85 protein-coding genes are annotated in these 105,565 nt (G+C 65.9%); 39 read left to right on the plus strand and 46 right to left on the minus strand.

Annotation, left to right across the window (positions count from 1 at the left end):
- Nucleotides 1–229 precede the first annotated feature (229 nt).
- From HZA32_04855 to HZA32_04885, 7 genes are all read right to left on the minus strand, one after another.
- Nucleotides 230–1,144 carry a hypothetical protein gene (locus HZA32_04855; protein ID MBI5423392.1) on the minus strand — a complete coding sequence of 305 codons (915 nt, stop codon included), beginning with the start codon at nucleotides 1,142–1,144 and terminating at the stop codon, nucleotides 230–232.
- Nucleotides 1,145–1,421: 277 nt separating this feature from the next.
- A complete protein-coding gene (locus HZA32_04860) occupies nucleotides 1,422–4,772 on the minus strand; it encodes a ribonucleoside-diphosphate reductase subunit alpha (protein ID MBI5423393.1) in 3,351 nt (1,116 codons plus the stop codon).
- Nucleotides 4,773–4,898: 126 nt separating this feature from the next.
- The gene (locus HZA32_04865) at nucleotides 4,899–5,984 is read right to left on the minus strand and encodes a ribonucleotide-diphosphate reductase subunit beta (protein ID MBI5423394.1); all 1,086 of its coding nucleotides are present in this window, start codon (nucleotides 5,982–5,984) and stop codon (nucleotides 4,899–4,901) included.
- Nucleotides 5,985–6,538: 554 nt separating this feature from the next.
- Nucleotides 6,539–7,522, minus strand: coding sequence for a hypothetical protein (locus HZA32_04870; GenBank protein MBI5423395.1), 984 nt, complete (start codon nucleotides 7,520–7,522; stop codon nucleotides 6,539–6,541).
- Nucleotides 7,523–7,889: 367 nt separating this feature from the next.
- Nucleotides 7,890–8,384 (minus strand): hypothetical protein, encoded by a 495-nt coding sequence (locus tag HZA32_04875; protein MBI5423396.1) that lies wholly within the window; start codon nucleotides 8,382–8,384, stop codon nucleotides 7,890–7,892.
- Nucleotides 8,385–8,516: 132 nt separating this feature from the next.
- Nucleotides 8,517–11,855, minus strand: coding sequence for a TonB-dependent receptor (locus HZA32_04880; GenBank protein MBI5423397.1), 3,339 nt, complete (start codon nucleotides 11,853–11,855; stop codon nucleotides 8,517–8,519).
- A 223-nt stretch (nucleotides 11,856–12,078) separates the two neighbouring features.
- Nucleotides 12,079–12,774 (minus strand): DUF4412 domain-containing protein, encoded by a 696-nt coding sequence (locus HZA32_04885; GenBank protein ID MBI5423398.1) that lies wholly within the window; start codon nucleotides 12,772–12,774, stop codon nucleotides 12,079–12,081.
- Nucleotides 12,775–12,913: 139 nt separating this feature from the next.
- Here HZA32_04885 and HZA32_04890 point away from each other — a divergent pair, with 139 nt between their 5' ends.
- Nucleotides 12,914–13,369: an acyl-CoA thioesterase gene (locus HZA32_04890; protein ID MBI5423399.1), complete on the plus strand. Its 456-nt coding sequence runs from the start codon at nucleotides 12,914–12,916 to the stop codon at nucleotides 13,367–13,369.
- Nucleotides 13,370–13,384: 15 nt separating this feature from the next.
- On the opposite strand, the gene HZA32_04895 is transcribed toward HZA32_04890, so the two are convergent.
- Genes HZA32_04895 through HZA32_04910 form a run of 4 tightly spaced genes read right to left on the minus strand, consistent with a single transcriptional unit; the run spans nucleotide 13,385 to nucleotide 17,329 of the window.
- Nucleotides 13,385–15,088, minus strand: a complete 1,704-nt coding sequence (locus tag HZA32_04895; GenBank protein MBI5423400.1) for a HAMP domain-containing protein — start codon at nucleotides 15,086–15,088, stop codon at nucleotides 13,385–13,387.
- Between the two features lie 4 nt (nucleotides 15,089–15,092).
- Nucleotides 15,093–15,743 carry a methylamine utilization protein gene (locus HZA32_04900; protein ID MBI5423401.1) on the minus strand — a complete coding sequence of 217 codons (651 nt, stop codon included), beginning with the start codon at nucleotides 15,741–15,743 and terminating at the stop codon, nucleotides 15,093–15,095.
- A gap of 21 nt (nucleotides 15,744–15,764) precedes the next feature.
- Complete coding sequence (locus HZA32_04905) at nucleotides 15,765–16,646, minus strand: hypothetical protein (protein MBI5423402.1); 882 nt, start codon at nucleotides 16,644–16,646, stop codon at nucleotides 15,765–15,767.
- Nucleotides 16,643–17,329, minus strand: a complete 687-nt coding sequence (locus tag HZA32_04910; GenBank protein ID MBI5423403.1) for an arylesterase — start codon at nucleotides 17,327–17,329, stop codon at nucleotides 16,643–16,645. Before HZA32_04910 ends, HZA32_04905 begins: the two co-directional genes overlap by 4 nt.
- Between HZA32_04910 and HZA32_04915 the strand changes: the two genes are divergently transcribed.
- From HZA32_04915 to HZA32_04975, 13 genes are all read left to right on the plus strand, one after another.
- Nucleotides 17,328–18,017: an ABC transporter ATP-binding protein gene (locus tag HZA32_04915; protein MBI5423404.1), complete on the plus strand. Its 690-nt coding sequence runs from the start codon at nucleotides 17,328–17,330 to the stop codon at nucleotides 18,015–18,017. The two genes, HZA32_04910 and HZA32_04915, sit on opposite strands and share 2 nt — an antisense overlap.
- A gap of 75 nt (nucleotides 18,018–18,092) precedes the next feature.
- Nucleotides 18,093–18,338, plus strand: coding sequence for a GxxExxY protein (locus tag HZA32_04920; GenBank protein ID MBI5423405.1), 246 nt, complete (start codon nucleotides 18,093–18,095; stop codon nucleotides 18,336–18,338).
- Nucleotides 18,335–20,872, plus strand: coding sequence for an ABC transporter permease (locus HZA32_04925; protein MBI5423406.1), 2,538 nt, complete (start codon nucleotides 18,335–18,337; stop codon nucleotides 20,870–20,872). The genes HZA32_04920 and HZA32_04925 overlap by 4 nt, the downstream gene beginning before the upstream one ends.
- A 195-nt stretch (nucleotides 20,873–21,067) precedes the next feature.
- The gene (locus HZA32_04930) at nucleotides 21,068–21,529 is read left to right on the plus strand and encodes a peptidylprolyl isomerase (protein ID MBI5423407.1); all 462 of its coding nucleotides are present in this window, start codon (nucleotides 21,068–21,070) and stop codon (nucleotides 21,527–21,529) included.
- Between the two features lie 45 nt (nucleotides 21,530–21,574).
- Nucleotides 21,575–22,303 carry an ROK family protein gene (locus tag HZA32_04935; GenBank protein MBI5423408.1) on the plus strand — a complete coding sequence of 243 codons (729 nt, stop codon included), beginning with the start codon at nucleotides 21,575–21,577 and terminating at the stop codon, nucleotides 22,301–22,303.
- Between the two features lie 4 nt (nucleotides 22,304–22,307).
- The gene (locus HZA32_04940; GenBank protein ID MBI5423409.1) at nucleotides 22,308–23,315 is read left to right on the plus strand and encodes an FAD-dependent oxidoreductase; all 1,008 of its coding nucleotides are present in this window, start codon (nucleotides 22,308–22,310) and stop codon (nucleotides 23,313–23,315) included.
- A 193-nt stretch (nucleotides 23,316–23,508) separates the two neighbouring features.
- The gene (locus tag HZA32_04945) at nucleotides 23,509–24,360 is read left to right on the plus strand and encodes a response regulator transcription factor (GenBank protein ID MBI5423410.1); all 852 of its coding nucleotides are present in this window, start codon (nucleotides 23,509–23,511) and stop codon (nucleotides 24,358–24,360) included.
- A 337-nt stretch (nucleotides 24,361–24,697) separates the two neighbouring features.
- Complete coding sequence (locus HZA32_04950) at nucleotides 24,698–26,089, plus strand: efflux RND transporter periplasmic adaptor subunit (protein ID MBI5423411.1); 1,392 nt, start codon at nucleotides 24,698–24,700, stop codon at nucleotides 26,087–26,089.
- A gap of 70 nt (nucleotides 26,090–26,159) precedes the next feature.
- Complete coding sequence (locus tag HZA32_04955; GenBank protein ID MBI5423412.1) at nucleotides 26,160–26,903, plus strand: ABC transporter ATP-binding protein; 744 nt, start codon at nucleotides 26,160–26,162, stop codon at nucleotides 26,901–26,903.
- Nucleotides 26,904–26,998: 95 nt separating this feature from the next.
- The gene (locus HZA32_04960) at nucleotides 26,999–28,249 is read left to right on the plus strand and encodes an ABC transporter permease (protein ID MBI5423413.1); all 1,251 of its coding nucleotides are present in this window, start codon (nucleotides 26,999–27,001) and stop codon (nucleotides 28,247–28,249) included.
- A 2-nt stretch (nucleotides 28,250–28,251) separates the two neighbouring features.
- On the plus strand, nucleotides 28,252–29,487 hold the full coding sequence (locus HZA32_04965) for an ABC transporter permease (protein ID MBI5423414.1): 1,236 nt from the start codon (nucleotides 28,252–28,254) through the stop codon (nucleotides 29,485–29,487).
- A 66-nt stretch (nucleotides 29,488–29,553) separates the two neighbouring features.
- The gene (locus HZA32_04970; GenBank protein ID MBI5423415.1) at nucleotides 29,554–31,899 is read left to right on the plus strand and encodes a hypothetical protein; all 2,346 of its coding nucleotides are present in this window, start codon (nucleotides 29,554–29,556) and stop codon (nucleotides 31,897–31,899) included.
- 5 nt (nucleotides 31,900–31,904) lie between these two features.
- On the plus strand, nucleotides 31,905–33,866 hold the full coding sequence (locus HZA32_04975; GenBank protein ID MBI5423416.1) for a hypothetical protein: 1,962 nt from the start codon (nucleotides 31,905–31,907) through the stop codon (nucleotides 33,864–33,866).
- Nucleotides 33,867–33,883: 17 nt separating this feature from the next.
- Here the strand turns inward: HZA32_04975 and HZA32_04980 are convergent, their stop codons facing one another.
- The 4 genes from HZA32_04980 to HZA32_04995 all read right to left on the minus strand — a co-directional run bounded on the left by HZA32_04980 (nucleotide 33,884) and on the right by HZA32_04995 (nucleotide 40,137).
- A complete protein-coding gene (locus HZA32_04980; GenBank protein MBI5423417.1) occupies nucleotides 33,884–35,098 on the minus strand; it encodes a nucleoside monophosphate kinase in 1,215 nt (404 codons plus the stop codon).
- A 94-nt stretch (nucleotides 35,099–35,192) separates the two neighbouring features.
- Nucleotides 35,193–37,874: a U32 family peptidase gene (locus tag HZA32_04985; protein MBI5423418.1), complete on the minus strand. Its 2,682-nt coding sequence runs from the start codon at nucleotides 37,872–37,874 to the stop codon at nucleotides 35,193–35,195.
- Between the two features lie 49 nt (nucleotides 37,875–37,923).
- Nucleotides 37,924–39,156: an MFS transporter gene (locus tag HZA32_04990; GenBank protein MBI5423419.1), complete on the minus strand. Its 1,233-nt coding sequence runs from the start codon at nucleotides 39,154–39,156 to the stop codon at nucleotides 37,924–37,926.
- Between the two features lie 39 nt (nucleotides 39,157–39,195).
- A complete protein-coding gene (locus HZA32_04995; GenBank protein MBI5423420.1) occupies nucleotides 39,196–40,137 on the minus strand; it encodes a LysR family transcriptional regulator in 942 nt (313 codons plus the stop codon).
- A 114-nt stretch (nucleotides 40,138–40,251) separates the two neighbouring features.
- Between HZA32_04995 and HZA32_05000 the strand changes: the two genes are divergently transcribed.
- The 4 genes from HZA32_05000 (at nucleotide 40,252) to HZA32_05015 (ending at nucleotide 42,790) form a co-directional block, all read left to right on the plus strand.
- Nucleotides 40,252–40,428, plus strand: coding sequence for a hypothetical protein (locus HZA32_05000; protein ID MBI5423421.1), 177 nt, complete (start codon nucleotides 40,252–40,254; stop codon nucleotides 40,426–40,428).
- 185 nt (nucleotides 40,429–40,613) lie between these two features.
- Complete coding sequence (locus HZA32_05005; GenBank protein ID MBI5423422.1) at nucleotides 40,614–41,129, plus strand: sigma-70 family RNA polymerase sigma factor; 516 nt, start codon at nucleotides 40,614–40,616, stop codon at nucleotides 41,127–41,129.
- Nucleotides 41,122–41,712, plus strand: a complete 591-nt coding sequence (locus HZA32_05010; protein ID MBI5423423.1) for a hypothetical protein — start codon at nucleotides 41,122–41,124, stop codon at nucleotides 41,710–41,712. Before HZA32_05005 ends, HZA32_05010 begins: the two co-directional genes overlap by 8 nt.
- A 76-nt stretch (nucleotides 41,713–41,788) precedes the next feature.
- Entirely contained in the window at nucleotides 41,789–42,790 is a 1,002-nt protein-coding gene (locus HZA32_05015; GenBank protein MBI5423424.1) for a PDZ domain-containing protein, read from the plus strand.
- Nucleotides 42,791–42,898: 108 nt separating this feature from the next.
- Here the strand turns inward: HZA32_05015 and HZA32_05020 are convergent, their stop codons facing one another.
- Nucleotides 42,899–43,426 (minus strand): DUF4199 domain-containing protein, encoded by a 528-nt coding sequence (locus HZA32_05020; protein ID MBI5423425.1) that lies wholly within the window; start codon nucleotides 43,424–43,426, stop codon nucleotides 42,899–42,901.
- A gap of 87 nt (nucleotides 43,427–43,513) precedes the next feature.
- The gene (locus HZA32_05025; GenBank protein MBI5423426.1) at nucleotides 43,514–44,314 is read right to left on the minus strand and encodes a TIGR00266 family protein; all 801 of its coding nucleotides are present in this window, start codon (nucleotides 44,312–44,314) and stop codon (nucleotides 43,514–43,516) included.
- Nucleotides 44,315–44,598: 284 nt separating this feature from the next.
- Between HZA32_05025 and HZA32_05030 the strand changes: the two genes are divergently transcribed.
- Nucleotides 44,599–46,134 carry a PhoH family protein gene (locus tag HZA32_05030; GenBank protein MBI5423427.1) on the plus strand — a complete coding sequence of 512 codons (1,536 nt, stop codon included), beginning with the start codon at nucleotides 44,599–44,601 and terminating at the stop codon, nucleotides 46,132–46,134.
- 34 nt (nucleotides 46,135–46,168) lie between these two features.
- Here the strand turns inward: HZA32_05030 and HZA32_05035 are convergent, their stop codons facing one another.
- Genes HZA32_05035 through def form a run of 3 tightly spaced genes read right to left on the minus strand, consistent with a single transcriptional unit; the run spans nucleotide 46,169 to nucleotide 47,972 of the window.
- Nucleotides 46,169–46,795 (minus strand): hypothetical protein, encoded by a 627-nt coding sequence (locus tag HZA32_05035; protein MBI5423428.1) that lies wholly within the window; start codon nucleotides 46,793–46,795, stop codon nucleotides 46,169–46,171.
- A 50-nt stretch (nucleotides 46,796–46,845) separates the two neighbouring features.
- Nucleotides 46,846–47,409, minus strand: coding sequence for a cob(I)yrinic acid a,c-diamide adenosyltransferase (locus HZA32_05040; GenBank protein ID MBI5423429.1), 564 nt, complete (start codon nucleotides 47,407–47,409; stop codon nucleotides 46,846–46,848).
- A complete protein-coding gene (gene def / locus HZA32_05045; GenBank protein ID MBI5423430.1) occupies nucleotides 47,406–47,972 on the minus strand; it encodes a peptide deformylase in 567 nt (188 codons plus the stop codon). The genes HZA32_05040 and def overlap by 4 nt, the downstream gene beginning before the upstream one ends.
- Before the next feature lie 90 nt (nucleotides 47,973–48,062).
- Here def and HZA32_05050 point away from each other — a divergent pair, with 90 nt between their 5' ends.
- From HZA32_05050 to HZA32_05060, 3 genes are all read left to right on the plus strand, one after another.
- Nucleotides 48,063–49,727, plus strand: coding sequence for a hypothetical protein (locus tag HZA32_05050; protein ID MBI5423431.1), 1,665 nt, complete (start codon nucleotides 48,063–48,065; stop codon nucleotides 49,725–49,727).
- 22 nt (nucleotides 49,728–49,749) lie between these two features.
- The gene (locus tag HZA32_05055) at nucleotides 49,750–51,147 is read left to right on the plus strand and encodes a hypothetical protein (protein ID MBI5423432.1); all 1,398 of its coding nucleotides are present in this window, start codon (nucleotides 49,750–49,752) and stop codon (nucleotides 51,145–51,147) included.
- Between the two features lie 74 nt (nucleotides 51,148–51,221).
- A complete protein-coding gene (locus tag HZA32_05060; GenBank protein ID MBI5423433.1) occupies nucleotides 51,222–52,265 on the plus strand; it encodes a sodium:calcium symporter in 1,044 nt (347 codons plus the stop codon).
- Between the two features lie 326 nt (nucleotides 52,266–52,591).
- Here HZA32_05060 and HZA32_05065 read toward each other — a convergent pair whose 3' ends face one another.
- From HZA32_05065 to lipB, 7 genes are all read right to left on the minus strand, one after another.
- Nucleotides 52,592–53,284 (minus strand): MBL fold metallo-hydrolase, encoded by a 693-nt coding sequence (locus HZA32_05065; GenBank protein MBI5423434.1) that lies wholly within the window; start codon nucleotides 53,282–53,284, stop codon nucleotides 52,592–52,594.
- 60 nt (nucleotides 53,285–53,344) lie between these two features.
- A complete protein-coding gene (locus HZA32_05070; protein MBI5423435.1) occupies nucleotides 53,345–54,115 on the minus strand; it encodes an AMP nucleosidase in 771 nt (256 codons plus the stop codon).
- Between the two features lie 79 nt (nucleotides 54,116–54,194).
- Nucleotides 54,195–56,636, minus strand: a complete 2,442-nt coding sequence (locus HZA32_05075) for an immunoglobulin domain-containing protein (GenBank protein ID MBI5423436.1) — start codon at nucleotides 56,634–56,636, stop codon at nucleotides 54,195–54,197.
- 47 nt (nucleotides 56,637–56,683) lie between these two features.
- Nucleotides 56,684–59,149 carry an immunoglobulin domain-containing protein gene (locus tag HZA32_05080; GenBank protein MBI5423437.1) on the minus strand — a complete coding sequence of 822 codons (2,466 nt, stop codon included), beginning with the start codon at nucleotides 59,147–59,149 and terminating at the stop codon, nucleotides 56,684–56,686.
- 78 nt (nucleotides 59,150–59,227) lie between these two features.
- Nucleotides 59,228–60,130: a lipoyl synthase gene (lipA, locus tag HZA32_05085; GenBank protein ID MBI5423438.1), complete on the minus strand. Its 903-nt coding sequence runs from the start codon at nucleotides 60,128–60,130 to the stop codon at nucleotides 59,228–59,230.
- A 113-nt stretch (nucleotides 60,131–60,243) separates the two neighbouring features.
- Nucleotides 60,244–62,232, minus strand: a complete 1,989-nt coding sequence (locus tag HZA32_05090; GenBank protein MBI5423439.1) for a tetratricopeptide repeat protein — start codon at nucleotides 62,230–62,232, stop codon at nucleotides 60,244–60,246.
- Entirely contained in the window at nucleotides 62,229–62,921 is a 693-nt protein-coding gene (gene lipB, locus HZA32_05095) for a lipoyl(octanoyl) transferase LipB (GenBank protein ID MBI5423440.1), read from the minus strand. The genes HZA32_05090 and lipB overlap by 4 nt, the downstream gene beginning before the upstream one ends.
- 221 nt (nucleotides 62,922–63,142) lie before the next feature.
- On the opposite strand from lipB, the gene lysS reads away from it, so the two are divergent.
- The 7 genes from lysS to HZA32_05130 all read left to right on the plus strand — a co-directional run bounded on the left by lysS (nucleotide 63,143) and on the right by HZA32_05130 (nucleotide 71,842).
- Nucleotides 63,143–64,639, plus strand: coding sequence for a lysine--tRNA ligase (lysS, locus tag HZA32_05100; protein ID MBI5423441.1), 1,497 nt, complete (start codon nucleotides 63,143–63,145; stop codon nucleotides 64,637–64,639).
- A gap of 98 nt (nucleotides 64,640–64,737) precedes the next feature.
- Complete coding sequence (locus HZA32_05105) at nucleotides 64,738–65,970, plus strand: ABC transporter permease (protein MBI5423442.1); 1,233 nt, start codon at nucleotides 64,738–64,740, stop codon at nucleotides 65,968–65,970.
- Entirely contained in the window at nucleotides 65,963–66,646 is a 684-nt protein-coding gene (locus HZA32_05110) for an ABC transporter ATP-binding protein (GenBank protein ID MBI5423443.1), read from the plus strand. The genes HZA32_05105 and HZA32_05110 overlap by 8 nt, the downstream gene beginning before the upstream one ends.
- A gap of 175 nt (nucleotides 66,647–66,821) precedes the next feature.
- Nucleotides 66,822–67,808 (plus strand): Gfo/Idh/MocA family oxidoreductase, encoded by a 987-nt coding sequence (locus HZA32_05115; protein ID MBI5423444.1) that lies wholly within the window; start codon nucleotides 66,822–66,824, stop codon nucleotides 67,806–67,808.
- Between the two features lie 31 nt (nucleotides 67,809–67,839).
- Entirely contained in the window at nucleotides 67,840–68,322 is a 483-nt protein-coding gene (locus HZA32_05120) for a transposase (GenBank protein MBI5423445.1), read from the plus strand.
- Nucleotides 68,319–69,482 carry a lipid-A-disaccharide synthase gene (locus HZA32_05125; GenBank protein ID MBI5423446.1) on the plus strand — a complete coding sequence of 388 codons (1,164 nt, stop codon included), beginning with the start codon at nucleotides 68,319–68,321 and terminating at the stop codon, nucleotides 69,480–69,482. The genes HZA32_05120 and HZA32_05125 overlap by 4 nt, the downstream gene beginning before the upstream one ends.
- Nucleotides 69,483–69,529: 47 nt before the next feature.
- Nucleotides 69,530–71,842: a response regulator gene (locus tag HZA32_05130; protein MBI5423447.1), complete on the plus strand. Its 2,313-nt coding sequence runs from the start codon at nucleotides 69,530–69,532 to the stop codon at nucleotides 71,840–71,842.
- Between the two features lie 189 nt (nucleotides 71,843–72,031).
- Here the strand turns inward: HZA32_05130 and HZA32_05135 are convergent, their stop codons facing one another.
- On the minus strand, nucleotides 72,032–73,096 hold the full coding sequence (locus tag HZA32_05135; GenBank protein MBI5423448.1) for a glutamyl-tRNA reductase: 1,065 nt from the start codon (nucleotides 73,094–73,096) through the stop codon (nucleotides 72,032–72,034).
- Between the two features lie 3 nt (nucleotides 73,097–73,099).
- Nucleotides 73,100–73,948 carry a cytochrome c biogenesis protein CcsA gene (ccsA, locus tag HZA32_05140; GenBank protein ID MBI5423449.1) on the minus strand — a complete coding sequence of 283 codons (849 nt, stop codon included), beginning with the start codon at nucleotides 73,946–73,948 and terminating at the stop codon, nucleotides 73,100–73,102.
- Nucleotides 73,949–74,112: 164 nt separating this feature from the next.
- On the opposite strand from ccsA, the gene HZA32_05145 reads away from it, so the two are divergent.
- Nucleotides 74,113–74,505 (plus strand): VanZ family protein, encoded by a 393-nt coding sequence (locus HZA32_05145; GenBank protein ID MBI5423450.1) that lies wholly within the window; start codon nucleotides 74,113–74,115, stop codon nucleotides 74,503–74,505.
- A gap of 273 nt (nucleotides 74,506–74,778) precedes the next feature.
- On the plus strand, nucleotides 74,779–76,773 hold the full coding sequence (gene ligA / locus HZA32_05150) for an NAD-dependent DNA ligase LigA (protein MBI5423451.1): 1,995 nt from the start codon (nucleotides 74,779–74,781) through the stop codon (nucleotides 76,771–76,773).
- A gap of 68 nt (nucleotides 76,774–76,841) precedes the next feature.
- Here the strand turns inward: ligA and HZA32_05155 are convergent, their stop codons facing one another.
- Together HZA32_05155 and HZA32_05160 are read right to left on the minus strand one after the other, a co-directional pair.
- Nucleotides 76,842–77,300 (minus strand): SRPBCC family protein, encoded by a 459-nt coding sequence (locus tag HZA32_05155; GenBank protein ID MBI5423452.1) that lies wholly within the window; start codon nucleotides 77,298–77,300, stop codon nucleotides 76,842–76,844.
- A 63-nt stretch (nucleotides 77,301–77,363) separates the two neighbouring features.
- Entirely contained in the window at nucleotides 77,364–77,948 is a 585-nt protein-coding gene (locus HZA32_05160) for a hypothetical protein (GenBank protein MBI5423453.1), read from the minus strand.
- 101 nt (nucleotides 77,949–78,049) lie between these two features.
- Between HZA32_05160 and HZA32_05165 the strand changes: the two genes are divergently transcribed.
- The gene (locus HZA32_05165) at nucleotides 78,050–78,301 is read left to right on the plus strand and encodes a DUF2934 domain-containing protein (protein ID MBI5423454.1); all 252 of its coding nucleotides are present in this window, start codon (nucleotides 78,050–78,052) and stop codon (nucleotides 78,299–78,301) included.
- A gap of 138 nt (nucleotides 78,302–78,439) precedes the next feature.
- Here the strand turns inward: HZA32_05165 and dnaA are convergent, their stop codons facing one another.
- From dnaA to uppS, 6 genes are all read right to left on the minus strand, one after another.
- A complete protein-coding gene (dnaA, locus tag HZA32_05170) occupies nucleotides 78,440–79,822 on the minus strand; it encodes a chromosomal replication initiator protein DnaA (protein MBI5423455.1) in 1,383 nt (460 codons plus the stop codon).
- Nucleotides 79,823–80,333: 511 nt separating this feature from the next.
- Entirely contained in the window at nucleotides 80,334–82,385 is a 2,052-nt protein-coding gene (gene ispG / locus HZA32_05175) for a (E)-4-hydroxy-3-methylbut-2-enyl-diphosphate synthase (protein MBI5423456.1), read from the minus strand.
- Between the two features lie 251 nt (nucleotides 82,386–82,636).
- Nucleotides 82,637–84,088 (minus strand): RIP metalloprotease RseP, encoded by a 1,452-nt coding sequence (rseP, locus tag HZA32_05180; GenBank protein ID MBI5423457.1) that lies wholly within the window; start codon nucleotides 84,086–84,088, stop codon nucleotides 82,637–82,639.
- 6 nt (nucleotides 84,089–84,094) lie between these two features.
- Complete coding sequence (locus HZA32_05185) at nucleotides 84,095–85,276, minus strand: 1-deoxy-D-xylulose-5-phosphate reductoisomerase (GenBank protein MBI5423458.1); 1,182 nt, start codon at nucleotides 85,274–85,276, stop codon at nucleotides 84,095–84,097.
- A gap of 259 nt (nucleotides 85,277–85,535) precedes the next feature.
- Nucleotides 85,536–86,378, minus strand: coding sequence for a phosphatidate cytidylyltransferase (locus tag HZA32_05190; GenBank protein MBI5423459.1), 843 nt, complete (start codon nucleotides 86,376–86,378; stop codon nucleotides 85,536–85,538).
- 22 nt (nucleotides 86,379–86,400) lie between these two features.
- Nucleotides 86,401–87,144, minus strand: coding sequence for a di-trans,poly-cis-decaprenylcistransferase (gene uppS, locus HZA32_05195; GenBank protein MBI5423460.1), 744 nt, complete (start codon nucleotides 87,142–87,144; stop codon nucleotides 86,401–86,403).
- 67 nt (nucleotides 87,145–87,211) lie between these two features.
- On the opposite strand from uppS, the gene HZA32_05200 reads away from it, so the two are divergent.
- Both HZA32_05200 and HZA32_05205 read left to right on the plus strand, forming a co-directional pair.
- Entirely contained in the window at nucleotides 87,212–87,508 is a 297-nt protein-coding gene (locus tag HZA32_05200) for a 4a-hydroxytetrahydrobiopterin dehydratase (protein MBI5423461.1), read from the plus strand.
- A 12-nt stretch (nucleotides 87,509–87,520) separates the two neighbouring features.
- Nucleotides 87,521–89,236, plus strand: coding sequence for a phospholipase D family protein (locus tag HZA32_05205; protein MBI5423462.1), 1,716 nt, complete (start codon nucleotides 87,521–87,523; stop codon nucleotides 89,234–89,236).
- A gap of 193 nt (nucleotides 89,237–89,429) precedes the next feature.
- Here the strand turns inward: HZA32_05205 and HZA32_05210 are convergent, their stop codons facing one another.
- Nucleotides 89,430–91,049 carry a Na+/H+ antiporter gene (locus HZA32_05210; protein MBI5423463.1) on the minus strand — a complete coding sequence of 540 codons (1,620 nt, stop codon included), beginning with the start codon at nucleotides 91,047–91,049 and terminating at the stop codon, nucleotides 89,430–89,432.
- 109 nt (nucleotides 91,050–91,158) lie between these two features.
- Here HZA32_05210 and HZA32_05215 point away from each other — a divergent pair, with 109 nt between their 5' ends.
- From HZA32_05215 to HZA32_05225, 3 genes are all read left to right on the plus strand, one after another.
- Nucleotides 91,159–92,130 (plus strand): AAA family ATPase, encoded by a 972-nt coding sequence (locus tag HZA32_05215; GenBank protein ID MBI5423464.1) that lies wholly within the window; start codon nucleotides 91,159–91,161, stop codon nucleotides 92,128–92,130.
- A gap of 135 nt (nucleotides 92,131–92,265) precedes the next feature.
- A complete protein-coding gene (locus HZA32_05220) occupies nucleotides 92,266–93,489 on the plus strand; it encodes a DUF58 domain-containing protein (protein ID MBI5423465.1) in 1,224 nt (407 codons plus the stop codon).
- Entirely contained in the window at nucleotides 93,458–95,719 is a 2,262-nt protein-coding gene (locus HZA32_05225; GenBank protein MBI5423466.1) for a DUF3488 domain-containing protein, read from the plus strand. The genes HZA32_05220 and HZA32_05225 overlap by 32 nt, the downstream gene beginning before the upstream one ends.
- A gap of 120 nt (nucleotides 95,720–95,839) precedes the next feature.
- Here the strand turns inward: HZA32_05225 and mrdA are convergent, their stop codons facing one another.
- The 6 genes from mrdA to HZA32_05255 form a co-directional block, all read right to left on the minus strand.
- A complete protein-coding gene (gene mrdA / locus HZA32_05230; GenBank protein ID MBI5423467.1) occupies nucleotides 95,840–97,801 on the minus strand; it encodes a penicillin-binding protein 2 in 1,962 nt (653 codons plus the stop codon).
- Between the two features lie 30 nt (nucleotides 97,802–97,831).
- The gene (locus HZA32_05235; protein MBI5423468.1) at nucleotides 97,832–98,365 is read right to left on the minus strand and encodes a hypothetical protein; all 534 of its coding nucleotides are present in this window, start codon (nucleotides 98,363–98,365) and stop codon (nucleotides 97,832–97,834) included.
- Between the two features lie 3 nt (nucleotides 98,366–98,368).
- Complete coding sequence (locus HZA32_05240; protein ID MBI5423469.1) at nucleotides 98,369–99,205, minus strand: rod shape-determining protein MreC; 837 nt, start codon at nucleotides 99,203–99,205, stop codon at nucleotides 98,369–98,371.
- Nucleotides 99,206–99,226: 21 nt separating this feature from the next.
- Nucleotides 99,227–99,418, minus strand: a complete 192-nt coding sequence (locus HZA32_05245) for a hypothetical protein (GenBank protein ID MBI5423470.1) — start codon at nucleotides 99,416–99,418, stop codon at nucleotides 99,227–99,229.
- Between the two features lie 10 nt (nucleotides 99,419–99,428).
- Nucleotides 99,429–100,454, minus strand: coding sequence for a rod shape-determining protein (locus HZA32_05250; protein ID MBI5423471.1), 1,026 nt, complete (start codon nucleotides 100,452–100,454; stop codon nucleotides 99,429–99,431).
- A gap of 159 nt (nucleotides 100,455–100,613) precedes the next feature.
- Nucleotides 100,614–101,726: a hypothetical protein gene (locus tag HZA32_05255; GenBank protein ID MBI5423472.1), complete on the minus strand. Its 1,113-nt coding sequence runs from the start codon at nucleotides 101,724–101,726 to the stop codon at nucleotides 100,614–100,616.
- Between the two features lie 149 nt (nucleotides 101,727–101,875).
- Here HZA32_05255 and HZA32_05260 point away from each other — a divergent pair, with 149 nt between their 5' ends.
- Both HZA32_05260 and HZA32_05265 read left to right on the plus strand, forming a co-directional pair.
- Nucleotides 101,876–104,161, plus strand: coding sequence for a cation:proton antiporter (locus tag HZA32_05260; GenBank protein MBI5423473.1), 2,286 nt, complete (start codon nucleotides 101,876–101,878; stop codon nucleotides 104,159–104,161).
- Nucleotides 104,162–104,252: 91 nt separating this feature from the next.
- The gene (locus HZA32_05265) at nucleotides 104,253–104,582 is read left to right on the plus strand and encodes a hypothetical protein (GenBank protein MBI5423474.1); all 330 of its coding nucleotides are present in this window, start codon (nucleotides 104,253–104,255) and stop codon (nucleotides 104,580–104,582) included.
- Between the two features lie 184 nt (nucleotides 104,583–104,766).
- Here HZA32_05265 and tatA read toward each other — a convergent pair whose 3' ends face one another.
- Together tatA and HZA32_05275 are read right to left on the minus strand one after the other, a co-directional pair.
- Nucleotides 104,767–104,961 (minus strand): twin-arginine translocase TatA/TatE family subunit, encoded by a 195-nt coding sequence (tatA, locus tag HZA32_05270; protein MBI5423475.1) that lies wholly within the window; start codon nucleotides 104,959–104,961, stop codon nucleotides 104,767–104,769.
- An 84-nt stretch (nucleotides 104,962–105,045) separates the two neighbouring features.
- A partial coding sequence (locus HZA32_05275; GenBank protein ID MBI5423476.1) for a sigma-70 family RNA polymerase sigma factor occupies nucleotides 105,046–105,565 on the minus strand: 520 nt, incomplete at its 5' end.

The following is a 105,565-nucleotide window of genomic DNA, read 5'->3' on the forward strand; positions in this document are numbered from 1 at the left end:
CCGCCCGAATCGCGCGAGCCCCCATGGGGGCTCCTGAGGACCAGATCAGTCCTGCGCTTGCACCCGAATCCTCCGTCAGTAAACCAACCACAACCAACCCGGCTGTCTCATTTTGACCTTACAGCGACGGGGGGCAGGTCACCGCCGTTGCGCATGGTTTCGATGCTGTAGGCGTTCTTCTCGCCTTCGGGGCAGACCTATTTCGGTGTTGGCGAGCTGCTATGTGGGCTCACTGGCGCGGGTCCTTGAAGTCGGCTTCCTTGATTTGATAGTCGGCGCGGTTCAGGATGTGCGTGCCGGACATGATCATGGCGTCACCGACGGCGAGGCGGCCGACGATGGTGTCGTCGGTCTCGCTCACGACGAGAATGGGGAGGTCGAACTCGAAGTTGACCATCGCGAAGCGTCCTTTGGCTTTCACTTTCTTGGTGCCGGTGAGTTTGCCGTGAGCATCATCGGCGCAGACTTGCACGGCGCGGCGGAGCGCGGTGGCCATCGCTTCGCTGAAACGGTTCTGGGTCATCCAGCCATCGGCCCCTTCGACGGCATATTCGCCGGGAGCGCGAACGAAGTAGCGCACGGACCAAGCGGGATCGCTGCCGGCGGCTCCGGGAACCTGCGCGGAGAGCATGGCGTAGAGTCGGGCCTTGCCGGAATCCATCACGGTGAAGACGGCGTGCGGAGAAAGCTGCAGTTGAGCGGCCGCGTCGGTGGCGGTCCATTGCGGGGCATGGCCGGCGGCGATGGTTTCCTGCAGCGCGGCGCGGGTGAGCGAGAGGAGATCGGTCACGGAGCTTTGCGCGGAGGCGCCGAAGCGGGATTCGGCGGAAGATTTGTTGGCGGCGTCGGCGACGAGCACGCCGACGACACCGAAGAGCATGCTGACGCCGAGTCCTTTCTGGTGACCGCTGATGACGATCTCGCGTTTGTCGTCGTAGTAAGCCCCGACAGGCAGCTCGCTCATCTTGGAGAGCGGCTTGGCAACGATGGCGACGGTCGCGGGTTTGGCGGGAGTCGGATAGTTGGCGATGTGGTTGAAGCTGGCGCAGCCGGAGAACACGGTAGTGGTCAGCAGGGCCAAGCCGAGCCGCAGCGCGGTCGCGGATTGAAGGATAGAACGGGTATTCAGGGACGAGGTGGGCATGGGGGAATAAAAAAGGGCCATGCGCGACGTGAAGACGTCGCGGCTGGCCCGAGCGAAAAAATGCAGGCGTTGTGTGGTGAGGCGAGCTTGGAGTTGCCGGGAGCCGGACGTCGCGGGTGAATGCGCCGATGCGGGCGGGGGGCGTCGAGTTACGTTGGCGCGACGTGCGGGTGTGAGGCAGCGGCGGGCCCAGCGGTCCCGCCCTACCAAAGAGAAAGGCGCCCGGGTGGGGCGCCTTTCGAGAGAACGAGAACGATTAAGAGAACGAGAACGATTGTTACTGGCAGGCTTCGCAGGTGCCGCCGTTGCGCATGGCTTCGATGGAGCACGCGTTCTTCTCCGCCTCCGTGTAGGTCTTCTTGGCTGCGGTGGCGGCGTCGCGGGTGGCGGCCGCGGCCAAGTCACGCGTCGCGGTTTCGGCTTTCGTTTCGCCGGTGGCGCCGCGCATTTCCTTTTTCACGCTGACGGTGGCCTTCTCGATGTTGGAGGCGCCGAGCGTGCGGAGGTAATACGTGGTCTTCAGGCCGGTCTTCCAGGCGTGGCGATACATGTGCGAGAGCGTCTTCAGGTCCGGCGTCTTGAGCCAGAGGTTCACGCTCTGCGATTGGTCGATCCACTTCTGGCGGCGGGCGGCGGCGTCGATCACCCACTTGTAGTCCACGTCGAAGGCGGTGCGGTATTTCTCCTTCAGGTCGGCCGGCACGGCTTCGATGTCGGCGAGGTCACCGTCGAAATACTTGAGCGCATCGATCATCTCCTGGTTCCAGAGGCCGCGGGCCTTGAGGTCTTCGACGAGGAACGGGTTGATGACGACGAATTCGCCCGAGAGGTTCGATTTGACGTAGAGGTTCTTGTAGTAGGGCTCGATGCAGGGCGACGTGTTCGTGATGTTGGAGATCGTCGCGGTGGGGGCGATGGCGAGGCAGTTGGAGTTGCGCATGCCCTGCTTGGCGATCTTGGCGCGGAGGGGCTCCCAGTTCATCTTGCCGCCGCGCGGGACGTCGACGGGGACGCCGCGTTCCTGCTCGAGGAGGTCGAGGGTGTCCTGCGGGAGGAGGCCGCGGTCCCACTTCGAGCCCTTGTAGCTGGAGTAGGTGCCGCGCTCGGCCGCGAGGTCGGAGGAGGCTTCGTAGGCGTAGTAGGCGATGGCCTCCATGAACTCGTCGTTGAACTCGACGGCTTCGGGGGAGGCGAAGGCGACGCCCTTCATGTAGAGCGCGTTGGCGAGACCCATGACGCCGAGGCCAACGGGGCGGTGGCGCATATTGGAGGTCTTGGCGGCAGCGGTCGGGTAGAAGTTGATGTCGATGACGTTGTCGAGGGCGCGGAGGGCGATGCGGATGGTGTCGCGCAGCTTGTCGTGATCGAGCGAGCCGTCGGGCTTGAGGTGCGACTCGAGGATGACGGAGCCGAGATTGCAGACGGCGGTCTCGTCGTTGGAGGTGTTGAGCGTGATCTCCGTGCAGAGATTGGAGCTGTGGATGACGCCGGCGTGGTCCTGCGGGGAGCGGAGGTTGCAGGGATCCTTGAAGGTGATCCAGGGGTGGCCGGTCTCGAAGAGCATCGAGAGCATCTTTTTCCAGAGCTCGATGGCCTCGACCTTGTGGCCTTGGATTTTGCCTTCCTCGGCGAGCTTTTCGTAGTGCGTGTAGCGCTCCTCGAACTTGCGACCGTAGGTTTCGTGGAGATCGGCGACCTCGTTGGAGCGGAAGAGCGTCCAGTGCTGGCGGCCTTCCATGCGCTTCATGAACAGGTCGGGAATCCAGTTGGCCGTGTTCATGTCGTGGGTGCGGCGGCGGTCGTCGCCGGTGTTACGACGGAGTTCGAGGAACTCGAAGATGTCGTTGTGCCACGATTCGAGGTAGGCGCAGCCGGAGCCCTTGCGCTTGCCGCCCTGGTTGACGGCGACGAGCTGGTCGTTGTGGAGCTTCAGGAACGGGATGACGCCCTGCGACTCGCCATTGGTGCCGGCGATGTGTGCGCCGGTGCCGCGGACGGCGGTCCAGGAACCGCCGAGGCCGCCGGCCCACTTGGAGAGCTGGGCGTTTTCGGCGATGCCGCGATACATGATGCCCTCGAGGCTGTCGTCGACGTAGTAGAGGTAGCAGGACGAGAGCTGGGAGTGGAGCGTGCCGGAGTTGAAGAGCGTCGGCGTGGAGGAGCAGAAGCGGCGGCTCTTGTAGAGCGAGTAGAGCTGGATCGACCAGTCCTCGCGGTCGGACTTTTCGTCGAGGAAGAGGCCCATGGCGACGCGCATCCAGAAGAACTGGGGCGTCTCGAGGCGGCGCGAGCGCTTGCCGGTCTTGTCGATGATGAGGTAGCGGTCGTAGAGCGTCTGGACGCCGAGGAAGTCGAGCTCGAGGTCGGCCGACGGGTCGATGGCGGCGGCGAGGCGGGCGAGGTCGTATTCCTTGAGGCGCGGCGTGAGGCGCTTGATGTCGATGCCGCGGAAAATGTAGGGCGCGAAGGCGGCTTGGTGGAACTGCTTCAGTTTGCCGATGCCGTCGCGGACGATGTCCCAGCCGAGGACTTCCTCGTAGATGTAGGTGAGCTGGATGCGGCCGGCGAACTTGGCGAAGTCGGCGTCCTTTTCGATGAGCGTCTTGGCGTTGAGGACGATCGTGTTGTTGAGGTCGCCCTGCGCGATGTTGTCGAAGGTGGAGCGGCGGAGCTCGGCCTCGATCTGGTCGGAGGTGAGGCAGAGGTTGAGGCCGATGGAGGCGAACTCGATGCGCTTCTTGAGATCCTCGCCGTTCCAGAAGTAGGTGGAGCCGTCGGCGCGCTGGACGACGATCATGGAGTTCTGGCCCTGCGGGACGGTGGTGTCGGCGGCCGGAGCGGCGGTGTCGGGCGCGGCGACGACATCGGTGGCGTGGCGGGCGGCGGACTCGTTGGCGCGGGAGGCGTGGCGCATCGCGCGGTAGAGAATGTAGTCCTCGGCGACCTTGTAGTGGCCGGCCTTCATGAGCTCTTCCTGGACCATGTCCTGGACTTCCTCGATGTGGAGGAAGGCCTGCTTGAGCGTGGCGGCGCGGGCGGTGACGGCGCGAGCGATGGCGGGGGCGGGCGCGGAATCCTTCTTGAGGGAGAGGAAGGCCTTGCGGATCGCGATCTCGATCTTGGCCTCGTTCCAGGGGACGACCTGGTTGTTGCGGCGGATGAGTTTCACGGCGACGGCCGGCTGCTCGCGGGAGGTGGCGAGTTTCTGGGCGCGCTTGTGGAGGAGGGACTTCGCGACGTCGTGGGCGTTGTTGTCGACGAGGGTTTTCTCGATGAGCACGTAGAGATCGTGGAGGGAGACGCGGAGCGGGCCGCGGGTGAGGGCCTGCTTGGTGAGGTTGGAGGCGACTTCGCGGGTGACGTCGGCGACGAAGCGCTGGTTCTTCTCGTTGAAGATGTCCTTCTCGCCCTTCGCGAGCATGAGGTTCGCGAGGGACTTGCCGACGGTGTCGGCGACTTCGGCGAGGTCGAAGCGCTCGGTGCCGTGCGGGCAGAGGACTTCGACTTCGGGGACGGTGACGTCCTCGCGGAGGACGTCGCGCCAGTTATAGTTGGGTTTCTGGTCCTGCGGGGTGCCCGTGAATTTCTTGAGGGCGAGGTCGGTGTGGACGGAAGAGGTGTCGCTCATGGAGATAGTGCTGCTGACGATGCGTGGGGTGACTGACGGGAGGGGTAGGAAAGTGGGGCGCGAAAAAGAAGGCAGAGCCGCCCGGGGGACGGTGCCGCCTTCGCTTTTGCGGGCGAGGCGGACTGGTTAAAGGTCGTCGTCGCTCGTGTTCTGGAGGGCGGACGATTTCTGGTATTCAGTAACGCGGCCCTCGAAGAAGTTCTGCTCTTTCTTGATGTCCATCATCTCGGCCAGCCAGGGGAGCGGGTTCTTGACGCCCGCGTTGAGCGGGGCAAGGCCGCAGCCTTCGAGCCGGCGGTCGGCGATGTAGTCGATGTAGGTCAGAAATTCGTCGATGGAGAGGCCGACGGCGTTCACCGGCAGGCAATCGCGGATGAAGTCCTTCTCGAGGGCGACGGCCTCGGCCATGGTCTGGCGCAGCTCCTCCTTGAACTCGGGCGTCCAGATCTCGCGGTTTTCCTCCATGAGATCCATGAACAGATTGCGGAGGAGCTCGATGTGGTTGGACTCGTCGCGGAGGGTGTAGCGGAACATCTGGCCGATGCCGGGGAACTTGTTCTGCCGGTAGAGCGACAGGATCATGCCGAAGAGGCCGTAGAACTGGGTGCCCTCCATGCACTGGCCGAAAACGAAGATGTTTTTCGCGAAGAGCTGCTTGTTCTTCGGGGCGTTCATGTCGAGGTCGCGGCGGAGGTCGCGCGAGACCTTGTTCACGAACTCGTTTTTGCGGACGATCGACTTCACGTCGTCGAACATCGCTTCGCACTCGTGCGGGTTCACGCCGATCGAGGCGATCATGTAGAGCAGCGAGTCAGCGTGGATGTTCTCCTCGTGGGCGTGGCGGCCGAGGACGAGCTTGAGCTCGGGCGCGGTGACGACTTCGCGGATGACGTGCTGGATGTTGTCGCCGACGATGCCCTCGGCGGCGGAGAAATAGCCGACGCCCATGCGGATGATCCAGCGTTCCTGATCACTGACGGCCTTCGCATCGCGCCACTGCTCGATGTCCTTGCCCATCGGGATGTCCTCCGGCTCCCAATGGTTGGCCTTCATCTTTTTGTAGAGATCGTAGGCCCACTGGTATTTCAGGGGGAGGAGGTTGAAGTAGGGGACTTGGCGGCCGTTGATGACCTTTTTCCCCGCAAACGCGGCTTCGGCCTTCTCCTGATCGAGGGTGAAGGTTTTGGTGCCGACTTGGAAAGTTTTGAGCATAGCTAGTGCGTGTGTGTGACGAACGAGAAACGTGTGTGTTTTGCCATGGGCAAAACCATCTTCTGGAGGTCATAGAAGCGCGCAGGACGCCCAAGCGAACCGAAGTTGCTGGAACTTCCTCACACGTTGCTGACCACCACAGGATGTGGCTGCCCGGAACCAAGGGCACTACTAATGGTAGTGGCCTATACCCCGTCAATTTTTTCCCCGAAACAATCGCGACATTTTTTGGTGGACAAAAATTGCACTGAAATCCGCCGTGCTGCGGTCGCGAAAATTTTCGCGCGACACGTGATTTTCAGAGGGAAAATGTCCCGCGTGCGCCGCGTCGCAAATCCGCGGAAAAAGATATTGACGCTGTTTTGCACGACGCGTGGTGCGGTTTTCAGAGGGAGTTTCTTCGTGCCGCTATGCGCGTCGATTCCGGCGCCGCGATTCTCCTCTGGCGGAGAGCGTGGTGTGGCGCGCGGCGCGCCATAGTCGCGGGTTTCTCAAGGGGTAATCCGCCCTAGCGCCGGCGAAGCCACAGCGAACCGTCGCCACGCGCGCGGGGTTCAGTTGCGGTAGAGCCGGCCCGCGAGGTAGGCTTCGCGTTGCGCCGCGAGGCGCTTGAGCAGCGCGGAGGGCGTGTTGGCGATGACTAGTTTCTCCGCTCGCTCCAAGGCTCGCAGGGCGCCGCTCCAGTCGCCGGTCGCGGCCAATGCAGCTCCGAGCGCACTCCAGCTTTCTGGCACGCTTGGGTCGAGGCGGGTGCTTTGCTGCGCGAGCCGGCGCGCGAAGTCTCGCTGCGCGGGCGTGACCTCCGCGGCCGTGGCGAGAAGCCAGGCGAGACCGTTCGCCGCGCGCGTGTCGGTGACTTGCTCGTGCAAGGCGCGCTCGAAGAAGCGCGCGGCTGCGCCGTGTTGTCGTCCCTCCGCGAGCCATTCGCCTGCCTGCGTCAGCAGGCGATAGCGCGCGGCGGGCGGTGCGCCGGCGATAGCCTGTTCCAACGCGGGGATGGCTTCGTTCCATCGTTGCGCGGCGAGCAGAAACTCTGCGCGGCGCAGTGCCGCCGGAGCGAAGCCGAGCGTGGCGGAGCGAGTGAAGGCTGCGAGCGCCCGCGCGGTTTCGCCGCGCTGCGCGAGCATGTTCGCTAGGTGGAATTGCGCCTCTCCGGCTGTCTGCGTGGAGTCCACGGCGAAAATCTGCACGCGCGTGCCACTCGGCGAGCTGGCGAGGGTGACCTCCGGCAGCGCGCGCAACCACGAGGGAATCTCGTCGCTGCGGAAAATACGTGGCGCGAAGGCTTGGTTCAGTTCGTCCGCGCTCGCGTGCGGACGCGCGAGCCGGAGTATCTCATCGAGGACATCGTCCTCGGTGCAGAAGACGAAGTGCGTGATCGCGTGACGGCGGACGAGTGTTTCGGCTGCGGCGTCGGACGCTGCGGCGGCGATCTCGGCCATCGCATGCAAGCCGGCGCGGTTTTCCCAGTAGAGAGTGCCGATCGTGCGAAAGTCGCCGTAGAAGGAGAGGTCGAGCGCAGTGTTGGCGTGCTCCACACGACGCGATTCGCAGACGAGCCGAGCGCGCGCAGCACCGCGGCGAACCAGTTCTGCGAACGGGACCGCAAGGATCACCGGCAGGTTACCGGCGGTGGTGCGGGCGCAGAAGAAAAAGGCGCGGATCGGACAATGAAAAAGGCGGCCGCGTTGCCGCCGCCGCCTTCGCGGGAATTCGGATCAGCGTTCGCTTAGAACTCGTAGCGGGCGCTGAAGAGGATCGACCAGCGGGTGGCGGCGGGCTCACCACGGCCGAGGGACGGCGCGAAGCCGCTGCCGGCCGTAGCTCTGGCCGTTGATGTTGGTCGAGCAGGTGCCGTTCGCGAGCGCGCTGCTAGCTTGGCTCGCCGCTGATCACCCGAAGAGATCAGTAGACGATTTGGCTTGAGGCTGAGCAGTATCCAATTCCGTTCGCTTGCGCCCAAGCTTCAACCTCAACTATACCACTACCTAGATTTACATCGGATACAGAGCCACCCGGGAAGGAGGCTTGGGACGCGATCCAGTCTCCGGATTCGTTTTTGTAGATCCCAGACATCGTGAGTATTCCCGTGCAGAACTCGTTCGCGGTTCTGGTGTATTGCTGGCTGCCGATTCGCAGAAAGATCGTGGCTGCCACGCGCGGGTCGAACTCATTGGGGCCATTCATTATTGGAGTATAGTCTGGCTCGTAACCGTAAGCGTCGGCTTCCACCGAGATGGAGTCGACATAGGTGCCGTAGGCGTTCAGGTCTACAGTTGCGAAGCCACCGTTTGCGCCGCCGTTAGCAACAAACAAGCTTTCGACGGTAGCGTATCCCGCCGTAGCCAGCGTGGCGGCAAGCGCGATCATTGATATCACACGGAACATTTTGGATTTCATATTCTTCTCTCACTATTGGCCCATTTTTTAGTTCGGTGACTTTGTAGTTACGTAATCTTGTTTGTTGGTGGGGCAATGAAAAAGGCGGCTGCGTTGCCGCAGCCGCCTTCGCGGAAATCAGTTCAAGTGGGCTTAGAACTCGTAACGAGCGCTGAAGAGGACAGACCAGCGGGTCGCGGCGGGTTCACCACGGCCGAGCGAGGGAGCGAAGCCGGAACCGGTGTAACTCTTGCCATCGACGGTGGTGGAGTAAGTGCCGTTCGCGAGCGCCGTGCTGACGTTTGAGTAGACGTATTGCTTCGCGACTGTGTCGTAGGTGGCCGCGACCATCGATTCCTTCTTCGTGAAGAATTGGTTCGAGCCGCGAATGATGCCCCACTTGCTGTTCAGGAGGTTGCCGACGTTGAGGATGTCGGCGCCGAGGACGAGCTTGTGGCGCCAGAAGGGCAGTTTGACCTCCTGCTTGACGCTGAAGTCGAACTGGTTGACCCACGGGTAGCGGTTGGAGTTAGCGCCGGAGTAGGTTCCTTCCTGCAGACCAAAGCGATCGACGATCTTGAAGAAGTTCTCCTGGTCGGTGGTGCTGGCGAAGCGGACCTTTGAGTCGCCGCCACGGACGGGGATGTAGACGAGGTCGTTCTGCGTCTGGCTGTCGCCGTTGAGGTCGCCGGAGTAGACGAAGCTGAACGGATAACCGGAGCGGCCTTCATAGAGCAGCGAGAACGTCGTGGGGTTGTTCTTCACGAATTCGAAGTCCTTGGTGACATTGATGAGGATGCGGTCGCGGATCTCGAGTTCGGCGGTGTGGAGTTCTTGGGCGTTGATGTTGAAACCGACGCGATTGTTCCAGTTGGACGCGGCGACGGAGGAGGTGCCGAAGGTCACTTCCTTGGCATTCGTGAGGACGTAGGACGCCTTCCAATACCAACCGTCCTTCGTGCGCGGGCGCTCGAGGGAGACGATGTAGGATTGGGATTCACCCTTGTCGGCGTTCGTCAGCTTGATGATGCGGGCGCCGGAAGCGGTGGAGTTGACGAAGGCGGTGCTGACCACCTTGGTGCCGGTCGCGATGCCGGAGGTGTTGGCGCCAGACCAATACAGCGTGCGGCCGTCGGGGCCGGTGCCGGTCGCGGCGATGTTCACGTTCTGGTAGAACACATCCTTGTTGGTCTTGGTGAACTCGATTTCGGCGGTGGCCTTCAGGCCGAGGATGCCGAGTTCGCGTTCAACGGCGAGGTTGGACTTCCATTTCGAGGGCAGTTCGAAGTTGGGGTCCATGAAGTTGACGGTCATGACGGAGCCGAGGGCGCCGGAGGCGACCTGCTTCTTCGGGTCGGCCGAGATGATGGGCGCCAGCGGGCTGCCGGTGATGCTCGTGCCGGCGGTCCACGACTTGTAGTTCATGCCGGTGTTCGAGTAGCTGTTCGAGATCCACACGCGGGGAGCGCGCCCGTAGAAGAGGCCGACGCCGCCGCGGATGGTCGTCTTCTTGCCGCCGAAATCCGGCTGCCAGTTGAAGCCGATGCGCGGTTGGATGATCTTCTTGCCGTCGTAGGTGGAGTCGTTGCGATACCCGAAGATGCTCTCGAAGTTTTGGATGCCCGGGGTGACGGCATCGGTGTCGACGTTGTTGTAGGGAACAGCGTCCGGGAGAAGTGCGACATCGATGCGCGCGCCGACATCGATTTTGAGTTGGGGCGTCACGCGCCAGGCATCGTTGAGGAAGAAGCCGGCGTTGGCCTCGCTGAAGCGAGCGGCGGGTTCAACTCCGTCGATGATCTGGTTGTAGGCGTAGGAGAAATAGTTCAGCGTGCCGTTGTTCAGGGCTGCGAGGCTTTGGAACTGCGGGAGGCCGTTACCGGAGGAGCCGTTGCTGAACGTGTAGGAGCCATTCGTGTTCTGGACGAACAGGTTGTAGATGTCGGCCGTGTCGTATTGGATGCCGCTTTGGAGCGTGTGATTGTCGGCGAGTTCGTAGGAGGCGAAGGCCTCGATCGTGTCGGTCTTGACGTCGAGCACGTTCGATTGGCTGCTGCTCTCGGTGCCGAAAGTCACGAAGGCCGTGTTGCTGGAGCCGGCGACCGGGATGTTACGGATCGTGACGTAGGGCTGCTTCGGGTCAGCGGTGCCGCGCTCGGAGTGATACTTGGAGCGGGAAACGGAGAGTTCGGTATTCAGCTTGTTGGACCAACGGCTGATCAGCTGGCCGATGTAGGAGGTGTTTGAGATGTTCTGTTGATACCAAGCGGTATCGAAGGAGAAGTTGTTCTCGGAAATACCGGAACCGAAGTTGGGGAACGTCGGGCGGCTGGATTCCACCTTGTTGTAGCGGAAGGTCGCGCGATGGTCGGCATTGATCTGCCAGTCGAGCTTGGCGAGGAGGTTCTCGTCCGTGAGCTTGTTGGCCGACGGCGGAGTCGCACTGCCGGTGGTGAAGCCGAGGGTCTTGGCCGTGTCAGTGATGGTCTTGACGGTCGCGTCGTCGAGGCGGGTGACCGGTGAAGGGGCGACGCGGTTTTCGTCGACCTTCTCATAAGCGGCGTAGAAGAACAGTTTCTTGGGGATGATGGGGCCGCCCAGCGTGATGCCCTTGGTCTCCTCGCTGAAGTTGGTCAGCGGGCGGGGAATCTCGTCGACGGTGTCGGCGGCGAGTTGCTGGCCGAAGAGCGTGCGGCCGCGGTAGGTGTAGTAGGCGGAACCCTTGAACTGGTTGGTGCCGCTCTTGGTGATCGCGTTGATCTGGGCGCCGACGAAGCCGGCGTTGCGGGAATAGTAGGGCGAGGTGTTGATCGCGAGCGCTTCGAGGGAGTCGAGCGGGATGACGTTGCGCTCGGCGGCCGTGTTGTTGGCGTTGAGGCCGAACGGGTCGGAGGCATTCACGCCGTCCACTTGGATCGAGTTGTAGCGGTTGCTCGTGCCGGCGACGGAGATGGCGCGGTCGGAGGGATCGCGATTGTAGCTGATGCGCGGATCGAGGCGCGCGAGGGAGTTGATCGAGCGGTCGCCGCTCGGGAGATTGCGAATGTCCTTGTTGTTGAGGTAGGAGCCGGAGCCCGTCTGGTTCGGGTCGAAAAGCGAGTCGGTGGCCGAGGCGGTGACCTGGAAGGCCTCAAGCTGCACGACTTCAGCGCGCATCTTCAGGTTCACGTCGGCACCGGTGTCGATGTCGAGGTAGACTTCGCGGACTTCCGTCTTGGCGAAAGTCGGAGCGACGGAAGTGACGGTGTAGGGGCCGCCCGGACGGAGGCCGCGGAGCACATAGGTGCCGTCCGCGCGCGACGTGGCCGTGTAACTCGAGCCCGTGGGCTCGTGGGTGACGGTGATCGCCGCATTGGCGACGGGTTGGCCTTGGTCGTTTTGAACGGTGCCGTTCAACGACGAAGTCGTGATGACCTGGGCGAACGCCGAAGCCGTGATCAGGCTAAGGGCCGTCGCCGCAAGCGCGATAAACCTAACGAACGATTTATGCATGGTGCAGATGCAGTTGTTGGTGTTGGGAAACCCAGAGGAACCACTCCGAGGTTTGAATGGCCCAGCGAACGCCTGCGCTATGGCTGAGTCAAGCCCTCATCCCCCCGGCAAACGCCCGCTGAGTGCCGAATTTTCCGGGCTGTAACAAAAACGCGCGCCGGGGTTGGGCGCGCGGGAAAATTTCCTGCGATTCGCACCGCGCAATCGATGCGGCGAGGCGATCTCAACCGCCGAATCCGCCCATGCCCGGCATGGCGAACTTTTGGAAACCGGCCGGGGGCGCGAAGAGATCGTCCGGCACGTTGCCCGGCTCGATTTTCTTCGCCTCGAGGCGGAACGTCTCCTTGCCCTTGGCGTCGTGGCCGACGACGCGCAGCGGGAACGCGCCCTTCTTGTCCTTCAGCACCTGCTCCCATGCGTTGCCTTCGGCCTTGGCCTTGCGGACGCCCATCATCCCGCCCATCGGATTGCCGCCGCCCAGGCCCATGAAAGAACCGAGCTGCTCCGTGACCCACATCTCGGTGGTCTGGCCGCGGTCGGTCATGACGTATTCCTCACAATCGTAGCCGAGGATCTTCTCGGTGCGACCGGTCTTCTCGACTTTGACGTCCTTCGCTTCGTGTCCGCCCTTGCCGTCGCTGGGCGTGCCGCGCATCGGCATCGTCATATACATCCGCTGTTCCGCCATCAGGATCGTCATCTCCTGCTTGGCGGCGTCCATGATCATGGCCGCGCCCGCGGCTTCCTTCATCTTTGGCTCGAGCCGCACGAGCGCGCCTTTCATCGCGTAGTCGATCACCTGTTCCCGGCCCTTGCCGTCGGAGAAGCCGAGCGAAACCCGGCCTTCGAACGCGAGCGCGCTGAGCGCGGAAACCGTGACCAAGCCGAGAAACGCAACGGTGCGGGAGAGTGCTTTCATGGCGCGAAACCTACGAGCGGCCACGAAACGCTCAAGCTCGCGACCGCGCGCGCCGCCCCGACTTTCGCCTAGGTGAACGGCCCACGCCGCGCGCACTTCCGGCGTTGCGTCGCGTGGTGCCCGGACAATCCTCGGGCGCATGGTTTCCGAGTTTTCGATCACGCGCACCGTCGAGTTCGCCGAGACGGACATGGCGGGAATCATGCATTTCTCGAATTACTTCTGCTGGATGGAGGCTTGCGAGTCGGCGTTCTATCGCTCGCTGAACCTGCCGCTCATCTCGTTCGTCCCGGGACAAGTCGTCGGCTGGCCGCGCGTGAACGCCACCTGCGATTTTCGTGCGCCGTTGCGTTTCAACGACACGGTGGAGGTCCAGCTGTTCGTGAAGGAAGTGCGCACGCGCGCGATCGTGCTGCTGTTCCAGTTTCGCAAGGTCACCAAGGGCAAGGCCGACCCCGAACTCTGCGCCCAAGGCGAAATCACCGCCGTGTGTGTGACGGCCGACGGCAAGGGCGGTATGGTCGCCGCGCCGATTCCCGAGGCGTTTCGCGCCAAGGTGCGCGCCGCGCCGAAGGCGGCGTGGTCCGTCGAGTAATTCCGGGACGCCGCGCTACAGGTCCGCGGCGTAGATGCGCACCGGCTCCGTGCGGCCCTTCACGGTCACTTCGCCGAGCGCGCGCAGCTGGCCGGTGGCATTCGCGGCCGCCGCCGTCGCTTCGCTGACGATGATTCGTGCGCCGAAAGCGGCGTCTTTTGTCAGGCCTTCGAGGCGCGCGGCGAGGTTCACGCCGTCGCCGATGACGGTGTAGTTGAGCCGCGTCTGCGAGCCCATGTTTCCGGCGATGACGCGACCGGTGTTGATGCCGATGCCGAGCGCGAGGCGCGGCTTGCCCTCGGCTTCGAGTTCGCGGTTCAGGTCGGCGAGGGCGGCTTTCATTTCGCGGGCCGCGGCGATGGCACGGGCGGCGGCGCCGTCGGTCGCGACCGGCGCGCCGAAGAGCGCCATGATCGCGTCGCCGATGTATTTGTCGATGACGCCACCGTGCTTCTCCACGATCACGCTCATGCGATCGAGGTAGCGGTTGAGCAGCGCGAGCACTTCGTGCGGGGAGAGTTTCTCGCTCAGCGCCGTGAAGTCGCGCAGGTCGGAGAAGAGAATCGTGACTTCGCGCTCTTCGCCGCCGAGCTCGAGCTTCGATTGCAGGAGCTGCGTGGCGATCTCGGGCGAGACGACCTTGCCGAGCAGATCGCGCACGCGGTCGCGCTCGGCGAGGCCGGCGGTCATCTGGTTGAAGGCGGTCGCGAGTTGCCCGAGTTCGTCGGCGCGCGGCAGCTCGAGGCGGCGCGAGTAGTCGCCGGTCGCGACGTGGCGCGTGTGCTCGGCGAGTTGCTGCACGGGCCGGCTCACGCTGCGTGCGAGGCCGAGCGCTGCGAGCGTGGCGACGCACAAGCCGATCACCGTGCCGACAAGCAGCGTTTGTTCGAGGACGCGCGAGGGCGCGAGCTGGGTGCGCAGCGAACGCTGGAGGGCGATCATCGCGGATTCACCGGCGGCGATCGGCAGCATGCGCACGGCGGTGATGTAATCTTCACCGTGCAAGTTCACGAGCGCGGTCGTCGCGTGCGGGCGCGTGGACTCGAGCTGGCTGCTCATGGCGGGCGAGAGTGTGCTGGCCAGCGCCCGGGTTTCGGCGCCGCCGGTGAGGAAGGTCACTTCGACATCGCTACCGGCCTTCAACTCGCTCGCGGTTTCGCGGTCGATGGGGAATCCAATGCCGACCCACGCGACGACTTCGGGCGGCGGCGCGAGCAGCGGCACGAGCACGAGTTGGTAGAGTTCGCGGTCGAAATAGCCGTAGCCCGACGCCTGTTGCGCATCGGAGGCGTCGGCGCGTTTCTGCAATTCGCGGAATGGTGCGAGGTCGCTTTCCTGCGTGGTGGTGCGCGTGGACGAGAGTAGTTTCCCGGTGGGATCGAGCAGCACGATCAGGGGCGCCTGCACGCGCGCGCTGTAGGAAGTGAGGGCGGAGCGCGCGGTGGCGGGGCTGAATTCGTCGGTGAGAAACAGCTGCTTCATCGCGTAGTCGTTCGCCATTAAACGGGCGTCGCGCAGGAGGTTCTCCTCGCGCAGATGGGCGTTGTTGGCGAACTGCCGCGCGGCGCGCCCGAGGTCGGCGTTGATGGTCGCGAGGGCGTTGGAGCGGTTGGCGCGCGAGACGACGAAGTAGCTCGCGATCTGCACGAGCGCGAGCAGGCCGGCGATGAGCACGATGAGGCGCGTGCGAAAATGCCGGAAGCGAAACCAGCCGCGCATGGCGTCAGTAGCCGCTGGCCTTGCCTTCGGGCGTGCGGCGGATGCGGCGGTCGGGCTTCAGTTTCAACGCGTAGTCGAGCGGCGCGGCGCCGGGGCCGATCTTGGCTTCGCGCACGTCGGGCGCGGAGAGGCGCGGATGCCACACCTCGATGCGATAGCGGCCGGCGGGAAGGTGGAGTTGGGCGACGCCGGCGGCGTCGGTTTTCGCGAAGTAGGGCGTCGGCAGCACGACGACGTAGGCGACCATCCAATCGTGAATGTTGCAGCCGAGCGTGACGATGCCCGGCTGATCGAAGAGCACCGCTTCGTGCGAGCCGGGCGCGTAGAGCGGTTTCTCGAAACGCTTCGCTTTCGAGAGCGAATAGATGTGGTGCTGGATCGAGTCTTTGTTCGGAAAGACGACTTCGGTGCCCACGCGCACGACGGTGACGTAGGGCATGTATTCCTGGTCTTTTTGCACGATCTCGACCGGCTCGCCGGGTTCGGCCGGAGGCGAGTTTTGCCCATCGAGCGCGTAGAGCGAAATCACGGCGTCCGGGACGAGCTCGCCTTTGGCGTCGCGGATCACGGCGCGCACATCCGTGTCGGCCGGAGCCGCGGCGAGGCGGGCAACACAAAGAAAGACGACGACGAACAGCGTGGAGACGCGGGGCATGGGGCGGGTGCGTGGGGGCGATTAGAAGCGGTGGAGCACGCCGAGCGACCAAAAAGCCGAATCGTAGCGGACGCCGACGTGGTTGATTACCTTTACGCTCTCGTAGCGCAGCGGGATGCTCGTCGAGTCGTTGAGTCGCGCTGTGACCTGCGCCCACCAGAAGTCCGCGCGACATTCCACGCGATACGCCACCCAGCCGCTGCCGAAGGTGTTCGAAACCTCCCACGGAACGCTGTTGTAATACTGCTGAATCACGGACCCCAAGCTCCCGCCAATCGCCTGGGCCCAGACGGACCACGCGGCGTTCGCGACGAGCTGGCCGTGCAGGCGCGACGCGCCGGCGCCGAACTGCCAAGTTTCCGTCACGTCGTAGGTCGTTTCCAACCCGAGTCGCCGCGCGTGCGTGTCGAACGGCGCGTGCGAGGCGGTGAAGCTCTCCCAGTTCGCCGTCGCGGCTACACGCCAGCTCTCGGTGAAGCGCTGGCTGAGCGTGGCGAAACCTTCCGCGCGCCAGCCGCTGCGGCCGCTCTCGCGAAAGTTCACGGACGTGAGCGCCGCGCCGGCATCGAGCACCGGCACCATCGGGCCGAGGCCGAACTTGTGACGCACGGTCGCGCGCGCGCCGGCGCTCAGGCGGTTGAGCGCGGAAAATTCGGAGACGTATTCGGCGTTGCCCTCGAGCGCGGTGATGAGCGTCCAGTTCGGCGCGAGTTGTTTTGCGTGAATGAATGCGCCGTCGACGTCCGCGACTTTTGCGTCCTGCGCCGTGGGGTCGTAGGACGTGCGGCTGAAATTCTCTGCGTAGGTCAGCGTGGCTCCCATGCGGAACTCGTGCGCGTGCGCGATGGACGCGGCGGCGAGCAGGACGAGCGGGAGTGCGAGCAGCGGGGTGGTCGGCCTCACAGGAGAGGTTTGATAGTTTTCCAGACCGTCTCCGCAACCATTCGATGACCGGCCGCCGTAGGGTGAATGCCGTCCGGTTGGTTCAGCTCGGGAATGCCTCCCACGTTTTCGAGGAGAAACGGAATGAGCACGGTCTTTTGCGCCTCGGCCAGCGCGGGGTAGATCTTCGCGAAAGCCTGCGCGTAGGCGGGACCCATGTTCGTGGGGATTTGCATGCCGGCCAGCACAACGACTACGCGCGGGTTCTTGGCGCGGATGCGTTCGATCATCTTTTCGAGGTTGACGCGGGTCACCTCGGGCTCGATGCCGCGGAGGCCGTCGTTCCCGCCGAGCTCGATGACGAAAATATCCACGGGCTGGCGCAGGATCCAATCGAGCCGCCGCAATCCGCCGGCGGTGGTCTCGCCACTGAGCCCGGCGTTCACGACCTTCCACGGCAGGCCGGCGGCGTCGATTTTCTGTTGGATGATCGCCGGGTAGGCTTCGCCGGGATCGAGACCGTAGCCGGCGGTGATGCTGTCACCGTAGAAAAGCAGCGTCTTCGTCGCGGCGGAGGCGGCGGTCGTCGCGAGCGTCGCAGCCAGCAGCATTGCCCCGAACCGCCCGGCCCGGCGAATCAGCCGTCCGACGAACAACTTTGCACTTTGGAGGGCGTTGGGTGTGTTACTCGCCATTCCGCCCATGAGTGTTCAAAACATCCTGAAAGTCGAGCGCCTCACCAAAACCTATGCGACCGCGGCCGGCCCGCTGACGGTGTTGCACGAGGTGAGCTTCGCGCTCGAGCCGGGCAGCACGTGCGCGATCGTGGGTCCGTCGGGGTCTGGCAAGACGACACTGCTCGGCTTGTGCGCGGGGCTCGACGCGCCGAAGAGCGGAACCGTGCAGCTCGCGGGGCGCGAGATCGGCACGCTGTCCGAGGACGAACGAGCCCTCGTGCGCAACGAGAGTGTCGGGTTCGTGTTCCAGAATTTTCAGCTCATCCCGACGCTCACGGCATTGGAAAACGTCCTCGTGCCGCTCGAGCTGCGCGGCGATAACACGCGCGAAAAGGAGGCGGCCGAACTGCTCGCGCGAGTCGGTCTCGGCGACCGGCTCGATCACTACTCGCTCCAGCTTTCCGGCGGCGAACAACAGCGCGTGGCGCTCGCGCGGGCATTCATCAACCGCCCGAAAATCCTCTTCTGCGACGAGCCGACGGGCAATCTCGACGGCGACACGGCGCACGCGATGGTCGATCTCATCTTCGGCCTCAACCGCGAACGTGGCACGACGCTCGTGCTCGTGACCCACGACCTCGAACTCGCGCGGCAGACGCAGCGCATCCTCCGCCTGCGCAGCGGCCACGTCGTGAGCGACGAGCGGATGGGTTGAGGCTGATTTTCGGTCGCCACAGCAAACAAACAGAAGAGCCCACGAAACACACGAACCACACGAAAGGATGGGAAAATGAACAACGTCATCCAAGCGGAAGAGTGTTACAAGATCGTCGGAGCCTGCTTCGAAGTTTACCGAGAGAAAGGCTGCGGGTTTCTGGAGCCGGTTTTCCAGGAATGCCTCGCGTTCGAGCTGGAGATGCAGGGGATTCCGTTCGAGGCGCAGAAGGCTCTGGCTCTTTCTTACAAGGGGCGGCCTCTGACGCAGACCTATCGCCCGGACTTCGTGTGTTTCGTGGGCCCTTCCGTCCTTTCATGAACTTCATTCTCAAAATGGCCTGGCGCGATACGCGCGCTTCGCGGCGGCGGCTGTTGCTCTTCTCCCTCGCGGTCGTGCTCGGCGTCGCCGCACTCGTGGCGGTTGGCTCGTTGCGCGACAATCTCCGCAGCGCGATCGAGGACCAGACCAAGTCGTTGCTTGGCGCCGACCTCGTCATCACGTCGCGCGCGGCGCTGACGCCGGAGGCGGAGAAATTCATCGCCGGCCTCGGCGGCGAACAGGCGCGTGAGATCGCGTTCAACTCGATGCTCGTCGCGCCCACGGCCGGCGGCGCCACGCGGCTCGTGCAAGTGCGCGCGTTGCAGGGCGCGTTTCCTTTCTACGGCGAGTTCAGCACCGATCCGGCGGATGCGCGCGCGCAGCTCGCGACCGGCGCACACGCGATCGTCGAGGAAGGCGTGGCGGTGCAATACGGTTTGAAGCCCGGCGATCCGATCAAGCTCGGCGCGGGCGAGTTTCGCGTCGCGGGCGGTTTGCTGAAGGTGCCGGGCGAGTCCGCCGCCGGCGTCACGACGCTCGCGCCGCGCGTGTTTATCCCGCTCGCGGCGGTGCAGGATACCGGCCTGCTCAAGCAGGGCAGCCTCGCGCGGTATCGCGTCTATTTGAAATTTCCGGCGAACACCGACGTGGAGAAAATGGTGAGCGATCTGCGCGAGCGTTTCCGCGAGCTGCGACTGGGCTTCGACACGGTCGAGGAGCGCAAGCGCGAACTCGGCGGCGCGATCCAGAACGTGAATTCGTTCCTGATGCTCGTTGGCTTCGCGTCGCTGTTCCTCGGCGCGATCGGCGTGGCGAGCGCCGTGCATGCGCACGTGCGGCAAAAAATCCCGACCGTGGCCGTGCTGCGCTGCCTCGGTGCGAGCGCGGGCAAGGCGTTCGCGATCTACCTCGTGCAAGGTGTGGGCCTCGGGCTCGTGGGCGCGCTCGGCGGCGCGGTGCTCGGCATCGGAGCGCAGCTGGTGTTGCCGACTTTCCTGCGCGATTTCCTGCCGTTCTCGTTCGATTTCTTCGTCTCGTGGAAATCGGTCGCGAGCGGCGTCGGCGCGGGCGTGGTGATCAGCGTGCTGTTCGCGCTGCTGCCGCTGCTCGAGGTGCGGCGCGTGTCGCCGCTGCTGGCGATTCGTTCGGCGTTCGCGGACAGTGGCGGCAATGCGCGCGTCGACTGGCTGCGCGTGACGCTGATGGTCGTGATCGTCGTCATCGTGTTCGCGTTCGCGATTCAGCAAACCGGACGCGTGGCGTGGGGCGTGGGTTTCGCGGGCGTGTTGTTCTTCGGTTTCGCGGTGTTGGCCGGTCTGGCGAAGCTGATCGCGTGGGTCGCGCAACGGCTGAATTTGCGCCGGCTGCCGTTCGCGTGGCGGCAGGGCGTGGCGAATCTCTACCGCCCGAACAACCGCACGGTGCTGCTGCTCGTGTCGCTCGGCATGGGCACGTTCCTCATGATGACGCTCTACCTCACGCGCGACACACTGCTCGGACAGCTGCGCGTGATGGGCGGAGGCGACCGCCCGAACTTGATGCTGTTCGACATTCAGGACGATCAGGTCGAGTCAGTGGCCAAGATTGTCGCGGATAATGGCGCGCCGGTGCGCGCGCAGGCGCCGATCGTGACGATGCGCATCAGCGCGTTGAAGGGTCGGCCGATCGCGGAGGTGTTGAAGGACAACTCCGCGCGCGTCGCGGCGTGGACGGTGCGTCGCGAGTATCGTTCGACCTACCGCGGGCAACTCGCCGACACCGAGCGCGTGACCGCGGGCAAGTTCGAGGGCCACGCGCCGGCGGGCGCGGAGGACGTGCCGGTTTCGCTCGAGGAAAACCTCGCTCGCGATCTCGGCGTGAAGCTCGGCGACCAGATCGAATTCGACGTGCAAGGCGTGCCGGTGAAGACGGTCGTGGGCAGCTTGCGGCAAGTCGAGTGGCAGCGGTTGTCGCCGAATTTCTTCGTGGTCTTTCCCGAAGGCGTGCTGGAAGGCGCGCCGAAGTTTCACGTGATGGCGCTGCGTGCGACCGACTCCGCCATCTCGGCCCGCGTGCAGCAGGCGGTGGTGCGCGAACACCCGAACGTGTCGGCGATCGACCTCGGTCTGATTCTTCAGACAATCGACAGCGTCTATGCGAAGGCGTCGTTCGTCGTCGAGTTTCTCGCGCTCTTCACGGTCGTGACGGGCGTCATCGTGCTCGCGGGCGCGGTGCTCATCGGGCGCAGCCAGCGTGTGCGCGAGAGCGTCTTGCTCCGCACGCTCGGCGCGACGAAGCGGCAGGTGAACCGCATCATGCTCGCCGAGTATCTCGCGCTGGGCACGCTCGGCGCGGCGGTCGGCGCGGTGCTCGCGGTGGGTGCGAATTGGGGACTGGCGCGCTTCATTTTCAAGATGAGCTGGTCGACGCCGTCGCTCGCAGTGCTCGTCCTCGGTTGGCTCGCCGTCAGCGCGGTGACCGTGATAACCGGCCTGCTGTCGAGCCGCGGCATCTGCGACCACCCGCCGCTGGAGGTCCTGCGGCAGGAGACCTGAGCGGCGTCGAGTGTCGCGTCACCTATTAGGTGACCGCGGTTGTTGGCCAAATTGAGCATTTCGCTCGGTGCGCGAGCGGACTGGTCACCTAATAGGTGACCAGTTCGGCTAGGCCGGCAGTGGGGGCCCGGCGGCGGGACGCAGGGTGGAAATCGTCTTGAGTTGCGGGGCGCAGCGCGGGTGACTGGCCGCTTCATGGCGACACACCGGGTTCTGACTTTTCACTACACGCTGCGCGATGCGAACAGGCGCGTGCTCGACACGTCGCGCGGCGGCGGCGAGCCGCTGAGTTTTCTCGAGGGTGCGCAGGAAATCGTGCCGGGTCTCGAGAAAGAGCTGAGCGCGATGTCCATCGGCGAACGTCGCGACGTCGCGGTGCCGCCGGAGCTCGGCTATGGCCTGCGCGAGGAGGCGTTGGTGCAGCGCGTGCCGCGTTCGAGTCTCCCGATCGATGGCGAGTTGAGCGTGGGCGACCAATTTCTCGCGGGGCAGGATCGCCATGCGCCGGTCGTGACGGTTGTGGCGATCGACGGCGATCAGGTGACGCTGGATGCGAATCATCCGCTCGCCGGCGCGACACTGCATTTCGACGTCGAGTTGGTGGCGGCGCGACCGGCGACGCCGGCGGAATTGGGCCGTGTCAAAGCGGACAGCTGAGGATTGCGCGCGAGGGCCGAATTACTACGATCCGCAGTTTCCCCCATGAAAGTTCTCGGTATCGACATCGGTGGCTCGTCCTTCAAGGCCGCGCCCGTGGACATCAAAACCGGCCGGTTGCTCGCCGAGCGTTTCCGCGTGCCGGTTTCCAGTCCGTGTCCGCGCGACGAGGGTCTGGCGGCGGCGCGGCAGATCGTGTCGCACTTCAAATGGAAAGGGCGCGTCGGCATCGGTTTTCCGGGCATCATCCTCGGCGAGCGCATCGACGCGGTCGGCAATCTGGGTGAGGAATGGGAGAAACAGAATGGCGTGAAGATTTTCTCCAAGGCGACCGGTTGCAAGGTGGGCGTCGTGAACGATGCCGACGCGGCCGGGTTGGCCGAGATGCGTTTCGGCGCGGGCAAGGGACGCGACGGGACGGTGTTGATGCTGACGTTCGGCACGGGCATCGGTTCGGCGCTGTTTTATCGCGGACAACTTTTCCCGAACGCCGAGCTCGGCCACGTGCCGTGGGAGGGCGAGCCGATCGAGAAGTTCGCGTCGGCCGCGGTGAAGACGAAGCTCGAACTCGATTGGAAGGAATGGACGGACCGCGTGAACGTTTACCTGCGCGTCGTAGAGCGACTGTTCTCGCCGGAGCTGATCATCATCGGCGGCGGCGTGAGCCAGGATCACCGCATGTGGTTCAAGCTTCTGCACACGCGCGCGAAGGTCGTGCCGGCCAAGCTGCACAACGACGCCGGCATCGTCGGCGCCGCGTTGGCGGGCGAGTGAGCCGATGAGCGGGCGCGTGCTGATCGTGGGCCAGGGGCTCGCCGGCACGGCGCTCGCGCTGGAGGCAGCGGGGATTCCGTTTGTCGTCGCGAGCGAAGGCCACGCCCGCGCGGCGTCGCGCGTGGCGGCGGGGCTCGTGAATCCGATCGCGGGCCAGCGTTTCGTGAAGGTGTGGCGCGTCGAGGAGCTGCTGCCGTTTGCCGAGAGCTGGTATCGCGCGGTGGGGGCGAGGCTCGGCGTCGAGCTGTGGCATCCGCTGCGGCTGCGTCGGCGGTTCGCCAACGACATCGAGGCGTCGCGCGCGGCGAAGAAACTCGCGAGTGGCGAGCTGGCGCCCTTTGCGACGCCGGGCGAGGGGGGCGTGGAGATTCACGGCGCGGCGTGGGTGGATTTGCCGACGTTGCTCGAAGTGGCGGCGGAACTTTGGGGCGGACGCGGCTGGTTGCGCGCCGCAGCGGTGAAGCGCGAGGAGCTGGCGGCCGATGCGTCGGGTGTGACTTGGTGCGGCGAGGCGTTTGCGGCGGCGATCTTTTGCACGGGCGCGGGCGCACTGGCGCGCGAGTGGTTTCCCGAGCTGCCGTTCGAGGCGGCGAAAGGCGAGATCGTGCACGTGCGCGGCGCGCAGCTCGCGCCGGATGAAGCGGTGAGTCGCGGCACATGGGTGTTGCCGGATGGGGGCAGCGGCGCGCGTGTCGGTGCGACTTACGAGCGTGGCGTGGAGGACGTCGCGCCGACGGCGGCGGCGCGGGAGAAGTTGCTCGCCGATGCGCGCGAGCTGGTGGCAGGCGATCTCATGGTGCTCGAGCAGCGGGTGGGCGTAAGGGTGAGTTTGCCGGATCGACTGCCGGCGGTCGGGTGGCGCGAGGGGATGCGCGTGGGGTTCTTCGGCGCGCTCGGATCGAAGGGCACGCTGTGCGCGCCGTGGCTGGCGCGAGCGTGGTGCGAGGCGTTGACGAAATCGAACGAGTGCTGGCCTGCCGAAGTGAGGATCGGGCGCTTCGGGCGTCGCTGATTTCGGGGGCGCACGGTCTATCGAAATATTATTCGCGACGTGTCCCATTTTCGGGAAAATTTATCCGCTTGAACCCGTGGAAGCTCGGACGCACAAGGCGGATAGACATGACCAAGCCCCGTGCCATCCGTTCGCCGTTCGTGGCGCCCGCGCCGCTCGGTTGCGTGTCGTCGCCGCAGATCGCGGCGGACGCATGAACAAGATTCGCATTCTGGTCGTCGACGATGAGCCGGCCACGCGTCGGCGGATCGTGCGTTTGCTGGAGCGGGATCCCGATGTGTTGGTGGTGGGCGAGGCGGCGACGGGGGCGGACGCCGTGCGGCAGGTGGCGGCGGAGAAGCCGGATCTCATTTTTCTCGATGTGCAGATGCCGGAGATGAGCGGCTTCAAGGTGCTCGAGGCGCTGGGGCCGCGGCCGCCGGCGGTGATCTTCGTCACGTCGCGCGACCAGCATGCGTTGCAGGCGTTCGAGGTGAACGCGGTGGACTACCTGTTGAAGCCGTTCGAGGACGACCGATTCGCGGCGGCGTTGCGGCGTGCGAAGTCGGAGCTGATCCGGCGCCAGACCGATGCGTTGGGCGCGGAGTTGGCGAAGTTGCTCCAGCATTTGCAGGCCAATGCCGGCGCTGCCGCCGCGACTGCCGTGGCGGGTGGTGCGGCGCCGACCAAAGCGCCGGCGCCGGAGGGCAGTGCGTCGCAGGAGGCGATCACCCGGGAGCGCGTGCTGCTGCGCTCGGGCGGCGAAATCTATTTCATCAAGGCCGAGGAGATCGATTGGATCGAGGCGGAGGGCGACTACATGAAGTTCCACGCCGGCGGTCGCGTCCACCTGTTGCGCGAGACGATGGCCAATCTGGAGGACCGGCTCGATCCCAAGCGCTTCATCCGCATCCATCGCTCGACGATCGTGAACATTGATCGCGTGAAAAAGCTCAGTCCCTCGTTTGCGGGTGAATACGCGGTGATCCTCCACGACGGCACGAAGCTGCGGCTGAGCCGCGGCTATCACGATCGGCTGGAGGAGTTGATGCGCTCCGCGCTCTGAGCCGGCGCGGCCCGTCCATCCCGGCGCCGGTCCGTTTGTCCCAAAACAGCTGCGACTCGGGCGGGCTTCGGGTGTTGTAGCCCCTGTTCTTTGGCTTCGTCCGCCTTGCGATGCGGAAAACGGCTATCGTAGGCCGTTCATCGCGAGGTAGTCGCCTGTCGTCGCAATCCCGTTCAAAACCGTGGAGCGACCCCGTTTACTCCCCTCGTTCGTAGTTATCAGTTGTGTTGCAGAGGGGTCCTTCGGGGCCCCTCTGTGTTTTTCGGCGGGAGCGGCGCGCGGCGATAGTTCTGGCCAACGTCCCTTCGATTTTCTTCATCTTTTCCTCCTGATGACTATGTCCTCCGCCACCCCCAAGCCCATTGCGGTTCCGTCCGCCGCCTCGACCAAAAAGAAGTCGCGCAAACGCCTCTGGATCATCCTCGGCATCGTTGCGGTCTCCGCCGTCGTGATCGCCGCCGGCGTCGCCAAGGGCAAAGCGGGCGAGAAGCCGACGCAGGTCACCATCGAGAAGGCCGTGGTGAAAACCATCACGCACATCGTCACCGCCACCGGCAAGGTCCAGCCCGAGACCGAGGTGAAGATTTCGCCCGAAGTGGCCGGCGAACTGATCCAGATCCCCGTAGTGGAAGGACAGACGGTCAAAAAGGGCGACCTGCTCGTCCGCATCAAACCCGACTTCTACAAGGCACAGCTCGAGCAGCAGGAGGCATCCCTCTCCTCGGCCCGGGCCAGCTCCGTGCTGAGTCAGGCGCGCCTCACGAAGGCGGAGCAGGACTTCAAGCAGGCGAACGACCTCTACCAGAAGAACCTCATCTCGGATGCGGATTTCACGTCCGCCCGCACGAACCTCAACGTCGCCAAGGCCGACTACGAGTCCTCCCTCGCGCAAATCCGCCGCACCGAAGGTTCCGTCGACCAATCGCGCGACCAGCTCAACAAGACCACCATCTACTCCCCGATGGACGGCTCGATCAGCTCGCTCACCAGCGAGGTCGGCGAGCGCGTCGTCGGCACCAACCAGTTCGCCGGCACCGAGATCATGCGCATCGCGGACCTCACGAACATGGAAGTGCGCGTGAAGGTCAACGAGAACGACATCATCAACGTCAAGGTCGGCGACCACTCCATCGTGATGGTCGACGCGTTCCCGGGTCGCCGCTTCGAGGGCAAGGTCGCGGAGATTTCCAGCTCCGCGCTGACCGCCGGCTCCAGCAGCAACAACGCCGCCGCTCTCGCCGCCTCCGCCTCGGACGAAGTGACGAACTTCCTGGTCAAGATCCGCATCACCGACAAGGACGTGACGCTCCGCCCGGGCATGAGCGCCACCGTCGACATCGAGACCGAGACCGTCGCCAACGTCGTCGCGGTTCCCATTCAATCCGTCACCGTTCGCGCCGAAGGCGGCAAGACCACCGAGGAACTCCAGCAGCAGAAATCCAAGGAAGCCAAGGAGCGCTCCGGCAACGACCTCGAAGTCGAGACCGAGAAACGCAACGCCCGCCGCGAAGTCGAAAAGCTCCAGCGCGTCGTCTTCATCCGCCAAGGTGACAAAGTCGTCATGCGCAAGGTCGAGACCGGCCTCGCCGACAACAGCCACATCGAGGTGAAGTCCGGCGTGAAGTCCGGCGAAGAAGTCGTCTCCGGCAGCTACGCCGCCATCAGCCGCAAGCTCAAGGACGGCGCCCGCGTGATGCTCGAAACGCCCAAGAAGGAAGAAAACAAGTAAACCGGGTAGGGTGCGGAGTCCGCTCCGCGCCGCGGCGGCGAGTGGACTCGCCGCCCTGCCTTCCGACCACATGTCCTCCGCCTCCCCCTCCAGTTCACCCGCGGTCGAGCGCGTCTACCGCACGCCGGGCCCCCTCGTCATCGACATCGAAGGCGTGACCAAGCTCTACCGCATGGGCGAGGAGACGGTCCACGCCCTCCGCGGCGTCGCCCTCAAGGTCCATCGCAACGAATACCTCGCCATCATGGGCCCGTCGGGCTCCGGCAAGTCGACGCTGATGAACATGCTCGGCTGTCTCGATACGCCCACCAGCGGACACTACCAGTTCGCCGGCAAGGATGTCTCGGCCATGACCGACGACGAACTCGCGGAGATCCGCAATCGCGAGATCGGTTTCGTCTTCCAGACGTTCAACCTCCTCCCGCGCTCCACCTCGCTCGCCAACGTCGAGCTCCCGCTCATCTACGCCGGCATCGGCCCGCAGGAGCGACGCGAGAAAGCCATGCAGGCGCTCCACAACGTCGGCCTCGGCGAGCGCATGAGCCACAAGCCCAACGAGCTCTCCGGCGGCCAACGCCAGCGCGTCGCCATCGCCCGCGCGCTCGTTAACAATCCCTCGATCATCCTCGCGGACGAGCCGACGGGTAACCTCGACTCCCGCACCGGCGAGGAAATCATGCAGCTCTTCGAGGACCTCTACGCGCAGGGCAACACCATCATCGTCGTCACGCACGAGGAGGACATCGCCCGCCACGCCCGCCGCATCGTCCGTCTGCGCGACGGTCTGATCGAGTCCGACGTGCGTCAGACCTGACGCTACGGCGCGAATTGACCGACCTCCGTCGCGTTCTTTCCGCCAATCATCCCCGATCTCTCGTTTCGAGCCTCCGCCCAGCCACCCTCGTCGCCATGAAACGCCTCATCTACGAGTTCAACGAATCCGTCCGCATCGCGTGGGCGCAGATTCGCGCGAACAAGATGCGCTCCGTCCTCACCGCGCTCGGCGTCATCATCGGCATCGTCGCGGTCACGCTGATGGGCACCGCGATTCGCGGCATCGACAAGGGCTTCGAAAACAGCCTCGCGATGCTCGGCGAAGACGTCCTCTACGTGCAGAAATGGCCCTGGACCGGCGCGGAGGACTGGTGGAATTACGTCAACCGCCCGAATCCGCAGGCGCGCGAAGCCGCGGCGTTGAACCGCATCATCGCCGCCAGCGACAAGTCCGAGCTGCTCTTCGCCGTGCCTTTCGCCGGTCGTTCGAGCGCGGTGAAATTCGGCGATGTCCGCATCAGCGGCGTCTTCACCGGCGGCACCGAGGCGGAATACGCCCAGCTCACCGGCACCGAATACGCCGAGGGCCGCATGTTCAACGACGCCGAAGCCGGCAGCGGGCGCCAGGTCTGCACGCTGGGGTTCGATGTCGCCGAGGCGCTCTTCCAAGGCCGCTCGCCGCTGGGGCAAACGGTGGCGATCAATGGCCAGCCCTTCGAAGTCATCGGCGTGTTCGCGAAGCAGGGCGAGTTTCTCGGCATGTTCAGCATGGATAATTTCGTGCTCGTGCCGCTGAACGCCTACGCGAAATACAATTCCATCCGCCGCGGCGTCGATATCCGCGTCAAGATCGCCGACAAAACCCGCCTCGCCGAGGCGAAGGAGGAACTCGTCGGTGCGATGCGCCGCGTGCGCGGCCAGCAACCGGGCGAGCGCGACAATTTCACCATCAACGAGCAACAGGCGTTCAAGGCGCAGCTCGATCCCGTGAAGAACGGCATCGCGCTGGCCGGCCTGTTCATCACCGGGCTGTCGCTCTTCGTGGGAGCCATCGGCATCATGAACATCACGTTCGTGTCGGTGAAGGAGCGCACGAAGGAGATCGGCACGCGCAAGGCCCTCGGCGCGCGCCGCCGCAGCATCCTCATGCAATTTCTCGTCGAGGCCGTCTCGATCTGCCTCATCGGCGGCGTCATCGGCATGGGCATCTCGTTCTCGCTCTTCCTCGCGGTGCGCGAGGCGGCGCCGAACTTCCCCGTGGCATTCTCGCCCGACCTCGTCGTCATCAGCGTGATGGTGTCGGTCATCACTGGCGTCGTCTCCGGATTCGCACCGGCGTGGGGCGCCTCGCGTCTCGATCCCGTCGTAGCCCTGCGTTACGAGTAACCATGCAACTCTCCGAAATCTTCAAGATGGCCTTCGGGTCGCTGGGCGTGAACAAGCTCCGCTCGGTGCTGACCATGCTGGGCATCACCATCGGCGTGTTTTCCGTCATCGGCGTGATGACGACCGTCACGGCGATGCGCTCGTCGATTGAGACCGGCCTGAGCTTCCTCGGCTCGAACATTTTCCAGTTCGCCAAATACCCCGTGTTCGGCGGCGGCGGTCCGGAAGGGCGCCGGCGTTACCAGATGCGCCGCGACATCACGCTCGACCAAGCGCTGCGCTACAAACGCGAGATGGAAGGCATCGCGGACGTCATCTGCCTGAAGGTCTTCGACGATGGCGGCCAGGCGACCTACGGCGGCCGCAAGACCACGCCCGATGTCCGCTTCGGCGGCAGCGACGAAAATTTCGTCACCGCGAACCAGTTCGACGTCCAGATCGGCCGCAACTTCACGCCGGGCGACATCGAGCTGTCGCGCCCGGTCGTGATCATCGGCCAGGACATCGTCACCAAGCTTTTCCCCGCGGAAAATGCACTCGGGAAGACGATCAAGATCAAGGAGCGCACCTACATCGTCATCGGTGTGTTCGCGCCTAAGGGACAAGCCTTCGGCGGCAGTTCGGACAACATCGCCATCGTCCCGATCACGCGCTTCTTCGCCGACTACGGAGCCGAGCGCCGCTCCATCAGCATCGCGACGCAGGCGCCGACGCAGCAGGTTTACAACGAGACGCTCGACAAGGCCATCACGGTCATGCGCACGGTGCGCGGCCTGCAGGCGGAAAAGGAAAACGACTTCGAGGTCTACTCCAACGATTCGCTCATCGCCGCCTTCGCCAAGGTCGCCGATGCGGTCGCCGCGGGTTCGTTTGTCATCTCGGGCATTGCGCTGCTCGCGGCCGGCGTCGGCATCATGAACATCATGCTCGTGTCGGTTACGGAGCGGACGAAGGAAATCGGCATCCGGAAGTCGATCGGCGCGCGTAAGAAGAATATCCTCACCCAGTTCCTCGTCGAAGCCGTCGTGATTTCACTCGCGGGCGGCTTGGTCGGCATCCTGCTCGGCGTCGCGGCGGGCAATGGCCTCGCCATGATGCTGAACGCCTCGGTCGTGTTCCCTTGGAATTGGGCCTTCATCGGCATTCTCGTCTGCTCCGGCATCGGCGTGGGCTTCGGTTTTTATCCGGCGTGGAAAGCGTCGTCGCTCGATCCGATCGAGGCGCTGCGATTCGAGTAGCACGCGCGCGATTTTTGCATTTGCGCTGTTGCGGCGCGCGTGCGCGGGCGTTGAAGTCGGGCGCCCTTGAAACTCTCGCTGAAGTTCAATTCCGCGTGGAAACGCGATCTGCCCCCCGGTGATCGACGCCTCTGGTTCCTGCGCACCCTCGCGGTGCGCCGCGAGCGCGTCAAGACGACCACCTGGCATCTCGAACTCTATTGGAAACGCGCGCTGGCTGGCGCGCTCGCCGTCGGTGTCACGCTCTACCTCGTCGCGGCCACGGCGTTGTTCCTGTGGTGGAATCGCGTGCCCGGCAATGAGGTCACGTGGTTCGACATCGCGACCGCGCCCGTGCGCGGCGAACACCTCAAACAGAAGCGCGGCGACACCGCGATTGCCCAGGCTCTCCTGCGCTTGCGAGCAAAAGACTACGTCGAGGCCTACTATGGTTTGCGCGTCGGTCTCGCGCGCTCGCCGGGCAATGTCACCGGCCGGATCAATCTCGCCCGCATCATGGCCGGCTCGGATCCTGCCGGCGCTCTCACTGTGCTCGAGGCAGGTCTGAAATACGCGCCCGGCGACGCCGAGCTGCTGCGCAGCCTGTTCGGCCATCTCGCCGCCACTCAGGCGCAGAATCGCCTGCGCGATCTCACCGCGGAACTGCTCTCGCCCACGCACACGCCTGCGCTCGACGCCGCAACGCGCCGCTTCGTCGCGAACACCCGCGCGTCGCTGCTGCTCAGTGCGCGCGATGCGGCCGCGGCCGAGACCTTGCTCGCCACGCTCCCCGCCGGCGACGAAACCGTCGAGGAACGCCGCAGCACGCGCCTGCGCGTCAGCGCGCTGAGCGCGCTCGGCCGCCGCGACGAGGCGCGCCGGTTCTTCGCCACGCTGAAACGCGTCGGAATGGACGAGCTGCGACTCGAGGCCGAGCTCGCCATGGACGCCGACGATGCGCCGGCCCTCGAGTCTGCCTTGCGCCGCATGAAGGCGATGACGCCGGGGCAGCCGATGCCTGCCGTGTTCGCTTTTTCCGCCTGGCACCGCATGAAGCGGCTCACGCTGCGCGACCTGACGGAGCAGGAATTCTTCGAATTCTTCGCCACCAGCGACGGCGCGCTGCAATTGTTCGCCGCGACGGCGGTGAACCTCGATTTGCCCGACGCCGTGCGGCGTGCCGAGCGGGTCGCCGTCGCGAACCGGCTCAGCCCGTTCGCGTTTCGCGTCCATCTCACGGAGCTCGCCTTGCGGCGCGGCGACTTCGACGAGGCGTTCCAGCGGTTGAGGGAATGGGAGGCGAGCATCGAGACGTTGCCGCCGGCCCAGCGCTTTTATCCGGAGTTCATCAACCGCCTCACGCGGGCCAGCGTCGCGGGTGGGGAACAGCAAATTTCCGGCCTCACCAGCCACCTCGGCGACATGCGCGGGCGCGCCACGGCGCCGATGTATGAACTCGCGGTGAAGGTGCTCAGCCGCGCCGGCCATGTGAATGCCGCGCGCGAGGTCGTGGACATCGGCTTACGAGTCTACCCTTATGCGGATCCGCTGCTCCGTCTGCGGCCGGATGTCGTGGCGGCAGCGGAACGGCGCGCCGCCAGCCAAGCGGCGACCCGGACGGAAAGCGACGCTGCAGCCGAAACTCCGGCGGTTGCCATCCCGAGCACCGCGGCGCTCGCGCTCGAGCGCATCGACGCCGCGCTCGCCGCGGGGTCGTTCGGTAGTGCGCGCGACTTGTTGCGTGCGATTCGTTCCACCCGGCCGGCTTGGCTGGCCAAAGCGACGGAAGACTTCGCCGTGCGGGATGTGGAGTTGGCGTTGCTGTCCCAGGATGCAACGACCTCCCGAGCCGTGCTCCATGCCTATCTCGAACGCCCGCGCGCGGAATCCGATTTGCTGCGCTTGGCGAAGCTCGGCGCCCAGTTGGCGCAGCGGCAGCGCGAAAGCGAAGCGCGCGTGGTGCGGGACGAACTCGCCGCCCTGCGGCCGACCGCCGCGATGGCCCAAGCCCTGCGCGCGATCGAAGTTTCCGACGATTTGGCGAAGACGACGCAAACGGCCGACGCCACGTTCGCCGCTGTCGATCGCGCCCTGCGCCAAAGCAACGCCGACGAGGCGCGCCGGGTGCTCGACTACGTGCGGCAGAAGTCGCCCGCGTGGCTCGCGGCCTCCCGCGCGGATTTCAACGCGAGTGAAGTGCGGGTCTGGCTCGCGCTTGATCAGCGTCCGCTGGCGCTCACAGCTTACAAGGAACTGGCGGTGCGCCCGGGCGCGGCGCGTTCGCTGGCGTTCAAGCTCGTGCGCAGCCTCGCGGCGGAAGGGCAGATCGAGTCCGCCCGGCTCCTCGCGCGGGAGACGGTCCGTTTGCTGCCCGACGACAAGGCGGCGGCCAACCTGCTCCGCGAGATCGAGGCGCCACGTCCGGGAGAATAAATACTGTGAGACTGAACGTTCGCTTTTCCTCCGCGTGGCAGCGCAAGCTCGCCCCGACGGATCGTTATCTCTGGCTGCTCTGGGCCGTGCGTTTCCACATCTCGATCGGGACGGTCCCCGTGTGGGAGTTCGTGATCTACTGGAAGCGGCTGGCGGTGCTCCTGTTCACCTTTGCGGTCGGCGGCTATCTGGCGGCCGTCACGGTCGTTCACCGTTTGTGGGCGCGACAGCCGGAGACGCACCTGCGCTGGCAGGACATCGCGCTCGCGCCGGTGCGTTGGGACAAATTTCGGGAGCAGCGCGGCGACGTGATGATCGCTGCGGGAATGAAGCAAATCGCGGAGGGGAAATTCGCGGACGCGTCGTTCAAGCTGCGCGCGGGGCTCGCACGTTCGCCCGCGAACGTGCCGGGCCGGATGAAGTTGGCGGCATTGGTGGCGTCGGGCGATCCCGTGCGCGCCGTGAAGTTGTTGGAGCAGGGCCTGACCGTGCTGCCGGATCAGGCTGAATTCCTCGGCGCCATGTTCGATTTGTGGAGCGATAACGGCGCGACCACCCTCGCGCTTACACGGAGCGCGGAGCTGCTGGCACCGGGCCGCAAACCGGCGCTCGGCGCCGAGGCGCGCGCGGTGGTGGTCAATGCGCGCGCGGCCTTGTTGTTGAGCCGCTCCGATGCAGTCGGGGCGCTCGCACTGCTTCAGACGAATCCGCGAGATTTCAAGACCGCGAGCGACCTGCAGACCGTGCGCCTGACCTTGCGCGCGCTCCGGGCGCTGGGCCGCGACGCGGAGGCGGCTGCGCTGCTCGCGCTCGTGCCGCCGGATGCCAACCGGAATCCGCGGATCGATGTGGGGATCGCGTTGGCGGCGCAGGATGCCGAGTCATTGGAGACCGCCTTGCGTCGGTTGAAGGCGCAGGCGCAGCGTCCCGCTTCCGCTCTGCTTTTCGCTTTCGAGGCGTGGCACGAATTGAAGCGCACGTTGCGACGCGAGGCGGTGGAAGAGGAAATTTACCGGTTCCACGACGGAGACGAGACGACGCTGCAGGCGCTCGGGGCGCTCGCCGTGCGGCTCGATTTGCCCGGCACGTTGCTGCGCGCGCAGCGCATGGCCGCGCGCAAGCGGTTCAATCCGTTCGCGTTTCAGGTGCATACGACGGAGCTGATGCTGCGGCGCGGTGACCTCGCGGAAGCGGAGCGGTTGCTCGAGCAATGGGAAAACACGCTTCCGCAACTGCAGGAATCGCAGCGGGTGGTCCCCGAGCTGTTGGCGCGGACGATCCGCGCCGCCGGCAGCGACCGCGTCACGCAAACCGCCGCGTTGACCAATCATTTTTCGCTGAACGGCGCGCGGGTGCCGACCGGGACCGTGTTGCTGGTGATGCGCACGCTGGAAAAGGCGGGCAATTGGCGCGCCGCGGCGCAGCTGGCGGAGACCGCCACGCGGTTCGCGCCGCTGAACGACGAGCTGCGCGAGCAGAGCGGCCGGCTGGCGTTGCGCGTGGCGCGCGAGACGGTCGCGGAGCCGACGGCCGCGCCGAAGCCGAAGCAGGCGGCCGAGTCCGAATTCACTTCCGGTGCGGAGGCACTTGCCGCGATCGACCAAGCGCTCCGACGCGACGACGCGGAAAACGCCGTGTGGCTGATCCAAGGCGTGCGCAAGAGCGGTCCGGCGTGGTTGTCCGAAGTCGAGCCGCAGCTGGCGATGCGCGAATACCGTGCCCGCCGCGCGCTCCAGCAGGGGCCGGCGGCGATGCTTGTGTTCCGCGACCTGGCTCTGAAACCGGGAGCGTCGCGCGCCGCGGCGTTTCGTCTCGTCCGCGACTACATCGCGGCCGGCGAGGGCGATTTGGCCCTGCAACTCGCCCGCGAGATCGAACGGTTGTTGCCCGGCGAAAAGGCGGCGGCAGTGCTGCTGCGTGAGGCCGAAGGACCGCCGATCGAAAAGACCGGCGACGGGAAAAAATAACCGCGCTGGCGCCGCGCTCAGCCGCGGCGCAGTTCCGAGCCGCGGAACTTGATGATGAAGCGGTGGACCTTCTTCTGCCGGCAGGAAATCTTGCCGGTCGCGAGGTCGAAGCGGTCGGGCACGTCCACGCGGATGATGTCGACGACGGCGTGGTAGCCGCGCTCGGAGAAGATATCGATCAGCATCGCGAGCGCTTGCGCTTCCTCGAGGATCGGGTCCTCGCTGTTCACGTTCGAATGACCCGAGATCGCGTGCCGCATGACGATCGGCATGATCTTTTTCTCGATCAGTGCGATGACGCGGGCGAAGAGTTCCGGGTGGTTCAGCGCGTAGCCGTCGAGGCGCTTCACGAGTTCCTGGCGCGCGTGGACGACGATCTCGCTGGCGAGCGGGAGAGTGCGGAGCTGGTCGTAGGTGCGCGGGTCGAGTTCGAGCGAACTTTGGTAAGCGAGTTCCTCGGCGATGGCTCTTTCGACTTCGTTGAGCGGGCCCTGCGCGTTGACGAGGTGGTAGTGGAAGACGTCCTTGAGCGAGAGCAGCGCGTCCCACGTCTGTTCCTTGAACACGCGGTAGCGGCGGGCGGCGAGGCTCTCGTCGAAGTCGGTCGCGCGCTCCTCCCAGAGTTCGCCGCGGCCGGAGGTGCGGACTTCCGCGTTGTGCGCCTTGGACTCGCGGCCGCGCTTGAGCTGGCGGGCGATGGATTCGTTCTCGTCGACGAAGAGCACGACGATGTGGACGATCGGCTGGCGGAAATGGATGCCCAGCGGCGTGCCGTAGAATTCGCGCCAGAGCTGAATCATCTTCTCGTAAAGCATCTTTAGGCACTCGACCTGCACCTTGGTGCGCGGGAAGCCGTCGAGGATGACGCCGTCGCGATACTCGGGCTTGAGCAGCTGGCGGAGCAGCACGCTGAGCACTTCGCGGTCGCCGATGAGATTGCCGCCTTCCTTGAGCCGCTTCATTTCCGGCGTGTCGAGCAGCGCGCTCATCACGATCGGTTGGCAGGTCAGGCCGCGGGCCTTGAGAATGTAGGGCGTGTTGGTGCCTTTGCCGGCGCCAGGCGCGCCGCCGAGGAGGATGAGTTCCTTGGGAAAGCGCAGATTCTCGCGGCCGAAGTCCGCTTCGAGGTCCGCCCAGATGGGCTCGAAGATGACGACGGCGTCTTTGATCTCGAGGTCAGGCGAGGCGGCAGCGGGCTTGGGGGCGGAGGCTTGGGCAGGTGTCTGGCTCATGCGAACAGTCGGGCGCAGCGTAGAACGCCACCCCGGCGACGCGATAAAAAAGCCTGTCGTGACGCGGCGATTAGCGGAAATACCGGCGGCGCGCTCAGGTCTTCTTCCGCAGGAGCTGCGGCGTGGCCTCGAGCTGGCCGCGCGTGACGCCGAGCTGGTTGATCAGCTTGAACTCCCGCCAGAGTTCCGCGCCGGTGATCTCGCCGCGCAGCAGCTGACGGTAGCGGCCGACGGTGCGCTGCAGCTCGTCGGCGGACTCGTTGAGAAATTCGATGCGGAACGACCGCGCGCCGAGCGCGAGGAGGCGGTCGACGAACTCGGCGCCGGTTTGCGCGCGGGAATTGTAGACGGTGTTGCGGCAGCCGGCGTCGGCTTTCAGCGGGTGTTCGGCGCCGATGCGGTCGCGGAGGCGGACGTCGTGCTTGTCGCAGGGGCGCCCGCAGGAGCGGTAGTCCGTGCCGTCGGAGAGGAACGCGCAGAACACGCAATGCTCCATGTGAAACATGGGCATGTGTTGGTGGAGCGTGATGTCGAACCACGCGCCGGGTGCGCCTTGCAGGAGCGCCTCGAGTTGCGCGACGTTGAGGTCGTAGCTCGCGGTGACGCGTTCGAGGCCGAAGCGCTCGCGGTAGAAGGCGGCGGTGAGCGGATTGGCGACGTTGAGCGAAAAATCGCCCCGGCGGCGTTTTTCGCTGAAGACGCGCAGGTGATCGTGGTTGCGCACGAGGTAGCCGTCGGCGTCGCATGAGAGCACTTGCTTGAGGATCCACTCCTCGCCGGGCTTGAAAATGCGTGGCGGGATGACCCAGAAGGAAGAAAGCTGAGAGCTGAGAGTTGAGGGCTGAGAGCCAGAAGCAGAAAAACCGGCTTCGGTAGCTTGCAGCTCGCGGAAGCGCGCGACGGCGTCGCGGTATTTCTTCGGGTCCTCGAACTCGGCGTAGATCGTGCGCGCGCCGGCGGCCCACGCGGCGTCGAGCTGGTGCAGGTGGCGAATGACGACGATGATCTCGGGCTCGATCGCGAGCTGCGGTTGGGTGCGCGGAAGAATCTCGGCGAGCGCCGCGCCACTGCGGAGCGTCCAGCGTTTCGGCGCGGCGCGCTGGGCATCGAGTTCGCTGACGACGCGGCGGCGGAGTTCGTTGAGCTCGCTCACTGCGAGGTGCACGGCGCCTTCGAGGCGGTTGGAGAATTCGCCGAGTTCGAACGGCGTGCCGCCGAGCCGGCCGAGTTGGTCGCGGAGACGCTCGGTCGAGAGCGGCTGCTTTTCGGCGGGTGCGAGAGGGGTGGCGGACTGGGCTTGTGCGACGTGGCCCTCGGCGTCGCGCGCGAGGAGCGTCAGCGGTGCGCCGACGTGGCCGTGAACCTCGAGGTCGATCGGACGGCGAAAGCGAATCTGTTCACCCTCGAACGTCTGGCGGAGTCGGCGGTCGAGTTCGGGGTCGTTGGTTTTCCAGACGCGGTGGCCCGCGCGCACGCGTTCGAAGTCGATGTCGCCGCGGCCGAAGCGCAGCACGGTCTCCGCGCCGCGTGGCTGCACCTGGTAGACGCGCCCGCCCTCCTCCTTGATCTCCGGACTGCCGGCGTCGAAGACGATGCCGTCGCCCGGTTTCAGCGGCGCTTCGAGCGTGAGCGCGACGAAGTCGGGGCCGACGCGCGTGACCGTGCCGAGGAATACGCCGCGTTTGGTGCCGAAGCGCGCGTGGGCGAGTTCCTGGTTGTTGATGCCGCGGAACCAGCCGGTGTAGAGGCCGCGCGAGAAACTCATCTCGAGGTCGTAGCGGGCCGACGCGGCCGTCGCCGCGTCGGAGCTGAGAGCTGAGGGCTGAGAGCCGAGAGTCGGAGACGGCGTCGCGCGGATTGTTTTGGGACTCTCAGCTCTAGACTCTGGACTCTGGACTGGCTGCGCGGCTAACGCGCGATCGAGCGCGGCGCGGTAGACGCGCGTGATGTTCGCGACGTATTCGGCGGATTTGAGACGGCCTTCGATTTTCAGCGACGCGACGCCGACGCGGACGAGTTCGGGCAGGATTTCGAGTCCGGCCAGATCCTGCGGGCTGAGCAGGTAGCGGCGGTCGCCGAGTTCGACCTTGGCGCCGTCCGAGATCAACTCGTAGGGCATGCGGCAGGCTTGCGCGCACTCGCCGCGATTGGCGGAGCGGCCGCCGAGCGATTCGCTGGTGAGGCACTGGCCGGAGTAGGCGACGCAGAGTGCGCCGTGGACGAAAACTTCGAGCGGCAGCGAGACGGCGGCGGACTTTTGCGCGGCTTGGATGGCGGCGATCTCGGTGAGCGAGTTTTCGCGCGCGAGCACGACGAGGTTGGCGCCGAGGTCCTTGGCGAATTCCACGCCGGCCGCGCTGGTGACCGTCATCTGAGTCGACGTGTGGATCGGAAAATCCGGCGACAGCGTGCGGATAAGGCGGCAGATGCCGACATCCTGCACGATGGCGGCGTCGACGCCGGCGGCGATGATGCTGCGGAGGTATTGCTCGGCGTCGGCGAGCTCGTCGGCGAAGACCAGCGTGTTGAACGTCACGTAGCCGTGCACGCCGCGGCGGTGCAGGAACTCCATGAGACGCGGCAGGTCCGCGACGGTGAAGTTGTGCGCGCGCATTCGGGCGTTGAAGCGCTCGAGGCCGAAATAGATCGCGTCCGCGCCGTTCTCGACGGCGGCCTTGGCGCATTCCCAGTCGCCGGCGGGCGCGAGGATTTCCGGGCGCGCGGGCGCGGCCGCGGAGGCAGGCGAGGCAGGTTGGACTGAAGCGGAGGTCGACACGTGCACGCCTCTGTTAGCGCCCGGCGCGCCGGCCGCAACCGCGAACGCGTCAGGCGGCGCGGGTCGCAGTGTGCGGACGGGCGGCGTGCGGTGCGGCGGCGCGGAGGCGCGCCGCGAGATAGATGGCGGCGACGAAGGCCAGCACGGCGAGGTAGCCGACGCGTGGGTAGCCTTCGAGGCGTCCGCTGACGGCTTCGCGCGTGATGAAGATGCCGGCGATGGAGTTGGCGAGGGCGCTGCCGCCTTGTTGGATGGCGGAGTTCACGCTCATGAACCCGCCGCGATAGCGCGCTTCGACGGAGTTGGTGATCAGCGCCATCGCGGGTGGGAAGCGCCCCGACATGCCGATCATGAACGCGGTCGTCACGATCAGCGCCACGAAGACCGGCACGACCGGCAGGTGCGTGAGCACGACGACGGAAACGCACGCGAGGATGGTGATGAGCGTGAAGACATGCAGTTTGTCGTGGCGGTCCGAGAGGCGCCCGAACCACGGCATCGTGAAAAACGTGAACGCGCCGCCGGCGAGATAGACGAGCGGGAGTTGCGCCTCGGTCAGGCCGACGTTGGTGACCATCGACGGAGCCATGAACGGAATGACGCAGCCGCCGGCGAAGACGAGCGCCGCCGAGAGCGCGAAGCCGCGCAGGTGGATCGGATGCGTGCAAATCTCGCGCATTTGCCGCCAGGGATTTTGGTCGACGGGATGCGGCGGCAGGGCGGGCAGGGCGCGCCAGCCGATCACGCCGATGATGAGGCTCATCGCGGCGAGCAGAAAGAACGGCGCGTGCCACTCGAAGTAGCCCGCGAGCGCGAGGCCAGTTGGCACACCCAGCACGGAGGCGATGGGAAAGGACGTCATCACCACGCCCATTGCCGCGCCGCGCCGTTCGGGCGGCACGACGTCGCTCACGGCGGCAGTCACGACGGAGCCGGCCAAGCCGCCGAAGGCACCGGCGGCGAAGCGTGCGATGAGGAGGAAATGGTAGGTCGGCGCGAGCGCGCAGGCCAACGTGGAGAGGCCGAAGCCCGAGTAGAGGAAGAGCAGGGCGCGTTTCCGGTCGTAGCGATCCAGCAGGAAGCCACCGATGAAACCCGTGCCCGCGGCGGCCAGCGAGTAGGCCGCGACCAGGCGGCTGAATTGCCCCGGGCTGATGTCGAAGACGCGCATCAGATGCGAGCCGAGCGGCATCAGGATCATGTAATCCATCACGTGCGTGAATTGCACGGCTGCCAACGTGAAGAGCAGCAGGCGCTCGTGGATGCGAGGAGTTCCGGACATGGAGCGGCGCAGCGTCCTCAGAAACTCTCGCGGCGCAACTCAGCTTTCTGTTCTGCCCGGTGTCCGAAAGGGCGGGGTCGTGTGCGCGAGCGCGGATTGCATCGGACCGACGACCGCATGCGCGGCGTCGGTGAAGAGCTTCGCGCCCTTGGTGTGATGGTGGCGGTAGTGGCGGATCAGGGCGATCTCGCGCATGGGCACCTTGCCGGAGAATTTGCGGTAAACGAGGCCGGCGGGATCGGTGGCGGTGCGCGCGCTGCGGGGCAACACGCTGATGCCGACACCGAGGGCGGTGAGCGCTTTGGCCGTGGAAAGCTGGGCGACGCGGTGCAGCACGCGCGGCTCGAAATCGTGGTCGCCGAGCAGGCGTTGGACTTGCGTGGCGGTCGAGGAGCCGGTGCCGAGCATGATGAAATCCTGGTCGCGCAAGTCTTCGAGCGTGACGTTGGGCGCGGTTGCGAGCGGATGATCGGCTGCGGTCGCGAGGAGCAGCGGTTCCGAGAAAAGCACGGAGGTTTCGATGCGGGGCTCGTTGACGGGCAGGGAGACGACGCCCAGCTCCAAGTCGCCGTCCAGCACCGCTTGAACCACGGTGGGGCGGAAGTCCTCGCGGGTTTGGAGGTGGAGTTTGACCTCGTTTGCCCGGCAGTAAGCCAGAACGGCTGGCAGGAAGAAGTGGGCGACGGTGGGAATCACTCCGACCGAGACGCGGTGGCCTTGGGCGGGATCCTCCTTCAACTCGCGGACAGCATCGTCGGCTTCGGCGATGATTCGGTGGGCTCTTTCGAGGAGAAGTTCGCCGGCGGGGGTCAGGCTGACTTTGCGGCCCAGACGATGGAAAAGAGTCTGACCGAGCTCTTCTTCGAGATTTAAAATCTGCTGACTGAGAGATGGTTGTGAAATAAAGCTACGGCTGGCCGCTTTGGTGAAGTTGCCCGTCTCGGCGACGGCGACGAAGTAGCGGAGTTGGTAGATTTCCATCGGATAAAACTATAGGAGGCATAGAAATGAAGTATTTCTCCTATTGCAAGGGTTGCCGTATTATCTCCTCAGCAAAACAAGCAACCCATCCACGAAACAGAAAGGTTCACCCACATGAACGCCAAGAATCTCCTCCAGTCCGCCGCCCTCACCGCCACCCTCGCCGCCGTCTTCGCGGAACTCGCGAAGGTGAACACCGACCTCCCGCTGATCGGTCTGATCATCGGTTACGTCGCGGCGATCGGTATCCTGGCCTGTGCGGCCTTCGACGGTGCGAAGCGCACCTCCTAAAGAGTTTCAGCCGAAAGCATAGTGTGCAAATGAGGCCCGGGTTAGGGGTAGCCCGGGCCTCTTCTTTTTCCCTCCACGCGGGGCCGGTCCATGGACCGGCCCTTTTCTTTTGCCCCAATCGTGCCAATCTGGGGTCCGATAAACAAAACCGCCGGGGCATGACGCTTTTCAGGAAACAACCACCCATGGAGGCAAATTGTGCATCCACATCCTGGAAAGACTGGTTCGAAGCTTACGGGCCGAAGCTGCTGCTCTGCGCGCGGCAGTGGACCCGTTCGCTGGCGGACGCCGAGGATGTCGTGCAGGAAGCCTTCGTGCGCTACTGGCGCCACCAACGCGAGCTGCCGGGCGATCCGCAGGCTCTCCTCATCACCTCGGTGCGTCGCGCGGCGCTCGACCTCGCCCGTCGCGAGGGCAGGCGCTTGGTGCGCGAAGAAAAGGCCGATGGCGGCCTCGAAGAACGCGAAGGGATTTTCGATCCACTGCCCGGGGACGGCGACGAGCGGCGGCTCGAAATCGAAACGGCGCTGCAACGCCTGCCCGACGAACAGCGCGAGGTGCTCGTGCTCAAAATCTGGGAGGAACTCACTTTCGAACAAATCGGCGAGATGCTCGACATCTCGCCCAACACTGCCGCATCGCGCTACCGCTACGCGCTCGGCGCGCTGCGCAAGGAATTGAAGCCGCTCAGTTATGGATGACACATCGCTCCAGGATCTGGAAAACGAACTGAAGGCGCTACGCCCGCGGCGTCCGTCGGTTCTGCTCCGCGCCCGGGTGGAGCACGAACTCTCCCGCTCGGAACTCGAAACCCAAGCGTCGCCCCGATCGACCCGCGAGGTGCCGCGCTACACCTCGGCGACGACGTTGCGCTCGTGGAAGTGGTTCAGCTGGCAAATGGCCGCAGCGGCCGCCGTCGCGTTGGCAGTATCGGTCGGCGTCTGGCGCTGGCAGGTCTCGCGCAACACGCCCGTCGCCCTCCCCGTGTCCGCCCCGAGCTTGGCCCAATCGGAAAAGGCCGAACCCACGCCGGCGGAGTCGATGCCCGCTCCGACTCCGCGCGCATTGGCGGCGACTGACACCTATCGTCCGGTCAAGGCCGCGAACGTGCTCTACGACCTCAAGGACGAGGGCCCGGCCTTGCTCGACGACAACACCCCCGGTCGGCGCATCCGCGCGCGCTACGTCGATACTTACACCTGGAAAAATCCCGCCACGAACGCGTCGCTCAAATGGAGCGTGCCGCGCGACGAGGTGCGCGTGCTCCCCGCGAGCTTCCATTGATTTTGCAAACCCAACCTGGGTGGCGCGCCGGACTCGGTTTGCAAACCGACGCGTCACCCGAATCCCACTCCGAAGAATGAAAAATTCCCTGCGTTACATCCTCCCCGCCGTCGTCGGCGGTGCACTCGCCGTGTCGGCTTCCGCGACCACGGTTGTTCGGCGCGTCGATCCGAATGTCGTGCGCATCCAAGTCAGCGATCCGATCCATGTGCGGATCGAAAAGGGCGAAAAGTCCGATAAGAAAATCCCCAGCGAAAAAGTCACGTTCCTCGGCGTCGAAACCGGTCCGTTGCCTGAAGTGCTCGCTTCCCAGCTCGGCCTCGGTGACGGCATGGGCCTCGTCGTCCGTCGCGTGGCGGAGGACAGCCCGGCAGTCGGCGTGCTGAAAGAGCACGACGTGCTCACGAAGCTCGGCGACCAGCAACTTGTCGATTCCCGGCAACTCAGCGTGCTTATCCGCGCGAAGAAGCCCGGCGACGAAGTGAAGCTCACGCTCGTGCGCGGCGGCAAGGAGATGACCGTCACCGCCAAACTCGCGGAGCGCGAACTCCCGCGGATGTTCGGCCTGCGCGGCGGCGACATCGACGGCGGCGCGTTTCAATTCTTCCAAGGCGACGGCCCCGCGGTCGAGCGCCTGCGCGAGCTGCCCGGAATCGCCCGCGACGAGCTGAACGACGTCATGCGCATCATCGGCCGTGAGCGCGGCAATTGGTTCGCCGGTCCGCGCGTGCACGTCTTCAAGCGCCACGGCGGTTCCTCGCTCCTGAACATGGCCGAAGGCAATTTCGCCTACTCCGACGACGAGGGCTCGATCGAGGTCACCGCCTCAAAAGGGCAGCGCGAACTCACGATGAAGGATGCCAAGGGTGCCGTGACCTTCAAAGGCCCGATCAACACCGACGAAGAGCGCGCCAAGCTCCCCGCTGAGGTGAAGAAGCGTCTCGGCAAGATCGACGACGCCACCATCGACTTCGAAGCCGACGAATCGCTCGAGCAGGAAGGCGCGGCCGTGAAGCCGGACAAGACGAAGACCGGCACGACCATCCGCCGCAGCATCCGCCTGCAACCGTCGTTCTGAAACTAGGTTTTCGACGCGAGGTGTTAGCCGCGTCGTGTGTGTAAACGAAAGAGGCCGCCCGGTTCGTTCGGGCGGCCTCGCTCGTGAAAGGTTCTCAGTGTTGCGCGCTCACATCGGCGGCGGCTCGGCGCCCTCGGGCGCCGCACGCTTCACGAAGGCGGCCACGATGAGCACGACGATCAGGCCGAAAATGACGCCGAAAAAAATCGTGCCCACAGCCTGCGCGCCGGGCGAAAGCGTCATGCGCACGAAGCCCTCGGCCTTGCTCATCTGGTCGTCCGACATGCCTTGCTCGGCCCACTTCGAGCGGATGACTTCGAGCTGATAGTCGGCGAAGCTCGTGTTGATGAACTTCAGGTGGATGAAATTATAGACGGCCGACATGGCGGACGCGATCAGGGCAAGCAACGTGCCGTTGCCGACCGCCTGGCCATAGGAGATCGCCTGGTTCGGGCGTTCGTCGCGGATGGCCTTCAGCGCGAACCAGTAGATCGCGAACACCACTGGCAGCATCAGCCAGTTCAGGTATTGGCCGGTGGCGAGCTTCTCGGTTTCAAAGCCGGTGAAAAACAGCAGCAGGCGAAAAGCAGCGCCCGCGACCGTGAGGATCAGTGCGTAAAAGAATTTCGTGCCCATGGTGCGTGCATGGCATGCCGAGCCGGGATTGCCAATCCCCTAAGGACAAACGGCTCTGCGCGCGGATGGGCGGCAGAGCCGGGAACGTCAGCGATTGTCGCCGTCGAGCACGCGACCGAGGCCGCCGAGGATCGAGCCTTCTTCGCGTCCGCCGCGGCCCGTTTGCGGCGCGGCGGCGACGATGCGGCCGGCGAGACGCGAGAATGGCAGTGACTGCAGCCACACCTTGCCCGGGCCGCGCAGGCGAGCGAGGAACAAGCCTTCGCCGCCGAACAAGGCGGTCTTGATGCCGCCGACGAACTCGATGTCGTAGTCCACACTTGGTTGCAGCGCGACGAGGCAGCCCGTGTCGACGCGCAGCGTCTCTCCCGGGGCGAGCACGCGCTCATAGAGCGTGCCGCCGGCGTGCACGAAGGCGAGCCCGTCGCCCTGCAGGCGTTGCATGATGAAGCCCTCGCCGCCGAAGAGGCCCACGCCAATGCGCTTTTGAAACGCGATGCCAATGCTGACGCCTTTCGCGGCGCAGAGGAACGAGTCCTTTTGCGCTATGAGTTCGCCGCCCATCTCGCCGAGGTGCATCGGCAGAATTTTGCCCGGATAAGGTGCGCCGAACGCCACGCGGCGTTTCTGGGCCGAGCGATTGCCGTAGACGGTCATGAAGAGCGACTCGCCCGTGAGCACGCGCGAGCCCATGCCGAGCAGCGCACCGACGAAGCCGCGGTTCTGCTGCGTGCCGTCGCCGAAGATCGTTTCCATCTCGATGCCGTCGTCCATGAACATCATGGCGCCGGCTTCGGCGATCACCGCTTCATTGGGGTCGAGCTCAACTTCGACGAACTGCATGTCGTCGCCGCTGATGCGATAGTCGATCACGTGCATTGGATTCATGGCGGAAAGGACCCGCAGCGTCGCAGAAAAGTCGCGCGGTCGCAGGTTGAATTTGGCCGTAGTTTTCCAGACGCCCCCCTGCGGCTGTGCGCTTCCATGACAGTCCCGGTGCGGACGGTGAGTAGCTTGGTGTGACGTGCCCTCCAATTGTCCGCGACGTCTCGCACCGGAAGAATCCCGATATCCAGCGACGGAGTTTACGCGGAATTTTCACAAAGTTGCGATTATCGCATTTACAAAGCCTCCAGAGGGATACATGGGTTGCTCACAAGTTATCCACGTCGATGGAATCCACACTGAGTGGGGTAAAAAATCCACCGCAGCATCACGTTGGCACGAAGGTTAAAACCTACGTTCTGGACACGAACGTCCTGCTGCACGACCCGCAGTCCCTCTTCAAGTTTGAGGAGAACAACCTCGCGATTCCCGTCGAGGTTCTGGAGGAGCTCGATGCGATCAAAGGCGAGCAGTCGACCGAACGCGGTCGCAACGCGCGCCGCGTGCACCGGTTGCTTCAGGAGCTGTTGCCGGATTCGCACTCGATGCACGAGGGCGTGAAACTGCCGAACGGCGGCACGCTCTCGATCATCATCAATCGCTACCTCGTCGAGAACAACTGGTCGACGCCCGCGATGCAGCGGTTGCGCGCCGTCGTCTCGGACTTTACGAAGAAGGACAACCGCATCATCGCGGCTGCACTTTTCGTTCAGGAAACTTTTCCGCCGCCGACGATCCTCGTCACGAAGGACGTCAACGTGCAGCTCAAGGCGCGCGCCGTCGGCCTCGAGGCCGAGGATTATCTGAACGACAAGGTTCCCGAGGCGCCCGACACCGACTCGTATCAGACGCTCCCACTCGACGTCTACGAGATGCAGCGCTTCTTTTCCGAGGGGCAATTCGCCATCGGCGACGACGTCGCGAAAAAACTCTATCTGAACGAATACGTCCTGCTCATGACGCCCGAGGGCAAGACCGCTCCCGGACGTTACTACGGCCAGGGCGTGGTGCGCCGGCTGCGTTTCCCGGAATTCGTGAAGGCTCCCGGCGGCATCCCGATTCGCCCGCGCAATCTCGAGCAGCAGTTCTTCATGGACGCGCTGATGGATGACTCCATCTCGCTCATCACGTGCTTCGGCAAAGCCGGCACCGGCAAGACGCTGCTCTCGACCGGTTGCGCGCTGCATCAGATCACCGATCCGGAAAACGCGCGCTACGACGGCCTGTCGATTTCCCGTCCCGTCATCGCGCTCGGCAAGGACATCGGCTTTCTCCCCGGCTCACTCGAGGAAAAGATGAAGCCGTGGCTGCAGCCCTACCACGACGCGCTCGAAGTGCTCATGCCCTCTAAGCTGCCGAAGGATCCGCAATTCGCGGCGAAGAAGGTCGGCAAAAAGAAGCGCAAGCACGACGACGTCATGGCGAGCATGACCGCACCGCAGCCCACGCACGGTGGCAACGGCAATGGCAACGGCGTGCCGCCCATGAAGCCCTACGAGCGACTGATCAAGAGCGGCCTCGTGGAGATCGAGGCGCTGTGCTTCATCCGCGGCCGCTCGATCGCACGGCGCTTCTTCATCCTCGACGAGGCGCAGCAGCTCACGCCGCACGAGGTGAAGACGGTCATCACGCGCATTTCTGAGAGTTCCAAGATCGTGCTCATCGGCGACCCCGCGCAGATCGACAATCCCTACGTCGACGCGCGCAGCAACGGCCTCGTCTTCTGCCATAATCGCATGAAGGGCCAGTCGCTCCACGCACACGTGAAGCTCTCAAAGGGCGAACGCTCGCGTCTCGCCGAACTTGCGGCGGATTTGCTCTGACCCGCCGCGGCGACCTCGCGGGCCGCCGTCACGATCACTCGGCTTTCGCCTCTTCCTCGACGGGAGCGGGTGCCTCTTCGCCGGCCTCCTCCTCGTCGCCATCGAGCAGGCTCGGCTCACCTTTGCGTTGGGCGATGAACTCCATGATGCCCGCGAAAAGACCGGTGAACATCAGGTCGCCGAAGAGCGTGTTTTTGAAAAAGTAGATCGTCGGCGGAAATTCCGGATGTCCGATCGTCAAAGCCTGCCACCAGCCGGCGAGCGTCTTGGCGTAGAACGGATCCGACCACCACGACTGTGTGTTCGTCACAAGGTAGAACAGCAGCGCGCCGAGCAGGCTGCCGTTGAGCAGCCACAGCCAGGACTTGCGCGTCGACACCCACCAGCCGAGCGCCACCGCCGCCGCGAAACACGCGAAGCGCGCGATGTAGCCCGCCGTCGGGAGCGAGTAGCCGTATTCGCGCGCGTAGAACCAATTGATGTAGATGTCCGAGAGGCAGAGCGCGACGAAAGGCACCGCCCAAGTCCAGCGCTTGCGGAAATACACGGCGCCGCAGAACGCGATCGCCATCACCGGCGAAATGTTCGCCAGCGAGAAATCCATCGTCGGCAACACGCGGAAGAGCGCGGCAATCAGGATGAGGACGATGGGAACAAGCATGACGCTTCAACTTGTGGGCACTCTGCCGCGGAAGACAAGCGCGGGCCTCGTCAGCTTTCCGCCACACGGGCGAGCAGCCAGAGCAGGTCGGAAACCCGGTTCAAATACTGGAGCAGCAGCGGTCGCACGGTCTTCCCCTGCGCGCCGAGACCGGAGACGCGCCGCTCGGCTCGCCGGGCGGCGGTGCGCGCGAGGTCCAGGGCGGCCGCGTGCAGATTGGCGCCGGGTGTCGCCCAGCCGTCGAATTTCGGTTGGCGCGCTTCCACGGCGGCCACCGCCGCGTCGATGCGCGCGAGGGCGGCTTCGTCGATCTTGGCGAATTTCGAGCCCGCGTAACGCCCCGCGTCGCTCTCGGCGCAGGCGACTTCGCCCATGAGTGCGACCAACTCCTGTTGGATTCGCTCCAGTTCCGAGCGATCGGCGCCTTCCGGTTGCGTGGCCTTGGCGAAGCCGATGGCGGCGTTCAGTTCGTCGAGCGCGCCGACCGCTTCGATCTGCGGGTGGTGCTTGGGCACGCGCTGGCCGTAGAGCAGGGAAGTGGTGCCGTCGTCGCCGGTGCGGGTGGCGATGGATCGGGCGGAAGGTTTGCCGGCGTCGGCCATCGCGTCGCTCACTTCTTGGCGGCCTCGCGCGTCTGTTTTTTGAGCGCCTTGAGCTGAGGGTCGAGCGCTTGCAGCGTCTCCTTGTCCATGCGCGAGATGAAGAGGACGCCGTTCAGGTGATCGGCCTCGTGCTGCACGCAGCGCGAGAACAGGCCGTTACAGCGCAGCGTGTGCGGCGTGCCGTGCTCGTCCTGATATTTCACCGCGATCTCGTCCGGACGCGTCACGTCGCCGCGGATCTCGGGAAAGGACAGGCAGCCTTCCTCCAACGAGGTTTGCGGCTCGGGCACGACGTCGATCACGGGGTTGGTGACGATCATCGGCATGAACAGCTCGAGCGGCGGCTTCGCGCCATCGAGTTCCCAGTCGAAATCCACGTCGGTTTCCCGCAGGTCGATGACGCACAGTTGGATCGCCTGTCCGATTTGGTGCGCCGCGAGACCGATGCCGTGCGCGGCGTGCATCGTATCCACCATTTCGGCCGAAAGTTTGCGCAGGGCCGCGTCAAACGTCGTGATCTTCGCGCCCTTCTTTCGGAGGACAGGGTCGTCGTAGTGAACAATTCGCAGCGGCATGGGTCGTAATCCGCGCAGCGTATTTCTCCGCGCAACTTGCGCGCAAATAAATAGTTTTCGCTTCCGCTGCGCCACGCTATGTCCAGCCGCATGTCCCAACCCGCCGTCGCCGTCCCCGGCACCGTCTCCGCCGCATGGATCGCGGGCGTGGTTGGCGGTTTGGCGTTGCTCGCGGTGGCGTGGCTCCTGCCGGTGAACGTAAAGTCGCTCAACCCCGCGCTCTTGCGCGAGGCTGGGCGGGATACGCAGAGCGCTGCCACGTTCGCGCGCGAGCTGCTCGAACTCGACCGCCCCGGGCCGGCCGAACTCGTCCTGGAAACCGCCCGCGCAGTGAACGATCCGGGCGCCAGGGCGGTTCGCGTGATTTTCGAGGATTACCAAAAACGCCATCGCGACATGATCCCGTGGGGCGGTTGGGATCCCGCGCTCGAACCGCTGCTCGTCGGCCGCACGGCGGCTTCGCCCGCCGAGTCGACGCCGGTGCTGAAATTTCTCGTCACCACGCAGGCGCGCGACGCGATGAGGAAATACCTCTCGGTTTCGCGGCTTCCCGGCGTGCAGGCGCTGCTGAAGACCGGCGAGCTCACCACGACGCAGCGCTTCGTGCCCGCGACGCGCCCCGGCGGTCAGCCCCTCGATGCGGTCATCCTCCTCACCGCCTACCTGTGGCAGACCGAGCACCTCGCCCCGACGCTCCAGCGCGAGGTGCGCATGCTCGCCGAGACGGCGGTTTCCACGGGCCAGATGGGCGCGCTCGAGGAGTTTTATCTCGATATCCTCACACTCGGGAAACGGCTCAACTGGGTGCAACTCTCCGAGTTGCTCCGCACCGCTTCGAATCCCCGCACCGTCGCGCAGTTCGCGCATCTCACGCGCGTCGCCCCCGAGCATCTGCCGGCGATCTACACCGCGGCGTTGATGACGAAGTCGGCCGACGGCGTGGCGCGCTACCTCATCGCCTTCGGCAAACCCGGCGCGGAAAACCTCCGCCTCGCGCTCGCGAGCGGCGAGGGCGCGGTCCGGCAACTCGTGACGCGTCAGGCCCCGGTCGTGCAAACGGCGGGCGGTGACTTCGAGTTTGGCGCCGGCTTCGTTCTCCGGAATCCGGAGCTCGCGCTGCTCGGGAAATACGCGGCATTCCTCATCGGAGTTTTCCTGCTCCTGCGTTCGATCGACCTGCGGTTGTTCTTCCCCGAGGAGAAACGCCTGCACGGCGCCTTTCCGCACATGGGCAGCGGCGTGCTCGCGAGCATCCTGACGTTCATCTTTTTCGTGTTCTCCGAGCCGTTCCTGCTCAAGGCCGCCGCAGCCACCGAATACCAATTCAAGCTGGTCGTGCCCATCCTCGGGCAGACCGCCGCCAACGTCGCCAAACCCATTTCAACCAACGCACCCGCCATGGACATCGCCACCATCCTCTCGATCACCGTCTTCGCCGCGCTGCAGGTCGGCATGTATGTGATCTGCCTGCTCAAGCTCGCCGAAGTCGATCGCCAGTCGCTCCCGCCCGCGATGAAGCTCAAGCTCGTCGAGAACGAGGAGAACCTCTTCGACGGCGGTCTCTACGTCGGCATCGCCGGCACCGCCACGGCGCTCGTCCTGCAGGTGCTCGGCGTCATCGAGGCCAACCTGCTCGCCGCCTACTCCTCGAATCTCTTCGGCATCATCTGCGTCGCGCTGGTGAAAATCCGCCACGTGCGGAACTACAAGCGCAAGCTCATCCTCGAAACCCAGCAGGCCACCGTCACCGCCTGAGCCGGCCGCTCTCCGCGCCGTCATGAACAAGACGCTTCTCCTCATCATCTGCGACTTCCTGTTGCTCAACCTCCTCGCGCTCACGCGTTGGGAAAAGGCTGAGCCGCAGCGCGCGCTCGACACGCCGGCTCCCACCGCGTCGTCGCCGGCCGCCGCCCCCGCGGTGAACGCCGACATGGTCGAACTCATGCGCGTGTCTCTCGAGGACGAGAAGGCCGCGCGCGACCAGCTCGCCTCGCAGCTCAACAACACCCAGGGCACGCTCTCCGAGCGCGAGAAAGCCCTTTCCCAGCTCGAACAACAGAAACAGCAACTCCAAGGCGCGCTGTCCTCGACCTCCGCCGCCGCCAAGGAACTCGAGAAAAAATACTCGGACGCGACGAACGAGGCGTTCCTCACCAAGGAGCAGCTCGCCAAGATGCAGCGCGAACTCGAGGAGCGCCGCGCCGAGGCCGAACGCCAGAAGGCCGAACTCGCGAAAATGGAGCGCGCCAACAACGAGGCGCGCCAGCGCATCGAGTCGCTCGCCGTCGCCGTGAAAGTCGCCGAGCAGGAAAAACAACTGCTCGGCCAGAACCTCACCGAGGCCAAGCAGCAGATCGAGGTCGAGCGCCAGGAGCGCGCCAAGGTCCAGGAGCAGACGGTCGTGCTCGCGCAAGGCGTCGGCCAACTCGCGCAGAAGTCGACCGAGCTCACGAAGGAGATCCGGGACAACCGCCCGGTGAATCCGAACACGCTCTTCGCCGAATTCCTCAACAATCGCGTGCAGCTCCACGTCACCACGCGCCGCCCGGGCCTCTTCAGCCCGAGCGTGAAGGACAAGGATTCGCAGACCGTGCTCGTCACCGATGGCTCGCGCATTTACGCCCTCGCGCACCTCAGCGACACGCCGTTCTCGCTCACGTGGGAGAACCCGCCGAACTACGACCTGATCGCCGGCCAGCTCACGCGCGGCTCGTTCAAGGCGCCGGTCAGCGAACTCCGCTTCCTCAACGCCGACCCGCGCGTCGTCGTGGTGCCGCTCGACGACTCGCTCGCCGCCGTTATGGGCGCGAAGGTCTACAAACTCGCCACCGAACCGTTCAAGTTCCCCTCCGTCGTGCTCGTCCGCGCCGACGATGGCCGCTACGGCGAGACGCATTTCCGCATCGACGCGAACCGTCGCGGCTACGTGAAGATCGACAATCGCATCTCGACGCGCCTCTTCGGCGAAATCGCGTCGAAGCGCGGCGATCTCGTCTTCGCGCAAACCGGCGACCTGATCGGCATCATGGTGAACAACGACTATTGCGCCGTGCTGGGCGACTTCGGCGCCGCGCAGACGATCCCCGCCGGCGAGAGCGTGCCGCAGAAGAACACCGACGCGATCTTCCGCGATCTCGCGAACCGCTGGATGCGCCTCGATCAGTCGTTGCAGTGAGAGGTGGGCGTCGCCGTCCCGGCGACGCCATTGCGGTTGTTTCGCCGTTGAACGCGCGCACCCGCGCCGCCTGAATGCGCGGCGTGCTGCCGCCGTTCATCGAGTCGCTCGGACTCACCGATCCATGGACCTATTTCGGGGTCTTCCTGGTCGCGTCGCTGCTCATGCTGTGGCGACTGGAGGCGATGCTCGACCATGGCCTCGAAGGCACGGCGCTCGGCACACTGGTGATGCCTTACTGCTCGGGGCTCGGGAATCTGCTGTTCGTCTGGATCGTCTGGCAGCGGCACGGTCCGGCGAAGGAGGTGCTCACGAACTGCCTCGTGAACAACGTCACGAACCTCACGTTGCTGCTCGGTCTGCCGGCGCTGCTCTTCGGCTTGCAGGTTACGGGCGGTGCGAAGTCCGGCGTGGCGAAGGGCGCGAAAAAAACAGCGAACAAGAGCGGGGCCGCGCGCGGTGACGCCGGCGCGACCGGCGCGCAGGTGAATCGCCTCTCGCTGCTGCTCACGCTCACGGCGGTGTTGTTTTTCACCGGTGGCACGTGGCTGCTCGCGGACGACGGCAAGCTCACGCGCACGGACGGGCTGATGCTCGTGGGGCTGTTCCTGTTTTGGCAAACGTTCCAGGTGTTCGACGTGATGAAGCACAACGTGCAACGCCGCGCGTCGTTCGGTTTCTTGTTCTACATTGATCTCGTGATCGTGCTCGCGGCGGCGTGGGCGCTGTATGAGAGCATCGACTGGCTCGTGACGTGGATCACGGCGCAGAAGTCCGGCTTCGTGAGCGCGGCGAATCTTGGCTGGCTCAGCGGTTGGTTGATGGTCCTGCCGAATGCGCTGCTCGCGCTTTACTGGGGCTGGAAGAGGCGCGCCGATGTCGTCTACAGCTCGCAGGTCGGCGATGGGCACATTTGCATTCCACTGTGCCTCGGAGTCCTCGCGTTGCTGACGCCGGTGGCGGTGCCGTCGCTGTTCATGACGGGTCTCGCGCTCCTCGGTGGCGCGGTGGTCGTGCACGCGTTTTGCCTGCTCGCGTTTGGCGGGTTGCCGCGCTGGGTCGGCGGCGTGCTGCTCGGCGCCTACGGCTGGTTCGTGTGGACGGGGCTGTTCGCGTGAACCGTCGCCGAAAGGGGAGGGCCCGCGTCCCTGCAGGCCGCAAGCGCGGGCGCGGGCGCTTGTGACGTTCGCGGCGCGCGGGGACGCGCGCCCTCCAAACGATTCATGTGGCGATCGCGCGTCGGAGGGCGGCGCTCCGTCGCCGCCTCGGCCGCGGCGATGCATTTAGGGCCTTTTCTGTTTTTCTGTAGCCGGGCTCGCTGAGCCCGGTCGGCGCTTCTTCCCTCGGGAAAGCCCCCTTTCCGGGTCGGGGTCAGCGACCCCGGCCACAGTATTTGTGAAAACGCTGTAGGCGCCCTCCGGCCAAATGCCGGGCTCCCTGCGCCTCACACGGGTTCGCCGGAGAGCTCGAAGACTTCGTTCCCGCCGGTCGTGAGGTAGCGGCCGAGTTCCGAGCCGGGGAAGCTGCCGAATTGGCCGGGGTAACAGCGCAACAGCCCCTCGCGTGCGAGGCGCACGATGCTGCGCGCGTTCAGATCGAGATCGTTGCAGAAGAAGGGCGGGCGCGCGCGGTTCGGCCACATCATGGAGCCGCGCAAGACGTCGCCGATGATCGCCTCGCCCGAGGCAAGAACGACGGAGACCGAGCCGTTCGTGTGGCCGGGCGTCGGAATGACTTTTCCGCGCACGCCGTAGGGCTCGAGCGAGAAGGCCTCGCGGAACTGGATGTCCGGTTCGAAGGACTGGAACTCCTCGTCGATGAAGGGGCGGATGAAGCGCCCGAGCGGACCTTGCGCGGCGAGCACGCCGTTCTTGCCGGTGCGGGCGAGCGCGGCGTCGCCGGCGTGCAACGCGACGGGGCGGCCGCTGCGCGCGTGCAACTCGGCGGCGTTGCCGGCGTGATCGCTGTGGCCGTGCGTCAGGAGGATGAGCGCGAGCTGTTTCGGATCGATGCCCTGTTGCTTCAGCGCGGCGAGGATGCGCGGGAGATCGCCGGGCGCACCGGTGTCGACGAGCACGGCCTTGTCGCCGAGCAGGAGGTAACAGTTCGAAATCGCGCCTTTGATCCGGACGATCATGACACCGCGCCCAGCAAAACCGGCCGCGCGTCGTTTCGCAACGCTCGGCTCGGTGGCGGCTCAGAACTTCAGGTGCTTCACCGTGAGACCCTTGTTGATGAGCTGCTTCAGGGAATCGAGACCGATGCGGATGTGATCGGAGACGAAATCGCCGTCGACCTTGCGGTCGCTCTCGGAGGTCTTCACGCCTTCGGGCGTCATCGGCTCGTCGGAGACGAGGAGCAGCGCGCCGGTGGGGATTTCGTTGTGGAAACCGGTGATGAAGATCGTGGCCGTCTCCATGTCGATGGCCATGACGCGGAGGCGCTCGAGGTATTTCTTGAACTCGGCGTCGTGCTCCCAGACGCGGCGATTGGTGGTGTAGACGGTGCCGGTCCAGTAATCGCGACTGTGGTCGCGGATCGTGGTGGAGATGGCTTTTTGCAGCGCGAACGACGGCATCGCGGGCACTTCGGGTGGGAAGTAGTCGTTGCTCGTGCCCTCGCCGCGGATGGCGGCGATGGGGAGGATGAGGCTGCCGACTCGCGCGCGATGCTTCACGCCGCCGCATTTGCCGAGGAAGAGGACGGCTTTCGGGTTCACCGCAGTGAGCAGATCCATGACCGTCGCGGCGGTGGCGCTGCCCATGCCGAAGTTGATGATCGTGATGCCGTCGGCGGTGGCGGAGGCCATCGGCTTGTCGCGGCCCATCACGGGCACGTTGTGCCACTGGGCGAAGGTCTCGACGTAGGCGTCGAAGTTCGTGAGGAGGATATACTGGCCGAAGTCCTTGAGCGGGACGCCGGTGTAGCGGGGCAGCCAGTTCTCGACGATTTGTTGCTTGGTATCCATGCGAGCTGTTTTGCCCGCAAAAAATTAGCCCCGCCGTCGGGCGGGGCGAGGTTAATTTAGCCGGGGGCGTTGGCGCGGTTCAGCGACCGCGCTGACGCCAAGCGCGAATCAGCAGTGCGCTCGCGACACACGCGGCGAACCAATCCGACGGGGCGCCGCCTCCTCCGCCACCGGTGCCGCCACCAGACGGAGGTGTGGGCGTGCTCGGCGTGTTGACGGTGAGCGTGGCCTTGTTGCTCGTGACGCTGCCGATGCTGTTGGACACGACGACGGTGTAGTCTCCGGCGTTTGCGGAACTGACGTTCGATACTGTGAGTGTGTTGCTCGTCGCGCCGGCGAGCGCGGTGCCGTTGAAATACCATTGGAAATTCACCGGGACGCTGACGCTGACGGTCACGGCGAACGTGACGCTCACGCCGGCGTTCGCGGACGTGCTGACCGGGTGGGTCGCGATCTCGGGAGCGTAACCGAGGAACTCGCCTTTGCGCATCGTGGTGCCGTCAGCGTCGATGACGTAGAGGTTCTCCTGCGCATCGACGGCGATGCGACCCGGTGCGGCGAACAGTGCCGCAGTCCCGTCAAGGCTGCCGGTGGTATTGCGGGTGCCGCCGATGATCGTCTCGGTGCCGTGCGCGTCGAGGCGGGTGACGAAGTGCGAGTCGGGGTAGGTCAGATAAAACGCGCCGGAAGCGCCCACCGCCAACCCGCCGGGCGGCTGCGTGAGTTTGCTGCTGACGGTCGTCACGACGCCGGCCGTCGTGATTTTGCGGATGAAGTGTGCGTCGGCGTCGGCGCGGTCGATGAGGTAGAGATTGTTGGCGCGGTCGAGAGTGAGTTTGGAGGCGGACTTGAAATGCGCGGCGGTGCCGGTGCCGTCCAGAATCTCGTTCGACGGACCGCCGGCGAGGGTGGTCCACGTGCCGGCACTCTCGCGCCGGGCGATGCGATCGTAGGCGGGCGGAGGGTCGAAGCCGAAGACGTTGGTGTGGTTGAGCACGTAGAGATTGCCCACGTTGTCGCCGATGGGGTCGTAGGTGTATCCGCTCGGCGCGGTCATCTCGGTCACGGTGCCATCGGCGAAGATCTGGTTCAGCCGGAAATCGAGCGAGAAATAGTTCTCCAGACGCGCTACCGTCACCGTGCCGGATTGGTCGACCCAGATCCCGTTAGGCGCCAGGTAGGGATTGTTCGTGCGCATCGCGGACCAGGAAGCGGGCTGCGGCGGAGTCGAGAGAAGTCCGGATGGCGCGAGCTTCCTGACGCGGGTGGCGTAGTGAAAGCGCGGGCCCGGGGAAATGGGATAGTCGTCGTAGCGCGTGACCGTCTCCGCCAGCCAGAGCGTGCCGGAGCGGTCGAGCGCAAGAAAGTCGGTCCCGAGCAATCGTGCGGAGGGACCTGATCCTTCGCGGCTGTCCGGCGGCAGTTCGGTGCCGGCGTAGATGCCGTTGCCGGATTGAATGGATGAATCGGTGGCACGCGTGAAATACCATTTCCCGGCCGCGTCCTGGGCGAGTCCCGTGGGGTAGACGGGCTGGCCCAGGTGGGATTTCATTTCCAGGATGTTGTCGGTGAGCAGCGTGCCGTCCGGCTGCAAGCGGAGTGCGCGAATGCTGCGCAGGTAGTCGCGGGCGCGGATTTCCACGACGGTGAAGAGTCGTCCCGCGAAATCGTTGAACAGGGTGTCTTCGTAGAAGCGCCAGCCGTAGGTGTTGCCCGAGTTGTCCGTGCCGGAGTAGCTGCTGCGGACGATCGATTGTGCGCCGCTCGAGGACACCTTGAGGTATTGCTCGGAGCGCGTCGGCCCGGCGGCGATGCCGGTGGTCGGATTGATGGTGGCGAAGTAGAGATTGTCGTCGGCATCGATCGCCGGGCAGCGCTCTATCCGCACGGTGAGCGTGTTGCCGTCGGGATCGGTGACCTGCGCCGGGATCGACAGCGTCGTGACGTTGCCGCCGGAGATTTTCCGAATGCCGTGGTTCGACAAATAGAGATTGCCGCGCTGATCGACGGCGAGGCGATCGGGCGAGTCGAAGCGCGCGACGGAAGCGGCGCCATCAACGGCGCCGGCTTGGCCAGCTTGGCCGGCGATCGTCGAGACAGCGCCGGCGGGCGTGATGAGGCGAATGGTGTGGTTGCCGGTGTCGGCGACGTAGACGTTGCCGTTGCGGTCGACGGCGAGGCCTCGCGGCGAGCGGAAACGCGCGGAGGCGGCGGGACCGTCGGTCGCGCCGGGCTCGCCGGATTTCCCGGCAAAAGTGGATACGATGCCGGCGGGCGTGATGCGGCGGATCGTGTGATTCCCGGCGTCGGCGACGTAGAGGTTGCCCGCCGAGTCAAGCGCAAGCGCGTGAGGTTCGTTGAAGCGCGCGTCCGTCAGGCTGCCGTCCTCGGATCCGATCGAGGCGCGACCGGCGAGCGTCGTCCACCGGTAGACGGGTGTCGGCGCGGCGAGTGCATGACCCGCGGCGAAGAGGATGGCCCAGCGAACGAGCGTAACGAAGCGAGCGGTGCGAGGTATCATGAGATTGGGCTCATCTACCTGACAAGCGACCGCGCCCGACCCGCACCTCATGACCCGCGCAATTGGCGCGGCGACAAGCATTGCTTTCCCGCACGCCGGGCAATGCCGGCGGCAAGCAGCGCGAACAGGAACCAGACACTCGGCGCGCCACCGCCTCCGGATCCGCCGCCGCTGGAGGGAGTCGTTGGCGGCGGAGTCGATGCGCCGGTGATGGTGAGTGTGGCCTTGTTGCTCGTGACGCTGCCCAAATCGTTCGCGACCACGACGGTGTAGTCGCCGGCGTTCGCGGCGTTGACGGAGGAAAGCGTGAGCGTGCTGGTCGTGGCTCCGTTGATCGCCGTGTTGTTGAAAAACCACTGATAGGTCGGCGTCGGTGCGGTCGCGGCGGCCGTGACGGAGAATTGCGCGCTGCCGCCGGTGGCGACCGTCAGGCTTTGTGGTTGTGCGGCGATGCCCGGCTGATAGCCGAGGAACTCGCCTTTGCGCAGCACCGTGCCGAGCTGGTCCATGACGTAGAGGTTGTCATGGGCGTCGGCCCTGATGGCGGTGGGTTCGAGAAACCCGGCCTTGTTGCCCACGCCGTCGCGCGAACCGAACACGCCCGGCACTCCGCCGATCACGGTTTCGTTCCCTTGACCGTCGCTCAGCCTCACGCTGTCGGAATCCAGCAACGCGAAAAGGCCGGCCTTGGTCAGCGCGACGCCGGCGGGGACGCGGGTCGTCGGGACGCCGTTCACGGTGGTCTTGACCGCGAGGTCGCGGCTGAGCGTGACGACTTCGCCGAGAGGTGTCACCCGGCGCACGAAGCAAGCCTGGACGTTGCCGTTGTTGTCGTAGGTCGCGTCGAGAAATACAGCATTGCCGCTGCTGTCCGTGATGAGGGAGTAAGCGCGGCTGATCCGGGCCGCCTCGCCTATGCCGTCCTTGATCTCGGCTGTGGTGCCTCCGGCGACGGGCTGCCAGACGCTCATAGGGAGGCAGCGAAGCATGCGGTAAACAGGTCCTTTGTCCGCGTCGTAGCTGGAAAAGGTCCACAGATTGCCGTGCGAGTCGGACGCCAGTCCGCTTCTGGAATCCCAGGTCAAGCGACCCTGCGGAAAGCTGGTGCGCGTGCCGTCGGGCTGAATGCGATAGACCGTGGCGAATCCGCTCGCGGAATCGGCCAGGTAAATATTGTCAGCCTGGTCCACGGCGATGCCAGTGGGGTTGTGGTAGTAGTAGTAGTCTCCGACGGCCGAAGCCGTTCTCACCTCCCCGTTCGGCGAAATTTTGCGCGCCAGCGAACTCGACTGGTGCGACGGGTTGCTCATGTTGGGGGCGAACGTTCTGCGCGCCTCCGCGACCCAGATATTTCCGACGGAGTCGATGCTCAGGTAGGACACGCTGTCGAACGTGGCGCGGCTTCCCACTCCGTCTTGAATGCCGCTCGGGACTCCGGCGTAAACCTCGTAGCGGTCGCGCGTGATCGCGGAATCCGACGTGCGGGTGAAATACCAATGTCCGTCCGGGGCGACCGCCACGCCCGATGGCACCGTCGGGTCTCCCTCGAAGGTGCCGAACCACGCGGTGGTCCCGGCTGTGCGGGTGACGAGAGAAGCGCCGGCGCATTGATATTCACCCGAGGCGAGGCGCAGGTAGTCGAACGTCGCGTAGATGTTCCCCGCCGAATCGTTGAACACGGTGTTCTTGGCGGTCCCGAGAGTGATGTCATAGAGCCGCGGCAAGGCCGAGAGCTGGCCGGATGGATCCATCGTGGCGACGAAGCCCCAGTATTCGCTGGGGTAGCTCCCACCGGAGAAGCTCCAGAAATACAGACGCCCTTGCGCGTCGATGGCGGGGCAGTCGTGGATGCCGATCGCGAGCGTCCGGCCGTCAATCACCGTGGTCTGCGCGGGGATCTGGATCGTCTGGACCGCACCGCCGGAGATTTTCCGCAACCCGTGGTTGAACAGATAAATTGTGCCGTCGGGGGCGACGGAGAGTCGGTCGGGCGCGTCGAGGAGAGCAACCGTGGTCGCCGCGCCGTCGGTCGAGCCGCTTTTGCCGGCTTGGCCGGCGAGCGTGGAAACCACGCCGGCCGGGGTGAGCTTGCGGATCGTGTGGTTGCCGGTGTCGGCCACATAGACGTAGCCATCGGCGTCGACCCCGACGCCGCGGGGCGCGTTGAAGCGCGCAGCGCTGCCCGTGCCGTCCGCCGCGCCGGACTCGCCGCTCTTGCCGGCGAAAGTGGAGACGACGCCTTGTGGCGTGATCTTGCGGATCGTGTGATTGCCGGTGTCCGCCACATAGAGATTGCCGGCCAAGTCTGCCGCGACGCCGGTGGGATGATTGAAGCGAGCGTCCAACGCGGGCCCGTCCTCGTCACCGAGCGTGACGCGCCCGGCGAGGGTGGTCCACCGATAGACGGGGTCTGCTCCGCGCGCGAGAGCGACATGGGCGCCAAGCGAGATGATGACGCAACACAGAGAGGCGAAAGACCCGAACTTTCGGGAAAGCGGAAGAAGGAGTTTCATGCGGCGCGGCCCGCATGAATGACAATTCAGGACGCTTGAACCGCTAGTCCGGAGCGCGGCCGGGCGGACGCGTCGTGCTCAGCGCGACTCGGCGAGCGCGTTCGACGTGTTCAGGTGCTCGACGCCGGTGTATTTCTGCGACTGCTCGTCGGCGTGGTAACTGGAGCGCACGAGCGGGCCGGATTCGATGACGCCGATGCCGAGCTCAAGGCCGAATTTTTTCCAGTGCGCGAATTCCTCCGGCGGCACCCAGCGGTCGATCTTCCAGTGTTGCGGCGTGGGCTGGAGATACTGGCCGATGGTGAGAATGTCGGTCTTGTCGCTCGCGATGTCGCGGATCGTCTGCGCGATCTCGTCCTGCGTCTCGCCGAGGCCGAGCATGATGCCGGTCTTCGTCGTGAAGCCGCGGCTCTTCGCGTGGCGCAGCACGGAGCGGCTGCGGTCGTAGCGAGCCTGCACGCGCACCGGGCGCTGGAGGCGTTCCACGGTTTCGACGTTGTGGTTGAAGATGTCGGGCTTGGCGTCGAGGACGATGTCGACCTGGTCCATGTTGCCCTTGAAGTCGGGAACGAGAACCTCGATCGCACATTGCGGGCTCTTGTATTTCGTGGCGCGGATGGTCGCGGCCCAGACGCTGGCGCCGCCGTCCTTCAGGTCGTCGCGGGCAACGGAGGTGATGACGCAGTGGCGTAGGCCCATCTTGGCGACGGCGTCGGCGACGCGCGCGGGCTCGCCGAGGTCGAACTCCGTCGGGCGGCCGACTTGGATCGCGCAGAAGTTACAGGAGCGCGTGCAGATGTTGCCGAGGATCATCACGGTCGCGGTGCCGCGCGACCAGCACTCGCCGATGTTCGGGCACTGCGCGGACTGGCAAACCGTGTGGAGTTTGTTCGTCTCCACGAGCGCGCGGGTGGCCTTGTAGCCGGGGCCGGAGGGCAGCTTGGCGCGGAGCCAGTCGGGTTTGCGCGAGGTGGGAGTCATCGGGAGGAAACACGAAAGGACACGAAGCGCGCGGAACGACAAGTGGGTTTTGCGCCGGCCCGCCGCCTATCGCGCCGGCTGATGGCGCCGACGCGCGGGTTAATCGCGGATAATCAACGGAGTTGCTCGCGCAGGCGTCGGGCGTCGGCGTTTTGCGGCTGGAGAATTAGGACGCGGTCGAGCGTGGCGCGCGCGGCGGCGGTATCGCCGGATTGCGCGAGCACGGCAGCGTAGTTGAGCAACAAGCCCGGATCGTCGCTGCGCAACTCCGTCGCGGCGCGGAACTGCGCGACGGCCTCCGCGGGCCGGCCGATGACGGCGAGCGCGGTGCCGAAGTTGACGCGCGCGGTGAGGTTGTCGGGCGCGAGGGTGGTGGCGCGGGCGAGATGTTCGAGGGCTTCGGCTTCACGGCGCGTGGCGAAGAGCGTGCTCGCGAGGTTGCAATGCGCGGCGACGGAGTCGGGTTGCTCGGCGAGCAGGGCGCGGTTGAGCGCTTCGGCCTCGGCGTAGCGGCGGGCGCGGTGGAGCGCGCTACCGAGGTTGAGACGCGCGTCGGTCAGCTTGGGCTGGAGGCGCAGCGCGGCTTCGAAGCCGGCGATCGTCTCGTCGGTGCGGCCGAGCGCGAGCAGGACGTTGGCGCGGTTGAAGTGCGCGGCGGCGAGCCGGGGATTTTGCGCGATCGCCAACTCGAATTCGCGCAGCGCGTCGCTGGTTTTGCCCGCGCGCAGGAGCGCCTGGCCGTAGTTGTTGTGCGCGAAGGGAAAAACCGGTTCGAGCGCGACGGCGTTGGCGAAGGAGTCGAGCGCCTCGGCGGAACGGCCGGCGGCTTCGAGCGCGAGGCCGTGGTTGACCCACGCGCGGGCGTTGCGCGGGGCCTTCGCGATGACGTCCGACCAGAGCGCGAGGTCGGATTGGTAGACGCGGTTGCGCAGGTGCGTCGCGGCGCCGGCAACGAGGGCGAAGGCAAGGAAGACGAAGACAGCGTTCCGGCCGATGGCGCGGTAGCTCGCGAGGACGGCGAGTGTCACCAGCAACGCGAGCGCCGCGTAGAGGCGGTGCTCGGCGGCGAACTGCGAAGCGACCGGCACGACGCTTGAACTCGGCGCGAGCAGGAGAAAGAACGCGGCGCCGAGAAAGCCGAGCGTGGGCCGCCGCGCGAGCGCCCAGAGCGTCGCGGCGAAAAGCGCGAGCAACGTTACGAGGGCGGCGAGCGCGTCGGCGTCGAAATCCGGCGTGCGTTGGCCGTAGTCGAAGACGAGCGGGTGGGGCCAGCAGGCGAGGCGCACGTAGCGGAGGATCGTGGCGGGTTGCGCGAGAAGGTAGTCCAGCGCGGACGCAGTGCCGAGTCCGGCCGTGCCACCGCGGTTACCGAAGATCGCCAGCAGCGCGGCGAGCAGCAGCCAGGTGGACGCGAGTGCGAGCAACGGCATGCGGAACTGCCGCCACGTGTCGCGCCAATTCGCGGCGAGAAAACAGCGCGCGTAGAGCGCGGCGAGGATTGGCACCACGACGGTGGTTTCCTTGGCCGCCATCCCGCCGAGGCACGCGAGGAACGCGGCGACGAACCAGCCGCGCACGAAGGCGTAAAGCGTGGCGAACGCGAGGAGCGCGGCGAGCGACTCGGCGCGTTGGGAGAGATAGGTGACGGATTCCGTCTGCAGCGGATGCAGCGCCCAAACCGCGGCGATCGCGAGCGCCAGCCAATCCGCCGCGGCGCCGAAGCGGTCGCGGAGCGGCGCGGTTTGCAGCGTGCGGCGGACGAGTCCGAACAGCAGCAGCGCGGCCGCGGCGTGGATCGCAAGATTGAGGGCGTGATAGCTCCAGACCGCTTGGCCGCTGGCCGCGTAGCTCAGCGCGAAAGTGAGGTTGAGCAGCGGCCGGCCGGAAACAGTGTCGCCACCGACGGGCGGCGCGAGCGGGCCCGGCACGAGGGGCCAGAGGTGGCGGATGGATTCGTTCGCGCCGAGCGACGTGACGTCGTCAAACAGGAACGGCACCGCGAAGCTGTTGCTCCAAGCGGCGAGGATGGCGAGCAGCAGCAACGCTAGCCCGAGGCGCACGCGGCGACCGAGTGGCGCGGGAGCGAACGCCGGTTCGCTCATGCGGTGGCGCCTGCGAAGAACGCCGGCAGACGCGCACGGAACTCGGCGGCGAGCGCGGCCTTCACGTCCGCGAGGTCGACGGTGCGGCCGAGCTCGAGCTGCAGCGACGTGACGGTGCCGTCGGCGGCGGTGATACCGCAGGGGATGATGCCGGTGAAGGGGGTGAGGTCGGTGTTCACGTTCAGCGCGAAGCCGTGGAACGTCGTCCATTTTTTCACGGCGACGCCGATGGCGGCGATTTTGCGCTTCTCGATCCAGATGCCGGTTTTGCCGGGATTCCGGCCGGCGGTGAGGCCGAAGCGCGCCACGCTGGCGATCATCACGTCCTCGAGGAAACGCAGGTAGGCGTGCAGGTCTTTGCGTGGGGCGAGGTTCACGATCGGGTAACCGACGACTTGGCCGGGACCGTGGTAGGTGATGTCGCCGCCGCGGTTGGTCGTGATGACTTCGATGCCGCGGCGGGCGAGTTCGGCTTGTTGCCAAAGAAGATTGGCCTCGGCGCCGCGGCGCACGCCCATCGTGAAGACGGGGTTGTGCTCCGTGAAGACGAGCGTGTCGGGCGCGCGGCCGTCGTTGCGCGCCGCGACGAGTTCCTCCTGCCGCCGCCACGCGTCCGCATATGCGGTGCGGCCCCAGTCGACGAGGTCGAGGGGGAGCACCGGTGCGGTGGCGGGCGGCTGATCGGCCATGGCCGGAAAGGTAGGGCGGTGCGGGTAGCGCGCCAGAGAGAAAAGGCCGCGTCTGGCATTTGTAGGAGCCTGCTTGCAGGCGACCCGAACGTCGTTCGCGGCACCGTGTCGCCTGCAAGCAGGCTCCTACAAGAGGTTTTTCGGGGGGCGTGTTGGCGAGCCGGCTAGAACCCAATTTCCGTTTGCCCCGGGCGGGGGCGCGCCCAATCGTGCGCGGTTCCATGAGCGAGAACCAGCAGGACATCACTCACGACCAGTTCGCCGTGCGGCGCCAAAAGCTGCAGGAAATGCGCGCGGGCGGCTTCGATCCGTTCCAGGCCAACGCCGCGCAGACGCACTTCTCGCAGGACGCCAAAGCGCTCTACGTCGATGGGCAGGATTACGCGGCGACCGTCTCGGTCGCCGGTCGCCTCGTGACGTTCCGCGTGCAGGGCGGCAGCTCGTTCGTGAAGATTCAGGACCAGCATGGTCAGATCCAGCTCTATTTCCGCAAGGACGTGCTCGGCGAGGACCGCTACGGCGTGTTCAAGAAGCAGCTCGATCTCGGGGACATCATCGGCGTGACCGGCGCGTTGTTCAAAACCAAGACCGGCGAAATCACGGTGCGCGTCGATGCGTTCACGCTCGTGTCGAAGGCGCTGCGTCCGCTCCCGGAGAAGTGGCACGGTCTCACGGATCCCGAGCAGGTTTACCGTCAGCGTTACCTCGACCTGATCGTCAACGCCGAGTCGCGCGCGCGGCTCATGCTGCGCAGCAAGATCGTGGCGAGCATCCGCTCGACGCTGGCGAAGCGCAGCTTCTTCGAAGTCGAGACGCCGGTGCTCGAAGGCGTGGCGGGCGGCGCGGCGGCGCGGCCGTTCACGACGCACCACAACGCGCTCGGCGCGGACTTCTTCCTGCGCATCGCGCTCGAGCTGCGCCTGAAGCGCCTGCTCGTCGGCGGCTACGACCGCGTGTTCGAGATCGGCCGCGTGTTCCGCAACGAGGGCGTCTCGCGCAAGCACAACCCCGAGTTCACCATGCTAGAGGTTTATCAGGCTTACTCGGATTTTGGCGGCATGATGGAGCTGCTCAAGGCGATCTTCGCCGACCTGTGCCGCGACGTGATCGGCGCGACGGAGATCAAGCACGCGGCGAGCGGCCAGATGATCAACTTCGCCGGCGAGTGGCGCAGCGTGCGCTATTTCGACCTGATCGACGAGACGGCGGGCTTCGCGCTCAGCTCATTCCGCGGGAAGCCCGAGTATCGCGAGAAGGCGATCGAAGCCTGCGCGAAGCTCGGGCTCGAAGTCCACGCCGGGTGGGAAACCCACGAGGTGGTGAACGAGATTTTCGGCAAGAAGATCGAGCCGACGCTGATCCAGCCGACCTTCGTCACGCATCTGCCGAAGGAGCTGTGCCCGCTCGCCAAGTTAAACAAGGAAGACCCGGGCCTGATCGACGTCTTCGAGTGCATCATTGGCGGCATGGAAGTGGCGCCGGCGTATTCGGAGCAGAACGATCCGTTCGTGCAGCGCGAGATGTTCGAGAAGCAAGTCGGCGAGGAGAAGCAGAACCTCGACAACGATTTTCTCCTCGCACTCGAGCACGGCATGCCGCCCGCGGGCGGCATGGGCGTGGGCATCGACCGCCTCTGCATCTTGCTCACCGGCGCCGAGAGCATCCGTGACGTGATTCTCTTCCCGTCGCTCAGGCCCACGACTGCGTCGCAGGCCTGAGAGTGATCAGTGGTCAGCGCTCAGCTTTCAGCCGAAGCGCGCGGAACTTGGGTTGCCAAAAGCTGACAGCTGATTGCTGATAGCTGACCGCTTCGCTCATGCCCTGGCCGATCTATCTCGCCCTCAAGCAGCTCTTCCCGACCGGGCGGGTGTCGTTCTTCACGCTGATTTCGATCCTCGGCGTCGGACTCGGCGTGGCGCTCATGCTCGTCTCGACGAGCGTCATGGGCGGCTTCGGCCACCAGATCCAGCGCATGATCATCGACACGCAAGGCGAGGTGCAGGTGCGCGCGCGGGGTGTGCTCGATCAACGTTCCGCGGGAGCGACCGAGGACGCGTTGAAGAAACAGCCCGGCGTCGCGAGCTTCGCGCCGTTCGCGGCGGGCGTGGTGATGCTCGAGTTCGAGCGCCGGCCGGCTTTCCCGGCGATCACGGGCTTCGACGTCGAACGGATGAAGGAAGTCATCCCGCTGCAGAAATACCTTATCTCCGGGCGGCTCGACGACCTCGACGACGACTCCGTGATTCTGAGCTCGATCCTCGCGCGCTCGCTCGGCTTGCGGGTCGGCGACACGGTGAGCGTCTACTCGCCGCTGATGATGGAGCGGTTGAAGGCCAACGAAGTTCTGCTCCCGCGCGAAGTGCGCGTCGCCGGCATTTTCCAGATCGGCCACCAGCAACTCGACAGCTCCACGGTGCTCTGCTCGCTGCGCCTGATGCAGGACCTCTACGGCCTCGGTCGCACGGTCCACGGCTACAACGTTCGCCTGAAGCCCGGCGCCGACGAATACACCGTGGCCGCGCAGCTCAACGACGCGCTGCCGCCGCAGGCCTACGCGCTGACTTGGTTCGAATCGAACGCCGACTTTCAGGCCGTGCTCAGCTTCGAGCGGAACATGATCTTTTTCCTGCTCACGTTCATCATCGTCGTCGCGGCGTTCTCGATTACGAGTTCGCTGCTGATGTCGGTCGTGCGCAAGACGCGCGAAATCGGCCTGCTCGCCGCGATGGGCGGCAAGGCGCGCGATGTCGCGCTCTGTTTCTGCGCGCAGGGCCTCGTCATCGGCGCGGGCGGCACGGCGGTCGGTCTCGGTCTCGGCTTCGCGTTGCTGCATTGGCGCGACGACATCGTGAGACTGATCGCGCGCTTCACGATGGGACAGGAGGCGTTCGTGAAGTTCTACCAATTCAGCTCGCTGCCCGCGCACACGACCGCGAAGGACGTGGCGATCATCGTCATCTTCTCGCTCGCGGCCGCAACGCTCGCCGGGCTCATCCCCGCGTGGCGCGCCGCGCGTCTGAAACCCGTGGAGGCTCTGCGCAGTGAGTGATTCCACCCCAGTCCTGCGCGCCGCCGGCGTGCGTAAGAACTATCGCAGCGGCGACGCGACACTCGAGGTCTTGCGCGGCGTCGATCTGGCCATCGCCGCAGGCGAGAGCGTCTCGATCCGCGGCGAGTCCGGCTCGGGCAAAAGCACACTGCTCAATCTGCTGGCCGGTCTCGATCGGCCGGACGCGGGCGAAATTTTCTGGGGCGCGGAGTCGACGGCGAAGCTCACGCTGGGCGAACTCACCGCGCGTCGCGGCCGGTTCCTCGGCATGGTTTTTCAGGCGTATTACCTGATCCCGGAGATCGACGCGTTCGCAAACGTGCTCATGGGCGCGCGCATGCTCGGTTCGCCGACCGCCGCGCAGCGCGAGCGCGCGTCCGCGTTGCTGAAACGAGTGGGTCTCGCCGACCGCGCGCATCACGTGCCGGCGCACCTCTCCGGCGGCGAGCGTCAGCGGGTGGCGGTCGCGCGTGCGCTGATGAATCGTCCGCCGTTGCTGTTGGCCGACGAGCCGACCGGCAATCTCGACGAGCGCACCGGCGACGAGGTGATCAGCTTGTTGCTTCAGGTGTGCGCCGAGGAGCAAACGGCGCTGGTGCTCGTGACGCACAATGCCGCCCACGCCGCGAAGACACAGCGGCAGCTGTTCCTGCATCAGGGACAGTGGCGCGGGTGAGCTGATTTTCCTCTCCGATTTGGAGGGCGCGGCTACCGCCGCGCTGCGAACGCCACGACGGTCTTGCCGCTCCACGGCTCGGCGGTAGCCGAACCCTCCAAGATTGCGCGTCAGTGCCCCCCCCCGCGGCATCTTTTGCGTGGCTCCGCCGGGTTCGCTCACTACGTTCGCGCGCATGGCAAAGCCAAAGATCAAGTGCGGCGTCGCGGGTGTCGGTTCCCTCGGCCAACACCATGCGCGCATCTACGCGGCGCTCCCGAACGCCGAACTCGTCGGCATCTTCGAAACGAGCGACGCGCGTGCCGCGGAGATTTGCGCGAAGCACAACTGCCGGCGCTTCGCCACGCTCGCCGAACTCGGCGCGGCGTGCGAAGCGGTCAGCGTCGTCGTGCCGACAGACCGTCACGAGGAGGTCGCGCTGCCGCTGTTGGCCGCGGGTTGCCACCTGCTGATCGAGAAACCGCTGTGCGCCTCGCTCGACGAAGCCGAGCGCGTGCTCGCCGCCGCGCAGAAGGCCGGGCGCATCGTGCAGGTTGGGCACATCGAGCATTTCAACCCGGTGATGGCGTTCCTGGAGAAGCACGCCGATCACCCGCAATACATCACGACCGAGCGCCTCGCGCCCTACACGACGCGCGGCACGGAGGTGGGCGTCGTGCTCGACCTGATGATCCACGACATCGGCATCGTGCTCGCGCTCGTGAAGTCGCCGATCCGCAAGATCGACAGCGTCGGCATCAACGTGCTGTCGAAGACCGAGGACATTGCGAACGCGCGCATCGAGTTTGAGAACGGCTGCGTGGCGAACCTCAGCGCGTCGCGCATGGCCCTGAAGAAGAACCGCGAGATCCGCCTCTTCCAGGACAACGCCTACCTCTCGCTCGATTTCATGAACCAGAAGGGGCACCTGGTAAAGAAGAGCGACATCATCGCTTACGGCGTGAAACTGAAGATCGGCCTCGCGAAGGCCGGCGACGCGTCGTCGATCCCGGTGCATGAAATCCCGATCGAAAAGGGCGAGCCGCTCGCGATCGAGCTGGCGCACTTCCTCGAGAGCGTCGGCGAGACGAAGCAACCCAAGGTCGGCGCCGCGCTCGGCAAGTCCGCCCTCGAGGTCGCGATCACGATCACGGACCAGATCCGGAAGGCGAAGAAGGGGTAGGGCGGGACCGCTGGGCCCGCCGAGAATTTGGATGCACCTCCCGCAGCGCAAGAAACTCGGGCACGAAGCGCCATCGTGGGTGGCGGCGGGCTCGGTGTTCTTCGTGACGATCTGCTGCGCCACTCGCGGCGCGAACCAGCTGTGTCGCGAGGAGGTTGCGGCGATGCTGTTCGAAGCAGTTGAGTTTCGACAGGACGCTGAGCGTTGGTATGTGCATCTGCTTGTGCTGATGCCCGACCACCTTCATGCGCTCATCTCGTTTCCCGAGCAGGAATCGATGGCGGCGGTCGTGGCGAATTTCAAGGAGATGACCGCGAAGAAGGCGGGCGTGCACTGGCAGGGCGGGTTTTTCGATCATCGGCTGCGAACTGATGAGTCTTTCGAGCTCAAGGCGGCGTATATCCGCGCGAATCCGGTGCGCGCCGGCCTGGTGGATGATGCCGCGCGATGGCCGTGGGTTTGGGAGGCCGGCGTCAACGGCGGGCCCAGCGGTCCCGCCCTACCGCACGCATGAGCGCGCACTCTCTTAGTTCGCAGACTCTCGCCGCACCCATCGGGGGTGCGGTCGATTTGCTCGTCGTTTCCGCCGAGCATTCCGGCGATGCGCATGCGGCGCGGATGGTGCGCGAGCTGCGGGTGAAAAAGCCGGAGGTGCGCGTTTGTGCGCTGGGCGGGCCGCGGCTGGCGGCGGCAGGGGCGCAGTTGTTGCGCGATCTCACGGTCGGATCGACGATGGGTTTTGCGGTGCTGGCAAAGCTCTCCTATTACCGCGCGCTCATCGACGAGGTCGTGCGCTGGGTGGGCGAGCACCGGCCGCGCGCGGTGTGCTTTGTCGATTCGTCCGGGCTGAATCTCCGCATCGCGCGCGGGTTGTTCGAGCGGGGATTCTCGGCGAAGGCTGGCGGTCCCACGAAGACGCTCTACTACATCAGCCCGCAAATCTGGGCGTCGCGCGCGGGGCGGCGTTTCGCGATGGCGCAGCATCTCGACGGCGTGGCGGCGATTTTTCCGTTCGAGCCGGCCGCTTACGCCGACACGACCCTGCCGGTGGAGTTCGTCGGACATCCGTTTCTTTCTGCCGATTACGCGCTGCCGGTGGCGTTCGATCCTGCCGGGCCGGTCCTGTTGCTGCCCGGCAGCCGGCGCGCGTTGGTGAAGCGGGTTTTCCCGGTGCTGCTGGAAGCGTTCGCCGGGGCGGGCGAGGGGCGTCGGGCCGTGGCGCTTTATCCGAGCGAGGAAATCCGTGCGCTGCTCGCGACGCTGAAGGCGGCTTCGCCGGTGGGCGATCGCGTCGAGTTGCGGGCGGGCGGTGGCGCACCGGTCGCGGGCGCGGCGGTGCTGACGGCGAGCGGCACGATGTCGCTCGAATGCGCGCTCGCCGGTCTCCCGGGGGCGCTGACCTACAAGACCGATCCGCTGACCTATTTCCTCGGCCGGTTGATCGTGAAGGTGGAGTTCATCGGCATCGCGAACTTGCTGCTGAAGGAGGCGATGTATCCGGAATTCATCCAGGGCGCGGCGACCCCGGCGGCGCTCGGCCGGCAGCTGCGGGAATGCCTGAGCGATGCCGGGCGCATCGAGCGGACTCGCGCGCAAGCGGCGCGGCTGCGCACGCTGTTGCATGCGCCGACGCAGGGTAGTGCGGCGGAGTGGGTTCTGCGGCAGTTGGCCTGATATTTTCAGGTCAGGAAACGGGAGCTTGTGCCGATAAAAGGGACGCAATGTCCCCCATTCCCACGACCAACCGCCTCCTGCGGAGCCGGTGGCTGCCGGCGTTAACGCTCGCGGTCGGCGTGGTCGCGACCCTGGCGGTCGCTTCCGTCGCGGACGCGCGGCAGCCGGGCAATCGCACCATGCAGTTCGTCGTGATGGCGAGCGGTGGGGCTGCGACGGTGTTTGCGGCGGCGCTGGCTTGGATCCTCGTCCACGGTCGTCGCCACTCGCTCGCTCTCGCGGAGCGGATGACCCGCGAGATCGCGCATCGCGAGGCGCAATACCGGTTTATTCTGAACGCGCTGCCGATGGGCGTGAGTTGGGTGAAATACAGCGAACCGCGCGAAACGTGGATCAACGACGCGGTGCTGCGCCTGAGCGGGCTCACGCGCGAGCAGGCGCTCGACCCCGAGGCGTTTCGCGCCGTAACCCACGCGAGCGACTGGACGGCTCAACAGCAACAGCAGGCGCGGCTCACGCGCGGAGAGGTGAACCGCTATTCGATGGAAAAGCGCTACGTGCGGGCGGACGGCTCGATCCGCTGGTGTCACCTGACCGTGAAGGCGTTTCGCTCGTCGCCCGACGCGCCGCTCGAGGAAGTGGCGTCGATCGTCGACATCACCGACAAGAAGGCGCGCGAGGCCGAAATCCAGTCGGCCATGGAGGCGGCGGCGACATTGAACGAGCAGCTTGAAGAGGTGATTTCCCACGCGCAGCAATCCGCCGTGGAGGCGAATCTCGCGAGCCAGGCCAAGAGCCAGTTCCTCGCCATGATGAGCCACGAAATCCGCACGCCGATGAACGGCGTCATCGGCATGACGAGCCTGCTGCTCGATTCGCCGCTCACGCGCGAGCAGCGGGAATTCGCCGACACGATCCGCACCAGCGGCGAGGCGCTGCTGACGATCATCAATGACATTCTCGATTTTTCGAAGATCGAGTCCGGTCGCATGGAGCTCGAGTGTCTCGAGTTTTCATTGCGCGATTGCGTCGAGGGCGCGCTCGACGTGCTCGCGACCAAGGCGTCGGAGAAGCGCATCGACTTGCTCTACGAGTTCGCCGACGGAGTGCCCAACAACGTGCGTGGCGACGCTTCGCGCCTGCGCCAGGTGCTCGTCAACCTCCTCGGCAACGCGATCAAGTTCACGCAAAAGGGCGAAGTCGTGCTGTCCGTGCGGCCCTACACGCTCGCGCCGGCGGAAGGCGTGGCCGAGGTGCTCTTCGCGGTGCGCGACACGGGCATCGGCATCGCGCCGGAGGCGATGGGGCGGTTGTTCCAGTCGTTTTCGCAGGTGGACGCCTCGACGACGCGCCGGTTCGGCGGCACGGGTCTCGGTCTGGCCATCAGCAAGCGCCTCGCCGAGCTCATGGACGGACGCATGTGGGTGGAGAGCACGCCCGGCGTCGGCTCGACATTTTTTTTCACGGTCAAGCTGGAGGCCGCCGCGAGCAAGCCGCGGCCGTTCATCAACGCCGCGCGCTCGACGTTGGAGAACCGACACCTGCTGATGGTCGACGACAACGCCACGAACCTCCGCATCCTCGGCGAACTCGCGCGCGGCTGGGGCATGATCCCGCATGGCGTCGCGTCGGCCGACGAGGCGCTCAAGCTCCTGCGCGGAGGCCGGCACTTCGATGTCGCCGTCCTCGACATGCAGATGCCGGACTTCGACGGACACATGCTCGCGGAGGAGATTCGGAAATTTGTCCCGGCCGAAGAGTTGCCGCTGGTGCTGCTGTCGTCGGTCGGCAATCGCGTGCCGGCCAACCTTTTTGCCGCAAACCTGATGAAGCCCGTGAAGCCGTCGCTGCTCGTCGATGCCTTGGCGCGCGTGCTCGGTCCCCGCGAGGTCGAGGAGCCCACGACGATTCTGAAGCCGATCACGCCGGCGCAGGCCGCGATCGAGCCCGAGTTCCAGCAAACGGAGCGCGTGCTGCTGGCCGAGGACAATCCGGTGAACCAGAAGGTCGCGCTCCTGATGTTGCGCAATCTCGGCTATCGCGCGGACGTGGCGGCCAACGGACTCGAGGTGCTCGCGGCGTTGGAGCGTCAGCGCTACGACATCATCCTGCTCGACGTGCAGATGCCGGAGATGGACGGCTTGGAGACGGCGCGGCGACTCGTGCAGCTGCGTCCTTCACCCGCGGCGCGGCCGTGGATGATCGCTCTCACCGCGAATGCCATGCAAGGCGACCGCGAAGCCTGCCTAAGCGCCGGCATGGACGATTACCTCGCCAAGCCGATCAAGACGCCGGAACTATCGAAGGCGCTGGCGCGTGCGCGCGAAAAGCTCGCGGAACGCTCGCATTTGGCGGCGTAGATTTGCAGGCCGCCATGAAAGCACTCCACCAAGGGTCGCACTTGGAGGGCGCGGCTACCGCCGCGCCGTGCGAGGAACGCGGTGGGACATTCGCAGCGCGGCGGTAGCCGCGCCCTCCACCGGGAAACCACGTGCGGAGGCCTTTCGGGCGCGTTAGTTCGCAACGCGAGCGGGCGACGCCGAACCAGCTCACGCGAGCGGCTTCGGCGTGTTGTTCGTGCCGAGCGAGTGGGCGACGGCAGGCCAGAGCTGAGCGGTGCGCTCGGCGAGGATGGCGCGGCATTTCGCGACCTCGGCCTGGCGTTGCGCGAGGTTGGCCTCCGCGATTTGCGCGAGGTCGTCGAGATTGTAGACGTAGACGCTCGGCAGGCCGGCGCACTCGGGCTCGATGTCGCGCGGGAGCGCGAGGTCGATGAGGAAGAGCGGACGGCCGGCGCGCTTGCGCAGGATGCCGGCCACGAGGTCGCGCGTGATGACCGCGTTCGGGGAACTGGTCGAACTGACGACGAAGTCCGACGCAGCGAGCAGCTCCGGCAGCTCCGCCATCGTGGCAGCCCAACCGCCGGTGGCCGCGGCGGTCTCCTCGGCGCGCGAGAGGGTGCGGCTGGCGACGGTGATCGATCGGGCGCCGCGACTCTGGGCGGCTTGGGCCGTCTTGAGGCCGATCTCGCCCGCGCCGACGACGAGGACCTTGGTCTCGGCGAGTTCGCCGAAGATCTTGCCGGCGAGGTCGACGGCGACGGTGGCGATGCTGACCTGACCGGCGCCGATGGCGGTGTTGGTGCGGATGTGCTTCGCGGCCTGGAAGGTTTTTTGGAAGACGCGGTTCAGCACCGGGCCGGTCCATTTGCGCTCGAGCGCCTTGTCGTAGGCGTTCTTCACCTGCCCGAGGATCTCGACCTCGCCGACGATCTGCGAGTCGAGCCCGGAGGCGACTTCGAACAGGTGGGCGATGGCGTCGTGGTTGTCGCGGCGGACGACCACGCCATCAAGCTCGGTGGGGGCGCAGCCGGTGATCTCGCTGATGGTGCGGCGGACGGCCTCGGCGGTGGTGGAGTTCTCGGCCACGCCGTAGAGTTCGACGCGATTGCAGGTGTTGAGCAGCGCGAACTCGCGCACGCCCGGCGTGGCGCGGAGGCGTTCGGCGAGCTGGTTGGCGCGGGCTTCGTCGAACGCCAGGCGTTCGCGCACCGACATGGGCGCAGTGTGGTGGCTGGCGCCGAAGAGGACGAGGACGGGGGACTGGCTCTCCATGGCTCAGCGTTCCGGCGTGAGTTCCACGCGGTGGGACTCACGGTTGGCGTTGATCGGCCCGAGGGACATCATCGCGAGCATGAACAGGATGACGCACGCCCAGGAGAAGCGCACGGCGTAGAGCACGCCGCGCCAGCGGAGCGTGAGGGCGAGCGTGTAGACGAACCAGACGGAAAGGGTGACGAGGAGCTTCGGCCAGTGGACGGACGCCGTGTCGCGCACCCACCACGAGGCGCCGACGCAGAGCGAGATCGTGAGCAGGCTGACGCCGGCGATGAGCATGCGGCGATTGATCTGATCGAGCTGCACGACGGACGGAAGGAACCAGAACAGGCCGTCGAGGCGCTTCTGTTTCAGCGCCCAGTTTTGCAGCAGGTGCATGATCGACGTGAGCGCCAGCAGGCCGAAGACGCCGTAGCTGAACACCGCGAGCGCGGCGTGAAACTCGATCCACGGATTGTTGCCGAAGAGCTTTGTGCTGCGCGTGAGGTCCCATTGCGGGATGGCCAGCGAGATGGTGGCGAGGCTGGCGGCGTAGCCGGAGGAAAACAGGCCGAGCAAACTGACGCGGAAAGCGGGGCCGACGGCGAAGTAGAGCACCATCGCGGACCACGCGACGAATTGGACGATCTCGAACTGGTTGCCCAACGGGCAGCCGCCGTGGGCGAGTCCGCGCACGTAGAGGCCGGCGGTCTGCGTCGCGAGGCCGAAGGCCAGCAGGATGTTCAGCAACGTGCGGTCGCCGGTGGCGTGTTGCTTGCGGAGCAACTGGACGCAGCCCGCCACAAACCCCGCCAGGTAAAGCAGGGTGCCGAGCCATAGGATGCTGCGGTCCGTGAGCAGGGAATTCATCGGGCGCTACGTTGGCGGCGGGGGGGCGGCGCCGCAAGTGCCGGCTCACTGTATCATTTGACCGAATCGCCTCGGAATTTGCGCTTCAATCCGGTGGCGCGAACGGGCGGATTTTCGGCGAAATTGCCTTGTCGGAGTGGAGCCGGCGCAGCGTAGGCTGGGGGATGCAGTTTTCATCGCCCCACGGCTGGCGCGGGTGGCTGTGGCCGGCGGCGCTGGCCACGGTGATCGTGTGCGCTTCGGGTCGCGGACAGGTGGGGATGCCGGACATCGTCGATTTCGACAAGCTGGCGCATTTTTCGATTTTCGGGCTGCTGGCCACGCTGGTGGCGAGGAACGGGTTCGTGCCCGGTCGCGCGTGGCTGCCGATCGTGGTGGTGTCGGTCTTCGGCCTGACGGACGAGTTGCATCAGAGCTTCACGCCGGGCCGCAGCATGGAATTCGACGACTGGGTCGCCGACACGCTGGGCGCGATCGTCGCCGTGACGGCCTACGCGCATTGGGCGTGGTATCGGGCGACGCTGGAGCGCGCGCTGGCGCGGCGTCGGCGGAGTTGAAAACCAGCTGAGGATGCGTCCAACTTTCGCCGTCGCATGAATCCCGCCGAAGCCCACCAGGAAATCGTCGCGCTCCGCGCCGAGGTGGCGCGCCATCAGGCGCTCTACGACGCGGCGCGACCGGAGATCGGCGACTTCGAGTTCGACCAACTGAAACGACGGCTGGCGGACCTCGAGAAGGAGTTCCCGCAATTCGCCGCCGCCGACTCGCCCACGCAATCGATCGGCGACGACCGGACCGAGGGCTTCACGCGGGTGAAGCACCGGCAGGCGATGACGACGCTCGACAACACCTACGACGAGGGCGAACTGCGGGACTTCCACACGCGACTCGTGAAACTCGTCGGCCGCGACGACCTGCTCTACTCGGTCGAGCCGAAGATCGACGGCGCCTCCATCAGCCTCACCTACGAAAAGGGCCGGCTCACGCGCGCCGTGACGCGCGGCGACGGCGAGGAAGGCGACGACGTCACGGCCAACGTCCGCACCATCGCCAACCTGCCGCATGAGCTGCGCCGCCCCGACGACCTCGCACTGCCGCCGGTGCCGGACTTGGTCGAGATTCGCGGCGAGATTTTCCTGCGGTTCGCGGAGTTCGCCCGCATCAACCAGCAGCAGGTCGACGACGGCCTCGAGCCCTACGCCAATCCGCGCAACCTCGCCTCCGGCACGCTGAAGCTGCTCGACTCGGCCGTCGTGAAAGCGCGCGGCCTCGAGATCGTGCTCTATGGGCTCGGCGCCTGCGCGCCGGCCGACCTCGTGCAATCGCAGGCCGCGTGGCACGCCGCGCTCGCTGCGTGGGGCCTGCCCACGCTGGAACACCGCCGGCAAACGCGCGGCATCGAGGAAACCGTCGCCGCGATCCGCGCGCTCGATGGCTTGCGGGAGAAACTGCCCTACGCGACCGACGGCGCGGTGGTGAAGCTCGACGACTTCGAGTTGCAGGCGCGCGCCGGCTACCGTGGCGAGGGGCAGAGCGCGCGCAAACTGTCGCCGCGCTGGGCTTGCGCCTACAAATTCGCGCCCGAGCGCGCCGAGACGCGTCTCAAAGGCATCACGATCCAAGTCGGCCGCACGGGCGTGCTCACGCCCGTGGCCGAACTCGAGCCAGTGCAACTCGCGGGCACGACCGTGAGCCGCGCGACGTTGCACAATCAGGACGAGATCGCGCGCAAGGACATCCGCGTGGGCGACTACGTTTCGGTGGAGAAAGCCGGTGAGATCATCCCGGCCGTGATCGGCGTCACGCTCGCGCGTCGCGCGCCGGAGTGCGTGCCGTATGTTTTTCCGGTGGCCTGTCCGGTGTGCACGACGCCCGTCGTGCGCGTCGAAGGCGAGGTCGCGGTGCGATGCCCGAATTCCGATTGCGCGGCGCAGCTGACAGGCCGCCTCGACTACGTGGCCGGGCGCACGGTGCTCGATCTCGAAGGACTGGGCGGTGTCGTGGCCGAGGCGCTGGTGCGCTCTGGCGCCGTGCGCGATGTATTCGATCTGTTCGCGCTCGAAGCGGAGAAGCTCGGCGCGCTCAACCTCGGCACCGAGGAGGCGCCGCGTGTGCTCGGCGTGAAGAACGCGACCAAGATTGTCGAAGCCATCGCGCGAGCGCGCGCGCTGCCGCTGGATCGATGGTTGCTGGCGTTGCAAATTCGCGACGTCGGCGGCGCCACGGCGCAGGACATCGCGGCGGTGCACGGCACACTGGCGGCGGTGGCGAACTCCGAAGTGTTGCCCAAGCTTGCGCGTCTGGCCGATGTGACGGAGGAGATGACGCGCATCAGCCCGCGCTCGCGCCTGAATCCGCCGAAGGACGAAGCGGAGCGCGCCGCGCGCGCGACGCGTCACGCAGAGCTGGCGGGCGAAAAGACGGCGCTCGAGGAGCTTCGCGCGCGCACGCCCGGCGCCGACAAAATCGGCGCGGAGGTGGCACGTCATGCGGTGGCGTATTTTGCCAGTGAGCGCGGCCGACGTGCGGTGGCGCGACTCGGCGAGCTCGGTATCGTGCCCGCGGCGGCACGGCTGGCGACGGCGCCGGTGCAGGGCGTGTTCACGGGGAAAACTTTCGTGCTTACGGGCACGCTGCCCACGCTGTCGCGCGACGAGGCGTCGGCGCTGATCGTAGCGGCGGGCGGCAAGACGAGCGGCAGCGTGAGCAAGAAAACGAGCTACGTCCTCGCGGGTGAGGAAGCTGGATCGAAACTCGACAAGGCGCGCGAACTCGGTGTGCCGGTAATCGACGAAGCGGAGCTGCGGCGGTTGCTGGGGGCGTAGCGTGCGATCGCCGAGCAGGCGAAATCGTGGCACTCGCTTCGCGGCGGTCCCAGCGGTCCCGCCCTACCTCACGAGGCCGATACGACGACCTTGGCGGTGAGCAGGTCGAGTTCGCGCTCGTAGACCGGCTTCAGCATCCGCGGCGTGAAGAAGCGCTCGAGCCAACCGGCGAGGCCGCCCGCGCGGGTGCGCGCGACAGTGCGGATGGTGAGGCGCGTCTCGGCCGCCGACAGCGGTTCGAAGTGGTAGCTGGTGACGAAATTGCCGGCGAGGTCGGACTCGTCGAGCTGCATGCCGGGCTTGGGCTCGGTGATGCGTGCGCGCGTCGTGTGCCATTTTCCCGCGAGTTTCAGTTCGAAACGGATCACCGTGCCGGCGCCGATGCCGCCCTCCTCGACGACGAGCTCGCCGAAAGGCGGGCGCGGCAGGATGCTCGGGTGGCCGACGCGGTAATCGGCCACGAGGGCGTAGATCTTGGCGGACGACGCGGGGATCGTTCGCACGACTTCGAAGGTGTATTCGGACATGACGAAAAGGCGGGCGCGGCGCGATGGGAAGCCGGCGGCTTCAGCTGCTCCGGCGGGAGCGACTCAATAGCCCTGGCGCTGGAGCTGGGCGCTGAGTTCGCGTTGGAAGGCCTGCACGTCGGGCGCGCTCGGCTTGTAGCCGGGCGTGCCGGTGTCGAGCATGAGGCGGCCGTATTGATCGAGCGCCCACTTGCCGCTGACGCCGTCGCTGAACGCCACGGTGCCGCTCATGGCGAAACCGGGGCGCACGATGCGGTCGAGCTCGACGGTCACGCTGCCTGCGGCGGCGGGAGCGGCGGGCATTTCTTCCTCGGGAAATTCTTCCGCCGGCAACTCGTCCTCGTCGTCGCCGTGAGTCTCGTCGGCAGGGGAGCCGAGGCCGACTTTCTCCTTCAATTTGTCGAGCATGCCCTTCTTCTCCGGCGCGGGGGCGCGGGGCGCTGGCGCGGCCTTCGTCACATCGCTCGTGTCGACCTTGGGCGCCGGGTCCTTGAGTTCGAGTTCGAGGTCGTCGACCAGGAAGCGGACGTCGCGGTAGGTGAGGGAGATCTTGAATTCCTCGCCGAGCTTTTTCTGGACGGTGGAGAGATTGTCGCCGGCGGCGATCCACGCAGCGACCGCGGTTTTCTGTTCGGGAGAGAGAGTCATCGGGAGGGGCATTTTCGAGGTCGGAAAAGCGATTGCAAGCGTGGCGGAGGCGCGGGGCGGGGCGTGGTTTGCTATTCCCGGGGAAGGGCGCAAGGTAGGGAATGAAAACCATTCCTTCGGTGCTGGTGCGGCCTTTGCGTCTCGCGAGCGGCAGTCGCCGCGACATCGCCTCCCGGGCCTCCGCGCTCTGGCGTCAGGCGGGGCGGCCGGCGGGATGCGATGTGCCGATCTGGCTGCAGGCAGAGCGCGAGATCGTGGCGCTGAATCGGCGTCGCGAGAAGACACGCACGAATCGACCAACCGGCAGGAGCTTCGGTCGTTCCGATCAGCATGTGAGCGTGACGTCGCTCTGAGGCGTTTTCCCGCGCACGGTGCCACAGGCGATCTCGTGCGTGCAGTCGATGCGCGCTCGTGGAGGGGGGAAATGCAAACGGCCGGGCGCTTTCGCGTCCGGCCGTTTGTTGGTTGTCAGGTGTGTGTGCTGACGAAAATTACTTTGAGAGCTGCGCCTTCAGGAAGTCGACGGAGCCGCGCACGGAGTCGTCGGTCTCCATCATGTTTTCCACGGTCTTGATGGCGTGGATGACGGTGCCGTGATCGCGGCCGCCGAACGCGTCGCCGACTTCCTGGAGGGAGTGGCGGGTGAGCTGGCGGCAGAGATACATGGCGATCTGGCGCGGGAACGCGATGGCGTTGGGCCGGCGCTTGGACGTCATGTCCGAGTGGCGGATCTGGTAGTGGTCGGCGACGCGCTTCTGGATGGCTTCGATGCTGAGGCGGTTTTGCGCCTCTTCCATCAGCACGTCCTTGAGGAGGTTTTCCGCCGTGGGGAGATCGAGCGGCTTGCCGGTGAGCGCGGAGTAGCTCGAGACCTTGATCAGCGCGCCCTCGAGGCGGCGGATGTTCTTCGAGATGTGCTGCGCCATGAACTCGAGGACCGGCATGGGGATGTCGACCTTGAGGCTGCTGGCTTTGGTGCGGAGAATGGCGACGCGGGTCTCGAGGTCGGGCGACTGGATGTCGGCGGCGAGGCCCCACTGGAAGCGCGAGACGAGGCGCGACTCGAGCGCGGCGATCTCGGTGACGGGGCGATCGCTGGAGAGGATGATCTGTTTGCCGGACTCGAAGAGGTCGTTGAACGTGTGGAAGAACTCTTCCTGGATGCGCTCCTTGCCGGCGAGGAACTGGATGTCGTCGACGAGGAGAACATCGACGCTGCGGTAGCGCTGGCGGAACTTGGTGAGCGAGTTCTCCTGGATGGCGTGGATGAACTCGTTGGTGAACTTCTCGGTGGAGAGGTAGGCGACCTTGGCGTCGGGGTTGCGCTGCAGGATGCTGTGCCCGATGGCGTGCATCAGGTGCGTCTTGCCGAGCCCGGTGCTGCCGTGGATGAAGAGCGGATTGTAGGCCTGCGCGGGCGCCTGCGCGACGGCGAGCGAGGCGGCGTGGGCGAGCTGGTTGTTGGCGCCGACGACGAAATTCTCGAAGGTGTTGCGCGGATTGAGCGAACCGGCGACGGCGGCGCGCTCGTCGTAGCGAACGGTGCGGCTCTTCGCGCCGGCGCGATGGCGCTGGGCCGGCTCGGTGCGAACCGGCACGGGGCTGCTGGCGCCGTTGCTCTCGGACTTGCGCAGCGAGACGTGGACCATGCGGCCGGCGGTGAGCCGGATGCGCTGCGAGATCAGGTCGAGGTAGTTGTCGTGAATCCAGATCGCGGCGAAGTCGTTCGGCACGCCGAGCACGACGGCGTCTTCGTTGGCCTCGAGGCAGCTCATCGGCTCAAACCACATCTGGAACACATCCTCGGGAAACAGACCCTTAAGGTCGCATTTCACGGTTTCCCAGAGGGAAGTTTGGGGCGCAGGATGAGGCATGGCTTGGTGACGGACGCAGGCTTATTCACATCGCCGGTTTCGGAACGTTTGCAGCGTCCACCGCGCAGGGTCAGTCAAACAGGCCTCGAAAGGTGAAATTGGGTCTCTGGCCGGGCTGCCGCAGGCGTGGGGAAGGGGCCGCGGAAAAGCATAATGGCCAGCGTCTAGGGGGCGTCCTAATCGAGGTGACGAACTGAAAGTGCCGGGGGAACCGCAAAGAACGAAACGAGCGGAAGGTCGTTAAAGGAGAAAGACACAATAACGTGAATCAAAAAATGCGTTTCAAGGCCATGTTTCCGACAACTTGTTCACATGCCCGGGCGGATAACTTTCGGCATTTTTTTGGTTGCCGCGAATTTCGCGCGCGCGGGGAGAGATTTTCGCTCGGAAATCGGAGAAATGGACGTGGGTTCCACGAAGGGGTTCGATTGCGTTTCCGTCGCTTGACGCACGAAACGGCCGCGGGTGGCACGCGAAATTTTTCGCTAATCGCGCCGGCGCTGCGCCGTGTTCAACGCGCGAGCTGATGCGGCTCGGGATCGACCCACTTGCCGTGCTCGCGGATGAGCGCGATGAGCCGCGCGTCGGCTTCGCTCTGCGGGATGTTGTATTGGACGCAGTTTTTCCCGACGTAGAGGTTGATCTTGCCGGGCGCGCCGCCGACGTAGCCGAAGTCCGCGTCGGCCATCTCGCCGGGGCCGTTCACGATGCAGCCCATGATGGCGATCTTCACACCCTTGAGGTGGCCGGTCTGCGCGCGGATGCGCTGGGTCGTCGTCTGCAGATCGAAGAGCGTGCGGCCGCAGCTGGGACAGGCGACGAATTCCGTCTTCGAGATGCGGGCGCCGGCGCCTTGGAGGACGTTGTAGGCGAGCTTGGCGGCGCGCGGGGTGTCGGACTCGGTTTCGATGCTGACGAAATCGCCGAGGCCGTCGCAGAGCGACCCGCCGGTGAGGAACGACGCTTCGAGCAAGCGCGACAGGAACGTGTTTTCGTCGAGCACCGCAGTCGCGTGCGTGTTGCGGATCCACACCGGCGCGCGCGAGCCGGCGGTGCGGAGGAATTCGCGCAGGCGGCGATACGCGCCGGTCGGATGGCCGGCGTGCTCGCCGACGTGGCTGCGGGTGAAGAGCAGGCGGGCGTCGCCGAGTTTCTTCACGGTTTCGAGCAGCGCGGGTTCTGCGTCCGCGGCGAGATCGATCGCGAGGAAATGTTCGCGCTCGCGCACGAGCGCGGCGAAGGCCTCGAGTTCGGCGGCATCTTTGGCGCCGAAGCGGCGGCTGAGCACGACGCGGCCGCCATCGGGCGGGAGCACGGCGGCGAAGTCCTGCGCGATGAGGAGCGAGCCGGTTTCGATGACGAGAAACTGCACGGGAAGCGGTGTGCGCTTCAGGGTGTCGCCGAGTTCGGCGAGATCGCTCGGCGTGTCGACGCGGACAATCAGACCTTCGGCGGGAGTGTCCTTGAGTCGCGGGTCGGAGAGCAGGCGCGCGGCTTCGGCGACTTTGCCGACGGTGCCAGCGCTGACGATGACGCGCGGCGGCTGTTCGCCGCCGGCCACGCATGCGGGCGAGAGTTCGAGCGAGGCGGTCTCGCGGCGGGTGTAGGCGAAGGGGTCGACGGCGTCGGTCTGTGGAAGCTGAGAGCTGAGAGCTGAGAGCTGAGAGCCTGACGAGTGCCACAGGCTCATCGCTTTCTCGGCGATCGCCCGGGCGACGGGGATTTCGTAGACGGAATCTTCGGTGAGCGAGACACGGATGGTGTCGCCGAGTCCGTCGATCAGGAGGCTGCCGATGCCGATGGCGGATTTGATACGGCCGTCCTCGCCGTCGCCGGCCTCGGTGACGCCGAGGTGGAGCGGGTAGGCGCGGTGCGCGCGGTCCATTTTATCCACGAGCAAGCGGTAGGCCTGGATCATGACCTTAGGGTTGCTCGCTTTCATCGAGAGCACGATGTCGTGGAAGCCGTGCGACTCGCAGATGCGGACGAACTCGAGCGCGCTCTCGACCATGCCGAGCGGCGTGTCGCCGTAACGGTTCATGATGCGGTCGGAGAGCGAGCCGTGGTTGGTGCCGATGCGGAGGGCGCGGCCGAGTTCCTTGCAGCGGAGGACGAGCGGGGAGAACGCATCGTGGATGCGGTGGAGTTCCTCGTCGTAGGCGGCGTCGGTGTATTCCTGGACCGCGAATTTCTTTTTGTCGGCGTAGTTGCCGGGGTTCACGCGGACTTTCTCCACGTGTTCGACGGCTTCCATCGCGGCGTTCGGCAGAAAATGAATGTCCGCCACGAGCGGGACGTGGCCGAAGCCGGCGGCGGAGAGTTGCGCGCGGATGTCACGGAGGCACTTCGCGGCGGCGACGTTCGGGGCGGTGACGCGGACGATTTCGCAGCCCACCTCGGCGAGCGCGATGGATTGCTTCACGGTCGCGGCGACGTCCTGCGTGTCGCTCGTCGTCATCGACTGCACGCGGATGGGATTGGCGCCGCCGATGCCGACGGAGCCGACCTTCACCTCGACGGTGCGGCGGCGGATCGTGTGGAAGCGGGAGGCGCAGTAGGACATGGCTGGGGAAGTAAGAAGTCGCCCTAGCAACAAGTGGCAAGAACGGAGGGCGCTGTGCTCGGAGGACGGAGAACGGAGGACTGAGAGCTGGGGATCGAAGGCCGGAAGATGGAAGACAGGTGCGTTGGCTGGAGGTGGTCGCCGACGTCCCGGCGGCGACTCGGGCGCGGCGCCCGCTGCGAAAATTCTTGGCGCCGGCGGGGACGCCGGCGCCCACCTGCGCAAGCGCCTGCGCCGGAGGGCGAGCTGCGTTACGGCTTCGCCGGCTCGGCGGCTTTTTTCTGCTGCTCGACTTGTTCTTTCGCGGCGGCTTCGGCGCGGTAGTCGCGGACGATGCGGCGGATGTCGCCGAAGACGGTCACGTAAAGCATCATGCCGAGGAGGAGCACGACGAACACGCTCTGCGCCGTGGCGATGAAGTTGAACGGGATCGGGCGGCCGCGGAGTCTCGCGATGGTGGCGAAGAGGATGTGGCCACCGTCGAGGACGGGAATCGGCAGCAGGTTGAAGATCGCGAGGTTGATGTTCACCAGGATCGCGAACCACGTGGCGAAGCGCAGCGGGTAGTCGGATTGCGCGGCGTCCCAGAAGCCGCGGCCGATGCCGATCGGGCCGCTGAGGTTCGATGCGCTCACGTCGCCGCGCGGGCTGATGAGGCTCCAGAAGGTGCGGAAGGTGGTCTCGACGGTGTCGGCGAACTGGTGCCAGGGCGTGTCGTGGAGCAACTGGTAAGGAATGGTGAGCTGAAGACCCGTGAGCGGGTTTTGCTTTTTCTCGTCGAACGGCGGCAGGCTTAGTTGCACTTCACGGCCCGCGCGGGCGAGGGTGAGCTCGGTCGGCTGAGCTTTGTTTTTCGCGAAGTGTTCGTAGAGCTGGTCGAAGCTCTGCAGGCGTGTGCCATTCACGCCGACGAAGCGGTCGCCAGCCTGAAAGCCGAGTTTCGCCGCAGACGAGTTGGGCAAAACCCCTTCGACGACCGGCAAGTAGGCCGCTGCGACACCGATGGTGCGGAAGCGATCCTCGCCGGCGCGGACGGGCTCGACGGTGATGTCCATGCTTTGGCCGTCGCGTTCGATGGTGAGTATCGCGGAGCGATCGCCGGAGTCGGCGACGCTGGTGCTCAGCACCAGAGCGCTCTTGAATTGAATCCAGTCGTTCACTTCGCGCCCGTCCACTCGGCGGATGACGTCCCCGACACGGAGGCCCGCTTTGGCGGCGGGACTTTGCACTTCGTGGCCGTCGGAGGTTTTCAGGGTCGCGGCAATGTAGCCGATTTTCGTCGTCGTGACGCTTTCCGGCGCGGGGCGGCCGATTTGCCAGAGGACGGTGGCGAGCAGGAACGCGAAGATGAGGTTAAACACCGCGCCGGCGACGAACACGATCACCTTGGTCGAATAGCTGACCGGCGGGAGCGATTTCACGTCGACCGTGCTGCCGCCTTCGAGCTCCGCCATGTCGGCGAGCTGCGGCAGGGCGACGTAGCCGCCGAGCGGAAGCCACGAGACGCGGTAATCGACGCCATCCTTGCCGCGCCAGCCGAAGATTTTTGGGCCGAAACCGATCGAGAAGCGCTCGACCGTCACGCCCCGGCGGCGGGCGGCGAGAAAGTGGCCGAGTTCGTGCACGAAGATCGAGCCGCCGAAGAACAGGACGATCAGGAAGATCGACCAAACGGTGCCGAGGAGGGAGCTGAGAAATTCCATGGAGGACTAGGCGTGGGGCGAGAGTAGGGCGGAGGCGATGCGACGCGCTTCGGCGTCGGCCGCAAAGACATCGTCGAGCGTGGCGGGTTCGGTGGATTTCAGGTGAGCGAGAACCTGCTCGACGGTGCGCGAAATCGCAAGGAAGGGCGCGCGACCCGCGAGAAATTCCGCCACCGCCACTTCGTTGGCGGCGTTGTAGATCGCGGGCGCGGTGCCGCCGGTGGCCATGGCGGCTTGGGCGAGGCTGAGCATCGGGAAGCGCGCGCTTTCCACCGGACGGAAATCCAAGCTGAACACTTTCTCGAGACTCAGCGCGCTGACTGTCGCGCTCGGCGCGCGGTGTGGGTGGAGCAGCGCATGCTGGATCGGGAACGTCATCGACGGCGGGCAGAGCTGCGTGAGCATCGAGCCGTCCGAAAACTCGACGAGGCAATGCACGATGCTCTGCAAGTGCAGCACGGCCTGGCACTGCTCGGCGCGGAGGTTGAAGAGCCACTGCGCTTCGATGAGTTCGAGGCCCTTGTTGGCGAGGGTGGCGGAGTCGACGGTGATCTTCGGGCCCATGGCCCAATTCGGGTGCTTCAGCGCGTCGGCCGGCGTGGCGGTGGCGAGGCGTTCGAGGGGCCAGTCGCGAAACGCGCCGCCGGACGCGGTGAGCACGATGCGGCGGACGTCGCTGCCGCGATGACCTTCGAGGCACTGGAAAACGGCGTTGTGCTCGCTGTCGACCGGGAGCAGCGCGACGCCGTGTTCGCGCGCGGCGGCCATGACGAATTTGCCGGCCATCACGAGGAGCTCCTTCGAGGCGAGCGCGATGGCTTTTTTCGCGGCGATGGCGGCGAGAGCGGGCTGGAGGCCGGCGGTGCCGACGACGGCGACGAGGGCGGTGTCGGCTTCGGGCAGGGTCGCGAGTTCGGTCAGGCCGGCGAGGCCGCCGTAGAACTTCGTGTCGGTCGGGAAGGCGCCGGAATTTTTCGCGGCGGTGTAAGCCTGCTCGTCGTAGAGCGCGACGTGTCGCACGCCGAACTCGCGCGCGATCTCCGCGAGGCGTGAGTGGCGTCCGTGGGCGGCGATGCCGACGAGTTCGAGGCGGTCGCGGTGGGCGGCGACGACTTTCAGCGTGTTCTCGCCGATGGAGCCGGTGGCGCCGAGGAGGACGATGCGACGTTTGGGAGCGGAGGTGGCCACGGGTGCGAGCGGCGTTTATGAAGGCCGGCGCGGCGCGGGGACAGCAAAAATCGGACGCGCGGGCGGGTGAAGTCGGGAAGCGGTCGCGGCGGCGGCGCGCGGCGAAGCGCTGGGGCAGTATTCTGGGAGCGAGCTTGCTCGCGACCGGCTGCGGGCCTATCGCGAGCAAGCTCGCTCCCACAGGATGAGTCACGCGCTGGATGGCGGCGACTTAGTTGCTGCGTCCCGCTACCACGCCGGCGCGTATCACGGCCGATCGTCAGGCGAGGAACAGGAAAATCACGTAGGCGACCGGCGCGGTGAGGATCAGCGAATCGGTCAGGTCGAACGCGCCGCCGATGCCGGGGATCATGCGGCCGGAATCCTTGATGTCGGCGCGGCGTTTCATGGCGGACTCGATGAGATCGGACACGATGGTGACGAGGGCGATCGGCACGCCGACGGCCGCGGCGATGGCGGGCGTGAGGGTCTCGGGGACGTAGTCGGCCGCCAGCCACGCGATCAGCGCGCCGATGCCAGCGGAGGTGGCCACGCCGCCGACGGCGCCTTCCCAGGTTTTCTTCGGGCTGATGTTGGGGGCCATCTTGTGTTTGCCGAAGGCCATGCCGGTGAGCAATGCGCCGACGTCGCAGAATTTCGAAACGGCCACGACCCACAGGCACGCGGCAAGTCCGGTGTTGGCCTCGGAGTAGAGGAGCATCAGCCGCACGAGGAAGTGCAGCAGGAACGGCACGTAAAGCAGGCCGACGATCGTCGCGATCAGCGACTCGACGCGCGCTTGGTGTTCGCGCTCGAACAGCACGCGCACGCAGAAGACGACGATGGCGAGGGCGAGCAGCGTCGGCGCAAAGCTGGGCGGCTCGTCGCCTTGGAAGAAATACTCGGTGACGTAGAACGGCCCGGCGGTGATCGCGACGGAGAACACCAAGCTGATCCAGCGGAACGGCCGGAAGCCCATCTTCTCCGCGAGCTGGTAGAACTCGTGCAGCGTCAGCGCGGCGAGGATGGTGAGGATGGCGACGGCCGCGTGCGGACCGAAGAACCACAGGCTGCCGAGGATGATGGCCCAGAGCAGGACGGTGCTGAAGATGCGCGAAAGCACGGGCGGAGTAAGTCTGCCCGAGTTAGGCGGGGCCAGCCTTGATTTGCTCGCTGGTGGCGCCGTAGCGGCGTTCGCGGCGATTGAATTCCTCGACCGCGGCGATCAGGTCCGCGCGTCCGAAGTCGGGCCACAACGTCGGCGTGAAAACGAGCTCGGCGTAGGCCAGCTGCAGCATCAGGAAATTGCTCAGGCGCAGCTCGCCGGACGTGCGGATGAGGAGGTCCGGCTCGGGCAGGTCCGCGGTGTAGAGGTAGCGGCTGAACTTCTCCCACGTCGCCTCCGCGGGATTCTCCGTGCCGGCGCGGACCGCCTCGCCGTAGGCGCGCGCGGCGTCGGCGGCCTCGGTCTGCGCGCCGTAGTTGAGCGCGAGGATGAGGTTCCAGTCGGTGAAGTGTTTCGTCGCCTCCTTCACGCGCTCGAGTTCGCGGCGGACGTTTTCGGGGAGCGCCTCGATGCGACCGATGGTGCGCAGGCGGACCTTTTCCTTGATCAGGTTGTTGAGTTCGCGCTTCAGGAAAAAGTCGAGCAACCCCATCAGGCCGGACACCTCCTCGCCGGGGCGTTTCCAGTTTTCGGCGGAGAACGCGTAGAGGGTGATGTAGCGGATGCCGAGTTCGCGCGCGGTGTCGACGACGGTGCGGACGGTCTCCACGCCCCGACGGTGGCCCTCGAGGCGCGGCATCCCGCGCTGTTTCGCCCAGCGACCGTTACCGTCCATGATGATGGCGACGTGTTGCGGGACTTTGGCCGGGCGGGAGGTGCTCATCGAAACCGGGATTCAGCGTTCGGCCGCCGCGTTTGACAAGGCCGAAGGCCGTGCTTCCGTTGCGCTCATGGCCACGACCCCGCTGACGCAAAATGAGATCGCCGCCGCGCTCCGGGAGTTGCCCGGCTGGACCTTCGAGCGCGACGCGCTCGCGCACACGTTTCAATTCGGCAGCTTCCGCGAAGCCATGAGCTTCATGGTGCGCGTCGGCTTCGAGGCCGAGGCGGCGGACCACCATCCCGAATGGACCAACGTCTACAACCGCGTCGCGATCCGCCTGAACACGCACGACGCCGGCAACAAGGTCACGGCAAAGGACGTGGCGCTCGCGAAGAAGATTGCGGGGCTTGCGTGGGTGAAGTGAATTAGCCCGATGATGCGTGAAGTGAAGCGCGTGCGGGCGTTGTCACGGTTCGGGCTGGCGATCCTCGCTGGCTGGGTTGGCGCGGTGGCGCTGTCCGCCGCGGAGAAGTTGGGCGGTTCGCCGCTCGCGGAGCATGCGGGCGCGGCGGAGAACCGACTGCTGCGCATCGAGAGCGGCTACGACGCGCTGCTGTTGCGCGTGCATCTCATCCGCGCGGCGCGCGAATCGGTCGAGATGCAGACCTTCATCTGGACGAACGACGAGTGCGGGCGGTTGCTGTTGTGGGAGCTGATCGAGGCCGCGCGGCGCGGCGTGCATGTGCGGTTGCTGGTCGACCAGATGTTCTCCGAGAAGGATCCGGCGACGATCGCGTTCCTCGCCACGGTGTCGCCCCACCTCGAGATCAAGCACTACCGCCCGGCGTTTTCGCGCATCGATCCCTCGCTCTGGCAAAAGCTCGCGGCGGGCGCGCTGGCGTTCCGCAGCACGAACCAGCGGATGCACAACAAGGTGATGATCGTCGACGGCGCGGCGCTCGTCACCGGCGGCCGCAACGTCGAGAACACCTACTTCGATCATTCGACCGAGATGAACTTCCGCGACCGCGACGTGCTCGCGACCGGGCCGGTGGTCGGGGCGGCGCGCGCGTCGTTCGAGGAATTCTGGGCCTACCGCCACGCCGTGCCGAGCTCGGCGCTGAAGGACGTGGCCGCGCAGATCGCGGTGGGGAAATTCCGCCGCTACGACCGGCGCGAGCAGTGGGACTTCGGCGGGTTGTTCGGCGAACTCGGCCGCGAGGCGGACGACCCGGCGGCGATGCGCGAGCGGTTCGTGGCGCGGATGCGGCCGGTGCAGCGCGTCACCTTCGTCGCTGACGAGCCGGGCAAGACGCGCGGGTGGTTCTCACCCACGGCGCGCATCACGCGCGAGTTGCGGCGCACGATCGAGCGCGCGCACGGGAGCGTCGTGATGCAGACACCGTATCTCGTGCTGAGCCCGGCGGCGCGCGAAGCGGTTGCGGAGATGCGCGAGCGCCATCCGGCGCTGCGCGTGCGCATCTCCACCAACAGCCTCGCGTCGACGGACAACCTCATGGCGTATTCCGCGAACTACCGGCTGCGCGGCACCTACATTGCGCAACTCGGTCTCGAAGTGCACGAGGCGAAACCGCGGCCGGCGGCGTGGCCGGAGATCTTGCGCCGCGCGGCCGACGTCGAGGCGCGGGCGGCGGCGAGGCTGGCGCGCGGCGAGCAGAAGCGCACGCCGTTCCTGTGCGTGCACGCGAAGTCGCTGGCGGTGGACGATGCCGTGGCGTTCGTCGGTTCCTACAACCTCGATCCGCGTTCCGAGCGGCTCAACACCGAGGCCGGCCTCCTGATCGAGGATGCGGATTTCGCGCGCGAGCTGCGCGCGGAGATCGAGCGCGATTTGCGCGCCGAGAACAGCTGGGTCGTCGCGCGCCGCGAGATCCCGCTCGGGCTCGACAAGGTGAACGGGCTCATCGGCGGCGTGCTGGCGATCGGTCCGGTGGACTTGTGGCCGCTGCAGAACACGGCGAACTTCGAGCTGCGGCCGGGCGCGGTGGACGTGCCGCCGGGCCACGCGGATTTCTATCGGAGTTTCCGCGATGTCGGCGCGTTTCCCGGGACGGACGGCGTGCTGAGTCAGAAGGAGATTCTCACACGTGTCTTCAAGGCCGTCGGAGCGCCGCTCACGCCGATTTTGTGAGGCGAGCGAGCGCGGGTGGTGCGCGGCGTGCGAACATCCGCGAACGAGTAATCGTCCCCCTGCCGCTGGCAGCCTCGCTTTCCGTGGATGTAGGAGCCTGCTTGCAGGCGACCAATCGTCCGTGCCGAGGAGTGCGATGTTCGGGTCGCCTGCAAGCAGGCTCCTACATGGCCGCGAGCTCAGAGCTGCGCCCTCAGCTCTCCACGTGCGGGGCGAGGTCGGCGAGCATGGCTTCCTCGTGATCGAGGAGCTGCTGGAGCGGACGGTGCGTGTCGGCGGTGATGACGTTTTGCCGGAGCAGCTCGGCGAGCGCGTGGCGTTCGGCGCGGAGCGCGTGCAGGCGGTGCTGGCGGCCGGATTGGCGGCGGGCCTGCGCGGCGGCCTGCGTCTCTCCTTGGGCGGTGAGTTCGGCGAGGCGGTGCTCGTATTCGGCAATGACGATGCCGAGCGCGGCGGCTTCCTCGACGGCGGCGGTGGTTTTCTCGCGTTCGCGCAATGAGGCCAGGCCGTGCTCGACGGCGCGGATGCGGGCGATGCGGTCTTCGCGCACGCGCGTGTCGTCGGCGGGGAGGCGGAGCTTGCAGATGAGGTATTCGAGCGTCGTGCCTTGGACGAGCAAGGTGGTGAAGATGACGCCCAGCGAGAGGAAGATCACGATGTCGCGACCGGGGAACGGGGTGCCGTTTTCCTGCAGGAGCGGGATCGAGAGCGCGGCGGCGAGCGTGACGCTGCCCCGCATGCCAGCCCAGCCGGCGGCGAGCACCATTTGCCAGGAGGGGCGCTCCTCCGTGCGGCGCACGCGTGGTGAAAACAGGAATGGCAGGTAGGCGCCGGGGAAGATCCACGCCAGGCGCGCGAGGATGGCGGCGAGGGACACGGCGCCGGTGAACAACGCGAGCTGGCCGACGGAGTAGTGCTGCGCGACCGTGGCGAGCAGCGTGGGGAATTGGAGGCCGAGCAGGATGAACGCGAGGCCGTTCAACCAAAACAGCACCACCGACCACACGGCCCATGTCGTCTGCCGGGCGCGCACGTTCATGCGGAGCGGATCGCGCCAGCCGGAGTAGAGGCCGGCGGCGACCACGGCGAGAATGCCGGAGAGATGGAGGTGTTCCGCCGCGAGATAGGCGGCGTAGGGCGTCAGCAGCGAGAGCGTGGTCTCGATGAATTCGTCCGAGCGTCCGATCCGCAGCAGGAAATCGCGCCCGCGTCCCACGACCCACGCGATGACGAGGCCGAGCGCGAGACCGGCGAGCGCGACCCAGAGGAAATTCAGCGTCGCGGCGCGCAGCGAGAACGTCCCTGCGAAGACGGCGGCGAGCGCGAACTTGAACGCCACGAGGCCGGTCGCGTCGTTCATGAGGCTCTCGCCGTTGAGCACGGTGGTGAAGCGCGGTGGGACTTTCAGCCGGTGGGTGATCGCGCTCACCGCGACCGCATCCGTCGGCGACACGACGGCGCCAAGCGCGAAACCCATGGCGAGCGGCAGCCCGGGGATGAGCCACCAGGCCACGAAGCCGACCACGAGCGTCGTGAGCACGACGAGACCGGTCGCGAGCATGAGAATGGGGCGCTTCGCCGCGAGGAAGTCGCGCAGCGGCATGAGCCAGCCGTCGGAGAACAGCAGCGGCGGCACGAAGCAGAGAAAGAAAAAGCCCGGGTCGAGCGTGACGCGCGGGAAGTGCGGCAGTAGCGCGGCCAACGCGCCGCCGAGCGCGAACGTGATCGGTTGCGGCCAGGGCAGGCGCCGCGCGATGACGCTGAGCGCGGCCAGGAGCAGGATCAGCAGGAGGGCGAGTTCGAAGGCGGCCATGCGGCGCGGGGACTGTTGGCGGGAAGCGGCGCCGTTGGCCATGCGAAATCACAGTCGTTTCACCGGGAAACCGTTTGCGCGGGTCGCGCGTAGCATTAGCGTGCCGCCCATGAGTGACTTTGCTCCCGCCGCCGAGGTCGCCTCCGCCCGCGATCTGCTCGTGCGCCTGAAAAACAACATGCGCCAGACGATCCGCGGCAAGGATGAGGTCGTCGACCAGACGCTCGTGTGCCTGCTCGCCGGCGGCCACCTGCTGATCGAGGACCTGCCGGGCGTCGGCAAGACCACGCTGGCCTACTCGCTGGCGCGGTCGATCGACGCGACGTTCTCGCGCGTGCAGTTCACCAGCGACCTGTTGCCGAGTGACGTCACCGGCGTGGCGATCTACGACGAGACGACGCGGGAGTTCGTTTTCAAGCCGGGGCCGGTGTTCGCGAACATCGTGCTCGCCGACGAGATCAACCGCGCCACGCCGAAGACCCAGAGCGCGCTGCTCGAAGTGATGGATCGCGCCAAGGTGACGGTCGATGGCGCGGCGCACGACGTCGGCGCGCCGTTCATGGTTGTGGCGACGCAGAACCCGGTGGATTACGAGGGCACGTTTCCGCTGCCTGAGAGCCAGATGGACCGCTTCCTGATGCGGCTGCACATGGGTTATCCGCAGCCCGGCGACGAACTCGACATTCTCCGCGCGGCGAAAACCAGCTACGACGCGATCGCGCTCAATGCGGTCGCCACGCGCGCCGACGTGCAGCGCCTGCAGAAGCTCGCGGCACAGGTCTTCGTCGAAGACAGCGTGCTAGAATACCTGTTGAAGATCGTCACGGCCACGCGCACCGAGAGCGAGTTCAAGGCCGGCATCAGCGTGCGCGGCGGTCTGGCGCTCCGCGCGGCGGCGCAGGCGCGGGCGCTGTTGCTCGGGCGTGATTTCGTGATTCCGGCCGACGTGCAGGAGATGGCCGGGCCGGTCTTTGCGCACCGATTGGGGCTGGCGCGGCAGACGTCCGATGCGTTGGAGGAACGGCGAACGGTGTTGGCGGCGCTGCGGCGGATCGTGGGCGCGATCGCGTTGCCGGAGTAAGCTATGAGCGACGGCGCGAAGGTAGGGGCCGTTGCCCCCAACGGCCCTTGGCCGCGCGGGGATGAGCGGGCGGTTGAGGGCAACCGCCCCTACCGCGATGCACGGGATTGGCGCGGGCCGGGTGCGCCGGCGGAGGTGCGGCGCGCGTTTTCGTGGCAGGCGCTGGTGTGGTCGCTCGTGTTTCCGCCGAAGCGTCACCGCATCGGCGTGACGGTGCCGGGCGTCTTCCTCATCGGGCTGGCGATGGGCATCGGCACGGCGGCCTACAATACGGCGAGCAACATCTTGTTCATCACGCTTTCGCTGCTGTGCGCGTGCCTGCTGCTGAGCGGGCTGATGTCGTGGTTCAATTTCATGGGCGTGTGTTGGCGCGTGCGGCCGCTCAGCGCGTGGCGGGCGGGCCACGAGACGATGGTGACGGTCGAGGTGCGCAACACGAAGCGCTGGTTGCCGACCTACGGGTTGTGGTTCGATCTGGCGACGCATCCGCGGGCGAAGGAATCTGATCCGCCGCCTGATCTTTCGAGGGAGAAAGTCCGCGAAGTGCTCGCGGCGGCGGAGAAGGCGGTGACGCGCGGGCGCGTCTTCCTGCGCGAGCGCATTGAGCCGCAGGGCGAACTGGCGCTGGACTGGGTGCACAAGCCGGAGAAGCGCGGCGAGCAGGTGCTGGCGCTCGAGGCCGTGGGTTCGTTTTTTCCGTTTGGCTTTCTGCGCAAGAGCGTGGGCGCCGACCTGAGGCAGACCGTCCTCGTGTGGCCGGCGCAGGTGGATTATCAGTGGCGCGCGGCGGCGGCGGCGAGCGGTGGCAACTCCGGCCGGCGGACGGTGCGCGCCGGGACGGGGGAGGATTTGCTGGCGCTGCGTCGCTATCAATCCGGCGACTCGCATCGGCTCGTGCATTGGAAGGCGTCGGCGCGGCTGGGGAAGCTGATGGTGCGGCAGTTCGCGGCGGAAAGCTTGGACGGTTTTGCGTTGAGCGTGGAAACGCCCGCGGAGGTCTGGACGCGAGCGGAGCAATTCGAGGTGCTGTGCAGTTTCGCGGCGACGCTCGCGGAGGATTTGTTCGCGGAAGGGCGATTGCGCGGCGTGAGCGTGAACGGAACCTGGATCGAGACGCGGCGCGTGCGCGACGTGGAAGCGGTGCTGGATTTGCTGGCGAAAGCTGAGCCTGTCGCTCCGACGGGTAGGGCGAGTCGTCCGGACGAGCCGCGGATCGACGAACGGTTCGTCGGGGACGACTCGCCCTACCGTGCGGCTGGTCAACGCCAGCAAGTTTCTCGCAATCTCATCTCGTTCGCGCCGGAAGGAGCGCGCGGTGTCTCGGCGTATGTCGACGGCGTCCCCACGGCCTCAGCTTAGCCTCGACGAGTTGCGGCGGCTCAAGTGGCTGCTCGGCGGCGTGCTCGCGCTCGTCTCCTTGTGGACGGTGTTCTTCCTCGATGTGGAGGCGCTGGGACTCGTGGCGATCGAGAGCGTCGTGATCGCGGCGGCGGTGATCTGGCCGCAGCTGCCGGCGCGCGTGCCGGCGCTGGTGTGGCGGCTGGCGGTGCCGGCGATCATCGCGGGCGTGGCGGCGGATTTCTATTTTAGTGCGGAGACGCTGCCGGTGTTGATCCGGCTCGCGGTGCTGCTGGTGCTGTATCGCGCGGTGGCGTATCGGCGGAAGCGCGAGGACCTGCAGTTGATCGTGCTCGGGCTGTTCCTCGTGGTGGTGGGCGGCGTGTTGACCGTGGCGCTCGAGTTCGCGTTCCTGCTGCTGCTTTTCACGGCGTGTGCGCTGGGATTTCTGTTCGCCGTCACGTTGATCGACATGGCGGACACCGGGCCGCGGGTGATGCGTCCGGAGGAGATGCGCGAGGTGCCGGCGTGGGCGCGCGGGGGCTGGCGGCCATTCGTGGCGCGGTTGCGCGCGGTGGCGGATTGGCGGCTGCTGGGGTTCGGCGGCGCGCTGTTTCTCGGCGTGGTGGCGATGTCGGCGGTGCTGTTCCTGCTCATCCCGCGTTTCGAGATCGGGAGCAGTTTCTTCCTCGATAAATACATCACGCGGAAGAGCCGCACGGGATTTTCGGAGAGCGTGAAATTCGGCGACGTGAGCGAGCTGGTGCAGGACAACAGCGTGGCGCTGCGCGTGGACTTGGGGGCGGGGCCGAAGCCGGCGGCCGATCTTTACTGGCGGCTGGTGACGCTCGATGAATACACGCCGCAGGGCTTCCGCGTCTCGAGCTGGATGAAGGCGCACCTGCGGGCGAATCAGAGTTTTCGGCGCACGGTGGCCGGTGGCGGCGTGTGGACTTCGGGGCAGATGTTGTCTGGCGTGTGGACAGTTTATCTCGAGCCGGGAGTGAGCCGCTACCTGCCGTTGCCGGGCGCGTTCGCGATGCTGCGGTTGCGCGACCAGGCGGCGGTGCAGGTGAGTCCACAGAATCGGCTCGTGGCATTGCAAAACGATCCGATGGCGATGACGGCGTTTCAGATCGATGGCATCGCGCTGGCGCCGGTGGTGCGCGATGCGGGTTTTTCCGCGCTGTTGAACGGCTGGGTGCAGGGCGACGAGGCGATGCGGCGCGAGCGGCGCTACGATGCGCGCACGATGCTCGCGGGGCCGAGCGGCGCGGAAAACGAGGCGGTGCTGCGCCGGGTCGTCGCGGAGGTGAGCGGAGGCGCGGCACTGCAAGCCGAGCAATTCGCGGAGCGGGCGACGGCGTGGCTGCGGGAGCGGCATGCGTATGCGCTGTCGGTGCGGATGCCGCGCGGCAGCGGCGACGACATCGTGCGCTGGCTGGATTCGCGCGAGGCGGGTTTCTGCGAGCACTTCGCGGCGGCGTTGACCGTGCTGTGTCGTGCGGCGGGACATCCGGCGCGGGTGGTGGCCGGGTTCCACGGCGGGGCGCTGAACGGCTTCGAGGATTACCTGATGGTGCGCAATTCGGACGCGCACGCGTGGGTGGAGATTTTTAACGGTCGCGATGCGTGGGTGCGCGTGGATCCCACGCCGGGCGGGGCAGTGGGCGAGGCGGCGGGCCAGACGGCGCAGGCGGCGGAGCGGGCGCGCGACAGCAGCTGGACGGCGCGGCTCGATAGCTTGCGGGTGCTGTGGTATCGGCGCGTGGTGAGCTTCGACGCGCGGCAGCAGGTCGAGTTGATGGACAGCGTGAAGACGGCGACGACGAGCACGGGCGACGTGTTGCGCGCGCGGCTCGAGGAGTGGGCGAAGCGGCTGAAGGCGTGGTTCGCGGGGCCGTGGAACTGGCAACGCGCAGGACGCGTGCTGGCGGGGGCGAGTGCGGCGGTGTTGCTCGCGATCGGGCTGGTGCGCGGCGCGGGGTGGTTGCGCGCGCGCTGGCGGCAGTGGCGCGATCCGCGGGCGCTCGATCCGGTGCGGCGCGAGGCGGGGCGCTGGCTGAAGAAAATCGCGGAGCGCGGAACGCGGAGCGCGGAGAGCGGGAATCCGGCGGCGGGAGCCGGAAGGCTGGACGAGGAATGCCAGCGGGTTCGCGGGGAGTTGGAGCGCTTGCGCTATGGGCGGCGCGAGACGTGGCCGGAGCCGCGCGGGGTTTTCCGGCGCGCGAGGGCGGCGGCGCGAGAGTAGGGCGCGAAAAGTGCGGGCGGGCACGGGCGCGGCGTGCTGGGTCGCGGTCGCTTGCAAGCAAGCTCCTTCAGCTTGCCGGTGGTGCGAGAGCCCGTTCGCGAGCGAACCGGGCGCGTCAGGTCACTTGAGTTTGAACTCCGCCTTTGGGATGGCCGGGGCGTTTTTCTTCTCGAAATATTTTCGGATGATCGCGTTGGCGACCGGCGCGGCGTTCACGCCGCCGCCGTAGGTTTCGCCGACGGTGTCGCCTTCGAGCATCACGGCGATCGCGATCTCGGGGTGCTCCGCGGGGGCGAAGCAGATGAACCAGGCGAAGTTGATTTTGCCGATGAGCTTACCGCCCTCGTAGACGTCTTTTTGCGCGGTGCCGGTCTTGCCGGCGATGGTCACCCCGGGGACTTTGTAGGGACCCTTGGTGATCATCGAAGCGGTGCCGTAGGTCGTGGTGCCGACCATTCCCTCGATGATCGTTTCGCGTTCGTGGTCGGAGAGGCCGATGGGCGTCGTGTGCTGCGTGGGGGCGTTTTCGCGGTGGATCAGCGTGGGTATCGTGTAGAGCTCGTTGCGCGCGACGGACGCGGCGAAGCAGGCCATTTGGAGCGGCGTGACGAGGAGGAATCCCTGTCCGATGGAGTAGTTGGCGGTGTCGCCGGCATACCACGGTTCGTTCTTGCGCTGTTTCTTCCACGCGGGATTGGGCACGAGCGACGAGTCGACTTCGGGCAGCTCGATGCCGGTGCGCTGGCCGAAATGGAATTTGCGCGCTTCCTCGGCGATGCCGTCGGGGGTGGTGAGGCGGCCGGCCTCGTAATAGTAGACGTCGCAGCTGTGGGCGATGGCGTCGGCGAGCGTCACGTGGCCGTGGTGACCGCGGCCGTTGTCGCAGTAGAAGGTGCGTCCGCCGATCTGGATGGTGCCGTCGCAAAACGTGATGGGGCGATCCGGCACGATCGCGGCGCGTTGGAGCGCGGCGATCGTGGTGAGAATCTTGAACGTGGAGCCCGGTGGAAAAGCGCCGTCGATCGCGAGGTTGAGTTCGGCGTGCTGCTCCTGGATTTCCTTGTAGGTCTCGGCGCTCATGCGCGGATACCAGGCGTTCGGGTCGTAGTCGGGTTTGGAAACCAGCGCGAGGACTTCGCCGGTGCGCACTTCGATGGCGACGGCGGCGCCGGCTGAGCCGACGGTGCGGGCGCCGACCTCTTCCTCGGCGACTTGCTGGAGATCGATGTCGATCGAGGTGGTGATGCTTTCGCCCTGCTTGGGGGCCTTTTTCTCGAGGGGCGGATTGATCTTATAGCCGGCGGGATCGACGCGGTAAATCGCGCCGCCGGACTGGCCCTGGAGCTTGGCGTCGAATTGTTTCTCGAGACCGGCGCGACCGAAGGCGCCTTTCATCTTGAAGGTCATCAGGTCCTCGCTGCCGAAGTCCTCGGCGTCCGGATTCGTGTCGACGCCGACGTAGCCGAGGACGTGCGCGGCGGCGCGGCCGTAAGGATAGTAGCGCGAACTGGAGGCGTAGACTTGCAGCGGCGAGTTGACGGGGAGTTTTTCGACGAGGCGCGCGTAGTCTTCCGGCGAGAGGTCGTCGAGGAGCGGGAAGGGCAGCAGCAGCGTGTCGTTGAAGTGGCGGTCGAGGTCGCGGGGCTTCACCTGCTCGCGGCGGCCGAGGATGGCGTTGACCTGATCGAGGTAACGCTGGGCGACCGACTGGCGGGCGATGCGGGCGAGCTGGTTGCTGTTGGGACGTTCCTCCTTGGGGAATTTCGCGTAGTTGCCCACGACGGTGCGGTAGGCGGCGCGCAGTTCGGGACGGAGGTCGGCGAGATTGAGGACGACGGAGAAGCGCGCGCGATTGCCGACGAGGACGCGGCCCTCGCGGTCGTAGATGTTGCCGCGCGGCCCGGGCACGATGATGCGGCGCTGGCTCTGTTTGCGTTCCTCCTCGGAGTTCTGCCAGCTCCGGAAAAGTTGCTGGCGGCCGACGCCGATGCCGAGCACGAGGACGAGCAACGCCACGAGGCCGTAGAACGCGAGGAGGCGCGGGTTGCGCGCGGCGTGGGTTTCAATCGGGGCGGAGCTCACGGCGGGAACAAAGCGCGCGGCGCGGAAAAATCAAAGCTGCACGCGGCGGCCGGTCTCGGGATCGAGACGGGCGAAGGCGAGCAGGTGCGCGTTGACCGCCATGAACCACGGCGTGGCGAGGCCGATGACGATTTGGGAGAAGATGAGGTCGACGAAGACGCGCAGCCAGGCGTTGGCGGGATGGGGATTTTCGCCGATGAGCAGCGTGGTGAGCGCGAGGATGAGGAAGAGGTTGGCGAGCAGCGCGACGACGGTGGCGAAGATGGGTTCCTCGCGCGGGAAGCGCTTCCGGCCGTAGAGCAGCACGGCGTGCACGAAGCCGAGCAGCACGAGGTGCGTGCCGAACGGCGCGGGCGTGAGCGAGTCGAAGGCGAGGCCGGTGAGCGCGGTGGCGAGGAAGCCGTGGCGGAAGTCGAGGCGCAGCGCGGCGTAGGGCACGAACAGGCCCGCGAGGTAGAGCGAGACCGCGTAGGGCGCGAGGTAGTGGTTGGCGAGGCCTGCGAGCCAGAGGAGCAGGAGGTTCGCGAGGAGGACGAGCAGCCAGCGGATGTCGCGTTGGCGCATGCGTCAGAGGGCGTCGGGCGTGACGGGCACGAGGACCGTCACTTCCGTGAGCGCGCCGAGGCGGTTGTCGAGGTCGACATCGCCGGTGGCGAAGAGGCCGTCGGTGGACGGTTCGAGGTGCGTGATGTCGCCGATGGTCAGGCCGGGCGGGAAGACGCCGCCGAGGCCGGACGTGACGAGGCGGCGCGGCTGGTTGGGAGTCGCGGAGATGTCGGTGGGAACGAACTCCACCGAGCCGCGCGGATTTTTGAAGGCGTCGTTGATGCCGCCTTGGTAGGAAATGGAGCGGTTGTCGCCCTCGGCGCTGGCGGCGATGCGGAACGTCGGACTCGAGACGAGATCGACCACGGCGGTGTATTGATGAACTTCGACGACGCGGCCGACGACGCCGCCGACGAAGACGACCGGCGCGCCGACGGGGATGCCGTAGTTGCGGCCCTTGCGAATGACGAGGCGCTGCCACCACGCGGTGAAGTCGCGCTTGGCGACGCGCGCGGGCTCGGAGCGGTGCGCAGGAAAGGGCGGGAGCTTGAGGAGGTTTTCGAGGCGAAGGATCTCGGCGTGGAGCTGCTCGTTTTCCTGCAGGCGCAGCTCGTAGGCGGCGTTGAGGCGGGCGAGATCGCGGCCGGCTTCGATGATCTCGTTCTTCGGGCGCGTGCGCAGCGCCCAGAATTCCTGCAGGTCGGTGACGTAGGATTGGGCGGCGGCGAAGGGGGCCTGGAGTTCGAAGAACGTGACGCGCGTGAAGGATTTCACGGCCAGCGGCACGAGGAGCCAGAGCAGCAGCACGAGGCCGAGCGTGGCGAACGGACGAGCTTGGTCGAAGCGGTTATGCTGCACGGCGGGCGGGCGGACGGGCCGTCACTCGCCGGATTCGCGGCGCGAGCGAGCGTGATGAAAACGCGGACCGAGGATGCCGGCCAGAATTCCGGCCAACGGAATGCTGATGGCGGACGAAACACCGAGCGCGGTGCAGAAAAAAAAGAGCGCGAGGGAAATCAGGACGGCCAGCCACGTCGCAGGCGAACGGAGAGTGGGTTCCGAGTCGAGCATCGCGATGCGCTCAGAAATCCGCGGCGATGCGGTAGAGCTCGTCGATGTTGTTCAGGAAGACGCCGGTGCCGTTCGCGACGGCGGAGAGCGGGTCGTCCGAGACGGTGACGGGCAGGCCGGTTTTCTCGGAGAGGAGCTTGTCGATGCCGCGGATGAGCGAGCCGCCGCCGGCCATGACGAAGCCGCGGTCGACGAGGTCGGCGGAGAGTTCGGGCGGGCAACGTTCGAGGGCGGCGCGGACGGCTTCGACGATCGAGGAGATGGTGTCGGCGAGGGCTTCGCGGATTTCCTGCGAGGTGATGTGAATCGTCTTGGGCAGACCGGCGACGGAGTCGCGGCCTTTGACCTCCATCGACAGCTCGGTGTCGAGCGGGTAGGCCGAGCCGATGGTCATCTTGATTTCTTCCGCCGTGCGCTCGCCGATGAGCAGGTTGTAGGCGCGCTTCATGTAGTTGATGATGGCGAGGTCGAGCTCGTCACCGGCGACGCGGATGGATTTTGAAAAGACGATGCCGGAGAGCGAAATGATCGCGATCTCCGTGGTGCCGCCGCCGATGTCGACGATCATGTTCGCGGCGGGTTCGTCGACGGGCAGGCCGACGCCGAGTGCGGCGGCCATGGGTTCGAGAATAGTGATTACTTCGCGGGCGCCGGCGTGCGTGGCGGACTCCTTGACAGCGCGCTTTTCGACTTCGGTGATGCCCGAGGGAATCGCGACGACGACGCGCGGCGAGACGACCTTGGAGTTGTTGTGCACCTTCTTGATGAAGTAGCGCAGCATCGCCTCAGTGATGTCGAAGTCGGCGATGACGCCGTCCTTCATCGGGCGGATGGCGGTGATGTTGCCGGGCGTGCGGCCGAGCATCTTTTTGGCCTCGTCGCCGACGGCGAGGACCTTGCGGCTGCCGGTGTGGACCGCGACGACGGACGGCTCACGCAGGACGATGCCCTTGTCCTTCACGTAGACGAGGGTGTTGGCGGTGCCTAAGTCGATGCCGATGTCGTTGGAAAAAAGTCCCAGCAGTTGGTTGAACATGTCGCGGTGGCAGGGTTTCCGAATCAAAGCCGCGTGCGAGCGAAATTGTCAAAACCAAAGCCGTTGAGCGGCGCGGGTTTGGGCGGGATGCCGGGTGGATTTTCCCGGCATCCCGGAGGGGCTTGCGGTGGCGTTGGCGGGCCGGTCGCCTTGGCGAGGTCAGCCGAGGTTCCAGCTGCCCGGTCCGTTCATGGCCTCGACCATCTGTTGGGTGAGGCCGGGGCCCTGTTTGCTGACGAAGTCGAACATCATGCCGCCGGCGTAGCCGTCGGGAACGATCTCGGCGGCGACCGTGGGGATCGTCGACCATTGCGACTGAAAACGGGTCTCGGCGGAGAAGCCGAGGACGAGCTGGTTTTTCGCGAGGCTGTTGCCGGAGCCGAATTGCGTGTAGGGCAGGAGGCGGGTGTTGGGGCCGCCGCCGTAGTAGGTCATTTCCCAGCCGTAATTCAGGTTGGCGGCGAGGGTGTGGCCGTTCCAGTTGCCCTGAAAGGCCGACGAGTCGCTCCAGAGCGCCTTCGTGATCAATTTGCCGGGCATCGTCTGCTTCATGAGCGTCGTCACCATCGGGAGCGAGGTGTTGTTGGCGGTGCCGGTGCTGTATTCGTCGTCGATGTCGATGCCGTCGATGCCGTAGGCGCCGACAACGTCGGTCGCGAGGTAGTTGGCGAAGTTCTGCGCGTCGGTCTGTTTCGTGAATTGCGACCAGCCGACGTTTGCCCAGCCGTTCATGACGGTGAGGAGCACGGTGATGCCCTTGGCCTGCAGGGCGGACACGAGGCCCATCTGAGGGAGGAGGGCGGCTTGGATCGCGAGATTGAGCGGATGCGAGGTGGCCGGCTGGTTGTTGTTGGCGCGCAGATAGGGCGGCGTGGCAGCGGCGTAGTTGCCGGCGCCGAGGCACACGACGTCGATGGAGGGCGTGCCGCTGGTCTGCACGTAATTGCAGAGCGTCTCCAGATCTTGCGGAATGGACGGGCTGACGTAGAGCGTGACGACCGCGTTTTTCTGGTAGGAGTCGCATTGCGGCGCGCTGCCGAACCAAGGCTGGCCGGTGAAGAATACGGCGTCGCCGGGTTGGAAGGGACTGTAGGCAGCGGCGGGTCCTTCAAGGACCATGTATTCGCGGCAGAAAAAGAAGTAGGTGATCGCAGGATTCGCGAAGGCCGTGCGCATCGCTTGCTCGGCGGTCGTGTTCGAGACCTTCGCAACGACGTTGCTCCAGCTCGCGCCGCCGAATTCGGCGACATTGGGTGTTTTTTTCCAGGCCATGACAGGTGTGGGGTTAAGGTTTGGCCCGTGCGCGCTTGTTAGGAGACGCGGGTGGGAGCGAGTCAAGCGGAGCGTCTCCACCTGCGACGCGTGGGCTTGACGCGGGGTGGGATTGCGAACGTCTTGGGCGTGCCCTGCGTGGGCGTTGCATGCACGGAACGGAATTCGTCCAGGACCTCGCGATCGTAATGCTGGTCGCCGGCCTCGTCGGCTGGTTGTGCCATCGCATCGGGCTTTCGGTGGTCGTGGGCTATCTCGCGGCCGGCATGGTGATCGGTCCGTATACGCCGCCGTTCTCGCTCGTGTCGGATGTGGCGCGCATCGAGACGCTGGCGCAGGTGGGTCTGGTGTTCCTGATGTTCTCGATCGGGATGAAACTGAGCCTGCGGAAACTGCGGCGGCTCGGCCTCTCGCTGGTCGTGGCGACTGTGGTGGGCGCGTTCGTCGTCTACTCGATCGCGCGCGTGGTCGGTGCGGGACTCGGTTGGCCGCCGGTGCAGGGCGTGTTCCTCGCGGCGATGTTGATGGTGTCGTCGTCGGCGATCATCAGCAAGGTGCTGCAGGATCTCGGCGTGACGCACGAGAAGGCCGGGCAACTCGCGATGGGAGTGTCGGTGCTCGAGGACATTGTGGCGGTGGTGATGCTCGCGATTCTGAATTCGCTGATCTCGGCCAGCGGCGCGCAGGAGGCGATGGGCGAGACGCTGGGTTTGCTCGGCGGGTTCGTCGTGCTGGCGGGCGTGGGCGGGCTGTTGCTGGTGCCGTGGTTGTTGAAGAAGCTGACGATCACGGCGGACGACGAGCTGATGACGATCGTGACGGCGGGGCTGCTGTTCATGCTCGCGATCCTGGCGCAACGGGCGGGCTTTTCGCTCGCGCTCGGCGCGTTCCTGCTGGGCGCGATCGTGGCGGAGACGCCGCATCGCACGCAGGTCGATCGGGCATTCGAGGGCATGCGCGACGTGTTCAGCGCGGTGTTCTTCGTGGCGATCGGCATGATGATCAATTTGAAGTCGGCGGCGCACCTGTGGTGGCTGATGTTGCTGCTCGCGGTCGTGACGATTTGCGGGCGCACGTTTGCGGTGGCGGTGGGGATGATGGTGACGGGCGCGGCGACGAAGGACGCGGTGCGCGTCGGCGTGTCGGCGACGGCGTTGGGCGAGTTTTCGTTCATCATTGCGCAGCTCGGCATCGCGGCGGGCGTGATGGCGCCGGAGTTCCAGGCGGTGGCGGTGGGGGTGTCGTTGCTGACGACGCTGGCGGCGCCGGCATTGATGCGGCGCGCGCCGCGGCTCGGCGAGTGGGTCGAGGCGCGGCAGCCGAAATGGCTGGAGGATTGGCTGGGATATTATCGCGAGTGGCTGGAGCGGTTGATGGCGCGGCAGAAGAAGAATCTCCTTTGGCAACTCAGCCGGAAGCGTCTGATCCAGATCGCGGTCGAGGTGCTGCTGGTGACGGGGCTGCTGTCGTTCGCGGAGAGCCTGCTCGATGCGGTCCTACCCTTCATTCCGGGCGAGAAGTTTTTCCCGCAGGCGCCGCGCGTGCTGTTCTGGTGCGGGCTGGCGGTGGTGGTGCTGGCGCCGTTGATCGCGATCTGGCGCAACGTCGCGGCGCTCGCGATGCTCTACGCGGAGGTGAGCACCGCGGGGCAGGCGAATCGCGCCAAGCTGCGTCCGATGGTGGAGACGGGCATCAAGGTCGTGGCGGGGTTGGTGATTTTCGTGTGGCTCACGGCGGTGATGCCTGTGGGCGTGATGGGGCGCTGGGTGCCGTTGGTCGCGGTGTTGCTCGCGGTGGGCGTGGTGATCTTTGCGCGGCAGAAACTGGTTTATTGGCACAGCGTGCTCGAGTTGGAGCTACAGGATCGCATCGTGCAGAACGACGAGAAGTTCACGGGCACGACGGCACCGTGGCTCGCGCAGCACAGCGAGTGGCATCTGGGGCTCACGGAGTGCGTGTTGCCCGACCAGGCCAACGCGCGCGGGCTCACGCTGGGCGAGCTGGCGTTGCGCGCGAAGTTTGGCGTCGTGGTGGCCGGCATCGAGCGGCAGGGCGTGATGGTGGGAAATCCCACGCCGGAGACGGCGCTTTATCCGCGCGACAAGATCCTGTTGCTCGGCGACGCGAAGCAGACGGCGGCGGGCAAGGCCTTTCTGCTCGCCGTGGCGGGTGCGCATGCCGCCTCGAACTTCGACGAGGTGCGGATGGAGACATGCGAGTTGCCGCACGACAGCAAGCTGGCCGGTCGCACGCTCGCGGAGCTGGCGCCGACGCGGCATTGCGGCGTGCAGGTGGCGGGCATCAATCGCGGCGGCTTGCGCATTTTGAATCCGGGCGGCGACGAGAAGCTGTTGCCCAACGATGACGTGCTCGTGCTCGGCAGTCCGGACCAGATCGCGGCGTTCAAGGCGTGGGCGCGCGAGGGGACGGTGTGAGAATTGGCGTTGCTCGGCGTGGTGCGGGAGAGAAATTGGGTCGAAAGCGGATGACTCGCCTCGGCGAGTTCCGGTTGAAAGGTCCCCAACGATGAAAGCACTGACGATTCTTCTGACGCTGCACCTCTTCGTTTCCGGCGCGCTGGCGGGCACGGGTGCTGGCGCGCCGGTGAGCGGGCGGTTCTTCAACATGCCGGTTGCAGAGGTTCTGAAAGTGCATGGGCAATTGTCGGGAACGCCCATCGCCGTGCCAAAGGAACTGAAGGAACAGAAGGTGGGCCTCACCTTCGCCATCGACAAGAAGACCAAGGATGAAGCGCTGCGGCTGATTGAGCAGGTGTTGGCCGAACAGGCAGGCGTGGAGATCATCCGCGCGCCGGACGGAAATCTTGTCGCGCGCAGGATTGAGCCGCGGAAGTGATTTGGGGCGTTGGCGTTCGGCACCGCCGCCAAGGCACGCCCGCGGCGATGAGGCGAGAGATTGAGAATCGTGCTCGGTTGCGCGGGCCGAACGTCGCCGCCGGGACGGCGGCGACCACCTTATTTCGCGAACAAAAAAAGCGCGCCGGGGGGCGCGCTTGGAAATCGGGAGCCGTGGAGCGGGCTTAGTTGTTGCCCGGCTTGGCTTCGGTCTTCGCCGCGGGCTTCTTCTCGTCGCCCTCTTCGTCTTTCGAGGCCTTCTTGAATTCCTTCACGGACTGGCCGAGGCCCTTGGCGAGGGCGGGGAGTTTCGAACCGCCGAAGAGGAGCAGCAGGATCGCGAGAACCAGCAGCATCTCGGGCATGCCGAGGCCAAACAGTCCGGCGAGAGGGAGAGTGACGTGGGACATGGTGAGCGGAGGCTACTTTGGGAAGGAGGCGAGTAAAGGCGCAAACCTGCGCGTTTAATGTGAAGAGGGTGGCGGGAATCCACCGAGGAACGGCGGCAGAGCCGAAGACGACGGACGAGCAAACGGGTTACCGGCGCCGGGGCCGCCCTGCTTGATGAATTGCGGCGGGATTTGCGGCGGCTTCTTGAGCAGGTTCTGCGGATTGTCGATCTGCTCGGCGTCGAAGAAGCCGTGCAGCTGGCGAATGCGCGTCGGGTGGCGCATCTTGCGGAGAGCCTTGGCCTCGATCTGACGGATGCGCTCGCGGGTGACTTTGAATTGCTTGCCGACTTCCTCGAGCGTGCGGCTGTAGCCGTCGACGAGGCCGAAGCGCAGCGTGAGCACGCGGCGCTCGCGCTCGGTGAGCGAGTCGAGCACGTCCATGATCTTTTCGCGCAGGAGCGAGAAGGCGGTCATGTCGTAGGGATTCTCCGCGGACTTGTCTTCGATGAAGTCGCCGAAGCTCGTGTCGTCGCCGTCGCCGACGGGCGACTGGAGCGAGATGGGCTGTTGCGCCATCTTCATGATCTGCTGC

This window comes from Opitutia bacterium, assembly GCA_016217545.1.
In the GTDB taxonomy this organism is placed as follows: Bacteria; Verrucomicrobiota; Verrucomicrobiia; order Opitutales; family Opitutaceae; genus Didemnitutus.

Bases quoted from the DNA above. Each gene is read 5' to 3' on its own strand.
- HZA32_05065 (MBI5423434.1), bottom strand. From the start codon at position 53,284: ATGATCGTCCGGATCAAAGGCGCGATTTCGAACTGTTACCTCCTGCTC.
- HZA32_04945 (MBI5423410.1), top strand. From the start codon at position 23,509: ATGAACAAGATTCGCATTCTGGTCGTCGACGATGAGCCGGCCACGCGT.
- HZA32_05235 (MBI5423468.1), bottom strand. From the start codon at position 98,365: ATGCGCCAACGCGACATCCGCTGGCTGCTCGTCCTCCTCGCGAACCTC.
- HZA32_04860 (MBI5423393.1), bottom strand. From the start codon at position 4,772: ATGAGCGACACCTCTTCCGTCCACACCGACCTCGCCCTCAAGAAATTC.
- HZA32_04910 (MBI5423403.1), bottom strand. From the start codon at position 17,329: ATGGGCGGAATGGCGAGTAACACACCCAACGCCCTCCAAAGTGCAAAG.
- HZA32_04880 (MBI5423397.1), bottom strand. From the start codon at position 11,855: ATGCATAAATCGTTCGTTAGGTTTATCGCGCTTGCGGCGACGGCCCTT.
- lipB (MBI5423440.1), bottom strand. From the start codon at position 62,921: ATGGCCGATCAGCCGCCCGCCACCGCACCGGTGCTCCCCCTCGACCTC.
- HZA32_05160 (MBI5423453.1), bottom strand. From the start codon at position 77,948: ATGACTCTCTCTCCCGAACAGAAAACCGCGGTCGCTGCGTGGATCGCC.
- HZA32_05125 (MBI5423446.1), top strand. From the start codon at position 68,319: ATGAGCGCGCACTCTCTTAGTTCGCAGACTCTCGCCGCACCCATCGGG.
- dnaA (MBI5423455.1), bottom strand. From the start codon at position 79,822: ATGCCTCATCCTGCGCCCCAAACTTCCCTCTGGGAAACCGTGAAATGC.
- HZA32_05155 (MBI5423452.1), bottom strand. From the start codon at position 77,300: ATGTCCGAATACACCTTCGAAGTCGTGCGAACGATCCCCGCGTCGTCC.
- HZA32_04920 (MBI5423405.1), top strand. From the start codon at position 18,093: ATGAACAACGTCATCCAAGCGGAAGAGTGTTACAAGATCGTCGGAGCC.
- HZA32_04915 (MBI5423404.1), top strand. From the start codon at position 17,328: ATGAGTGTTCAAAACATCCTGAAAGTCGAGCGCCTCACCAAAACCTAT.
- HZA32_05080 (MBI5423437.1), bottom strand. From the start codon at position 59,149: ATGAAACTCCTTCTTCCGCTTTCCCGAAAGTTCGGGTCTTTCGCCTCT.
- HZA32_04900 (MBI5423401.1), bottom strand. From the start codon at position 15,743: ATGCCCCGCGTCTCCACGCTGTTCGTCGTCGTCTTTCTTTGTGTTGCC.
- ispG (MBI5423456.1), bottom strand. From the start codon at position 82,385: ATGTCCTACTGCGCCTCCCGCTTCCACACGATCCGCCGCCGCACCGTC.
- HZA32_05255 (MBI5423472.1), bottom strand. From the start codon at position 101,726: ATGGCCTGGAAAAAAACACCCAATGTCGCCGAATTCGGCGGCGCGAGC.
- lipA (MBI5423438.1), bottom strand. From the start codon at position 60,130: ATGACTCCCACCTCGCGCAAACCCGACTGGCTCCGCGCCAAGCTGCCC.
- rseP (MBI5423457.1), bottom strand. From the start codon at position 84,088: ATGGAATTTCTCAGCTCCCTCCTCGGCACCGTTTGGTCGATCTTCCTG.
- HZA32_05165 (MBI5423454.1), top strand. From the start codon at position 78,050: ATGAAAACCATTCCTTCGGTGCTGGTGCGGCCTTTGCGTCTCGCGAGC.
- HZA32_05145 (MBI5423450.1), top strand. From the start codon at position 74,113: ATGCAGTTTTCATCGCCCCACGGCTGGCGCGGGTGGCTGTGGCCGGCG.
- HZA32_05265 (MBI5423474.1), top strand. From the start codon at position 104,253: ATGAAAGCACTGACGATTCTTCTGACGCTGCACCTCTTCGTTTCCGGC.
- HZA32_05250 (MBI5423471.1), bottom strand. From the start codon at position 100,454: ATGTTCAACCAACTGCTGGGACTTTTTTCCAACGACATCGGCATCGAC.
- HZA32_05120 (MBI5423445.1), top strand. From the start codon at position 67,840: ATGCACCTCCCGCAGCGCAAGAAACTCGGGCACGAAGCGCCATCGTGG.
- HZA32_05070 (MBI5423435.1), bottom strand. From the start codon at position 54,115: ATGGATACCAAGCAACAAATCGTCGAGAACTGGCTGCCCCGCTACACC.
- HZA32_05000 (MBI5423421.1), top strand. From the start codon at position 40,252: ATGAACGCCAAGAATCTCCTCCAGTCCGCCGCCCTCACCGCCACCCTC.
- HZA32_05130 (MBI5423447.1), top strand. From the start codon at position 69,530: ATGTCCCCCATTCCCACGACCAACCGCCTCCTGCGGAGCCGGTGGCTG.
- HZA32_05205 (MBI5423462.1), top strand. From the start codon at position 87,521: ATGCGTGAAGTGAAGCGCGTGCGGGCGTTGTCACGGTTCGGGCTGGCG.
- HZA32_05115 (MBI5423444.1), top strand. From the start codon at position 66,822: ATGGCAAAGCCAAAGATCAAGTGCGGCGTCGCGGGTGTCGGTTCCCTC.
- HZA32_04940 (MBI5423409.1), top strand. From the start codon at position 22,308: ATGAGCGGGCGCGTGCTGATCGTGGGCCAGGGGCTCGCCGGCACGGCG.
- HZA32_04885 (MBI5423398.1), bottom strand. From the start codon at position 12,774: ATGAAAGCACTCTCCCGCACCGTTGCGTTTCTCGGCTTGGTCACGGTT.
- HZA32_04995 (MBI5423420.1), bottom strand. From the start codon at position 40,137: ATGGAAATCTACCAACTCCGCTACTTCGTCGCCGTCGCCGAGACGGGC.
- HZA32_05245 (MBI5423470.1), bottom strand. From the start codon at position 99,418: ATGCTCGACTCGGAACCCACTCTCCGTTCGCCTGCGACGTGGCTGGCC.
- HZA32_04855 (MBI5423392.1), bottom strand. From the start codon at position 1,144: ATGCCCACCTCGTCCCTGAATACCCGTTCTATCCTTCAATCCGCGACC.
- HZA32_05060 (MBI5423433.1), top strand. From the start codon at position 51,222: ATGCGCGGCGTGCTGCCGCCGTTCATCGAGTCGCTCGGACTCACCGAT.
- HZA32_04980 (MBI5423417.1), bottom strand. From the start codon at position 35,098: ATGAGCCAGACACCTGCCCAAGCCTCCGCCCCCAAGCCCGCTGCCGCC.
- HZA32_05010 (MBI5423423.1), top strand. From the start codon at position 41,122: ATGGATGACACATCGCTCCAGGATCTGGAAAACGAACTGAAGGCGCTA.
- HZA32_04990 (MBI5423419.1), bottom strand. From the start codon at position 39,156: ATGTCCGGAACTCCTCGCATCCACGAGCGCCTGCTGCTCTTCACGTTG.
- HZA32_04865 (MBI5423394.1), bottom strand. From the start codon at position 5,984: ATGCTCAAAACTTTCCAAGTCGGCACCAAAACCTTCACCCTCGATCAG.
- HZA32_05005 (MBI5423422.1), top strand. From the start codon at position 40,614: ATGGAGGCAAATTGTGCATCCACATCCTGGAAAGACTGGTTCGAAGCT.
- HZA32_05035 (MBI5423428.1), bottom strand. From the start codon at position 46,795: ATGCTTGTTCCCATCGTCCTCATCCTGATTGCCGCGCTCTTCCGCGTG.
- ccsA (MBI5423449.1), bottom strand. From the start codon at position 73,948: ATGAATTCCCTGCTCACGGACCGCAGCATCCTATGGCTCGGCACCCTG.
- HZA32_05215 (MBI5423464.1), top strand. From the start codon at position 91,159: ATGAGTGACTTTGCTCCCGCCGCCGAGGTCGCCTCCGCCCGCGATCTG.
- HZA32_05210 (MBI5423463.1), bottom strand. From the start codon at position 91,049: ATGGCCGCCTTCGAACTCGCCCTCCTGCTGATCCTGCTCCTGGCCGCG.
- HZA32_05050 (MBI5423431.1), top strand. From the start codon at position 48,063: ATGTCCCAACCCGCCGTCGCCGTCCCCGGCACCGTCTCCGCCGCATGG.
- def (MBI5423430.1), bottom strand. From the start codon at position 47,972: ATGCCGCTGCGAATTGTTCACTACGACGACCCTGTCCTCCGAAAGAAG.
- ligA (MBI5423451.1), top strand. From the start codon at position 74,779: ATGACGACGCTCGACAACACCTACGACGAGGGCGAACTGCGGGACTTC.
- HZA32_04955 (MBI5423412.1), top strand. From the start codon at position 26,160: ATGTCCTCCGCCTCCCCCTCCAGTTCACCCGCGGTCGAGCGCGTCTAC.
- HZA32_04930 (MBI5423407.1), top strand. From the start codon at position 21,068: ATGGCGACACACCGGGTTCTGACTTTTCACTACACGCTGCGCGATGCG.
- HZA32_05225 (MBI5423466.1), top strand. From the start codon at position 93,458: ATGTCGACGGCGTCCCCACGGCCTCAGCTTAGCCTCGACGAGTTGCGG.
- HZA32_04960 (MBI5423413.1), top strand. From the start codon at position 26,999: ATGAAACGCCTCATCTACGAGTTCAACGAATCCGTCCGCATCGCGTGG.
- HZA32_05135 (MBI5423448.1), bottom strand. From the start codon at position 73,096: ATGGAGAGCCAGTCCCCCGTCCTCGTCCTCTTCGGCGCCAGCCACCAC.
- HZA32_04950 (MBI5423411.1), top strand. From the start codon at position 24,698: ATGTCCTCCGCCACCCCCAAGCCCATTGCGGTTCCGTCCGCCGCCTCG.
- lysS (MBI5423441.1), top strand. From the start codon at position 63,143: ATGAGCGAGAACCAGCAGGACATCACTCACGACCAGTTCGCCGTGCGG.
- HZA32_05055 (MBI5423432.1), top strand. From the start codon at position 49,750: ATGAACAAGACGCTTCTCCTCATCATCTGCGACTTCCTGTTGCTCAAC.
- uppS (MBI5423460.1), bottom strand. From the start codon at position 87,144: ATGAGCACCTCCCGCCCGGCCAAAGTCCCGCAACACGTCGCCATCATC.
- HZA32_05020 (MBI5423425.1), bottom strand. From the start codon at position 43,426: ATGGGCACGAAATTCTTTTACGCACTGATCCTCACGGTCGCGGGCGCT.
- HZA32_04965 (MBI5423414.1), top strand. From the start codon at position 28,252: ATGCAACTCTCCGAAATCTTCAAGATGGCCTTCGGGTCGCTGGGCGTG.
- HZA32_05015 (MBI5423424.1), top strand. From the start codon at position 41,789: ATGAAAAATTCCCTGCGTTACATCCTCCCCGCCGTCGTCGGCGGTGCA.
- HZA32_05105 (MBI5423442.1), top strand. From the start codon at position 64,738: ATGCCCTGGCCGATCTATCTCGCCCTCAAGCAGCTCTTCCCGACCGGG.
- HZA32_05075 (MBI5423436.1), bottom strand. From the start codon at position 56,636: ATGATACCTCGCACCGCTCGCTTCGTTACGCTCGTTCGCTGGGCCATC.
- HZA32_05200 (MBI5423461.1), top strand. From the start codon at position 87,212: ATGGCCACGACCCCGCTGACGCAAAATGAGATCGCCGCCGCGCTCCGG.
- HZA32_05025 (MBI5423426.1), bottom strand. From the start codon at position 44,314: ATGAATCCAATGCACGTGATCGACTATCGCATCAGCGGCGACGACATG.
- HZA32_04935 (MBI5423408.1), top strand. From the start codon at position 21,575: ATGAAAGTTCTCGGTATCGACATCGGTGGCTCGTCCTTCAAGGCCGCG.
- HZA32_04875 (MBI5423396.1), bottom strand. From the start codon at position 8,384: ATGAAATCCAAAATGTTCCGTGTGATATCAATGATCGCGCTTGCCGCC.
- HZA32_04895 (MBI5423400.1), bottom strand. From the start codon at position 15,088: ATGCGCGGCTGGTTTCGCTTCCGGCATTTTCGCACGCGCCTCATCGTG.
- HZA32_04890 (MBI5423399.1), top strand. From the start codon at position 12,914: ATGGTTTCCGAGTTTTCGATCACGCGCACCGTCGAGTTCGCCGAGACG.
- HZA32_04925 (MBI5423406.1), top strand. From the start codon at position 18,335: ATGAACTTCATTCTCAAAATGGCCTGGCGCGATACGCGCGCTTCGCGG.
- HZA32_05030 (MBI5423427.1), top strand. From the start codon at position 44,599: ATGGAATCCACACTGAGTGGGGTAAAAAATCCACCGCAGCATCACGTT.
- HZA32_05260 (MBI5423473.1), top strand. From the start codon at position 101,876: ATGCACGGAACGGAATTCGTCCAGGACCTCGCGATCGTAATGCTGGTC.
- HZA32_05090 (MBI5423439.1), bottom strand. From the start codon at position 62,232: ATGAGCGAACCGGCGTTCGCTCCCGCGCCACTCGGTCGCCGCGTGCGC.